Below are 115,343 nucleotides of genomic sequence, written 5' to 3' on the forward strand. Positions count from 1 at the left end.
CGACGTCGCCAAGACCTCCTTCCGCTGGCAGCCGGGGCAGAGCGAGGCGACGAAAGTGGCCCATTCCAGCCGGGTCGGCATGGGCCTCTCTCTGGTTCCCGCCCGGTGGGCGTTCGGCCCTGGATACGTGCAGGCCCGACTCTTCGGTGGCTTCATCCGCTCGATGACCGCCTCCGCCAGCCAGGGCGGCACGTCCCGGACCGGTACCGAGTTCAAGGACATCGCCAACGTCCTGGTGGAGGCACACTTCCGGGTCACCGTCAACGCCGGGCTACGCGAGGTGCCCGGCAGCCGGTTGTTCGGCGAGGGCACCGTCGCACCGGTCACCGTTGATCTGGTGGTGCTCGGGCACCTACCGGCGGTTCGGGTCGCCCAGCTGCTCAATGACAACAGCGTGCTCGTCCCGTCCCCGACCCAGTGGTACGTGCCGCCGTACGCGCTCAGCGGTGGCGGACGGTCGGTGATCTACGGACTCAGCGGGTTCCAACAGCTCTATCTGGATGTGAACGGGCTGATCCGCCGCATCGAGGGTGGCTTCCTGCCCGAGTTCGGCACGTCCGGCAAGGTCAAACGGATGGCTACCAGCCGTGCCGCGATCGAACGGCAGGCCAACCAGGACGCGTTGGACCGGGCGCTGTCCATGCCCGGGTTGCGGCAGGGCAAGGGTGCCCTGTTCAAGACCGGTCTGATCGCCAGTCTCAGTCGCACCAAGAAGATCGGCACTCGGCACGTCATCGTGCACGTGACCGCCAGCTACACCAGAGCCTTCCAGCACCTCGGCACCAGCAAGGGCGACGCGGTACGGACCACTCACACCGACGCCTTCCAGGGAAAGATCAGCGCCGGCAGCCAGTGGCGAGGCGCCGTGGCGTTCGAGGGCGGTGGCGTCTTCCGGCTCACCGGCAGCACGGCCGGCGCGTTCGTACCTGGGGGCGCGGTGGAGGTACGTGGCCGATTCGATCGACGCAGCGGCGCGCAGCTCGGCGGCCAGGAAAGCCGACTCAACGGCGGCACCCCGGACTCCCAGGCGTTCGGCAACGACCTGCAGATCACCGTGCAGGTGTACGCGTACACGAAGCGTCTCGGCCCGGACCCGAAGTCCCGGGTCAGGTTCGGGCGGGTGATGCACCAGCGGCTGCCTCGGCCGGCCACCGACTCGGGCAGGGTGGTGAACCCGACCCACGAGCCGGCCGCCCTGGTCGCCGGAAAGAAGTTCACCCGGTTCCGACTGGTCGAGACCCGTCCGGTCACCGTACAGTTCGACAACGCCTCGGTGCTGGCCCAACCGGTCAGTCTGCCGACCACGTTGACGCCACGGCCCGATCCGTTGGCGGTGGACCGACGGACCCAGCTCAAGCTGGACGAGCTGCGTGACTGGGTCGACGCGGGACCGAAGTCGACCGTCAACCGCTGGCTGTCGGTAGAGGACTTCCCGGGTAGCACCTTCATCACCGCGCTTGCCAGGGATGCGCTGCACGCCGCCCAGCAGTACACCGACGCCGTGTCGCGCACCAAGTTGGGCGGCCTACGCGGCACGGACGGGCTGGCCGAGGGGATGCCGGTCTGGGCCAACATGATCGACCGGCTTGGCGAGTCGCGACAGAGCCACGGCCTTGCCGTGATGCTCGACGGCGTGTGGCACGTGGACAAGGTCACCTCCGCCGAGGAGGGCGCGGCCACCGACCTGGCCATCGCGGCCGTATTGACCAACCCGAAAGTGCTGCCGGCGTACGCCACCATCACCAACGAATCCGCCTCGGTCGGCTCGGTCGAGATCAGCGCCGACAAGACCGTCGAGAAGCAGTTCGCGATGCGCGCCAACTTCTCGGCGAACGTCCGGCGCGTCGGCACCAGCACCAGCACCACCCACGGTGGCGGCGCGGTCTTTCCCGCCACGTACGAGAAGGTGCTCTACGCCGGATCAAAGCGCGACACCGAGAGCATCAGTGGCGCGATCGAACGCAACGCCAACAACCGCAAGGGAAAGCAGCGGTCGTTCCTGGTCGCGTTCGACATGCGGGTGTCTGCGGCGGTGGAGATCACCAACGATCCGGACCGGTACGCCGCCATCCCACAGTCCCTGCGCAGCGGCGAGTGGTTGCATCACCACAAGTCGGTGGCCCGGCACGGCACCATCGCCAATGCGATCTTCCTGCGGCTGTCCGCCGCCACCATGGTGAAGCTCGGCCTGCTGCCGAAGTTGGCCGGAGACCCAGGCATGATCAGCCAACCGTGGTTGCCGACGATGCCTCCGACCCTGACCATGCTGCCCGGACGCAGCATCGGCCTGGGCCTCTACACCTTCGACGGGACCCCGACCCTGACCGAGTCGATGACCACCGTGCTCCGCACCGAGGCGGCCAAACTCGGCCCCGACAGGGGCATGGTCAAGAGCCTGCTCGACATGGTGCAGGGCCGGATCACGAACCGGTCGATCGGCAAGATCTCCGATTCGCTCTCCGGCCCGGGGCTGCACGACCCGATGCTGAACCGCCGTCGCCTGCTCTACCTGTTCACCGCCGACGGGCAGGCGCAGCACTGGTCCGCCATGACCGACGGCGGGGTGTCGGTGCTGCACATGAAGCCCGGCCGGATGACGCAGCGCTCCTGGGACGTACGGCTGATCGCCGAGCCCGTCGGCGAACCGACGGTCCTCGGCTTCGTCGCCGACCACGACGACCTGGACATCAAGACCACACACACCAGCGAGCAGGGCGTCACCAGACAGCGGATGCACGGCAGCACCTCCACCATCGGAGTCGCTGGCACCGGCGTCTCGAACCACCAGGGCGAGAACCTCGCGGTCGGCCTGGGAGACACCGTCGGGCAGGTGTCCCAGGTGCTGAACGCACAGAGCGACGGCTCCACGACGATCGACACGAACCTCAGTTCCGGTCGCGGGATCAAGGCCAAACTGGAGATCCCCACCAGGTACACCCTGGCCGTCTTCGACAATGGCGAGCGCGTCGACGGCGACCTGCTGGTCATCCACGACAAGGTGGTCCAGGACCGGTGGGCCGACGATCTCCGGCCGCCACGGTCCACCCCGGCGGGTACGCCCGTGCCCTATGAGGTCGTCGCGCCGGAGAAGCCGGCACCCGGCTGGCGGACGCACAACGGAATGCCGCTGCCGCCGCGGTTCAGCGCCGAGGACCTCAACCCGGTCGCCCAGGTGCAACGCCTCGTCGCGGACCTGTTGGCCGATGCCGCCAAGCGGCTCAAGACAACGGGGTACGCCGGCGCGCATCAGATCCACCAGAGCCTCACCCCGGAGATCCTGCTTCCCGGCCTGCCGAAGCTCATGACCGAAGCGGGCCTGGACCTGCCACCGGCGGTCAGCGCCCAGATCTTCGGGCAGAAGGCGGCGATCAACATCAAACTGCTGCCCGAGAGCGCCTCGCTCGGCGGCGTCAGCTCCGGCGTCTACCGGGAACACGCACCACAGCGCAGCGGTGGCTACAGCGCCGGCACCAGCGTCATCACCCAGAACCTGCGGATCCCCCGCATTCCGCTGATCGGCCGGGGCTTCGCCGACGACCCGTACCAGGCGTTGGAAGCCGGCGGCCCCGGCGTCGCCGCCGGTGACACCCAGGCCGCTGACGAGAGCGGCGGCAACGCCACCAGCGACCTGGGCAACGTCAAGCCGGAAAGCCGCTCGGCCTCCGTCGACTACCTGAGCCGGGTCGAGATCACCGTCTCGCTGTCGTACTCGCTGGCACCAGCCAAGACGGTCACCAGCTCCAGTCAGCCGGACGAGTTGGTGAACGTCTCGTTGCGGATGGGCCTGCATGACGCCCGGACGGCGCTGCACATCCCGAAGGACGGCACAGCGCAAGCCAAGGACTCGCCCGGCCGGATCGCCGCCTTCGACGAGATCGTCGACCATGAGGCGAAGCTGGCCAAGGCGGCGGAGAACTTCGTTTCCGCAGCGGACAAACTCGACCAGGCCCGCTACGACGCGTACACGGCCCCGGAGGGCAGCCCCGCACGCGTCGCCGCCGAGGCCACCTTGCCCGGGTTGCACGAGGACTGGGACCGGGCCGGTAATGCCTGGTGGGAACTGTTGCAACGGCACCACCAGCTACTGGACGACTTCCGGCACCGGTACGTCGGAGTCCCCAAGGGCACCTCGGGCACCGACGCGGCCGCCCTCGCCAAGCACATCCACACCAACAGTGGTTCCCAACCGACCGGCACCGCCACACACCAACTTTCGACCGGCACCACCACACACCCACCGGCGACCGGCATCACAGGAAGACCGACGGACGGGCCGCAGGTACTTCCGACCCCGGGCGGCGGGTACTGCCAGCTCTACTCCACTGTCGGCAGCGCTCCCGAGTTGGTCAGCGCTCAGCTCGCCGCCGCAGGGCTCGGCTCGCCTGCCCTGCACGCCTGGCTCGGCGACCCAGCGGCCGTCCGTGCACAGGTCACCGCCTGGGCTGCCCACGGGGGTGGGTTGGTGCCGTCGACCAGCCAACTCGGTCAGGCGGCAGAACTGCTCCGCCGCCTGGTCGAACGGTATCTGCAGACCGTCGGCCCGGACGGCGTGCCAGCGGCAGCGCTGGAGGGGTACCGGAACAACCGGGTGCTGCAGTTGCGCACCGAGGTGGACGCGATGAACCGCGACACCCTGCTGGGCCGGCTGCGGGACGCGGGGATCACGAGCCTGTGCGACCCCGGCCTGCCACCGGCCACGCAGATGCGCGATCTCTACCTCGGTCAGCGGACCGCCGACCTGGTCGCCGCAGGGTGGGACCCGGCGGAAGCCCGCGCCCATGCGGAAGGCCAGGTGCCTCTCAAGCCCACGACGGACGGCTCACCGCCCCGCAACCTGGCCGACGAGGCGCTCTCGATGCGGGCCATGTTCGACTACCTCACGGCCAGCGGTCATCCCGTCGGACTCCAGGCACTCACCGACGGCACGCTGCGCGACCAGCTCGTGACGCACCTGCTCAGCCCGCTGCGACCGGCCGACGCCAGCGAGTTCGCCGCCCTCTCCGAGGCGGTCCGACACTGGGAAGTCCACTGGCAGGATCCGGTCGGTGAGGCATTCGCGGGTCTGTTGGCGGCCGCGTTGGACGCCCGGATACGCATCCACGCACCCGGACACACTCAGACGCTCGGCCGCGACTCCGCGCCCCTGGTCGACGTGTACCGGCGGAGCGACCACTACCAGGCGATGGTCAGGCAACAACCTGCCCCGGTGGAGTCGGCACCACCGGGCAAGCAGCCAGCGGGCAAGCAGCCAGCGGTCGAGTTGGACCAGCTGAGCGGCCCTGCCGTCGAACCGAAGGGCGCCAAACCGTTCGAAGTCGATCCGCCCGGTCCGGCCGGCGGGCAGAGCATCAGCGGAGACACGCTGCGAAACCAGCAGGTGCGTGTCAACCCGGCCTGGATGCCGCTGTCCGACTTCACCCCCGAAATCTACGCCGGCCGGCCGGACGCCCACTGGCACTACGTCGTCACAGAATCCGACGACATCATGATCGGCAGCGAGGAGATTCTCACCGTCGTCTCCGCCAAGCAGCTCGACGACCTCCACGCCGCGATGCGCACGAAGCACCCCGACCTCACTCTCGACCAGCTCAGGAACAGCATCAACCAGCAAGGCCACCCCACCATCGGCGTACGCTTCGACAACGAGGGCCGCGCCTACGTGGGCAAGGGACGAATCAGTGGCGAACTACGCCGTGACCCGGCCACCGGACGATGGATCGTCGACGACAAGTCCGGCCGCTACATGAGTGAGAAGATCCGCCCCGGACTCGACCCCGCCGACGTCAAACGCTGGCTCGACGGCGTTGCCACAAGACTGAGCGAACAGATGGGCGTACCCGTCGAAGCCCGCCCCTACAAACACACCACCACCGCACCAAAAGTCACCCAAGCCACCGCACCACCACCGGCACCGCCGGAACAAGCGACGGCACCGCCGGCACAAGTGACTGACCCGCCGACGGCTGTACCCACCACTGTCGCCAGGACGACCGACGCCGCCCCGCCAGTGGACGATCTGCGCATGCGATGGGTGGAGTTCAAGGCGCAGCGTATGCAGGCCGAAGGTACCGACCCGGTCGCGTCCACGATCCTCGCCAACGGATTGACGGCCGACCGCGAGACGATGCTGGCCGATCTGGCGACAGAGCACGCCCACCCCCACGAACACACCGCGCCACCACCCTCGGCCACCGAAGCCGCGCCACCCGGACCAGCGGGTACGGTCTCTCAGAGCATCCCGCCCGCAACGCTCGACTCGTCGCTGGTACCGACGAGCGACAGGACTGACGGACGAGCCAGCTCCGCACCGGTTACCGGGGACAAGGAGGTGCCGTCGCGCGCCGCCGTGGAACCTCCGGCGGTCGCGGATGAAGCGCGCGAAACGGTCGGTACCGCCCCCGACCCCGAGCCCACAGCGATCGCCAGCGGCCAGCAGCCGGCGGCCGGAACCCAGGTCGGGCAGGAGGCCCTCCCGCCTGCGCGGCAGACCGGAACCACCGAGGCGGTACGGGACGCGGAGCCGGCGACGGACGGCGGCCGGGTCCTGCACCCCGTTCCGTCCACCGCTCCCGATGCCGTGGTCGTTCCGCCCGGCGGGTCCGAGCTGGCAGACGTCCCGGATCTGGCACATCCGTCGACCGGCGGCGGCTCCGCCCCGAGCCAGCCAGGTGGTGATCGTGCCGACGACACGACTCCGACGGTTACGCAGGACAGCGCGCAGACCGGTCCGGCGAACCAGCAGGGCGCGGGCAGCGAACCGACGCTGAGGCTGCGGGGCGGCGGCTCGGGCGGGTCGCTGCCGACCCTGATGAGCCTGTTCTCGGGCGCTCGGGCGCGTAGCGGGATGTTCACTGCCCCGGACGCCGCCCATTTCTACGAAGAGGCAAAGCGGATCGGCTGGAACGCAGCGGGCGACGACCGCGTCGCGCAGGCACTGCACAGGTTGGGCCGGCAGACCGGGCTGCGGTCGGCGCAGGACAAGGCCCGGGAGTTCGTCTGGCATGTCGTCACCACGGGTACGCCCGTTCAACCCGACATCGTGATCGACGACTCGCATCTCTTCGAAGCGGAGGTGCACGGACAGACCATCCAGGTCCGGGCCAGTGTGGAGGAGGACCCGGCGGGTCGGGTGGTACGGGTGGTGCGTGCGCAACCACCGTTGCCGCTCGACACCCACGTGGCCGCCCTCGTACAGGCAGGGTGGACGGTGGTGACCGGCGACGGCGGCACCACCATCGACCCTGATGCCCAGCTGGTGCACGTCGACCCCGCCGACGCGCAGGTGCACTCGGCGCTGCACGACATTCAGCAGATCGCCACCGACTCGCTCGGCGCCACCCACCTTGCCTACACCAACCGCGTTCTGGGGGCGGAGGCGCTCCTCGCTGAGGTGCCGACGTTGGTGGAGCAGGACAACAGACGGCTTGTCGACAACGAAATGGGCAGCGTGATGGACGCCTGGCGGCGCCTCGACCGCCGGATGAGTTGGCTGCTGCACACGCCCAGGCCACGCGGATACGAACGGCTGGTGCAGATGCCCGCCGGGCATCACGCCAATGCCTCCTTCGAGCGCTGGCGCTGGCAGTTGCGGCTGCGGTACGACCTGGACGCCGACCGTTCGCGGGATGTGCTGGTCCACGAGAAGTTCCACTCGACGCAGGAAGCGACCGTGGCACGGTGGCGGGTGGCCGAGACCGGCGACCCGGGCGTGCTGGCTGGGCTGATCAAGGATCCGGAGGTGCAGCGCGAGCTACTGGAGGGGCCGGAGAGCCAGCTCGACGCTTCGCAGCGGGAGGTGGCGGAGCTGCTGTCGCGGCACGGGCTGAATCACCCCGACCGGGCCGCGATCTACCAGCTTCTCGCTGAGCGAAGCGATCTGATGGCCCAGATGCGGCGGTGGTCGGCAGCGGCAGCGGACAGCGCGGCCGGCGAGCGGCTCCGAGAACGCGTGCAACGTGCGGCGAGCCAGGTCGGAACACTCGAGTGCACGGTATGGGCCCTGTACCTGAGCCTGTTGCATGAGGCCCAGGCTTTCCTACTGGGCCTGTGGATCCAGGAGGCCGGGTCGGTGCACCGTTGGGGGGCGGCGGCCGCTCAGCTGCCCCCGACCGACGGGTACGACAGCATCCCCCTGGGCACCCCGGACAAGTACCCCCACATGCCCGCCGGGGCCGCAGGGGTCTTCCTCCGACCGTCGTCCTCGACGACGCAGGCGCCGACCCGGCTGCCACGACGGGAGGGCATGCTCCTGGTGGTTCAGGTCACCGACGCCGCCCAGGCCGACCGCGTGCTGCGCCGGCTGCGGGACGACCTACCTGCGGGAACCATGGTGGAGTTGCTGACTGCCGCGCCGATCAGCGCCCTGCGGGCGGTGGAACTCGCCCAGGTGCTGGGCGGCGATCGGGTGCTCGCGCTCGACGTCGACCTGGTCGAGCCGACCGGGGCGGTGGCGGATCACTTCGTGGCCCGCAGTCGGGATCACCGTCCCTCCCTCGGCCCCGGGGCCCGCTACTACACGGTGCACACCGAACCGCAGCAGTCCGTACTGGACTTCGAAATGGTCGCCGTGCACCGCGTCGGCCCGGGCCGGCACCAGCTGATGCCGGGTTGGCATGTGCAGACGGTCGGCCAACGGGTGTGGATCGGGCCGGCGGACGAGTCGCCGGCCGTACTCGACGACGACCCGCCAGTGGTGATCGGGCTGCCGTCCCGGCAGACCCCGTGGCCGGTATGGGTGCTCGGGACGTGGATCGGCCGCGCCCTGGCCAGCCACGTCGGCGCCACGACCGAATCGGGATTCGTGCGGGTGCATCGGCCGGAGCCCCGACCCGTGGTGCTGCCGGAGGCCACCGGCGACCTGCTGCATCCGGTCAGCGACGTCGAGCGTCGGACCGTCGCGGTGGCCTTCGGATCGGCGGCGGTAGTGGACGAGGTCGGCCACTTACCAGCGGCGACGGGCGGCCCCGACCTCGGTTTCACCGGTCACGACCTGGTTGCCGGGCTGCTGGACGTGGCGGGTGCCGCAGCGGCCGAGCAGAATCCGTCGGTCCTGGTCGCGGCGCTGGACGGGCTGGCCGCGCGGCTCGCGGCGGTCGCGCCGGCGACGGGCGCGGTGGGCGAGCAGGCCGCCCGGCACAACCTGCTTGCCGCCGGCTACCTGGTGGCCCGCGCGCACGGGGTGTTCGAACTGACGCCGCAGCGCCTGGCGGCGGCGTACCGGGTGCTGGCGGCATACCACGACGACGGCCGGTTCCTCGCCGGAGAAACCGCGCTGGAACAACTGCTACGCAGCGTCAACTCCGACTGGTACGGCGATGTCGATCCCACGCGGCTGCAGCGGCTGCTGGAGCTGAACCAGAACGGTGGCCTGGACAAGGACGACCTGGAAGATCTCATCGAACGGGACGACATGTGGCTGTCGATCTGGCTACGTGATCTCCAGCCGATCGACCACGCGGCCGGTGTCTGGTCGATGGGCGGCACCGGCCTGAGCCCGGTCCCGCCCGCCGCCGAAGGCGAACTGGTCGTCGTCTACCGGGCCGGACCAGACCTGCTACCGCTGCCACCGGCCGGCTCCCCGGCGCATACCTGGGTCCCGACCGGGCCTGCGCTGCTGGCGCAGCTCGGCGGCATGCTGGGCCGGTACCTCGGCGAGGGGGCCTGGATCCGGCTCGTTCCGGTGGTCGACGAGCCGGTCGACCCTGACCTGGCTGGTCGCCTCGCGGAGGGCCTCGCCGCGCTGCACCGGCGACGAGCCGACCGCATCACCCTGGGCGCGCCGGTGGAGCCATCCGTCGACATCCGCAAAGCGTGAAGATGCGGTCCGGCTGGCGACTCCGGGCCGACGGGAATCCTCAGGCCGCGTTGCCGGTCACGCCGTACCGGCTCAACACGCGTTGCAGTTCCCGGGTGGCGTTGTGGGTGCGTGACTTGACGGTCCCCGGGGGTACGCCCAGCAACCTGGCCACCTCGCGGTGCGTACGGTCCTGGTAATAGACGAGGAACAGCGCCTCACGGTGCACCGCCGAGAGGCTACGCAGCGCGGGGCCCAGCGTCGCCCGGTCCAGGGCGGCGTCGTACAGGCTCTCCGCCGGCTGCCAGGCGGTGGCCGTGACCTCCTCGGCGACCTCGGCGGGGCGGGCCGTCACCCGCCGGGCCTGGTCGATGCTGAGGTTGTGGGCGACCCGCGACAGCCAGGCCTGTGGCGACCGGGAGCTGGCCACCGAGGCGAGATTGCGCCAGGCCCGCAGCAGCGTCTCCTGGACCAGGTCCTCGGCACGGTGCGGATCGCCGGGCACCAGACGCCGGGCGTACCGGCTCAGCAGCGGTCGGCTCTGCGGCACCAGCACCCGCTCGTACCAGGTCACCAGTTCGGCGTGGGTCGGCTGACGATCGCCCTCGGTGGTCTCCATCGGACACCTCATCTCTGGCCGCAGGAACCGGTCAGGCCACCGAACTGGCGGCGGGTACGTCGGACGCGGTGAGCCGCAGCAGGTCTTCGGTTGACGGGTCGACGAGATCGGCGACCCGCTGCGCCTGGTGTTCGGTCATCCGTTGAAAGACCTGCCGCGCGGCGCGACCGTTGCCGAACCCGTGGCCGTGGTCGATCGCGGCGAAGAGGTCGTGTACGGCGGCACGCGCGTCGTCGGCGAGCTGGTACTCGTGCTGTCGGCACTGGGCCTCGACGATGGCGGTCAGCTCGGTGGACCCGTAGTCCTCGAAGGTCAGCGTCCGGGAGAACCGGGACGCCAGGCCTGGGTTCGAGGCGACGAAGCGGCTCATCTCCAAGGGGTAGCCGGCCACGATCACCACCACGTCGTCGCGGTAGTCCTCCATCAGTTTGACCAGCGTGGCGATCGCTTCCTGCCCGAAGTCGTTGGTGTGACCCGGCGGGACCAGCGAGTAGGCCTCGTCGATGAAGAGCACACCGCCGAGGGCCCGGCGGAAGACGGCCTGGGTACGGGGGCCGGTGTGCCCGACGTACTCGCCGACCATCGTGGTCCGGTCGGCCTCGACGAGGTGGCCGCGCTCCAGCATGCCCAACGCGGCGAGCAGCCGGCCGTAGAGGCGGGCCACGGTGGTCTTGCCGGTGCCGGGATTGCCGGCGAAGACCAGGTGCCGGCTCAACGGCGGCGCGGCGAGCCCGGCCTCCCGGCGCCGGCGTACCGTCTGCATGAGTTTGATCTGTGCCTGCACATCCTGCTTGACCCGGTCCAGGCCGACCAGCGACTCCAGCTCGGCCAACAGTTCCGGCAGGTCCGCCTCGGTAGGTCGGGCCGCCTCGGTCGGGGCTGTCTCGGTCAGCGACCCACCGGCCGCCGAAGCCCCGGCCATCGCCGGAACGCCGGGTTCACCGCTGGCGGCGAGCGCGGTCGGCGGCAGCAACGACCTGGCAACCTCGGTCAGCCGGATCTCCTCGAAGACCGGCTTGGCCTGCGGGTCCACGTCGACGTCGAGTTCGGTGTCGCGGATCCGGGCACGCACGACGGCCGGCGTCGCCCCGGCACCGACGTGGATCGCCGGGTACGCGCTGTCGGTGAAAACGCAGTCGACGTACCGGCCACCGCCGCCCTCGGCGACGAACAACGCGTTCTTCGCGCCCGCCGTGCACGACGTGCCGGTCACCTGCGGGCTGGCCCCGGTCCACACCACGATGCCGGAGCCCTCGGCGTCACGCACCGTGCATCGATCGATGGTCCCCCTGCTGTCCTGCTCGAAGACGATCCCGGCGGTGCCGGCGCGGTCGATCCGGCAGTCGGTCAACTCCACGGTGGCACCGACGCCGACCTGAACGCCGGCCCTGCCGCTGGCGTCGACCACGCATCCGGTCAGCCGTACCGGCCGGTCCGCACCGACGACCACCCCGTTGCGGTTCGCGGCCAGCACGGTGCCCGTGGCCGTCACCTCGGCGCTGTCGGCGGTGCTCACCCCGGCGAGCCCACAGCCGCGCACCCAGCCGCCGGTCAGCTCGACGCTGCCGGTTCCGATGGCGTGCAACCCGTGCTCCGCCGACGGACCGACCAGGGCACCGGTGGCGGTCAGTCGGCCGGCACCGCCGACGTGCAGCACGCTGTAGGTCGAGTCGCCCAGCGCGGTGTCGGTGACTGTCACCGATCCGTGGTCGGTGACGAGGATCCCGTTGCCTGCGCAGTCGCGCACCGACCCGGCGAAGATGCCGACCTCGGCCTGGTCCCGGCACACCACACCGGTCGCGCCCGCGCGCCCCACGTCGCAGCGGGTCAGTACCAGCTGCGACCGGTCGGCGGCGACCACTCCCGCAGCGGCCGGGTCGGTCAGCCGGCATCCGGTGAGCTCCACCCGGGCCGATCCGAAGGCGAACACCGAGTCTGCGCCGCTGCGGCTCACGGTGACGTCCCGCCCGATGACCGACGCCGACTCCTCGGCGCGGAGCCCGTTGCGTCCGGCTGCGACGACCGTGCAGCGGACCAGTTCGATCCGGGCGGTGCCACGGGCCCGTACGCCGGAGCCGGTTACCGAGTCGATCCAGGTGTCCTGCAGGGTCGTCTGCGCCGACTCGCCGGCCACCACACCTATGCCGTCGATGTCGGTGACGACGCACCGTTCGAGCCGGACCACGGCGTCGCCGGTGGCGTACAGCCCGGCCAGCCGGGCACCGGTCAGCCGGCAGTCGCGCAGCACCGCGTCGGCGTTCCCGGTGATCTCGATCCGGCCGCCACGCAGTTGGCAGCCGACGAGTTCCACGCTGCCGCTCTCGATCCGCAGCAGCGGCTCACCGGAGTCGCCGCCGACCAACGTCAGATCGGTCAACGTCGCCGCGGCGGTGATCCGTACCGAGGTACGCAGCAGCACCGACACGCTGCCCGGCCCCTGCTCGGCCCGGACCCGCGCCGCAGTGTCGACGAGCAGTTCCTCGTGGTAGAGACCGGGCGCCACCAGCACGGTCTGCCCACCCGACGCTGCCCGCAGGCCGGCCGCGATGCTCTGCGCGGCACCTCGTTCGCCGGGTGCCACCCGGACGACGTTCGGGTCGGCACCCGGCCGGCGGACCTTCAGTCGCACCGTCGTTCACCCCAGCCGGAGACCGTCGGAACCGGTGTTCACGGCTTTCCGCTGTGCACCAGTTGGTCCGTGCCTTCGGCGCGGCCGCTGAACGGGTCGTCGGCCTGCTCCAGCGCCAGCCGGCGACGCCTGCTCGCCGTCCGGAAGCGGCCCCAGAGCCGCCCGCCGGCGAACAGCGCCCCGAGCCCGACGAACACCGCCGACACCGCCGGCCAGGACACCGATCGGGATCCTTCGCCCCGCTCGGCGACGGCTGCGGGCAGTCCTTCGTCGACCAGCCGGTCGGTGACCGCCGCGTACGGATCGAGCCGTCCGATGCTCTCCGCGCCGTCGTCGGCTGGCCGGTCGGCGGAGACGACGAGTTGCCGGCCGGTCTGTTCCCCGGACAGCCCGGGGTGGGCCGAACGCACCAGCGCCGCCGCGCCCGCGACGAACGCGGCAGCGTACTCCGTACCGGTGCCGACGTAGGCCCCGGTGCCCGCCGCGCTGATGCTGCGGATGCCGGCCGCCGGCGCGAGCAGGTCCACCGAGCCGGCCGGGTAGTCGGCGATCGGTCGCTGGTCGGGGCCGAGCCCGCCGACGCGGAGCAGACCGTTTCCGGGGGCGATGGCCGATCCGGCGGCAGCGGCCGGCACCACCACGACCGCACCCCAGCCGATCGCTTCGTCGACCGCGGAACGGACCGTAGGGTCACTGACGTCGACGGACGCACCGAGCAGGATCACCTTCGCCCCGGTGGCCACCGCGACCTCGATGGCTGTCACGGCCGCCGGTGGGCTCGCCGGGACGCCCCGGTCCACCAGCCGCACCGGAACGATCATGGCTTTCGGCGCCATCCCCACCAGGTCGCCGCCGCTGCCGTCGTCGGCGGCGACGATACCCGCCAGTGCGGTACCCGAGCCGACGCAGTCCGTGTCACCCGGGCCTCTGCCGGACACGATGTCCACGCCTCGACCGAGCCGGTCACCGAGCTCCGGCCGGCCCGCAGCGACGCCCGAGTCGACGACGGCCACCGAAACGCCGGCGCCGGTGGCGGTCGGCCACACCCGCTGCGGTGCCACCAGCCGCTGTCCCCAGTTCGCCTCGGCCGGTGCGGTCGCGACGGCAGTCGGCCGGCAGCCGGTGCGGTCGGACCCCGCAGAGCCGGAATCGGCCCGCTGACCGGCCAGGGGCAGCGCGCTCCGCCCCGGATCGCTGGCCGGATTCGCCGGGGCTGGATTCGCCGGGCGGTCGATCGAGTCGGACGGTCTGAGCGAACCAGACGGTTCAGGCGTCGAGGTCGCGCCAGGTTTCACCGCCGTCGTGCTGGGCAGCGGGCCGTGTCGCAGTCCGGTCCCGATCGCGTCCCAGGGCAGCACGAGGTGCCAGCCCTCGTTCAGCTGCCCCGGATCGGTCAACCAGCCGCCGTCCGGCTGCTGCCGCCCGGAGTTGAGTACCAGGATCTCACCGGCTCGCTCGGCGTCACCGAGAAACCGGTCGGCGATCGCCCAGAGCGTCTCCGGCTTGCCCTGGTACGACGCCAGCACCGTGTAGTAGAGGACGTACCGCTCCAACTGCTGGCCGGCGGGCGCGGCCGGCGCTGCCCGGACGTCGGTGACCGCGCCCGTCGCGGCAGCGGTCACCGCCATGAGCGTCGCCAACCCGGTCAGGGCCGTCCGGGCCAGGGGCCCGGTCACCAGTTGGCCTTCCGGATCAGCGCCCAGTCGTGGTCGTCGTTCGACCGACAGCCGAACACCTCGAGGCGAAGGCCGGTTCCACCACTCGCATAGCCGGGAACGTCCAGGCAGAGGTTCGAGGCGGTGTTGATGATCCGGTAGTACTGGACGTTGCCGGACTTCACGGTGGGCTGCAGCAGCCAGTACTGGTTCTCGTCGTCGAAACAACCGGTCTCGTTCAGCGGCGTCGCTGGCGGAACCGAGCCCTTACCGGGCAGGTCCAGGCAGTACTGGGAGGTGACGCTACGAATCCAGTACAGCTGGTTACCGGAACCGTCGACCCGACGCGGGACGAAGGCGTACTCCTGGTTGTCAGGAGTGTGCGGGTAGCAGAGGTCCTGCAGGACCGGTCCGTCGCGCGGCCCGGGGCCGGCCCCCGGAACGTCCACGCACATCTCGGTGCCGAGGTTGTAGATGAAGAACGGCCCGTACGAGCGGTTGGTTCCATCGGCGTCCTTGGCCTTGACCGGCGGCTGGTCGGAGCCGGCCGGCTCCGGGGCGCTCGACCGCGTCGCCGTCGGCGAAGGTCGGGGTGCCGTCGGCGCAGGGGTCGTCACGCCAGGGCTCGCCCCCGGCGACCGCTCGGGCCCAATGGTCGGGCTCGGCGACGGATCGGCCGACGGCGACGGATCGGCCGGCGGGGCCAGCCGAGGATCCTTCGCATACTCGGCCTCGAAGTGGCCCACCTGCTCGGCTAGGACGATGATTCGTTCACCGCCCGGCACGTCGGCCAAAGAGCGGATCGTCGTGTCGCCACGCAGGAACGACGCCAACGCGAGCGGGTAAGCGTCCGGGCCGGTCCCGGGCAGGGCCTCCAGCAGGGCACACATGGTCTCGGCGAGGGCCGGCACCGCCGAGGCAGGGGTCCACGGTGAGGACTCCGCCGACGGCCGTACGTAGGTCACCCACACCTCGGGCAGAAACTGCGCGATGCCCTGTTCGCCGGTCGGGCCGAGTCGCTGCGGGTCGAATTCGGAGGTGGCCATGAGCTGCGCGGCGACCCGAGCAGGGGGCATCTGCGGGCAGACAGCGCCGGCGGTCTGGATCAGTTCGAGGTACGCGTCCGGCACCGGCAACGGCGCGGCGTCGGCGACCCGCTCCCCGGTGACCGGCACTGTCTCCACGGGCGCGGCTTCCCCATCTCCGCCGAAGGCCGGCTGCAACGCGTACCAGGTGGCGTACCGCTCCACGGTGTCGACGTACTCCACGGCTCCGACCGGCACGTCGCCAGCCTCGACGACGGCCTCGACACCGACCCGGTGCGCCGCCAGCGCCAACTGCCACCGGTCGCCGTCGAGTTCGAGCACCCGCAACTGGCCGACCAGTTGGCACATGTGGTGGGCGAGTGCGGTGATGCTGGCCGACCGGTCGCCCGGTCGTGCCCCGTCCCACGGCGCCCACTTCTGCCACACGGTCGGCACCAGCCCGGCGGCGCCCTGCCCCCCGACGGCCTGCACTGCCTCGACCGGGGTCGCCGAGAACCGGGACGCGGCCATCACCTGACCGGCCAGCCGCGCCGGGGTCAAGGTGGGGCATGAGCTGGCTGCCTCAGTCAGCAGCCGGACATCCGCGTCGGAGATCGGGCTGCCAGGTAGTGGTTCCCTGGCGTCGGCCCGGCCAGGTGCCAGGGAGGCGGTCAGGGTGATCATCGCGACCAGGCCCAGGGCCACCCCCACGAACGCCCGGTTGCGGACCCTGGTCGACATGTCCATTATGGCCACCAACCTTCTCGGTCCTACCTCAGAAAGACTCGCCGCGTGCCCGGAGTGGATGCGCCGACCGGTCAGGCCGACCTGTCGCAGGCTAGATGTGCGCAATGTGGAACACGGGCGATCAAACTGACCCACCGGTAAACACTGCATGAATCGACGGACGTACGGGGGCGCGCCGTCACGGACGGGCGGCGACGCCCGCCGCTGCCCCACATCGACAACCTGTCCCTGGTGGCCGCTGTCGATGTCATGCGCCGATCACGGTACGAAGCTCGTCCACCGACGAGGACGGCCTCGACCAGGGCAGGATCCTGGTTGGTCAGCAGTCCCGGGTGGCAGGGGGCGGGAATTGGGTGGCAGGAGGCGGGAACTGGGCACCCGCACGGCCGACCGACACCGAGAGGGTCAGCTCAGCCGACGCGCCCGACGCCGCCGAACAGGTAGACCTCAGGCTCGGCGGACTCCGGGTCCGGGCGCCAGCGCGAGCAGGTGACGACGCCGGGCTCCAACAGATCCAGCCCGTCGAAGAAGCGTTCGATCTCCGTCCGGGTCCTGGCCCGGATCGGCGTGCCGCCACGCTCGGTGGTTTCCCGCATCACGCGCAGCATCGGCTCACCGTGGATCTCTGCGGTGGAGTGGGTGAGCACCAGGTGGCTACCGGCAGGCATCGCCCGCACCAGCTGCGCGACCGCACCGTACGCCACGTCGTCGTCCATCAGGTGGTTGACGACGCCGAGGAGCATGAGGCCAATCGGCCGCGAGAAGTCGAGCGTCCGCCGCGCGGACGCGAGTATCGTGTCCGGCTGCCGCAGGTCGGCTTCGACGTAGTCGCAGCTGCCTTCCGCCGTGCTGGTCAGCAGCGCACGCGCGTGCGCCATGACAAGCGGGTCGTTGTCGATGTAGACCACCCGGCAGCGTGGGTCGAGGGACTGCGCGACCTCGTGGGTGTTGTCCGCCGACGGGAGCCCGGTGCCGACATCGAGGAACTGACCGATACCGGCATCCTCGACGAGGAACCTGACCACGCGCTTGAGGAACGCGCGCTCGGACCTCGCTCCGACGGGGATGTCCGGGATGTGGGCGATCACCTCGTCGCCGACGGCCCGGTCGACCGCGAAGTTGTCCTTGCCGCCCAGCCAGTAGTTCCAGATCCGGGCCGAGTGCGGCACGGCGGTGTCCAGCTTGGAATCTACGGAGAGCTCCCGGTCCTCGGTCACGATGGCATTGTTCCGCACCACAGGGGCGGCGACGCAGTCGGGGCGGCGGCGTGCCCGGGTACGGCGCGGCTGAATCGGTGGGCCAGGTGCACGAAGGCCTCGGCGAGTTCGTCGGGGCCGATGACGGTGATGTCCGCGTCGTAGCGCGCGATGGCGGCGGCGAGGCTGGGCCAGGACCAGGAGCCAAGAGTGAGCCGGCAGCGGTCCGGGGTGGTCTGCTCGACGATGCCGTCGCCGGCGTGGACAGCCACTACGGATGCCGGGAGGTCGAGGGTCACGGTTCCCTGGCAGGGCCAGCGGCCCGAGGCGTCGACGGAGCCGCGAAAGACGCCGGTGACGTACTCGGCGAGGTCTCCGCCGGGCAGCGCACGCGGGGTGAAGTGCGGTCCGTGGGGGGTGCGTGGGCTGATGCGGTCGACGCGGAAGATGCGCCAGTCGGCACGGTCGAGGTCCCAGGCGACGAGGTACCAACGCCCCTCCCGGGTGATGACGTGGTGCGGTTCGACGCGGCGCAGCGACATGGTGTCGTTGTAGCCGTAGTCGAAGCGAAGGATCTGGCGGGCATGCACGGCGGAGCTGATGGCCAGCAGCACGTCGCCATGAACCGGTTCGGCCGGACGGGTGGAGGGCCGGTTGACGACGGTGACGTCGAGAGCCTGGACGCGGTGCCGTAGCCGGGAGGGCAACACCTGCCTGATGGTGTTCAACGCTCGTGCGGCGGGTTCGGCGAGGCTGCTGTCCGGGGTGGTCGCGGCGATCTGCAGGGCGACGGTGAGAGCGACGGCCTGCTCGTCGTCGAACAGTAGCGGGGGCAGGTTGGTGCCGGCGGCGAGCCGGTAACCGCCCTCGGGACCTTTGACCGCAGCGATGGGGTAGCCGAGTTCACGCAGCCGGTCGATGTCGCGCCGCACCGTGCGCAGGCTGACGTCCAGCCGGTCGACCAGCGCGGCACCGGACCAGTCCCGGCGGGTTTGCAGCAGCGACAGCAGTGCCAACAGGCGCGCGGAGGTTTTCGGCATGAATCCGATTCTGCCCGCAGTAGGTGCCACTCCCTGGCACCTTGTGCTGCGAATCTAGGCCAGTGCCACCCCGCTGGCCGGCTGAGCCGGCACCGGTTACCGCAGACGACAGCCCAGGAGAAACAGCATGGCTATCACGACCACCACTCACCTCAACTTCCGTGGTGACGCCCGCGCGGCCCTCCAGTTCTACCAGTCGGTGTTCGGCGGCCACCTCACCGTCGTCACGTACGGTGACTTCGGCATGCCGAAGGAGGCACCCGATGCCGACAAGGTCGTCTTCGGGCAGATCACAGCCGACAATGGCTTCAACGTCATGGCCTACGACGTACCCGGCCACGCCCCGGCCCCGGCCGCGCCGGCCGCCACCACCCGCGAGCACGGCATGACGCTGACCGGCGATCGGTTCTTCGTCTCCGTCCGTGGCGAGTCCGCCGAAGAGGTCGGCGCGCTGTGGGACAAGTTGGCCGACGGTGCCGAGAGCATCGAGAAGTTCGGCCCGTCGCAGTGGGCGCCGGGCTTCGGGATGCTCACCGACCGCTTCGGCGTCACCTGGATCCTCGACGTCGCCGTGGCCTACGCCGGCTGACCCGTACCCGTCCGGTCCGGGGTGGCCCTGGCCCGCCCCGGACCGCTCCCAGCCGACAAAAAGGACCTCGGCCAATGGCTGAAGATCCGGTTCCGTCGCCCTACTCCGGCGAACGGGATTCGGGCCGCCGGTTCGGGGCATAGCGTAGGAACGACATCCAGCTGGAGGGAGCAGCGCCGTGACCGAGCCCGAGGAGAACCAGGAGAAGAGTCCGAAGACGGACCGGGTGCTGTTCTCGCCGGACGGGGATCCGCACCACACCGTGGCGCAGGCGCCTCAGCCGGACGAGCATCTGGAGCCGACCGTCACCCGCGACGGGCGTACCGAGCAGGTTGACGACGAACAGTAGGACTTGCCGACCGCACAACGTGCGGCACCGTCGCTACCCGATGGCGCCGCACCTGCGCGGTTCAGGAGATCCGACGACGATAGGTGATCACGGCGAAGGCATAGGCGACGACAAGGATCCCGACGCACCAGGCGAGGGCGATCCAGATGTCGGCACCGACCGGCTGCTGCGCGAACAGGTTGCGGATCGCGTCGACGATCGCCGTCACCGGCTGGTGCTCGGCGAAGGCACGTACCGGTCCGGGCATGGTGTCGGTGGGCACGAACGCCGAACTGACGAACGGCAGGAAGATCAGCGGGTACGAGAATCCACTCGCGCCGTCCACGCTCTTCGCGGTGAGCCCGGGGATGACGGCGAGCCAGGTCAGTGCGAGGGTGAACAGGATCAGGATGCCGGCGACCGCGAGCCAGGCCAGCACCCCAGCGCTCGTACGGAAGCCCATGAGCAGTGCTACGCCGACGACGACCACGAGCGAGACGAGATTGGCAACCAACGACGTCAGTACGTGCGCCCACAGCACCGACGATCGTGCGATCGGCATGGACTGGAATCGCTCGAAGATGCCGCTGCGCACGTCGAGAAAGAGCCGGAAAGCGGTGTACGCGATCCCGGACGCGACCGTGATCAGCAGAATCCCGGGCAGCAGGTAGTTGACGTACGAACCGGATCCGCTGTCGATCGCACCGGCGAACACGTAGACGAAGAGCAGCATCATCGCGATCGGCGTGATCGCGGTCGTGACGATGGTGTCCGCGCTGCGGCTGACATGCGTCAGTGACCGGCCCAGCAGGACGGCGGTGTCGCCAGGAAAACGTGTGCTCATCGCTGTTCCTCACTCGCTGGTCCGGTCGGTTGCTGCCCGTCCTTGTCGCCGTTGCCGACGATGGCGAAGAAGACGTCCTCGAGGGTCGGCTGCTTCTCGACGTACTCGACCGTGGCGGGCGGGAGCAGCTGTCTCAGTTCGGTGAGGGTGCCGTCGACGATGATCCGGCCCTCGTGGAGGATCGCGATCCGGTCGGCGAGGTGCTCGGCCTCGGCCAGGTACTGGGTGGTCAGCAGTACGGTCGTGCCCTGGTCGGCGAGTTCCTTGACGGTCCGCCACACCTCGATGCGTGCCTGGGGGTCGAGCCCGGTCGTCGGCTCGTCGAGGAAGATGACCGGCGGGTTCCCGACGAGGCTCATGGCGATGTCCAGGCGGCGGCGCATGCCGCCGGAGTACGTCGACGCCTTCCGTCGCGCGGCGTCGGTCAGCGACAGGCGGTCGAGCAGGTCGTCGGCGACCCTGCCCGGGTTCGGCAGGTGTCGCAGTCGAGCCACCAGCACGAGGTTCTCCCGACCGCTGAGAACCTCGTCGACGGCCGCGAACTGCCCGGTGAGGCTGATCGACTCCCGTACCTGGGCCGCCTGGGTGGCGACATCGAAGCCGTTGACGGTGGCCGTCCCCGCGTCCGCCTTGAGCAGGGTGGCGAGAGTACGCACGACGGTCGTCTTGCCGGCTCCGTTCGACCCGAGCAGGGCGAAGATGCTGCCTGGTGCCACGTCGAAGCCCACCCCCCGCAGCACCTTCAGCCGCCGGTACGACTTCTCCAGCCCGCGTACGTGGATCGCCGGGGCCTGCCGCACGGTCATCGCGGTCCCTCCGCGCTGCCGGGGGTTTCACCGGCGGCGAGCGCGATGGCACGGGACAGCCGGTCGCGTTCCCGGGTCACGTACCCGCCCTTGTCGTAGTTGGCGATCAACGCCTCGACGAACTCGACCGGGTCTTTGCCGACGATGTCCCGGATCGGTGCGCCGTCTGCCGCGGCCCGCTCGAACAGGTCGGCGACGTCCTCGAACAGCGATGCCGCGCTGTCGCCGTCCATCGCCCCGAAGTGCATCAGGTACCGTTCGATGGCCTCGACCGCCGCGCGGTACGGCGCAGGGAGCTTTCGCACGCGCGCCTTGTAGGCGCGCCACCGCCGTTTCGGGCCGACTACCCTGCCGAGAAATCCGCTCTCCGTACTGAACACTACGACCGCTCTCCCTTGTGGAGCATCTCGAGCCTTCCAGCGAGGAGACTCCAGGTCTTCCAGAACTCTTCGAGGTACTCCCGCCCTTGGGCGTTGAGGGAGTACACCTTGCGTGGTGGCCCCTTCTCGGACGGGACTTTCTCCACGTCGACGAGGCGTTTCTGTTCGACCCTGACCAGCAGGGCGTAGACCGTGCCCTCGGCGATCTCGGAGAAACCCTGATCCCGTAGCCACGCGGTGATCTCGTACCCGTACGCGGGCCGCATGGCCAGGACCGCGAGGACGATGCCCTCCAGCGTTCCCTTGAGCATTTCCGTCATCTGCCTGCCCACGAACCCCACCCCACGCGTCGGTACTAAGCAACACTGACTACTGGTACATAGTAACACTGACTAGCGTGACCGCAAGGACCTCGCACTGGCTCCGGCAGAAACAGGGAGCGAGGGCAGTTGGTGTTGGTGCTACCGGTCCCCGGCCAGCCAGCCCCGCAGCGACGCCGACGCGGACGGCAGACCGTACCGGCCGAGCAGCATCGCCATCATCGGCCCGTCCCCCCAGACCGCGCTGTCCACCAGCGCACGAACCGCCACCTGCTGGGCGTCGACGATCCGGCCCGGTCCCGTCGGCCCAGCCTCACCGCCCCGCCCTGCGGCGTCGTGGTCCGGGAACGCCGCGTCCAGCAACGCGCCCACCAGCGTGAACCGGTCAGTGCCGGACACCGTGTCGGCCAGCCGCCGCGCCAGGATCTCGACCCGATCGGTAGCACAGTCAGGGTCCAGCCGCGCCAGGGTCAGCGCCGCCAGCCCTGACATGTCCCCGTCCAGGAACGGCCAGTCCGGCACGGGTTCGGTCGCGTTCAGCAGACAGGCGGACAGCTCCTCGATGAGTAGCGGGCAGCCGACTCCCGGCCCCGCCGCTCATCCTCATCACCGGCCGCAGCCACCCACATCGACTGCTCATGTTCCAGCTCCGCCAGCGTCAGCGTCGCCTGCCGGGCCACCTCACGCCGAACCGCAGCAATGTCCGGCAACTCGGTCAACCAGTAACTCTCGTCGCCGATCGCGATCATTCGCAGCACCTGGCAGGCGGCGAACCGGTCAGGCGCCGCAGGATCCGCCACGACATCGATCAGAAACCCCGCCGCGACAGCACTCGCCTCGTACCGCGAACCTTGATGCACCAGACGCCCCGCCAGCGCCCGGTACGCCCCACGGCAGGCCGCCGGATCATCCGACCACACCGCAAGAAGAATCCCCGGAAGATCCCCGGCCGCACCGTGGGCGTCCCCGAGCGAAGCCCAGTCGACACCCCGCAACGCCGCCGACCACTCAGGCAAACCGCTCACCGCCGCCACCGAAGGCACCCTATCCGGCGGATCGAGGTCGTCCGGCAGGCGTACGGCGATCTGGGCACTCGCCCAGCTGGCCGTCTTCAGCGTCGTCAGGCCGGTCCATCCGCAGAGCGGGCTGTGACCGTCGACCTGGCCGAGAGCGCCGGCGGACAAAGCGGTGGGCCGAATCCCGACAAGGGATCCGGCCCACCGCTTGTTCAAAATCAACTGGTCCAGTATTCGGCGACCAGGTCAGCGGCGCGATTGCCGCTCCGGCACCGTCACGTCACCGTGCAGGGCGCGCCGTTGAGGCTGAAGGATGTCGGCTTGGCGGTGTTGCCGGTGTGAGTGGCCTGGAAGCCGATGCTGACTGACGCGTTGGGGGCGATGGTGCCGTTGTAGGAGACGTTCCTGGCCGTCACCTGCCCGGAGCTGGGCGAGTAGCTGGCGTTCCACCCGTTGGTGATGTTCTGCCCGCCGGGCAGGGTGAAGGTCAGCGACCAACCGTTGATCGTGGCCGTACCGGTGTTGGTGACGGTGATGTCCTCGGTGAGGCCGGTGTTCCACGCGTTGACGTTCGCGGTGACCCGGCAGGCTCCGCCGCCCGGCGGAGCGGTGGTCGGGCCAGGGGTCGTCGGGCCGGGAGTGGTCGGGCCAGGGGTCGTCGGGCCGGGGGTCGTCGGGCCAGGAGTGGCGCCTTGGAACTGGGCGAAGAACTGCCACGTCGCCTGCGGGAGCCAGGATCCCGGGGTGGGGGTGTGCCCGCCGTCGAACGCGTGCCAGAAGACTGGGTGGTCTGCCGTGCAGCCGGTGTAGGTGGTGGTGATGTACCTTCCGCTGCCCGGCGACGGTTCCGGGGCGTTCTGGGGGGTACAGCCGTTGTTCCTGACGAACCTGTCCCGCATGGAACGCCCGCCGGCGATACTCAGGACGTTGTCGCTGATGCCGTGGGCGTGCAGGTAGCCGATCGGGTCGTTGCCGCCGCTGCATCCGCTGATGACGCCACCGGCGTAGACCGCGACGGCACGGAAGACGTTAGCCCGGGCACACGCAAGCGCGTAGCTCATGCCCCGCCGTAGCTGAAGCCCAACGAGAAGCGCTGCGAGGTGTCGACGCATAGATCGTTCTCGATTGTCCGGATCATGTCGTCGGTGAAGGTCACGTCCTGGCCGCCGGAGTTGGCCCAGCCGGCGTTGAGGCCGTGGGGCGCAACGAAGATGGCGCTGTTGTTCGACACCGGCAGCAATCCGTAGTAGTTGCCGTTGACGACGTCTGCGGCGGAGCCGTTGAGCCAGTGGAAGCCGAAGATCAGCCGGTACTGGCGGTTCCTGTCGTACCCGTCGGGGAGCCGCAGCGTGAAGGTGCGCGTCCGGCCGCCGCTCTGAATGTTCCGCGTGCCGCTGGTCAGCGTCGGGTTCTTGCCGCAACCAGCGCTTGCGGCGAGTACGCCGACGTCGGTTGCCGAGGCGGTGGCCCCGAGGCCCCCGCCGACCATCACCGCACCCAACGCGAGGGTGATGGCCGCCACTGTTGCGACAGATCCGACAACGGATCTCCGTCTGGACATGGTCACTCCGATCCGTCGTTCGCGTGGCCGGCAGGCACGCCACAGCCGTGAAGCGCGAGACACCACGAGACCAGATAGCCAGATCTAAACAATCAAGATCATAAATATGATTTCCCGAGCCTGGCCGACGCGACCAGGTCACAACGTGTCAAATCGACCAGGCCCACGACGATCGTCGACGCGGTCCAACTCGGCGAGGTACATCGCCTGCATGCGGTCGTAGTGCCGGACCAGCAGCCGATCTCCTCGACGCTGTAGTCCGCGACGAGCCGCCGCGTCCGTTCGGCGAACTGCTCGTACGGCCGCTCCAGGTCGGCCATCCGCTTCGGCCGAAGGGTGACGATCACCCGCCGCCGGTCCGCCGGATCGTGCTCGGCGCTCACGTAGCCCGCCTGCTGAAGCCGGCGGAGCATGCTGGTCACCGCCCCGGTGGTGAGGTTGGTACGGTCGGCGACCTGCCCCGCGGTGGCGGAACCGGCGTCCGCCAGGTAGTCCAGGCACTCCAGGTCGCTCACCGTGAGGCCGAGCCGCTCGGCGATGGCGTACCGGAACACCATGGACAGCCGGGACATCTCCCGGCCGGCGCGCATCAGGTCGGCGATCGCGGCCGCACGGGCCGACTCGTGGGACATGCCGGCAATCATGCCTCCGGTACGGTCACCCGGTGCAGCCGAGGCAGCACGCGGGTCAGCACCCCGTGCGGTACGGCGGCACCTCCGGTGAGGCGGCGCATCAGCCCGGCAGCGGTGTCAACGGCCTGGAAGGCGTAGTGGGCCATCTCGTCCTGGTATGCGGCGATCGCCTCCTCCACCTGCGTACCGCTCGCCCGGGCCTCGACCAGTTTGCGGCCGAGCAGGGCGGCGTCGCGCAGCGCGGTGTTGCCGCCCTGGGCCCCGAACGGTGGCATGACGTGCACGGCGTCGCCCGTCATCGTCGCCCGCGGCACCGTCCACCGGCGCGGCCGGCGGCGAAGACGTTGAGTACGGTGGCGTCCACCTCCGCCGTTTCAACCAGCCGCCGGATGAGCGGGTGGAAGTCCGTACTCGTGCGGGCAGCCAGTTCCCACAGCGTCAGCAGGTGCCCGCGGACATCGGCGGGCACTTGCTCCTGCCGCAACAGCAGTCCCACATCACGTAGTCGTCGCCGGTCGGCGCATAGCTGCCCGGAGCCAGTCGAGCGAAGGCCCGGCGATCGCCACAGAGAAGTCGGTCGATACGGTCATCCAATCATCTTAATGACTAAGTTAATTTCGACAAGACCGCCGGGATGTCGCACCCGGCACCGGGCCGCGCCGCCCAGCATCGGCAGCGCGGCCCGGACCGAGTCGACGCAGGTCAGCCCGGCAGGCTCACCAGAACCGGGGTCGACCGTTGGGTGGTGGTGCCGTCGCCGAGCTGCCCGAACGAGTTGTTGCCCCAGCACCAGAGGCTGCCGTCGGTACGCGGCGCGCAGGCGTGGTACGACACGGAGACGCCGGGCGTCCAGTCGGTAGCGGTGCCGACCCGGGTCGGGGTCGACCGGTGCGTGGTGGTGCCGTCGCCCAGCTGCCCCATGACGTTGCTCCCCCAGCACCACAGGCTGCCGTCGGCACGCGCGCCGCACGAGGAGTCGACGCTCGCCTGCACACGGGTCCAGGTGGTGGCGGTGCCGATCTGCAGCGGAGTGGTCTGGAAGCCGGTGCCCCCGCCCACCTGGCCGTACCCGTTCTCGCCCCAGCACCAGAGCGTCCCGGTGGTGCGGACCGCGCAGGTGTGCACGTAGCCGGCCGTCACGGCGGCCCAGGTGGTCGTGGTGCCCACCTGGGCCGGGGTCGCCTGGTAGCTCAGGATGCCGAGACCGAGCTGCCCGTCCGAACTGCTACCCCAGCACCAGAGGGTGCCCTCGGTCCGGACGGCACAGGTGTGTGCGTAACCGGTCGTGACACTCGCCCAGGTGGTCGCCGTACCCACCTGCACCGGGATGGTCGTCTGGTAGACGGACGTGCCGACGCCGAGTTGGGCGTGCCGGTTGAGGCCCCAGCACCACAGGCTGCCGGTGGTCCGCACCGCGCAGGTGTGGTTGCTGGCGGCGCTGACGCTGGCCCAGGTGCTGTCGGTACCGACCCGCACGGGCGCGTTCCGCCTCGTGGTGGTGCCGTCGCCGAGCTGGCCGCCGGCGTTGTTGCCCCAGCACCACAGCGTTCCATCGGTACGGGTGGCGCAGGTGCTGCCGCTGCCCGCGTCGACACTCGCCCAGGTGGTGGCGGTGCCGACCTGGACCGGAGCGGTCCGGTTGGTGTTGGTCCCGTCGCCGAGCTGGCCGTAGAAGTTGTTGCCCCAGCACCACAGCGTTCCATCCGTACGGACGGCGCAGCTGTGCAGGTCACCTGCGGCGACCTGGGACACCGGTACGGCGGAGAAGACGCCGGCCGACGGCTCCCCGACGGCAGGGCTGACACCCGCCGTGGCCGCGCCCGCCGAGGCCCCGATGGCGAACACGGCGATTCCGAAGGAGGCCGCCGCCGCGACGGCTCGGGCTGCCCGCCGCCATCGCGGCCGCAGCCAACCCTCCTGATGTTCCTTCATGTCCTGATCTCCCAGACGTCGTCGGTTCCCCAGTGTGGAGTCGGCGGTGCTCGGCCGGCCATCCGCTACCCGCAGCCACACAGTGATCAGACTCTACATCGACATACATCGACATCGAACACTCGCGAGCAGGGACGAGGCCCCCGATGTCGAGATCACCCGAGCACCGATCGGGAGGTTTGGGCTGATACCTAGACCCCAACCCCATTTGGTTGACACCGCAAGCTTCCGGGGCGATCGTTGCATCGACATAGGCCACTCCAATACCTGCTGGAGCCGGCCCGACACTTCCCCGCCGCCGTCCCAAAAGGACACGAATGCGCGCTTCCGTCCGCACCGTCACCGCAGGTCTCGCCGCAGCCATGATCGCCACCCTGACCGTGACGCTACCGACGTCGCCCGCTGCCGCCGGCGAGCCGGTGCAGTCGCCTGACAAGGGTCTGGTCTTCTACTCGAGTTACCCGACCGAGGTGGTCGGCAGGCAGGACGCGCCGGACGGCGTCTGCCGACTCGTCCCGGCCGACGCGACCTGGCTGCTCGCCTGGAGCGGCGGCTTCCGTTCCGTCCCCGGCTACCGGACCGCCGACTGCAGTGGTCCGGCAGCCGAACTGAACAACTTCCACAGCTGGCCGAAGGGTCACTACCTGTCGTACCGGGCCGGCTGACCGGCGCCCCCGGTGGTCGTCGAGCGACGACCACCGGGAGTCGTTCAGCATCCACCGGGAGTCGTAGCGCGGCGACCCGTACTCTCATTCTGGTCAGTCCACGGCCGGAGAGGTCGAGATGGGTCCACCCGACGTCGCGGGGCACGGTGTCGCCGGCCTGGTCCTGGCCGCCGGTGCGGGGCGCCGCTACGGCGGTCCCAAGGCACCGGTCTTTCTCGATCAGGCACTCAACGTGCTTCGAGACGGCGGCTGCGACCCCGTCGTCGCGGTTCTCGGTGCCGGTGCCCGACAGGTCCGGGCCACCATCGACCTGACCGGTGTCGATGTCGTCGAGAATCAGGGCTGGGCCGAGGGGATGGGTTCCTCGCTGCGGCTCGGACTCACCGCCCTCACCCGTCTGCCGCAGGCGCCGGCCGCGTTGGTGCATCTGGTGGACATGCCCGGAGTTTCCGCGGCGGCGATCGCCCGACTTCAAGCGCAGGCCCATCCGGGTTGCCTGATCCGCGCCTGCTACGCCGGCGAGCCGGGCCATCCGGTGGTGCTGGGTCGCGACCATTGGGCCGAGATCGTCGCCACTGTCCGGGGCGATCAGGGTGCCCGGACCTACCTGCGCCGGCACGCCGACCGGGTCACCGCAATCGAATGCGGCGACGTCGCGAATGGATACGACATCGACGTACGGTGACCAACACCGGCCGCCCTGACCCGCACGCCAAAAGGGTCGGCGTGGACGGACCGCACTCCGGGTCCACTTACCTGACTATTCCCCCTTTTGGGCATGCACTGGTAGGTGTATGGTCATGTTGATCTTTCCCCGGGGTCTGGTGCGGCGGGCGTCGCACACCCGGCTGCGACTCGTCCCCGCGCGCAGATCGATGCATGCCTGACCGCACCCATCAGGAGGCACCCTTGACGCAACCGTCGACCATGACCGAGCGGTGCCGCATTTGTTGAGCGGCGAGCTCGTCACGTTCATCGGCGTGGCAGCCGCGATGGTCGTCCTGCCCGGAGCGGACTTCACGATGGTGGTCCGCAACGCACTCGCTGGCCGCAGGCTCGGGCTGGCCACCGCCGGTGGCGTCGTCAGTGGACTGTTGCTGCACTCGTCACTGGCCGCTCTTGGAATCGCGGCGCTGATGATCGCGTCGGGGACCGCCTACCGGGTGATCCAGTTCGTCGGCATGGGCTATCTCTGCTATCTGGGCATCCGGCTGCTGTGCAGTCGGCCAGTGACCGAACCGTCGTCGGACCAATCTGTCCACAGTCGAAATGACGTGCGAAGTCATCGACGGCTCAAAGGCAACGGCGTCTGGCGGGCATACCGACAGGGCCTGGTGACCGACGTGACGAATCCCAAGGTGTTCGTGTTCTTTGCCAGCCTGATTCCACAATTCGTTCCTACCGGAGTGCCGGTCGGGCCGCCTACCGCCATGCTGGCCCTGTTGATCGTGCTCCTGGCGGTGATCTGGTATCCGACGCTGGCGGTGACGGTCGACCGGGCTGGCGGCCTACTCCGGCAGCCGGTGGCCGCCCGTACGCTCAACGTACTCACCGGTCTCACCCTGCTCGGGCTGAGCCTGCACCTCGCCACCGACCTGACGGTGCTGATCGAGGGCCCGGAGCTTCCGGAGCGCCTGGGTTCGAGGTAGCCGGGGCACGGTCGTCGGTCGCGGTCGCGGTCGCGGTCGCGGTCGCGGTCGCGGTCGCGGTCGCCGGAATTATCGACGTTCATCTATAGCGGCTGGCCCCCGCCGCCGTCTCCGGCAGCACGCTCACCCTGACCCAGGTCGGCGGGCGCGGTGCTGATGCTGCTGCGTACCCTGCTCGGACTGCAACCGAAGGGCGACCGGCTGACGCCTGCAGGCAGGTGACGATGCTGTCCCGACCGAACAGGTTCATCAGCCAGGGCAGTCCGGCTGCCGGGACCAGCTCACCACGGGGGTTGCCCACGAACCGCAGCGCCTCCAGGTCGATCAGACTGCGCCGGTACGCCTGCGCCAGCGCCGCCGAGTCGCAGCTGAGGATGGGTGCCGACGTAAGCCATTCGTCGAGCACCCTGACCCAGTTCCACCACGCCAGGGGCGTCGAAGACCGAGGCTGCCTCCCGGATGTCGCGGCCCTCGGTGTTTCTCGTCCAGAACACCGCCTTGACAGTGGTCTCCCAGGCCTCGTGCGCGGCGATCCGTACGGTGAAGGTCATTCCGCGCTCGTCCACGATCCCGGCCGTGCTGCTGGAGACGACCGCTTCCCGGTGCATGTGTTCCCGGGTGTAGATCAGCCGGAGGGTACCGTCGGCGACCTCGGTGCGGATCCTGCCTTTCTTGCGGATGTCGCCAAGTTCGGTGATGTCGCGAAGTCCGCGCCGATGTCGAGTCGGATCACGATCTCCACCGGTACGTTCTGGTGGTTCAGCACCGTCAGGTGCTCCAGGAAGACCCCTCCGCTGACCGACCGGCGGCGGATGATGGTCAGGTTCGCGTCGACGTAGTGCGTGGGCTCTCCCGGGACGAGGAAGAACCGGGACTCGAAGTACTGCAGATCGTCGACGGAGAGCGCGTGCAGCTGCTGACCATCGACGGTGAGGTTCCACCGCGACAGGTACCGCATGTCGTCGTTGAACAGCCCGGTGGGTAGCTCGGCCGAGGGCCGGATGTCGTTTCATCGGGCTCTGGACCAGCCCGACACCAGGTCCCGGGGCCGTCGCGCGCCGACCGCGTCGGGCAGCAGCCACCGGAACGACAGCAGCAGCGGGAGCAGCCCTTCGACGGTGAAGGCCTGCCGGACGAAGGCCGGCTCGATGCTCTCCACCCCCTGCAGGATCCGGTCGAACAGCTGGCGGTCGACGACCACCACGCAGTCCGCCGGTTCCGCAGACGGCGCGGCGGTCACCCGACCGTCCTGGAATCGCAGCCGCCACTGCTCGGTGTCGGCACCGTCGCGAACGTCGAAGCGCAGCGTGCCGTTGAGGCCCGGCGGTACCCGGGGCCTGGGGTCTGCGTCGACCGCGGCGAAGAAGTCCTGCGCAGCCACCGGCATCTGGTCACCCCCGGGTCGTCGCCAGCACCAGGCAGTATGTGCGGCCGCCGGCGCGGCCGCCCGGCCAGTCAGCCGACGTCACCCGGTCGGGTGCCGGCTCCGCCCGGGACCACAGCTCCTATCGACGTACGCCGATTGCATCTTGAGCCGCTGGGAGCGCTCTCGTAATATATCTGATACCAATGTTAACGCTCACTTTACAGCAACCAGCGCCTATGCAACGGTCGCCACCGCATCCGGAGGGTGATTGATGATCAGATCCAGAGCAACCAATGTCGGCCTTGCGTCGGCCGGTGCCGCACTGCTGGTGTCGGCGGCCATCGTCGTGGCCGCGCCCGCCGGCGCCGCAGCGGCCGGCTGCTCGGTGAACTACGCCATTTCGTCGCAGTGGCCGGGCGGCTTCGGCGGCAGCTTCGGCTCCAACTACACCACCATCATGACCGACACCACCAACAACCTCTTCGAAGGCGTCCAGGTCTACAAACTCCAGGGCCAACAGCGCTACCTCATGATCGTCGAGGCCATCGGCTCCCAGGGCCGCTACTTCCGCTCCTTCACCGCCACCAACCTCGGCGGCACCTGGACCCCGAACGCCACCAGCGAATCCAACCCCTTCGCCGGAAAGGCCAACAGCGGCGCCACCTGGACCAACGACATCAGCCACGGCGAACTCATCCGCACCAACGCCGACCAGACCATGACCATCGACCCCTGCAACCTCCAGTTCCTCTACCAGGGCCGGGACCCGAACTCCGGCGGCGACTACGGACTCCTGCCGTACCGGCCGGGTGTGCTGACCCTGCAACGCTGACGACACCACCGATTCTCCGGATGCCCTGACGTTTCCGGCGCTGCTGCACCGAGATCCGTGTTCGCACTGTCACCGTGGGCGTACGGAGGCGATCAACCGACGCGGCGGGCCCGACGACAAGTCGGGTCCGCCGCCTGCGCGCGCGTCACACCGCCCGCGCGTCGCCGTCGGCGAGGTCGGTCGGTGCCTGCGCGGCCCGCTCGTCCCAGCGCGGCACCGCCGGCCACGCACCGCGCTGCCGGGCCGGTACCGATCGAGGGCGGGGCACCGCCAGGTCGGCGATCGGCACGTAGACCTGAGCGTCCACGGATTCGGCCAGCAGCAGGGCGGCGGCCACACTGCTCGGCCGGGCCGCCGGATCCCGGGACAACGACAGCCGGCACACCTGCGTGACCTCGACCGGCAGCCCGTCGATCGACGGCAACGGCTCGGGCGCGACGTGCCGCGGCGGTCGCCGCCGACCGGGCTCCATCGACCAGGGCAACCGACCGGCCAGGCAGAGGTACAGAAGCACCCCGGTGGCGTAGCTGTCGCTCGCCGCAGTGGCCACCCCACCGTCCCAACGCTCCGGCGCGACGAAGGCCGGCGTTCCCGGCAGGCTGCCGTCCGGGTCGACGTCGGCGCCACCGACCGCCGCAGCGATCCCGAAGTCGAGCACCTTCGCCCCGGCTGCGGTGAGCACCACGTTTGCCGGTTTGATGTCGCGGTGCACGATGTCGTGCGCGTGGGCGGCGGCCAACGCGGCGCTGACCTCGGCACAGATCCGGACCGCGATCCGCCAGTCCAACGGCCCGGCGGCGAGATGCTCCGCCAGGGTGCGACCCTGCACCAGCTCCATCACGATGTACGGCTCCGGCCGGCCGTCGGCGGTGACCGTGACCCCGAAATCGTGCACGCTGGCGACGTTGGGGTGGGCCAGCCGGGCGGCGGCCCGCGCCTCCCAACGCACCCGTTCCAGCCGTACGTGGTCGACCAGGTGTGGGGCGATCAGTTTCACCGCCACCGGTCGGTCGAGCACCTCGTCGTGGGCACGCCACACCTCGGACATCCCGCCCACACCGATCCGGATGTCGAGCCGGTACCGGCCGCCCAGCGTACGCATGACCGCTTCCCACCACTGCCGTCTCCCGAACCGACGACGTCTGCCGCCGATCTCCCCGTCCGTCGCTGCCTACCCGGACGCCCAGCAGCGGAAACGTGAGCCGGAGCGGGGCCAGCCGGCCAGCCGCGCCGGACGGCCGGGGGTGCCGGCCACGGCACAGGTCGGCATCGGACAGTCCGGGGTGGAATGGCAGGATGGCCGGATGGACATCTACGAGGACGCCCGGACCGTGTCCCGGGCCGACCTGGCCGCCTGGTTGCGGCAGCTGGCGAGCCAGCTCGACGCCAGCGGTCAGGTCTTCTACGGCGCTGGCGGCACCATCAGCGTCGCGGACCAGGTCCGCTGCGAGCTGGAGATCGAGCAGGAAGGCCCGGACGAGTTCGCCATCGAGATCGAGTTCTCCTGGGTGAACCCGAAGCCGGCCGAGTCGCCGAAGCCGGCCGAGGCTGCGGCCGCTGACGAGGCACCGGCCCCGGCCGAGCTTTCGACCGAGGCGGCGGACGAGGACTGACGCGGCGTACCGGCGGGCGAGCCGGCCGGTGCGGTCGGGTCGGCCGTACCGGCCGGCAGCCTCAGTCCGGGTCGACCTGGCCGGGACGGGCGGCGCCCAGCCAGTCGCGGACCTGACCGCTCTCCTCCTCGTCGAAGGCGATCCCGGCGGCGTCCGCCCGGTTCAGTACGTTGGCCACGAAGGCCGTGCCGATCTGGTCGGCCGACGGCGGCGGTTGCCCGTGCAGCGGGCGGCCGCCGTACGAGGTGCCCCGCACGACGAACGCGACGGCCCCCCGGCTGACCGGGACACCCTGGTCGTGCAGCTGGTCCCGCGACCAGCTGGTGCACTGGGTCAGGTTGAACTGGTGCGAGGCGGCGTAGTCGGCCAGCGTCTGGTAGATCGGCGGCCACCAGTCCTGCGGGATCCGGGGCAGGTTGAGCAGCTCGGCCAGGCGCTCGACCGGTTCGGGCAGGACGCCGCCGTGGCCGGTGACCGTCCCCTGCTCCGGCGCCTGGTGCCGGTCGTCGTCCCAGATCAGGTGCTGCGACATGCGCAGGTTCGGCAACCGCAGGCTCTCCACGGCCCGGGCGAAGCTACCGAACCCGAACCAGTTGCTCTCGGTGATCACCTGTCCCAGTTCGCCGCGCAGCCGCTGGGCGAGCGAGGCCATGTTGATCGGGGTCGCGGTGGCGTCGTACTCGGTGGTGACGATCGTCCGCAGCGTGGCGTACGCCGCCGCCCGGACGTCGTCGCCCGCGCCCGGGCCGGCGTCCCGGCCGGGACCGGCGCCGGGGTCGTCCGCGTCCCGGTCGTCGCTGTCCGGTTCGCGGCTGTCGCCGTCGAGGGTGACCGGCTCACCCTGGACCAGGGCGAGCAGTTGCTCGCTGTCGAGCACCCGGTCGGCGATCGAGACGAAGGCGTCGGCCGCGTCGGCCGGGGACACGATCATGGTCCGCCGGTCGGAGCGGCGCAGCCGCTGCAGCAGCGGCGTCATGTCCGAGTCGCCCGAGGCGATGACGAACTCCTCGTACGGGGTGTCTGCGGTCAGGGCGTCGATGGCGTCGATGACGATCCGGATGTCCGCGCCGTTCTTCGTCGCGTTGTACCGGGGGCAGTCGATCACGTCGAAGCCGGCCCGGACGAACGACGGCCGGAACCGGGAGAAGTACACCCGTTCCTGCTCGCCTGTCGCGTTACGGTGCGCCACCCAGCCGGCCGGGTTGAGGTAGCAGCGCAGGATCAGCCACCGTCGGGAGCCGCCCGGTGCGGGCAGCGACAGCAGCCGGGCCAACCAGTCGCCGGGGTTGCTGGCGAACTGGATCGCCACCGCCGGGTCCAGTTTGAACAGACCGATGAACACGTTGTCGAAATCAAGGTAGAGCGCGACCCGCACATGATCCACAGGTAGAACCTACCAAGCCGGCGACAACCCATCGACGAACAGCGATGTTCGACGGGCTGGGGGTGGGCCGACGTACCGGCCGGCTGACACCGACCCACCACACCGTACGGCGCGGCCGGCACTGCAATAGGCTGACGCCACATCGGCAGGGTGGCCGTACCTCGGAGGCAGACGACGGTGACCGACGAACTGGATCTCCCCTTTGACCGGCCACGGGCCGCCGCCCGCCGACCCCGCTCCGGGGACCGCCGACAGCGGGCCGGCGACGGCCGGACCACCTCGGGCGGCCGCCGGCCCCGGTCCGACGGCGGAAACCGTCGGCGCGGCACCCGGCGGCGCAGCGCCGGTGGTCGCGGCTGGGCCGTCTCCGTCGGCCTGGTCGTCGCCGTCGCCCTCGCCGGGCTGGGCGGCGGTGCCTACTGGTACGGCCCGGACCGGCTGGTCGGTGCCGTGTTCACCCTCGACTACAGCGGCACCGGCACCGGCGAGACGACCGTCGAGGTCCGGGCCGGGCAGACCGCCACCGACATCGCCGAGACCCTGGTCGCCGCCGGTGTGGTCCGCAGCGCCGGGGCCTTCGTCGCCGCAGCCGCCGCCGAGCCCCGCAGTCAGGGCATCCAGCCCGGCCGGTACACGGTACGCCGGGAGATGAAGGCCGACGCGGCGTTGGCGATGCTGCTCGACCTGGCCAACAAGATCACCAACCAGGTGACCGTGCCGGAGGGGCGCAGCACCGCGCAGACGCTGGACCTGCTCGCCCAGGGCACCGGGATACCGGTCGCCGAGTTCCAGCAGGCTGCGGAGGATCCGGTGGCACTCGGCGTACCGGAGTCGTGGTTCACCCGCACCGACGGCAAGCCCTCGGTCCGATCGGTCGAGGGCTTCCTCTACCCGGACACCTACGCCCTGGAGCCGGAGACGACCGCCGCGCAGATCCTGCAGGCGATGGTGCGCCGCTTCCTCGCCGTCGCCGACGAACTGGACTTCGCCGGGCGGGTCACTGCCGAACGGGGCGGAATCTCCCCGTACGAGGCACTGATCGTCGCCTCACTGGCCCAGGCGGAAGCGGGGACCGAGGAGGATCTGGGCAAGGTGGCCCGGGTGGCCTACAACCGGGCGTACGGCGACTTCGCGTGCGGCTGCCTCGAGATGGACGTGACCGTCAACTACTGGCTGGAGGCGACCGGCCAACCCACCAAGACCTCCGCCGAGATGACCCAGGACGAACTGCTGGGGGTGGACAACCCGTACAGCCGCAAGCTGCGGGGAATGATCCCGACTCCGATCAACAACCCCGGCCGGCTCGCCCTCGCCGCTGCCATGGACCCGCCCGCCGGTGACTGGTTCTTCTTCGTCGCGATCGACAAGGACGGCCGGTCGGCGTTCGCCGAGACCTACGACGAGCACCTGCGCAACGAGGCGACCGCCCGCGCCAACGGTGTCTTGTGACCGGCCCGGTACGCGAAGAGTCGCCGATACCCCTGGGGGGTTGTTAACCTGCAGGGGTGACCAGCCAACCCGTACGCGGCTACACCGCTTCCAAGGACCAGTTGCAGGCCCGGCTGCGCCGGATCGAAGGGCAGGTGCGCGGCATCGAGCGGATGGTCGACGAGGACCGCTACTGCATCGACGTGTTGACCCAGATCTCAGCGATCCAGGCCGCCCTGGACAAGGTCGCGCTGGGCCTGCTCGACGGGCACGCCCGGCACTGCATGCACGAGGGGTCGGTCGCGGGCCGGGCCGACGAGATGGCCGCCGAGATGATGGCTGCGGTCGGCCGGCTGATGAAGCGCGGTTGACACCGCCGGACCGACGCGACATCGCGCTTTTTACCCCCAGGGGGTATAGTAGCCTCGTTCCGTACCCCTCCGGGGTATCGCCGCGCCGGCCCCTCGGCGCGCCGAACGGGACACGCACCCCGAACACGACAAGGTGGTGATCGTCCGTGAGCGCCCCCGTCGAACTGACCATCGGTGGCATGACCTGCGCATCCTGCGCAGCCCGGATCGAGAAGAAGCTCAACCGGATGACCGGTGTCACCGCGACCGTCAACTACGCCACCGAAAAGGCGACGGTCACCATCGACGATCCGGCGGTCACCGCCGACGCGCTGATCGCCACCATCGAGAGCACCGGCTACACCGCGCAGCTACCGCCACCGCCCCGCCCATCGACGCCGACCCGGGCCGACGACGCCGACCCGGTCGACGCGGACCCGGCCGACGCCGAGTTGCGGCCGCTGCGGACCCGGGTCCGGGTCTCGCTGGCGCTCAGCGTGCCGGTCGTCCTCCTGGCGATGGTGCCGGCCTGGCAGTTCGACTACTGGCAGTGGGCGTCGCTGGCGCTGGCCGCCCCGGTCGTGGTGTACGGCGGCCTGCCGTTCCACCGGGCCGCCTGGATCAACCTGCGGCACGGCGCGGCGACCATGGACACCCTCGTCTCGATGGGGACGCTCGCGGCGTTCGGCTGGTCGCTCTGGGCGCTGTTCCTCGGCGACGCCGGCATGCCGGGGATGAGCCATCCGTTCAGCCTGGCGGTGGACCGCGAAATGGCCACCGCCAGCATCTACCTGGAGGTCGCCGCCGGGGTGACCACGTTCCTGCTGATCGGGCGTTACGTCGAGGCACGGGCCAAGCGACGCGCCGGGGCCGCGTTGCGGGCACTGCTGGAGCTCGGGGCCAGGGACGTCACGGTGCTGCGCGACGGCGCGCAGTTGCGCGTCCCGATCGACCAACTCGTCGTCGGCGACCAGTTCCTGGTCCGGCCGGGCGAGAAGATCGCCACCGACGGGGTGGTCACCGACGGCTCCTCGGCCGTCGACGTCAGCATGGTCACCGGCGAATCCGTCCCGGTCGAGGTCAGCGTCGGCGACCCGGTCGTCGGCGCGACGGTGAACGTCGGCGGCCGGCTGGTGGTGACCGCGACCCGGGTCGGCGCCGACACCCAACTGGCCCAGATGGCCCGGCTGGTGGAGCAGGCCCAGGCCGGCAAGGCCGCCGTCCAACGACTCGCCGACCGAATCTCCGGCGTCTTCGTGCCGGTGGTGATCCTGCTCGCGGCCGGCACCCTCGGCTACTGGCTGGGCACCGGCGCCGGGCCGACCGTCGCCTTCACCGCCGCCGTGGCCGTCCTGATCATCGCGTGCCCGTGCGCCCTGGGCCTGGCCACCCCGACCGCGCTGCTGGTCGGCACCGGTCGCGGGGCCCAGCTCGGCATCCTGATCAAGGGGCCGGAGACCCTCGAGTCGACCCGGCGGGTGGACACCGTCCTGCTGGACAAGACCGGCACCGTCACCACCGGCCGGATGACGCTGGTCGACGTACATCCGGCGGCCGGCGAGGACCGCGCGACGCTGCTGCGGCGCGCCGGGGCCGTCGAGGCCGCCTCGGAACACCCGGTCGCCCGGGCGATCGCCCGGTCCGCCGCCGACCTCGGGCCACTGCCGGAGGTACGGGACTTCGCCAACCGGCCGGGGCTGGGCGTGCGGGGCACCGTCGAGGGCGGCACCGTGCTGGTCGGCCGGCCCGCGCTGCTGACCGGGGAGGGCCTACGGGTGCCGGCGGAGCTGACCGCCGCCACGGCGGCTGCCGAGGCCGCCGGGCAGACCGCGATCATGGTCGGCTGGGCGGGTGCGGCACGCGGCGTACTGGCCGTCGCGGACGTGGTCAAGCCGACCAGCCGGCAGGCGGTCGCCGCGCTGCGTCGGCTCGGGCTCGACCCGGTCCTGCTCACCGGCGACAACGCCACGGTGGCCCGGACCATCGCCGACCAGGTCGGCATCGACCGAGTGGTCGCCGAGGTGCTGCCGGCGGAGAAGGTGGCGGCGGTACGCCGGTTGCAGGCCGACGGCAAGGTCGTCGCGATGGTCGGCGACGGGGTCAACGACGCCCCGGCACTCGCCCAGGCCGACCTCGGCCTGGCCATGGGCACCGGCACCGACGTCGCGATCGAGGCGTCCGACATCACCCTGGTACGCGGTGACCTGACCGCCGCCGTGGACGCGGTCCGGCTGTCGCGGCGCACCCTGCGGACCATCCGGGTGAACCTGTTCTGGGCCTTCGCCTACAACGTCGCGGCGCTGCCGCTGGCCGCCGCCGGGCTGCTGAACCCGATGATCGCCGGTGCCGTGATGGCGTTGTCCTCGGTCTTCGTGGTGACCAACAGCCTGCGGTTGCGTCGGTTCCGGGCGGCGGGCGCCCGGTAGCCGGCCTCAGCCGGCGACGACCTGGTAGCCCGCCTCCTCGACGGCGGCGGCCACCGACCGGTCGTCCACCGGCTCCTGGCTGGTCACGGTGACCCGGCCGGCGGCCAGGTCGACGGCGACGTCGGTGACTCCGGCGACCTGGCCGACCTCGTGGGTCACCGCTGTCACGCAGTGGCCACAGGTCATGCCCTGGACGGTGTAGGTGCTGACGACCATCTCGGCCTCCTCGGTACTCGTGGTCCGGTCGTCGATCATATACCCATACCCCGATGTGGTATGTGGCGGTGAGGTCGATCACCGCCGACCCCGATAGGTTGCGCACAATTTAATTGCACACTATCTTTCAGCGCATGGAGACCGGTCTTGAGCTGCGGCACCAGGTCTGTTTCGCGTTGTACACCGCGTCCCGCGCGATGACCGACCTCTACCGCAGGATCCTCGACGAACTCGACCTGACCTACCCGCAGTACCTGGTGCTGCTCGCCCTCTGGGAGCGACCCGCGCAGCCGCCCACCGTCACCGAGCTGGGCAGGGCACTGCGACTCGATTCCGGCACCCTGTCCCCGCTGCTCAAACGCATGGCGGCGACCGGGCTGGTCCGCCGGGAACGGGCCAGTCAGGACGAGCGGCAGGTCCGGATCCACCTGACCGCCGACGGTCACGCGATGCGCGACCGTGCCGCCCACGTGCCGTTGCGGGTCGCCACGGCCACCGGTCTCACCCTCGACCAGCTCGTCGAGCTGCGACAGACCCTCACCGGGTTGACCGAACACATCCACTCCACGGAAGGAAACCGATCCTGATGCAGGCTCTCTACACCGCCGAGGCACTGGCCACCGGCGACGGCCGCAACGGCCACGTCCGCAGCTCCGACGGGATCCTCGACCTGGACGTCGTGATGCCCAAGGAGCTGGGCGGTGCCGGCGGCGCCACCAACCCGGAACAGTTGTTCGCCGCCGGCTACGCCGCGTGCTTCCACTCCGCACTGCGCGCCGTCGCCCGCCAGTCGAAGGCCGACGTGACCGGGTCGACGGTGACCGCGCGGATCGGCCTCGGCAAGCTGGCCGACGGTCGGTTCGGGCTCACCGCCGCGCTCACCGTCGAGCTACCGGCGCTCGACCGGGCGACCGCCGAGGAGTTGCTGACGGCCGCGCACCAGCTCTGCCCGTACTCGAACGCCACCCGCGGCAACATCGACGTCGCCCTGTCGCTCGCCAGCGCGGCCTGAGGAGTCCGGCGCGGTCCACCCGCCGTCCGGGCGGTCCACCCGGTGGTGCCCGAAACGTTTCCGCCGGTGACCCGAACGGTTGCACCGGAGCCCCATTAGATAGATACTGAACGATATGAGCCGGTCGGCACCGACAGCGGCCCGGATACCTCGCCGGATCGTGGGTACGCCCGCGTCCAGGAGCAACCGAGGAGGAGCCATGTCCGGTAAGCGGCCCGGCAGCAAGGGGTACGACATTCAGCGCGCCCGCCTCCGCAAGGAACTCGAGGACTCGGGGCAGGCCAACGACCGCGGTGCGGACGAACGCGCCAACGAGATCCTGCAGGACGAGCGGGGTCGACAGGGCGTGGTGCGCACCGAACGCGGCCTCGGACCGAAGGGCGCGCGCTAGTCAGCCCTGGTCGGACCGGATGCGTGGACGGCGCACTCCGGTCCGGCCAGGGCGCTCTCCGGTCCGGCCAGGCACTCCGGTCCGGCCAGGATGTGCCCCGGGCAGCTCACCCGCTCCACCAAACGCGGGATAAGCCGACAAGTAGGCTTGATACCCGCATATTCTCCGGAAGTGGACGATGCGGGCCCGGCGGTACGCGTACGGCCGGCGGCGCCCGGCGCCAAGGTCACCCGGCTCGAGCTCTTCTTCGACCTGGTCTTCGTCTTCGCCTTCATCCACCTCAACACGCTCACCGTCGACCAACTCGACAGCTCCAGCCTGACCGCGATCACCTTCCTGCTCGCCGCCCTCTGGCTGGTCTGGTCGCGGTTCGCCGTACTCGGCAACAACCTACGGGCCGACCAGGGCGTCATGCCGATCGTCGGCTTCGTGATCATGACAGCGATCTTCATCTCCGTCACGATCCTGCCCGACACCAGCGCCGAGGATTCCCCGCCGCCACCCCCGGACCGGGTTCCGCTGTCCGTACCCGGGGAATTCGTCTTCCCGGCCTGCTTCTGCCTCATCTGGGTGCTGGAGATCCTTGCCCTGCGGTACGCGGCCCGCGGCTACCCCCGACTGCGCCAGATCTGGCTGCGCAGCGCCCCGGCCCTGGCGCTGAGCACCGTACTGCTCGTCCTCGGCGCGATCGCGCCACCGCGGTTCGAGGGCAACGCCCAGGTGACCGTCTTCGTCGGGCTCTGGGTGGCCGCGATCGCCGTCGCCTACCTGGCGGTCCTGCGTCCCAGTGCCCTGACCATCGTGTCCGCCGGGCACTGGGCCGAACGCCACGCCCAGATCATCCTGATCGCCCTCGGCGAGACGGTCATCTCGATCGGCATCGGTGCTGACCTGACCGCCGGTACGCCGCTGACCCTGCACCTGATCGGTGCCGTCGTGCTCGGCATCGCGCTGATCTGCGCCCTGTGGTGGACCTACTTCGACGCCCGGTCGATCGCCGCCGAACAGGTCCTGCACCGCACCCAGGGCATCGCCCGGATCCGGCTGGCCCGCGACGCGTACACCCTGCTGCACTTCCCGATGGTGCTCGGCATCATCCTGCTCTCCCTCGGCGTCAAGCAGGTGCTCACCCACATCTCCGGCGTCGCCAGCGGCGAGCAGACCGAGGTGCTCGACCCGGCCCATCTGCACGTGCTCTACGGCGGTGTGCTGATCTACCTGGTTGCCCTGTTGGCTTTCCAGGCCCGCACGATCCGCACGGTACGGCCGGTCTCCGTCGTCCCGGTCCTGCTCCTCGGCGCCCTGCTGCCGGTCGCCGAGCACCTCCCGCCACTCGCCGCGCTCGCCGCGCTCAGCCTGGTCACGGTCACCGCCACGGCTGTCGAGAACCGGCACACCAGAGGCGAGCGGCAGCAGTTGCGCGAGGCCCGGCTCGCCGAGCAGCAGGCGTTGGAGAGCGAGGAGACCGACTGGCGCCGCCGCCACCTGTGAGCCGGCGCGGCCAGCACGACGGGGAGGGGCACCGGCCGCCCCCGCCAGCACGTACGGTGCACCGACTTGGGCCCGCGCACGGTACGTGGCAGGGTGACGGCCATGACACCAGTCGCCGGCTCCCCGGCCGGCCGACACCCCGATCGCCGGCGGCGACTGCGTACGTCCCTGCTGATCGCGGCGGCGGTCGCGGTCGGGTACGCCCTCGGCTCCGGCTGCTCCTGGTTGTTGTTCCACGCCTCGGCGGTCGGCGCGGTCTTCTTCCCACCGGCCGGGGTGACTTTCGGCGCGCTGGTGCTGGCCCACCGGCGGCACTGGCCGTGGATCCTCGCTGCGGCCGGCGCCACCGAGCTCGGCATCGATCTGTGGCAAGGGCTCGATCCGCTGACCGCCGCCGGTTTCGTGGTCACCAATGTGGCCGAGCCGCTGGTCGGTGCCACTCTGCTCCGGCAGCTACGCCCCCAACGGATCGACCTGACCCGCTACCGCGACGCGCTGGCGTTCCTGCTCTGCGGGGTCGTCGCCGGCCCGCTGGTCGGCGCCGTGATCGGGGCCAGCACCAGCGCGCTGGCCATGCGATCCAGCTGGTGGGAGGCGCTCGGCCAGTTCTGGGCCGGCGACGGCCTGGCCGTGCTCACCCTCGGTGCCGCGCTGGTCGGCCTCGACTCGCTGCGCGGCCGGCTACTCGCCGGGCAGTTGACGCGCGGCGGGGCGACGCTCGCCGCGACCGGCGCGCTGACCACGATCGGCTTCTGGCCCCGGGAGGTGCCACTGGCGTACCTGCCGGTGCCGGTCCTGCTGGCGGTCGGCTTCCGGGGCCGGGTGGCGACGGTGGGCGCGGCGGGGTTCGTCATGGCGTTCACCGCCAATCTGCTCAGCGCCGCTGGACACGGACCGTGGTCGGGGCTGGCCGGCCAGCCCCGGTTGGAGGCGGCCTCGCTCCAGGTCTACCTCGCCGTGGTGGTCCTCGGCGCCTGGGCGCTGGCGATCGCTGTCGCCGAACGGGACCGGGCCCAGGCCGAGTCCCGCCGTGAGGTGGCGGCCCGCCGCCGCCTGCAGACCCTGCAGGACGTCACTGCCGGCCTGGCCACCGCCGCCACGTCGGACCAGATGGTCAGGGTCCTCGTCGACCGGGGCGTCGGTCTGGTCGCCGATCACGGCGCGGTGGCGATCGTCGACGCCGCCGGGGCGCAACTGCGGACCTGGACGACCAGCGCCGTGCCGGAGCAGCTCGCCGTACGCTTCTCCGAGCTGCCGTTGACCGAGGCCGGTCGGCTGCCCGTCGTCGACGCGGTCCGCACCGGCCAGCCGATCCGGCTGCCGAACCTAGCCGCCGTCACCGCCCGCTACCCGGCGGTGGCGCAGACCCAGGCGCAGACCGGCACCCGCAGTCTGCTGGTGGTGCCGGTCCGGGTCGGTGACCGGTGCCTCGGCGCGTTGGCGTTCAGCTTCCACCGCGACGACGCGATCACCCCGGAGATCGCCTCGATCGCCCAGACCCTCGCCGAACTCGCCGGCCAGGCGGTCGACCGGGCCGAACGGTACGAGGCCGAGCACGCCGCCGCACACCAGCTGCAGCGGGCCCTGCTGCCGCAGATCTCCACCGACCTGCCGGGGGTCACCGCAGCGGTCTGCTACCGGCCCGCCGAACGCGGCCGCGACGTCGGCGGCGACTGGTACGACGTGTTCGAGCTGCCCGGCAACCGGGTGGGGATCGCCGTCGGCGACGTCGTCGGCCACGGTCTGGCCTCGGCGATCACCATGGGGCGGCTGCAGCAGTCGCTGCGGTCGGTGGCACAGACCGGGGCCACCCCGGTCGAGGTCCTCGAAGCGCTGGACCTCGCCTGCCACACGATCGACGGTGCCGACTTCGCCACGGTCGGGTACGCCGAGTACAGCCCGACCGACCGGCTGCTCACCTATGCCTGCGCCGGGCATCTGCCGCCGCTGCTGGTCGCCGACGGTGTCGGCCGGTACCTGACCGAGGCCCGTTCCCTGCCGCTGCGGCTGACTTCCCAGGCACGCACCCAGGCACAGCTCACGGTGCCCGAGCCGGCGATGCTGGTCTGGTACTCCGACGGGCTGGTCGAGCGCCGCGACCAGGTGATCGACGCCGGACTGGACCGGCTGCGGCGGGCCGCAGCCGGCCTGTCCGGCACCGAGCCGCAGATCTGGTGCGACCGGCTGATCGAGGCGATGGCCGACGACCGGGTGATCGTCGACGACACCGTGGTGGCCTGTGTCCGTCTCGGCGGCCTGCCGGGTGACGCGGCGAACGCGCCGGTGCTGCGCCTGACTCTGACCTCCCCGGCCGACCTGTCGACGGCCCGGCGGGCCCTGCGGGACTGGTCCGCCGGGCACGAACTCTCCCCGGACCAGGTGGACGCGCTGCTGGCCACCTGCAACGAGGCGTTGATCAACTCGTTGGAGCACGCCTACCACGGCCGGGCGACCGGGCCGGTCGCGCTGCAGGTGATGCTGCTCGACCGGCGCCAGGTCCGGATCGAGGTGACCGACCGCGGCCACTGGCGGGGGCACTCGTACAACGGCTCGGAGCGGGGTCGCGGCCTCGATCTGATCAACCGGATGGCCCGGCGTCTCGTGCTCGACCTCAGCGGCGGCGGCACCCGGGTCACCATCACCCTGCCCGGGCGCTGACCACGCGGCGCGTCACGCCGCGTGGTCGACGCGCCGTGCTCAGCCCCGCATGGCCTGCCAGATCCAGCCGAGGATGTTGTCGATCCGGGAGGTCGTCTCGACGTCCGCGTGCGGGCAGCCCGGCCCGAAGCTCTCGACCGAGATCAGCTTCGGCGGGCCGTACTTCGGCTCGAGGAAGTACGGCGCGCCCGAGTCGTACGGGCAGGCGCTGGTGTCCGCCGCCGGCTGGTGGCCGGTCACCCCGATGGTCGATTCGGCGATCTCGGTGACCCGGAACTGACCGGTACGCAGCACGGTGGAGGGCGTGGGCGCGACCGAGTCGACCGCCCCGTACCCGGTCAGTCGGACCAGATCGCCGGCCTTCGGGGCCCGCTTGCTCAGCGCGACCGGTGCGATTCCTCGTACCGGGGCGTCGAGTTTGGCCAGGGCCAGGTCGTTGGTGGGTGACTGGCGGACCGCGACGACGGTGCGGACCGTGCCGTTGTCGCCGGACAGGTCGGCGCGCCCGACGGTCGCGGTGGTCAGGTCGGCGACCGGCCGCTCGACGCGGGTGCCGGTGTAGTCCCGGAAGCAGTGACCGGCGGTGACCACCCACTGCGGGGCGATCAGCGCACCGGAGCAGGCGCTGTCGCGGCGACCGCCGTCGGCGGTCGGGATACCGGTCATGGTCAGCTTCACCGAGAACCGGTACTGGCCTTCGGGAACGATCTCCCCGTTGGCGACGGCGGCGGCCGGGCCGGCGATCGTGGCGGCGAGACCGGCCGCGACGGCCAGCGCCAGCGCCGATTTCGTCAGGCGGGACACGAGCGTACGGGACACGTTGGATTCCTCTGGGGATGGTGCCGCCGGCGCGCCCCCGACGACAGCTTGGGATCGATGGGCTCCACCGACCCTAGAACGATCGACCGCCCAGCGGACACGGGCTATCGCCTACCTATTCGGGCACGCAGAACGACCGGCCGTGTTCGCAGCGACATCACTGGCCGTATCGACGGCTGCGGGTCACCGGCGGGCTCGGGCAGGTCACGGGCAGGCTGGAGCAGGTCGGTCAGCTGCAGATGCGGTAGACGTAGTCGGCCCGGTTGCGGTGCGGGCTGACGTCGGCGACGGCCCGGTTCGCGACGCTGATCACGAAGAGCTTGGTGTCGGTGGCGCCGGTCTCGTCGAGGAACGTGGTGCTGCCGTGGCCGAGGTGGTAGTGCGCCGACTCGACGCGGTTGCGCCACCCCCAGTTGCCGAGGTCCTGCCAGCCGCAGTCGCTGAGTCGCCCCCGGGGGTAGCCGTAGTTGGTGCCGTCGTAGAAGCAGAACCATCCGCTCGGGCAGTCCGGTCCGGCGAGGACCCCGGTGCCGGCCGGGCGGGCCACGCTGACGACGAACCGACCGTCGGAGTAGGCGAGCTCGGTCTCGTTGATCCGGACGCCGCCGGGATGCGCGGCGAGGTACTCGGCGATCAACTGCTCGATGGTCGGGGCAGCCGGGTCGGGCTCGGGTTCGGCTACCGGGCGCGCCACGGCGGGGGTGCCGGTGGTCAGCAGAGTCAGGATCAGGGCGGTGGAAAGCAGCCATCGGCCGGGGCGGTGGGTACGGGTGGGCAGCGTCATGTCGATCTCCACGGTTGGTGTCGGCCGGTCCGGCCGACTGACTGACTGACTGACTGACTGACGGGACACTGTCGCCGCGCTCAGGCGATCAGCAGGTACGACGAGGACGGCAGGCCCTCGCCCATCTCCCCAGTGTTTCATCAATATCCACATATTGTCGTAAGTAAATAGATGAAACTGCATCGCGTCCACTTTTCCCGGCACCACCTGCAGATTTGCGCACATCAAGATCAATTCCAGATGCGTACGGATTTCATGGTCCACATGGTGGACGATTCCACCAAGATCGACGAGATTTCCTCATCACGATCGGGCACGCTGACGCCTCTTATATGGCGGGTGCCGACGTCGGCGCCCCCGGCCGCGACCTTCCGCCGGACGAGGAGCAAGGAGAGTTGTGGACGCAGAGGATGCGGCAGAGATCGACGCATGGCTCGCGGATCAGGTACGCGAGCAGGGATCTCTGCTGTGGACGGTACTGGTTCAACGGCTGGGCGACACCGGCGACGCCGAGGATCTTCTGCAGGAGACGTTCATCAGGGCATGGCAGTACCGCCGGGCGGGACACCGGATCAGGCACCCGAAGGCGTGGCTCTACCGGGTCGCCTGTCGGTTGGCCGCCCGCCACCTCGCCAAGAGCCGGCAGGACCGGAGCGCCTGGCAGTTCGTCGCGTTGTCCCTGGTCGTCAGCAACGACGGTGACATGGGAGCCAGCGAGCTGCGCCAGGACGTGTCCCGGGTGTGCCGGCGGCTGAGCGAAAGGGACCGGGAGTGTCTGCGGCTCACGATCTGCGACGTCAGCACCGCCGACATCGCGGCGATGTTGCGGATGAGCCCGGCAGCGGTCCGGCAGTCGCTGTACCGCACCCGCGGTGCGCTGCACAAGGTGCGCGACGAGGTGCTCCGCCGGCAGGCCCGGCGGCGCGCTCCCGCGCACGGAAGGGGATGATCCGATGGATCGACAGACCACCGAGGAAGACGTCCGCCGCGACGAGTTGGTGCGGCTGGCCGGCAAGGTCCTGCTGCCCAGGTCGGGCAGGATTCCGCCACCACCCGACATCGACGTCGTCGGGCTGATCGCGGCCGCTCACCGGCGTCCCGTACGACGCTGGGCGACCGTGCTGCACGGCGTCTGGGCCGACCGGCCACGCCCACTGCTGCCGGACCGGCCGCGCATCCGCTGGGCCGGCCCGCCCCAGCCGCCGCAGCCGCCCCGGCCGGCGCGGCCGGCGCGGCTGCAGCCAGCCGGCCGGCACCGGCTCCGCCGATGGGGTCCGCCCGTCTTCCTCGCCGCGGTCGTGGTGCTGCTGGTCGGCGGCGTCGGCGCGCTACGGCCGTACGGCGACAGCGGCCCACCCGGACCCGGTTCCACCAGACCTGGCTCCACCGCAGCGGACCCTGCCGCAGCGGGTGACCCGGACGCACCGCTGCCGCTGACCACCGGCCACGGTGTCACGCCGGCCCGGCACCAGCTCGCCGGGATCGCCCGGCACGTCGACAGCCAGCCCGACCTCCCGGCCGGCGGCCGGTACACCTACGTCCACCTGCGTACCTGGTGGGGCGACGACCCGGCCACCGGGCTCACCGCCGGCTCCTACGACCAACGCCTGTGGTGGACCGGCGACCGCTCCGGGCAGGAGACCCGGACCGACCCGGCCGACCCGCAGGCGTCGCCGGAACTGGTCAGCTACCGGCCGGGCACGCTCGGCGTGGCGGTGCCGGACCCGTCCGCCGACCGGACCGTACTGGCCGGTCAGCTCGCCGAGGAACAACCGCTGGACGAGGGTCCGCAGGCCGTCCTGCGCTCCGTGGTCGGCCTCTACCGGTTCCACGACCTGTCCGCGCCGCACCGGGCCGCCGCGCTGGCCGTGCTCGCCGACACCGAGCTGTACACCCATGGGCCGGTGCTGGACCGGGCCGGCCGGTCCGGGGTGGCGATCAGCGCGACCGGAACGATGGACGGCACACCGACCCGCGACACGATCGTCGTCGACAGCGCGACCGGTCGGCTGCTCGGCTACGAACGAGTCGACCTGCCGGCGGGCGACCCGGACGCGACCGGGACCGTTGCCTACTACGTGGTCTTCCTCGACTCGGGTCGAGTCGGCCAGCTCGGCGCGGAACCCGGTGCCGCCGTTCGAGCCACTCGTATGCCGGATCGGCCAGGGCAGACTCCGCCGGCATGAACCGGCACGGGCGGGGTAGCCGACGAGGTGACCGACATCGCCGGCTACGGGCTGCTGAGTGACTGCCAGGGCGCCGCCCTGGTGTCGCGGGCCGGGTCGGTCGACTGGTGGTGCCCGACCCGGTTCGACGCACCGAGCGTCTTCGCCCGGCTGCTCGACCCGCAGGCCGGGCACTGGAGCATCACCCCGGTCGGCCCGCACGCGACGTCGCGGCGCTACCTCGACGGCACGATGGTGCTGCAGACCGACTTCCACACCCCGACGGGTGACGTCCGGGTCACCGACGCCCTGGCCCTGGGTGGCGGCGAACGCGGTCACCAGATCGGGACGGCCTCGCCGCACCAGTTGCTGCGCCGGGTGCAGGCCCTCACCGGCACGGTGGAGGTGCGCGTCGAGGTGGCGGCCCGGCCGTCGTACGGGCTGGTCACGCCGGTGGCCACCGACGACGGGCGGCAGATCCGGCTGACCGGCGGCGCCGACCGGCTGGTCCTCACCGGCGACGCGCCGCTGACCGTCGTCGACGGCGGGGCCACCGCGCGGCTGCGGCTCACCGCTGGCGAGACCGTCGGATTCACGCTGGCCCACTCGCCGGCCGACGCCCCACCGGCCGTACCGCTCGCGCCGGAGGCGCTCGCCGACACCGTCGCCGCCTGGCGGTCCTGGGACGACCTGCACCACACCTACCAGGGCCCCTACCGCGACCAGGTACGGCGCAGCGCGCTGGTGCTGCAGGCGCTGACCTACCAGCCGACCGGGGCGGTGGTGGCGGCCGCCACCACGTCGCTGCCGGAGGAGGTCGGCGGCGGTGCCAACTGGGACTACCGGTACGGGTGGCTGCGCGACGGCGCCTTCACCATGCAGGCGCTCTGGGTGGCCGCCTGCCCGGACGAGGCGCAACGGTTCTTCGACTGGATGGCCGGATCCACGGGTGTCCCGACCGACGGACACGGGCTGCCGGCGGGTCAGCCCGTACCGGTGATGTTCGGGGTCGGCGGTGAGCGGGACCTGACCGAACACACCCTGGACCACCTCGCCGGATACCGGGGGTCGCGGCCGGTACGGGTCGGCAACGCCGCCTGGCGGCAGCGGCAGCTCGACGTCCTCGGCGAGGTGCTGCACGGCGCCTGGATCATGCGGGACTACCTGGGCGGGCTGTCGGCGGGCACCGCCGGGTTCCTGCGGACCGTCGCCGACCGGGCCGCGACCGGCTGGACCGAGCCCGACGCCGGGATCTGGGAGGGCCGGGAAGGTGACCGCCACTACGTCACCTCGAAGCTGATGTGCTGGGTGGCGCTGGACCGTGGGGTGCGCCTGGCCGGGCTGCTCGGCGCGGACGCCGAGGTGAGCCGGTGGCGGCGGGCCCGCGAGGACGTACGGGCGGCGGTCCTCGCCCACGGTTGGAACGCCGACCGGCAGGCGTTCACCGGCGCGTTCGGCTCCCCGCACCTGGACGCCGGAGTGCTGACCATGCCGATGATGGGATTCCTGCCCGGCACCGATCCCCGGGTGGTGTCGACCGTCGACGTCATCGAACGCGAACTGGGCCACGACGGTCTGGTGCAGCGCTGGACCGGCGACGACGACGAGGGAGCGTTTCTGATCTGCTCGTACTGGCTGGCCGAGGCCCTCGCCCTGGCCGGTCGACCGGACCGGGCCCGGTGGGTCTTCGACCGGGCCACCGGTTGCGCCAACGACCTGGGGCTGCTCGCCGAGGAGGTGGACCGCCGCGACGACAGCCTGATCGGCAACTTCCCGCAGGGGCTGTCGCACATCGGTCTGATCAACGCGGCGTGGACCATCTCCCAGGTCGAGCAGGCCGCCGCCGGCACCACTGATCAGACCGGCTCCGGCACTGCCGGTCAGGCTGCCTCCGGCACTGCCGGTCAGACCGGCAGCGGCGACGGCAGTACGCCGGCCAGCGGTAGCCGCTCCAGGTTGTCCCGGTAGGACGGGTCACCGAGGACCCGGGCCACGGCGTCGGCGATCCGGCCGGCGCAGCCGGCGTCGAGCAGCCGGTGCGCCGCGTCCCGGTCGGTCGCCGCGCCCGCGTCCAGGTCGATGCCGATCCCGAGCCGCTGCACCTGCCGGGCCACCAGCGGCTGGTCGCCGAAGAACGGCACCACGACCATCGGCACCCGGGCCAGGACCGCCTCGTGGAAACTGTTGCTGCCCCCGTGGGTGACGAACACGTCGGCACGGCTCAGCACCTGCTGCTGGTCGACGGCGTACGTGACGGTCCAGTTCGCCGGGTACCGGTCGAGGATCCGCCGGCCCCGGGTCGGGAACACCACCTGGACGTCGGCGGTGGACCAGTGCCGGGTCAGGCCGGCGAGGCACCGGCGCAGCGCGCCGACCAGCGGCGGGTCGGTGTGCCACAGGTTGTCCAGCACCTCGGTGCCGAAGGACAGGTAGATCAGTGGCCGCCGGGTGGTCGGCCGGTCGGGTCGGCACCAGCCGTCGGAGAGGTAGCCGGCGAACCGGTACCGGGCCGGGGCCCGGCCACGGCCGAAGTCGCGTGGCGTCACCGACGGGTACGACCAGAGGATGTTCTGCGTACCGGGCAGGTGCAGGCTGTTCGAGATCAGTTCGACCGTGGCGGGGTCGACGTCGACGCCGTACCGCCGGCGCAGCCGGGACAGCGCCACCGTGTTCGCCGGCGAGGCCAGCGCCCGCCGCAGGTAGCCGGTGTCGGTCATCGGCCCGACCAGGCCCGGCACCGAACTCCACGCCGGCACCCCGAGCCGTTGGGCGACCAGGTTGCCCTCCACCGCGCAGAAGTCGTACACCACCAGGTCCGGACGGAAGTCACGGCCCGCCGCCAGGCACTCGCCGAACAGTCGGTACGCCCGGGCGAACACCTGGTCGGCCGGGGTGTTGCGGAAGGCCCCGCACCCCGGTACGTCGACGGTCAACCCGGCCAGGTCACCGAGTCGGGGCACGGTGGTCTGCCGGTCGACCAGCACGATCCGGAACGTCTCCTCGGTCCGGTGGTCCCGGACCAGGCGCTTGAGGATGTTCAGGTGCCCCTCGTTGGGAATGCTGAAGATCAACACCCGTCGTCGCGGCATCGTGCCTCCCCGCCCCGGTCGGAGTGCGGCTCCCCGCGTCGGCCGGTGCACGGTTTCCCTGCCGTCGGTGACCCAAACCGGCGGTCGTCGGGCAACCGCCACTCCCCCGGCCGCCGCGCGCACTAGCGTCGACCCGGTGACCCTGCGTACGAGCACCATTACCCGTTCGGCACCGCAGGTGGACGACCTGCTGGCCCGGATGAGCCTGCCGGAGAAGGCGGGCCTGCTGTTCCATCCGATGATCGGCATCGGGCCGGGCGGCACCCTCGCCGCCGCCGACCCCGACGCCGGGCTGCTCGCCGCCGAGGATCTGGTGCTGTGCCGCCGGATCAACCACGTCAACCTGGTCGGTACCGCGTCGGCCGAGGAGCTCGCCCGCTGGCACAACCACCTGCAGGATCTGGCCGCGTCGACCAGGCTCGGCGTACCGGTGACGGTCTCCACCGATCCCCGGCACGCCCGGTCGGCCAACCCCAACACCGCCGCCCTGGCCGGTGCCTTCTCGACCTGGCCGGAGCCGGCGGGCCTGGCCGCCATCGGCGACCCCGAACTGGTCCGCCGCCACGCCGACACGGTCCGCCGGGAGTACCTGGCGGTCGGCATCCGGGCCGCGCTGCACCCGCAGGCCGACGTGGCGACCGACCCGCGCTGGCCACGGGTGCTGGGCACCTTCGGCGAGGACCCGGAACTGGTCAGTCGGCTGACGGTGGCGTACCTGCAGGGGTTGCAGGGCCCGACGCTCGGACCCGGCAGCGTCGCCGCGCTGGTCAAGCACTTCCCCGGCGGCGGCCCGGTCCGCACCGGCGAGGACCCCCATTTCCGGTACGGCGCCGAACAGGCCTACCCGGGTGGCCGCCTCGCCGCCCACCTGGCGCCGTTCGTGGCCGCCGTCCGGGCCGGTGCCGCGCAGGTCATGCTCGGCTACGGGCTGCCGGTCGGCACCGAGCTGCCGCCGGTCGCGTTCGCCTTCAACCACGAGGTGGTGACCGGCCTGCTGCGCCGCCAGCTCGGCTTCGACGGGGTGATCTGCGCCGACTGGGGGGTGCTGACCGACGCCTGCTTCCGGGGTGAACACCGACCCGCCCGCGCCTGGGGCGTCGAGCATCTCGACCCGGCGCAGCGGCTGCGTACCGCGCTGCACGCCGGGGTCGACCAGTTCGGCGGTGAGGCCCGCCCGGACCTGGTGGTCGACCTGGTCCGCACCGGCCAGGTCACCGAGGACCGGGTCGACGAATCGGCCACCCGGATCCTGGCCGACAAGGTGCGTCTCGGGCTGTTCGACCACCGGTACGTCGACCCGGAGCAGGCGGCGCAGGAGGTCGGCAACGCGGCGGCCCGCGCCGACGGGCTGGCCGCCCAGCGGGCCTGTGTGACACTGCTGCACAATGCCGCGCCGGGCGGGTACGCCCGGTTGCCGCTCGCCGCCGGCCTGCGGGTGTACGCCGAGGGCCCGCTGCGCGCCGCCCTGTCGCCCCGCTGGACGGTGGTGACCGATCCGGGCCAGGCCGACGTGGCGGTGCTGCGGCTGGCAGCGCCGTTCGAGCGGCGGACCGGCCCGGTCGAGGCGTACTTCCACGCCGGCCCGTTGGAGCATCCACCGGGTGCCCTGGACCGGGTGCTGGCGATCGCCGAGCGGGTGCCGACCGTCGTGGACGTCTACCTGGACCGGCCGGCGGTGCTCACCGCGCTCGTCGGCCGGGTCGCCGCCCTGCTGGTCAGCTTCGGGGTCGAGGACGCCGCGCTGATCGACGTGCTGGCCGGGCAGGCGTCGCCGGCCGGCCGGCTGCCGTTCGACCTGCCGCGCAGCCAGCAGGCGGTGCTCGCCGGACAGCCGGACACGCCGTTCGACGACCCGGACCCGTTGTTCCGCTACGGCCACGGCCTTACGTACTGACTGACAGTCCACCGGTGCCGTCAGCGGCGCGGTTCCCAGCGGAAGAGTCGGGCGGCCAGGGCGAGGGCGACGACGACCCAGCCCAGCGTGGGTGCGAGCAGGACCAGGGAGTCGGCCACGGCGACGCCGCCGTTCCAGGCGTCGACGACGAGTTCGGTGGCCGCGCCGCCGGGCAGGGCCCGCTTCAGCAGGGTGAGATCCTCGGTGCCGGTGAGCCCGACCCAGCTCGTCACGGCGATGACGCCGAGACTGACCGGCAGCGTGGTCACCTGGGCGTGCTCGGGGGAGTTCGTCAGCCCGGCGGTGGCCAGGCCCAGACCGATCAACATGATCATCGTCGCGACGACGGCCGCCGCCAGCAGCGGCACGTTCGCCGGCCGGTCGGACACCACCCCCAGCACGGACAGCATCGCCGTGGCCTGGACTCCGGCGATGACGGTCGCCGGGGTGAGCAGGCCGGCGAGAATCGTGGTGTCGGTGGCGGTGGTGGAGCGCAGCCGCTTGAGGAAGAGGTTCTGCCGGCGGGAGGCCAACGTGGTGACCGTGGTGGCGTACAACCCGAACGCGCCCACGGTGAACACCACCACCCCGGCGATGTAGCCGAGGCTGCCGAGGCTCACGAACGATTCGTGCTGGTAGATGAAGAACGCGCTGACGACGACGGGCATGACGAAGCTCGTGACCAGCACGAGCCGGTTCCGGAAGATCTGGATCAGTTCACTGCCTGCGATGGAGAGCATGGCGACACGGTCCGTTCGGGAGAAGGTCGGTACGGGGTCAGTAGACGCGGGGGTCAGTCGGTGCCGATGGCGCGGAACACGTCGTCGAGCCGGGTCGGCCCGGCTTCGAGGCCACGCAGCTCCACGTCGTGGTCCTGCGCCCAGCGCAGCAGGGTGTGCAGGTCCCGCTGAAGGTCGAGGGTCTCGATGCGTACCGCGTCGCCGTCGCCCGACTCGGCCGGTAGCGGCAGCGCCGGACTCGATACGGACGCCGGCAGGGCGAAGCTGATCACGGCCGGCAGGGACCGGGTCAGCTCGGCGACGGTCCCCTCCCGGCGCAGGGTGCCCTGGTGCATCAGCCCGATCCGGTCGGCGCGCTGCTGCGCCTCCTCCAGGTAGTGGGTGGTGAGCACGACCGTCGACCCGTCCGCACGCAGGTTGTCGACGACCTCCCACAGGCCGTCACGGGACTGGATGTCCAGGCCGGTGGTCGGCTCGTCCAGGAAGATCAGCTCCGGTGCCCCGTACACGGCGGTGGCGAAATCCAACCGCCGCTTCTCCCCGCCGGAGAGCTGGGCGACCAGGGTGCCGGCCTTGCCGGTGAGGCCGACCAGGTCGAGCACCCGGTCGACGTGGTCGACCCGCTGGCTGAGTTTGCCGATCAGCCGGACCGATTCCCGCACGGTGAGGTCCGGGGAGAATCCGCTCTCCTGGAGCATGATGCCCGTCCGGGGTCGCACGGCCGCGCGGTCACCGGGGTCGCGCCCGAAGACCCGCACGACACCTGAGGTCGCCGTACGGTGGCCCTCGATGGTCTCCAACGCCGAGGTCTTGCCGGCCCCGTTCGTGCCGAGCAGGGCGTAGAGCTCACCCTTGCGTACCTGGAAGGAGAGGTCCTTGACGGCGTGGAAATCACCGTACGAGACGTTGAGGCGTTCGACGTCGATGACTGGTGTGGTGGACATGCCGTCAATTCCAGCGCTCACCGCGCCCGCCGGTCAGTGCGGCCGTGTCACCACTTCGCGATGACATTTCTGCCGGTGAACCCGTGACGTAGTGTCACTGGTGGCCAGCCCGGATCCGGACGAATACTCAGGAGATGCCCGAGCACACCGAGCCCACGCGGCGGCGGCTGCGCAAGCTCAACCTCGTCATGCTGGTCCCGCCGCTCGCCGTCGGCGGGGCTGTCGTGGTGGTGGCGGACTCCCGCACCTGGTGGGACGCGGTCATCCTGGCCTCGGGTGTGGTCGCGGCGCTGGTGGCCTTCGAACGGTGGACGGCACGTGACCTGCCCCGGTTCGCACCGTACTGTCTGATCGTCACCGCTGCCGTCTGGCCGCTCGGCGTACTGATGATCGACAGCCCGCGCGCCTCCTACGGCCTGGCCCTCGCCGGCTCCCTCGTCGTCCCCAATCTGAAGCGGTACCGGGCCGCGGCGGCCGTCGGTCTCGTCGGCTACGTCGCGGCGGTCGGCGCGACGCGGCTGCTGGTGTCGTCCGAGAGCGTCTCCGACGTCCTCCTGCAGTACGTCGTCCTTCCCGCCGGTGCGGTCGCGGTGGTCACCGGCCTGATGTTTCCGAACAAGCGGTTCTACGACGTCGTCGACGAGTTGCAGGAGTCCCGCCGGCGGGAAGCGGAGCTGGCCGTCTTCCGGGAGCGGGTCCGGTTCGCCAGCGACCTGCACGACATCCAGGGCCACACGTTGCACGTCGCGAAGCTGAAGATCGCGCTGGCCCGCAAACTGGTCCGCAGCGACCCCGACCGGGCCGACAACGAGCTGCGGGAGATCTACTCGCTGGTCAGCGACACGATCAAGCAGACCAAGGAACTCGCCTACGCACAGCGGCGGCTCAACCTCTCCGCCGAGTTGGAGAACGCCAAGAACCTGTTCGAAGCGGCCGGCATCCGGGTCCACGTCGACCGCGAGGCCGAGGTCGACACCCACGCGGACGAACTGCTCGGCCAGGTCCTGCGCGAGACGACGACAAACATCCTGCGGCACGCGCAGGCCACCCAGGTGAAGATCACCCTGACCGGATCGGGCATCACCGTCGTCAACGACGGCGCGCCGTCCAGCCCGCTGCCCGAGCTGCACGGCCTGGCCACGCTGCGGGAACGGGTGGCCGGCAGCGCCGGTGAGCTCACCGTGGAGCAGACCGACGGACGTTTCCTGACCGCCGCCACCTTCCCGCGCCCCGGCCCCGGTGCGCCGGCCGGAGCACCCGTGGAGGATCGATGACGCAGACCGACGCCCCAGCGACCACCGTGGTGCTCGCCGACGACGAGGTGCTGCTGCGCAAGGCGATGGCCGCGCTGCTGCCACTCGAAGGCGACATCACCGTGCTCGCCGAGGCCGCCGACGGCACGTCGGCCGTCGCCGCGACCCTGCAGCACCGGCCCGACGTCCTCGTCATCGACCTGGAGATGCCCGGCGTGGACGGGCTCGGCGCCGTCGCCCAGATCCGCCAGACCCGGCCCGAACAGGTCATCCTGATGCTGACCCGGCACGCCCGACCAGGCGTGCTCCGGAAGGCTCTCCGCCTCGGCGTCCAGGGCTTCGTCAGCAAGTCGGCGGAGCCTGCGCACATCGCCTCGGTCATCGGCACCCTGCACGCGGGCAAGCGGTGGGTCGATCCGGACGTCTCCGCGCTCGCCGTCATCGACGACTGCCCACTTACCGACCGGGAGGTCGACGTGCTGCGGGCGACCGGCGACGGCTACTCGGTGGCCGACATCGCTGTCCGGCTCCACCTCGCCGAGGGCACCGTCCGTAACTATCTGTCCAACGCGATGCAGAAGACCCAGACCCGGACCCGGCACGACGCGGCCCGCTACGCCCGCGAGCACGACTGGCTCTGAAAAGCCGGCGGTACGCGGTCAGTCGCGGTGCTGCAGCCGGTGCAGCACGGCGGCGGCGACCAGGCCGTACGCCAGGTGCGGCACGATGTCCGACGCCCAGTCGGCGGCGCTCCACTGCCGTGGGTCGGTGACCTTCAGCAGGGTCAGCGGCGCGTCCGAGCCGGCCATCGCCAACGCGGCGAGCAGCCCGGTCGCCGCCCAGACCGGGGCCCGCCGGGGGCCGGCCACCGCGTACAGCGCGGCGGCGCCGAGCCCGGTCGCGTAGCCGAGCAGCGGCCCCAGACCGGCCCGCCGGTTGCTGGCGGTCTGCTCGTCACCGAGGTCGACGTGCAACGTGTCGGCGAGCCGGCCGACGCTGCGCTCCGGCGTACTGCTCGCCGGCCGGGCCCGCCCGACCATGTCGAGGTAGGTGACCATGTTGAGGGCGCTGGTGCCGGCGGCACCGGCCAGCAACCCGCTCCAGATTCGCCGCATACCGGCGCGCGTACCCGCTGTTTGCGGGAGCTAACCCGGCACCGCATCCGCCGGGCCGGCCAGCCGGACCCGGCGGCCAGTCACGGCTGTACCGGCAGGCACAACTGCACCGTCGGTCCACTGAGGTAGCACAGGCTTGGCTTCGTTGCCGTGGCTCGACGCCCGCCGTACGGTTGCGGTGGCAGGTGATCCGAATGAATGCCGAAGGTACGGGAGCCGGTCGGTCCGGTGTGGCCCACGTGGACGAGCCGCACGGCGCCGGGATCTCCACCCGGTTGAACTGGTTGCGGGCCGGGGTGCTGGGTGCCAACGACGGCATCGTGTCGACGGCGGGTCTCGTCGTGGGCGTGGCCGGCGCGACCATCGCCACCGGTCCGGTCCTGACCGCCGGGGTCGCCGGGGTGGCGGCGGGAGCCGTCTCCATGGCCCTGGGCGAATACGTGTCGGTCAGCAGCCAACGTGACTCCGAACGGGCACTGCTCGCGAAGGAGCGCATGGAGCTCGAACGCTTCCCCGAGCAGGAGTTGGACGAGCTGACCGAGCTGTACGTCGCGAAGGGTCTGTCGGCCGGGACCGCCCGGTTGGTGGCGGAGGAGCTGACCGCGAAGGACGCATTCGCCGCGCACGCCGACGTCGAGTTGCGGATCGACCCGGATTCGTTGACCAACCCCTGGCACGCGGCTGCCGCCTCGGCGATCGCCTTCACCCTGGGGTCGCTGCTGCCGCTCGTCGCGATCCTGCTGCCGCCACCCGACGCGAGGGTGCCTGTGACGTTCGTCGTCGTGCTGCTCACCCTCGCGGCGACGGGTGCGGTGAGCGCGAAACTAGGCTCGGCCCGCGCGGATCGGGCAGTCGTCCGGCTTGTGGCCGGCGGGGCCCTGGCCATGGCAGTCACCTTCGCCATCGGGCAGTTGGTCGGCGCGACGGTGCTCTGAGCGGACCGTTTCAACCGCTGGCCCTGTCCGTGGGAAACAGGAGCCGGATGGTGGCAGGTTCGCCGGGGTGGGCGGCGGCGAGGCGGCGTACCTCGGTGATGAGGCCGGCCACGTCGGGACCGGGACCGGTCGTCGCCGGCTGTTGTGGGACGCACATCGGTTGTTCGGGGTCGGTGGGGACGGTGGCGCGCAGTGCCCCGTGCAGGTAGCGGTGGCAGAGCGCGACGGCTTCGGGCAGGCAGGCGCTGGTGGGCAGCGGGTCGACAGTCAGCGGGGTGGCCGGGTCGACGACCCGTACCGACCAGGTGTGGCCTTGCAGCAGTTCAGGTCGGCCGGTGTTGCGGCGGTGGTCGGTGACGGTGACGTCCAACGCGAGGCCGAGTCCGCGCACGACGGCGGCGAGTTCGTCGAGGGTGGGGCCGGGCCAGTGGTTGGCCCTGACCAGGAGTCGGCCGCCGTCGTTGGTGGCGGCGACTTCCCCGAGGTACGCGGCGACCGGGTCGCCGCCGTCGTGGGCCACCTGGCTGACGCCGAGGCGCAGGTGCTGGTCGACGACGTGTTCGCCGTCGATGTCGGTCAGGTCGGTCGGCTCGACGCCGAAGCCGGCCGCGAGCGGGCCGACCTGGTAGTGCTCGCTGAGCTGCCACACCGTGCTACCGGACGGCTGGTCGGTGTGCGTCCGCGTCGGGGGCTGGTGCTGTGGCCCGTCGTCGTCGGGTAGCCAGTTGCGGTGCACGGTCCGGCCGCGCAGGTCGGTGACGGTCAGCACCGCGCCGCGCCGGACCCGCCGGGTGCCGTAGCAGTCGGTGCAGTACGGCGGATCAGCCGTGCCGGCTGGGTTGGTGCAGCGCTGGCAGGGGTGGGTGGGGATCTGCTCGCCCCAGTACGCCGGGCGCGGTGGCTCCCAACCGCGCACGAACCGGCCGGCGGTGTCGGCGGGTCGCAGGCTGGTGTGCCACCAGTGTCGGTTGCGCCAGATCGCCTGCGCCCCGCCGTGTTGCTCGGCGTCGGCGAGCATCCGGCGTTCGAGCTGGTCGAGGTCGTGGCCGCCGGGGTGGCCGTCGAGCCCGACCGGCACCGCAGCCGGGGTGAGCGCACCCTCGGTCAGGTAGTGGGCGGGCAGTCCCGCGTTGGCGACCGTCAGGCCGGTCGCGGCCCGGTCGGCGGGGATGGTGGCGAGCGCCGTCGGCAGGTCCCCGATCCACCGGTGCTGATAGTCGGGCACCGCGCCGCCGGCAAGCTCGAACCGTACGTCCCAGCTCAGCCCGCGCCCGATGGAGCTGGGCCGCGCTTCGAGGACCAGGTCGACGTGCAGCTGATCGGCGAGCGCACACAGCCGGCCCAGCAGCCTGGCCGGCTCCCCCGGCGGCGGCGGTTCGCTGCTGCGGCCGATCAGGACCAGCCACGGTGTGCTGCGCCGGTCGGCGAGCGCGACGGCTTCCCACTTCCGGCGGTCCTGTTCCGGGATGTCGGGCTGCCACTGGATCGGCAGCGTCAGCCCGGACGACGGCAGTCGGCCCGGTTCGTCGGGGAAGTCCGGGTCGCGCAGCGTCGATGCGGCCACGCCCGCGTGGGTGGCCAGGTCGGTGACGATCGGGGCGTACGGCAGCCACCACGTGCCGCCCGGGGTGTGGATCGGCGTGAACGATCCGGGGACGAGGCTGGTGGAGGCGACCGCCCCGGTGTCCAGGTTTGCGACGGTGAAGACGAGTTGCGCCCGCCGACGCTGCGACCCGTACCCGATGACGTGGACCGGGCCGGCCGGAGTGGCGTTGACCCCGGTCACGCCGCCCCTGCCTGGAACTGTTGGAACTGCTCCGACTGCCAGTCCCGCAGCGCCTGCTTGATCCGTAGGTTCTCGTCCTGGGTGGAGCGCAGCTCGGCGCGCAGGGCGGTCAGCTCGTCGGCAACCAGGTGCAGGAAGCTGCGTACCTCGGTGGGGTCGCAGCCGCGCCGGACGCGGTCGCCGAAGGCGCGGTCGCGGACCATGCCGGGGCTGATCGACGGCCGCACCGGCCTGCCGTAGTAGTGACCGACGGTGTTCGGCACCGGCCGACGCTGGCCGGCGGCCTGCGCCGCGTTGCGGCGGGTGTGCTCGGCCAACTCGTCGAGCAACCGCCGGTGCCGGCGGCTGCGCAGCGGCGGCCGGCGGAACAGGTCAAACAGTCTGCGCACGGCAGGACCACCTTTCAATCAAGGGGGTACGGGTGGAGAAGGTGCGATGCATGTCGTGGTGTTGCCGCCCTGGTCAGCGGCGTCGGTGGGGTGCGAAGCGCAGGCCGGCGCGTTGGACGAAGATGTCGCGGCGTTCACGGGCTTCCCCGCCGGGTCCGAGCACGTAGCCGGCGAGCCAGACCCAACCGTCGTACGTCCAGCCCTTGTCCACCGTCGTCACCCGGAACCGGAAACCTCGGCCGGCCGCGAACTGCACACTCGCCCGCCCATCGATGACCAGCTCGTCACCGGGCCGGGGATCGGCAGGTGAACGGCCGGCCGGCACGCTACCGATGGGCCGCCGGCAGCTTCGTGGGGAGGAAGTCGAGGAGTCCGCGCACGGCAGGACCGCCTTTCACACTCGCTGATCAGTCATGGTCTTCGGGTGGAGCGGGTGGAAGGGCGGCCCGACCCCGAACGGGGGTGCGGAGGTCGGGCCGCCCGCCCTGCACGCGCAGCCTCAATCGGCAGTACGCCCACAGGGCCGTCGAGTCTGGACCTTGTCGTCCTCCCTGGTTGGGGACAGGTCCGGTAAATCGATAGTGGGGCCGCTCGGTCGTACCGGACATGACCGCAGGCGTATACACGCCATACATGCCGCGTATGCGGTGCAGCGCGTAGGCTGATCCCGCTCTAGAATTGCTGATCAGGATGCCGCTTCGAGGATCAGGACGATCATGGACGCGAACCGCAAGGCGCGTTACTGCCGTTGCGGAACGCGCCTCGCCCGAGACAACAAGAGCGAGCGGTGCGCGCCGTGTCAGGCGAAGGCGCGCGCGTTCGCCATCCAGCCGCCGGAGTCGCCGGATGACTTCTGGGATACCGATCAGTTCCGGGACGCGTTCCGAGCGCAGCACATCGGCCACGTCTCGCGCGCGTACCGCAAGCACCCAAAGAACATCGCCTTCTACGGAAAGGATGGCGTTCCGCAGAGCGTCGTCGGCGGATGGCTCGGCCTGACACAAGCCCAGATCAGCCGCATCGAGAACGGCCCGCCGGTTCGACATCTCGACAGCCTGACGCACTGGGTCCGCACGCTCAGGATTCCTGAACAGCTTCTGTGGTTCAAGCTGCCCAGCACATCGTCTGCGAGCGACGACTCTCGTATGGTCGATACGAAGGTGGAGGCAGTACCGAGACAAGCAGTGCCGGCACCGGCCCTGCTTCAGCCTCCGTCGTCCGGCCTGCCGCAGGTTCGTGGCAATGGCTACGCGTCCGCAATGCAGTCGTTCCGAGCGGCGGACCGCCAAGTCGGCGGCGGTCACCTCTACGCTACGGTCGTACAGTACCTGCAAGCCGAAGTCGCACCATGCATGTTCGGAGTCGACCAGAGCAGCGATGGGCAGTTGGCGTTCACGGCCGCAGCCGCCTTGACCGAGATGGCCGGGTGGATGGCTCACGACGCCGGTCGGGACCAGGCCGCCGAACAGCACTTTGCGTGCTCACTCGAACTGGTCAAACTCGGAAACGACCGGCAGCTCGGCGTGCACATCCTCGCCAGCCTGAGCCACCTCGCGCACCATCGGGGCAAACCGGTCGACGCTCTCCAATACGCACGACGAGGCCGTGAGACGCTGTCGTGCGGTCCGCGGTCGCCCGAACTCGAAGCTCGCCTCCTCGCGATGCAAGCCCGTGCCTTCGCCGCGCTGAGACAACCGGACGACTGCGCACAGCACCTCATTGAGGCAGAGCGGGTGCTTGAAGCAGAGCCGGCCGAGGAACGGTCGCCGTGGGTCAGCCACTTCGATGAAGGCTCGCTGGCCAACGAGGCCGCCCGGTGCTTGCGCCAGCTTGGCGACCTAGGCCAGGCGAAACGGCAGGCCGAGCGGGTCGTCGAACTACGGCCGGGAGACCGCACGCGAAGTCGCGCATTCGGACAGCTCATCCTCGTGACTGTGCTCGTAGCCCAGGGTAGGCCCGAGGAAGCTTGTGCCGTCGCTCAAGAGGTGCTGGACGCTACCCGGCAGCTAGGTTCCTATATCGTCGTCCAGCAGCTTCTTGATCTCAGGCGTTTGCTCGAGCCACACCGGAGTGCTCGGGTAGTGGCCGAGTTCCTGAGTTGCCTTGATGAGGCGCTACGTGAGCGGGCGTGGCTATACCAGTGGCGTACCCAGGACGAACGTAGCGGGCCATCGAGGCTTGGGGAGAGATCGTGAGCGATGATGCTCCGCTGTATGAGCGTGACCCGGAGGCGTGGCGGGCGCATCTGGCGGAAGGCAACGCCAAACAGCCACGCAAGCGTGTAAGTGCTGACGCACTCATCCGGGACCGGAAGGGACGGATCCTCCTCGTTGACCCGCAGTACAAGCCGGACTGGGACCTGCCCGGCGGCATGGCGGAAGCCAACGAGCCGCCCCATGATGCCGTTCGCCGCGAGCTCCGAGAAGAACTCGGCCTGGACGTGCATATAGCCAGGCTGCTGGTGGTCGATTGGGTAGCACCACACGGCCCCTGGGACGACCTACTCTCGTTCATCTTCGATGGCGGCGAGCTGACCGATGAGCAGATTGCCGGACTCAAGATCTCGGATACCGAGCTGGCTGCGTTCGAGTTCTGTACGCCGGAACAGGCACAGCAGCGGCTCCGGCCCTACGTCTGGCGACGCGTTGCCGTAGCGCTCGATGCACTGGGGAGCGGGGACATGCTTTATATCCAGAATGGGTACATGAGATAGCGCATGAAACGCCTTAAAAGTCGCTACCGCGCACCGGCGAGGTTGGATAATCGATAGCACTCTCATCGCGCCTGCCGACTAAACGTAGCTAGCGGCACCAAAACAAGGATACGCCACTCAACGCTTTCCAGCAGTTGTCATGCCGTGAGCCTAGCTTCAGCAGGCTGCACCAGCCTTCACGGAAAGCTGCACCACCATACTCAAGCCCAAATCAGCCATCAAGTCAAGGCCTTCTTCCCGTTGCTGACGACGGCACCCTTTGGCCATCCTGAAGCAATCCCAAAGTTAGGGCAGGAAAACCTAGTCGCAGCGTCATAGAGCTTACAGCCTCTCTTATATACGGGTATGCAACATAAACCGCTATTTTATCTCCAAACTCCTCCAGAACTTCAGATCCCGGTAGCTGGAAGTCCTTTTCCGGCATATACTCAGAAACAAGATCAAGCTCTATGCGAGCGAGTTCAACCGAGTCAGCTTCTGGATGAGCCACTTCACCACGAGCCGCACTCGACGAATTTCCGTAAAGTTCACATTTAACCTTGAATCTGTAGAGCAATTTATTTGACCGGATCGCGTAGGAAACCTCTACTTCTATTCCCATGCGCTCAACATGACGCAGTTGCTTCAAGTCAGCCGACAGTCGCGTAAAGAAGATATTTCCCAGCTCAACTCGACTAGATATTTCGTCGAGCACAGTTTGATCATTTCCTGACATGAGAATCCGCATCTACTCAATCAGCCGTAGCGAAGGATTGGAACAACTTCGACGTGGATGCGGAGCGCCAGTCGATGGCCTCCAACTCGACCGGCGACAACCGGGAGGGCGACGAATACGACTCGACTTTTTGCCTAGACGCGCGCCACTCACGATCCATTTCTTCGACAGCAGCCGATCTCTGCGTCCCAACTTTTACGACCTCGATCGCCAACTCACTTCCCATTTCATGAAGATACTCGGCGAGAGTCGACACCCGAAGGTTGCCATCACTACGGAAAACCTGATTCACTGCCGACTTGCGAACTCCAAGTCTTCTTGCCAATTCCACCTGCGTCAATCCCGATCGCTCCAAAGATCGGTGAAGGATTTTGAGTACTTGATACCTGAGTCTCGCCGCCGACAACGCGCGGCTTCCCTCCCTCGTTGACGAAAGCCGGTCGTAAAGATAGCTCATTTTAAATCCTCCTTTCGGACCCAGATAGCACAATCGATCTCCTTACGCGGCGTCTTTGCGGTGGCCTTTATGAAGCCGTGAGTTAATCGTATCGCCCTGCTCGCAAAAGGAATTTGCGTCCAATAGAAGGGCAACCTCACCCTCTCGGCTTTTATTTCCCAAATATCAGACCGTAACTCATTGAGTTCCCTCGGGATCGGAAGAGTCCCAGTCCTCGCCAGATCCTCAAATCGCAGGGCAATCGCCGCAAGAAGGTCCATCCCGGACACTCTTCGCAGGCCGTCCCGGAATTTCCTACCCGCTAGCGATTCGAAGAACTCTTCCACCAGCACCTTCCCCGAAGAGAGTCTTGCCCCTTCTACCATCAAACGCCCTCCTCGCTGGTAGCAGGTGCGCCCACAGTCTTCGCAGGTGGTGCGGCCAAGTACAGTCAAGACTGTACCTCCTAGGGGTCATACAAACCAGAGTTTCAAGTACTTCGTGCCTCCTTGGGCTTACGCAGCGTAGATCGATAGCAGGCAGCCTGTCGCCCCCTGTCGATCGATCAGCGACCGTCCATAGGCGAACGGCTCGATGGCCCGCCCGAAAGTTGGAGGTGTCCCTGCTATCCCGGAATCGTCGAGTGGCAGGTGATCGCCCCGGGCCTCATGCGCATATGCAGCAATCATGATGGAGTTCGTCAACACCGGGTCTGCTGATCTTCCTCGGCACCAAGGCCAGCCTTGCGGGCTGTCGCCACTCCCCATCACAGTTGATCAATTATCGTCACCTGTAACTGGCGTCAACTGCCAGCGAGCCGGGCGGCGAGGGCGTCGAGGTCGTCGACGAACCAGACCTGCCGGCCCCGGTTCGACTCGGTCACCAGGTCGTGCAGTGCCGTACTGCCCGCCGTGTATGCCGCGATGTCGCCGACGACGACCAGCCGCAGCCGGTAGTTGACGAACTTCTGCATGATGCCGCCGGCGACCCCGTTACGCAGGGCGAAGAAACGGCCGTCCAGCCGCTCGACCGGGACGGCGACGACGTCGGCACCGGCGAAGGCTGCACCGATGACGTCGAGGGCGTCCTGCTCGCTGGCGATCGGCGGCCCGTCGGCGGCGCAGACCAGCACCGGTACGCCGGCCACCTCGATGATCTCGTCAGCCATCGCCGTCATCCCCCGTCCCTTCAGCAGTGCTCGGGTGGAACATGCCGCTGCCCGGTCTCGTCATCAGGTCGATGGTGGACAGGATCGCCGCGACGTCAGCCGGGCCGCCGAAGACGACGATCTTCAACCGGGCGCGCGCCGGGTCGTACCCGGTCTGCAGCCGCAGCGGCGGCTCGGCCGACGCCCCGCTGCCGCCCTGCGCCCCGGCGACGAGCAGGGTGGCGAGCCGGTCGGCGGCGGCGGCATCGACGCCGTCGAGGTCGACGACCGCCGACACCTCGACGACCGGGCGACCCGGTTCGCTCACTTTCGGTGATCGGCCGGTGAAGGCGTCGAGGTCGGCCTGCGCGATCCGGTACTGCTTCCCGATCCGTACGGCCGACAACCGGCCGCCACGGATGTAGCCACGCACCGTACGCACGTGCAGGTCGAGCCGCTCCGCGACCTGCTCGACGGAGAGCCACTGCGTACTCATCAGTCCCTATCGTCATTCTCTTAGATGCGGAAAGAGAAGTTTAGCGTACAGCCGCCTTTGCGCGACGCGTCGGCACCACCCGTCGCCGCCGGTCGCGGCCGATCGCAGCCGGTCACCGGCGGTCGCCCTCGATTTGTCGCACCGGTTCGATACAACTTCTCGCGTACGGATCACCCGATCCGCAGCGGGGCCGCCGTCGGTGACGGCGGGTGACCGCTGCGGTCGACCATGCCTGGAGGGCAACTCAGTGGATGCGGACGACGCCGCCGTCGAGCGGCGCAGCACGGCGCGGGTGGTGCCCGCAACACGACCCCGCAAACTGACGAAGGTGCCCTTCGTCGAGATGGCCGACGGACGCCTGCAGGGCGTCGTGTCCAGCGGATCGGACATCGGGCGGGTCTACGTGTCGTCGATCGCCGCCGGCACGCACGAGCTCAGCTGCAGCACCAACAACAACCGGCCGTGCGGCGGTCTGCACGGCGCGGCCTGCAACCACATCGTCCTGCTCGCCGAGGAGGCGATCGTGCAGTACGGCGCCGAACCCGTACTCCGCTTCCTCCGGATGGAGATCGACAGCGAGGTCACGATGGGCCACCAGATCGTCTGGAGCCTGGACCGCTACGTCAAGACCGCGGCCGAGTCACCGGCGGCGGCCGTGTTCAGCCGGTTCCTGCGCCACCTGTCCTACCTGGAGCTGCCCGGCAGTGCCGAGCCGCTGCCGGAGCTGCACTGGTTCCCGGCCGGGGCGGTGGCGGCCTGATGCGCGGCACACAGCTCGCCGAGCTGACCGGCGGCGTACCGGCCGGAGTGACGCAGGCGTGGGACGTCGTCGACGGCTTCGACCGGGCGCTGGTCGCCGGGCTGAGCCGGCTCGGCCCGGAGCAGACCACCGCGCTGACCGAGGTCGCCGCAGCGGTCGCCGCGACGCCGCTCGGTGCCGCCGTCGCCGAAGCGGTCGACAAGGTGGCGGCCGGTTCCGTCGGCGACGAACAGCTGCTGCGGCTCGCCGGGGCCCGTACGGCGATCGTCGGTGCCGTCCACGACGCGCTGCGCGACCAGCTCGACGGCGCACTCGGCCGGCCCCGGCCCGGCTGGTCGGTGCCGACCGCCGCCACCGGGGCGGTCGACGGCCGGCTGCTCGCGGCCCGCTCCTGGCTGGCCGAACTGGTCATCACCGGCTGGCGCAACGTCGACCACGACCTGGTGTCGACCAGCCAGCAGGCGCTGCACGCGCTGCTGGCCGAGCCGACGCTGCGCCGCTGCGCGGTGCTGCTCGACGGGTTCGCCGCCGAGCTGGCCTACGCCAGCCCGGTCGCCACCCTGGACCGGTTGCCGGTGCGCCGGTGGGCCGACCTGTGGACCCGCAGCATGCTGCTGACCAGTCCGCCGGGTGCGCCGGCCGCACCGGAACCGGTCTCCGGCCGGCTGCTGCCGCTCGGCGTCGACGTGCACGAGCACGGCACCGCCGTGGCGCTGCAGGTGCACGCCCTGCTCGAATCCGGCGGCGAGCCGCCGCGACTGGTCCGGCTGACCGTCTCGGCCGCCAAGGTCGACACCATCGTCGGCCCGGTGCTGTGGCAGCTGTTCGGCGACCATCCGGTGCTGCTGGCCGCGCTCGCCGGCCGGCTCAGCCTCGACGTCACCGACATGCTCCTGCACCCCAGCGGTGACCTGGTGTGGCGCGACGAGCAGGCCCGGCCCGGCGGGCCGGCCGACCCGTTCGCCGTGGCCCGGGTGCAGCTCGGCGAGGCGGTGGCACCGGCCGTACCGCCGCTGGACCGGCATCCGGCCACGATCGCCGAACCGGTGCTGCTGGAGGGCTACACGGTCGACACCGACGCCCGCCTGACCTTCGACGTCGACGGGTCCCGGATCGCGGTCGCCGTCGACCGGCTGCCGGCCTGCGGCCCGCTCACCGCCGACCTGGTCGCCGGCTCGACGGCCTGCCTCGGGCTGCTGCGCTGGGACGCCGGCGCCGGCGCCGGCGCCAACGACACCGACGGCAGCGACGGCGGTGGCAGTGGCGGCAGTGGTGGCGGCTGGTCGGTGCAGCCGATCGGCGTACAGGCCACGGTGAAGCGCAAGTCGGTCGCCGTACACACCGGTGACTGGGCGCAGGGCCCGACCGACCCGAAGGTGGCCAAGGCGGTGGCCCGCTCCGGCGACCCGATCGCCGTACTGCGGGAACGGGCGGGACGGTTACTGCGCAAATGACCACTGAGATCACGAACCATCACGAGAACCGCCGGCAGGTGCTCTACTGGCGGCTGCTGGCCCGGCTCTTCGACGGCCAGGAGCAGGCCACCCTGGAGCGGGCCAGCATGTCGATCGTCGACGACATCGGGTTGCCGGCCGCCGTACTCGACCCGTCGGTCTCCATCGACACCGTCGTGCAGCGGTTCCCGGAGCTCGCCGAGGAGCTACCCGGCCTGCTCGCACCGCCGGCCGACACCGACACCGAGGCCGGCACGGCCCCCGACGAGGACGACACTGCCGACGCCGACGCGGGCCAGGTCGGTGCCGACGAGGTACGCCGGGCCGCGCTCGCCGCCAAGCTGCTGCTCAACATCTTCGCCACCGGCAGCGGCGAGGTCTCCGCCACCCAGTTGGCCGGCTGGCAGTCCGACGCCGGCTGGTACCAGCAGGCCTGCGGTGCGCAGCCGGGCCGCCGCGACGGGCTGCTCGGCACCATCGAGGCCGACCTGGTCCGCCGGATGCGGCTGCGGGAGGTGCTGGCCGACCCGGCGTTGGCCCGCCAGCTCACCCCGAGCATGTCGCTGATCGAGCAGCTGCTGCGGGACAAGTCGAACCTGTCCGGGGTGGCGCTGGCCAACGCCAAGGCGCTGATCCGGCGGTTCGTCGACGAGGTCGCCGAGGTGCTCAAGACCCAGGTGCAGCAGACCAGCGTCGGCACCATCGACCGGTCGGTTCCGCCGAAGCGGGTGTTCCGCAACCTGGACCTGGACCGCACCATCTGGAAGAACCTGCCGAACTGGAGCCCGAGCGACGAACGGCTCTACGTCGACCGGCTGTTCTACAAGCAGACCGCGAAGCGGACCACCCCGGCCCGCATGATCGTCGTGGTCGACCAGTCCGGCTCGATGGTCGACGCCATGGTCAACTGCACCATCCTGGCCTCGATCTTCGCCGGGCTGCCCAAGGTGGACGTCCACCTGGTCGCGTACGACACCCGGGCGCTGGACCTGACGCCGTGGGTGCACGACCCGTTCGAGGTGCTGCTGCGTACCCAGCTCGGTGGCGGCACCGACGGAATGGCGGCGCTGGAGCTGGCCCGACCCAAGATCGTCGACCCGCGCAACACCGTCATGGTGTGGATCTCCGACTTCTACGAGTGGAAGTCGCAGGAGGTCTTCGACGGGCTGCAGGCGGTGCACCGCAGCGGTGCCAAGCTGATCCCGGTCGGCTCGGTCTCCAGCGGCGGCCAGCAGAGCGTCAACCCGTGGTTCCGCCAACGGCTCAAGGACCAGGGCACCCCGGTGCTGTCCGGGCACGTCCGCAAGCTCGTCGTCGAGCTCAAGAACTTCCTCACCTGATCCCCCGTTCCGCTCGCCGCACGAGCACCTTCGACTAGGAGAACCCGCACCCATGACCGCAGAGATGCTGCGCGCCCCCGCCGAGATCAAGTACGCCGAGGAGCTCGACTGGCTCGAATCGATCGACGACGGCCCGAAGCCGTTCAGCTGGCGGCTCAGCCCGAAGATGGTCCGCACCTTCATCCTGGGCTCCGAGCCGGCCGACGGCCTCGACCGGCAGGTCCCGCAGAAGTGGTTCGGTGACCGCAGCTTCGTCGAACGCAGCATCGTCACCCTCGCCTCCGACCGTGGCCTGCTGCTGATCGGTGATCCGGGCACCGGCAAGAGCTGGCTGGCCGAGCTGCTGGCCGCCGCGATCAGCCGAAACTCGACCCTGGTGGTGCAGGGCACCGCCGGCACCACCGAGGACCACATCAAGTACTCGTGGAACGTCTCGATGGTGATCGCCAAGGGCCAGTCCCGGCAGTCGATGATCCCATCGCCGATCATGACGGCGATGGAGCAGGGCGTGATCGGCCGGTTCGAGGAGCTGACCCGCTCCACCAGCGACGTCCAGGACGCGCTGATCTCGATCCTGTCCGAGAAGTACGTCTCCATCCCCGAGCTGGACTCGGACAACATCGTCTTCGCCCAGCCCGGCTTCTCGATCATCGCCACCGCCAACAGCCGGGACCGGGGCGTCAACGACCTGTCGTCGGCGCTGAAGCGGCGGTTCAACTTCGTCCGGATCCCGGTGGTGACCAACAAGCGCAGCGAGGCGGAGATCGTCAAGTTCCGTACCACTGAACTGCTGCGCCGCCACCAGATCGACCTGGAGGTGCCGCCGACCCTGCTGGACGTGCTGCTGCAGAGCTTCGCCGACCTGCGTACCGCCGCCGCGTCGGCGACCAGCGACGACGAGAAGTTGGAGTCGGCGCTGTCCACCGCCGAGCAGATCGGGGTGCTGGAGGACGCGATCCTGCACAGCCAGTTCTTCGGCGACCGGACCCTGCGCGCCGAGACCCTGGCCAGCTCGATGGTCGGCTCGCTGGCCCGGCGCAGCCCGGAGGACCTGGCGATCCTGAACAAGTTCTGGCACGGGGTGATCGAGCCGCGCAGCAAGGCCGACGGCGGCGAATGGTCGGCGTTCCTCGAAGGCGGCCGCCAGAGCATCGCGACCCTGTCATGAGCGCATCGTCGGACAGCCGGTTCGGGGCGTTGCGGGAGCAGTTGGCGGACGCCGCGACGGCGTTCGCCGACAGCCCGGACGCGCTGACCGGCATCCTCGCCGGCATGGTCGACGACGTCGACCGGGCACTCGCCGAGGAGCTGGAGATCTTCCCGGTCAGCCACCACTCGCCGTCCTCGGCGTTGGCGATGGTCCGCCGGCTGCGGGAGAAACAGCCCAAGGTGATCTACCTGGAGCTCTGCGAGGACCTGCAACCGCTACTGACCGAGCTGCGCAACTGCGAACTGCCGGTGGCGTTGCAGGCGTTCGCCAGCGACCTGGCCGGCTTCCCGGCCGGGTCCGGCCCGCTGAGCGTGATCGCCCCGATCACCGAGGCGTCGGCCGAGTACCAGGCGATCGCGTACGCCCTGGAGACGCCGGGGGTGGAGCTGCTGCTGGTGGACCGCTCCGCCGACCACGTCTTCCAGTGGCAGTCGCCGCCCGACGAGGACGGCACGGCGACGGCCCCGGCGACGGACGCCGACGACCCGGCCGACCCGACTCAGGTCGACGAGAAGGCCCTGCACGGTGACGCCGTCGGGCTGGAGATCGGCGACCTGCGGCCCGGGTTCGCCGAGCTGGAGGCGTACCTGCTGCACCACGGCAAGGTGCGGCACTGGTCGGAGTGGTGGGACCAGTACGTCGAGCAGCCGCTGATCGGCGCCGACCATGACACGTACCGGCAGGTCATGGTCATGATCGGCAGCTTGTTCCGGCGGCTGCGGCCGACCGACACCGCGCGTGCCGACCGCGACGAGGACCGGGAACGTTTCATGTGGACCCGGATGCGCGAGCACCTCGCCAGCTCGGGTGCCGACCCGGCCGACTGCCTGTACGTCTGCGGCGCGTTCCACGCCGCCAGCCGCGTCGAGCAGTTCGGCGTACGGTCGACGGCACCGTTCGAGATCACCGAGCGGACCGGCACCACGTGGCGGTACGGGCTGATCCCGTCCAGCCACTCGGCGATCGAGGCACAGTTCGGGCTGGCCGGCGGTGCGGTGTCGATCGCCGCCGCGACCTGGCAGAAGGCGCTGACCGCCGGCCGGGTCACCCCGTACCGGCTGGCCGGGCAGGCCGGTGGCCGCAAGCGGCCGGCCCGCAAACCGAAGGCCACCGCGCCGGCCGCTGCCGGTACGGCGACCGCCGGTGACCGGCTCAGCGGCTTCCTGGCCACCCCGGCCCGCCCCGGCGAGCTCGACGAGGCCGAGCTGCTCGGCTGGTCGGTCGACATCGTCCGGCTGGCCCGGCGCAACGGCTACCTGGCCAGCACGGCCGACGCGATCGCCGTGGTCGAGACGTCGGTGCTGCTGGCCGGGATGCGCAACCGCCGTCGGCCGACGCCGTACGACTTCGCCGACGCCGCCGTCACCTGCATCGAGAAGGACGTGGTGCCGGGCCGGCGCGACGTCCGCCGGCTCTGCGAGATCATGTTCGGCGGCGACCGGCTGGGCCGGGTCGGCTACGACGCGTTGCCTCCGTTGGCTCGCGACGTGCACGACCGGTTGGCGCCGCTCGGGCTGGACCTGCAGAAACGTACGGTCCAGCGGGCGTTGCTGGATCTGCACGGTCAGCCGGAGCTGCAACCCTGCTCGGATCTGCTGTGGATGCTGCGTCGGCTGCTGCCGCCGGAGGCGGTACGGCCGATCATGGGCGAGCGGCGGCTCGGTGAACGGTCCGTGCAGGAGAGCTGGGACGTCGCGATCGGTCGCCACCAGCGGTCGATCATCGAGCTCGGCTACGAGGGCGTCACCATCGAGCAGGTGCTGGAGCAGCGGCTACGCAAGGCGGCCTGGGATCCGCAGGCCACGGCGGCGAAGGCCCTCGCCGCCGTGGAGGACTCGCTGCTGTACCTGACCAACCGGCGGTTCACCGACGAGCTCGGGGCCCGCGCGGTGCAGCTGCTGGCCGCCGAACGTACCGTCGACGACGCCCCGGAGGTGCTGTACCGGATCCGGCAGCTGCTGGCCTACTACCGCACCAGCGGTACGGCCGAGCTGCCGGAATGGTGTCAGGCGTTCGTCACCACCGGGTACGCCCACTACTGCACCCTGCTGCCGACGGCGTTCGTCGACGACGAGACCGGGCTGCGTCAGGTGGCCGCGATGTTGGGCTTCCTGATGAGCATGGAGAGCCTGGCGATGGCGCTCGGCTGCGACCGGGCCCAGCTGGAGCTGGCGGTACGCCAGTCCCATCCGGAGTCGCCGGCGAAGGTGGCGTTGCTCTGGGCGGCGCAGTCCCAGCTCGGTCAGCTGCCGTTGACGCAGTTGCGGGAACGCTGCACCGAGCTGTTGGCCAGTCCGCTGACCGTCGGCGCGTTCCCGCACTATCTGAGCGGGTTCGTGCAGGCGTTGGAGCCGGTGCCGACGTTGGCGCCGTTCGTGGTGGAGGTGTTGTCGACGGCGTTCGGGAAGCTGCCCGACCGGGTGCTGCTGCCGTGGTTGCCGACGTTGCTGACCACGCTGCGCGAGCAGGCCGGCGAGTTGCTGCCGGTGCTGGTACGCGAGGCTGGCCGGACCTTCCCGGCGGCGCTGCCGGCGGTGGACGCCTGGACGCCGCCGTGGGTGTCGGCGGGCGCGCCCGCGCCAGCGGCGGGTCCGTCGTCCGGACCGGAGATCACCCGGTACGCGATGACCGGACCGGTGCCGCAGCTGCTGACCGGTTTCCCGCTGACCGCCGGCGCGGTGGCGGACCTGTTCGACTGCGCGGTCGCGCCGCCAGCCGACGGCCGGTCGGCCGGCGGCGGGCTGTCGACCGGCGGCCGGTCGGGCAGTGACCAGGACGACGACGGGTCGACCGGCGGGCAGCACCGGGTGGAGCTGGTTGCTCTGCTCGATGCCCATCCGGTGCCGGCCGGCGCGGCGGCCACCCTGCTCGGGGTGGGCTGAAGTCGCACCGGTCACGGCTCACCTCGGGTACGTCCCCGGTGACCCCCGCCTTCCCGGGCGCGGGGTCACCGGGCAGGGGCAGGCGCGCAACGCGCCGACACCGTCGCCCCGGCTTGGGCCCACCCGGAACTCCGCGACATGCTAGGTTTGCGGCGTTGCAGTTGATTTCCTCATGCCCCCTGCCTGACTGCGGGTGGCAGCAGCCGGGCGTTTGGCAGTTCCTGCCGCTCTCTCCGGACGGAGATTGATGAGTGCGGCAGAACAAGGGGTCCGCACGTCGCGGACCCGTCACCGGCAAGGAGTAGACATGGCAACCGGCACCGTGAAGTGGTTCAACGCTGACAAGGGCTTCGGCTTCATCACCCAGGACAGCGGCGAAGCCGACGTCTTCGCCCACTTCACCGCGATTGCGTCCAGCGGATTCCGCACCCTCGAAGAGAACCAGCGGGTGGAGTTCGACGTCGAGCAGGGGCAGAAGGGCCTGCAGGCGGCCAACATCCGGGTGATCTGAGGTTGTCCCCGTCCCTTGGGACGCGGCCGTCGACGGCGTCGTCGTCCCAGGGCGGGCCTTCCCCTGACCCCCTGCAACGGCAACTCTTCCACGATGCCGCCGGCACCGACACCGGCGGCGCGGACCAGCTCCGGCTGACCAGTGTGCCGCTCGCGGCCGAGATCCGGCTCTTCCTCGCCGACGATCCGACGCTGCTGTGGGCCCGGCTGGAAGCCGCCGCCGGCCACCGGCTTCCGCCGCCGTACTGGGCCTCGGCCTGGGCGGGTGGCCAGGCATTGGCCCGCTACCTGCTCGACCATCGCGAGGTGGCCGCCGGGCGGCGGGTCCTCGATCTTGCTTCCGGGTCCGGTCTGGTCGCGATCGCGGCGGCCATGGCCGGTGCCGCGACGGTCACCGCCAACGACATCGACCCGTACGCGGCGACCGCGATCGCGCTCAACGCCGTGGTGAACGACGTCGTGCTCACCACCACGGTCGACGACCTGCTCGACGGCACCGTCGCCGAGGTGGACCTGGTGCTGGTCGGCGACGCGCTGTACAACACCGAACTCGCCACCCGGGTCCTGCCGTTCCTCGACCGGCTCGCCGACCGCGGCGTGCACGTGCTGGTGGGGGATCCGGGCCGCGGTCACGGCGGACTCGACCGGCTCGCCCCGATCGTCAGCTACGAAGTCGCCACGGGTGCCGCCGAGGACTCGTTGATCGACCGCACCCAGGTGCTGACTCTGCTGCCGCGTCACTGAACCTGACGGCCCGGCGGCGTCATCCCGGCGTCGCGGGCCAGCAGCGCCGCCTGTACCCGGTCGCTCACCCCGAGCTTGGCGAAGACGGCCGACACCTGGTTGCGTACCGTCTTGTCGCTGACCCCGAACCGCCGGGCGATCTGCGCGTTGCCTTCGCCTGCGGCGATGTGCCGCAGGATTTCCCGTTCCCGCGCGGTGAGCTGGTGCAACGGCGACGGCAACCGCGCCGCCGAACCCGCCGAACCTGCCGGCGACCGGCCGGTCAGGCCCGGCAGGCCTGCCGGGGCCGGGTCGGCCAGGCCCGTCAGCCGGACCCCCGGGCCGAGCACCAGCCCACCGGCGGCGACCGTCCGCAGCGCGTCGACCACCACGTCCGGGTCGGTGTCCTTGAGCAGGTAACCCCGGGCACCGGCCTGCAGTGCGCGGGCGACCAGCGCGTCGTCGTCGGCCATCGTCAGCATCAGCACCGCCGTACCCGGTCGGTGCCGCAGGATCCGCGCGGCGGCCTGCACCCCGTCGCCGTCGGGCAGGGCGATGTCCATCGCGACCACGGTGACCTGTTCGTGGGCGACTGTGGCGAGCGCGTCGGCGCAGGACGCCGCTTCCAGCACCCGCGCTACCCACGGCTCGCCGTCGAGCATCGCCCGCAGGCCCCGGCGGACCACCGGATGGTCGTCCACGATCAACACCCGGGCCAGGTCCGGCCCGCCCGGCGCAGCATCGTCCACGTGGCCTCCCATCAGATCCGGTGCGGCACCGGCAGGGTCACCCGGACCACGGTCCCGCCGTCCGGTCCGTCGCCGATCTCGCAGCCGCCGCCCAGTTCGGCGGCCCGCTGCCGGATCGACTCCAGCCCGACCCCGCCGGGCCGGGGCCGGGCCGCGCCGATCCCGTCGTCGACCACCTCGACCCGCAACGTACCGCCGTCGCGGCCGACCCGGACCTCGCAGCGGCCGGCACCGGCGTGCCGGGCCACGTTCGACAGGGCCTCGGTGACGATCCGGTACGCCGCCACCTCCACCGCCGCCGGCAGTTCCCGCAGGTCGTCGCCGAGGGTCAGCCGTACCCGCAGGGTCGCACCGTCGAAACGCTGACACTCGGCCCGCAGCGCCGACGCGAGCCCCTGGTCGAGCGCGGCCGGTCGGAGCTGGTCGACGAGCCGGCGCACCTCGGCCGTACCGGACCGCAGGTCCTCGGCGAGCCCGTCGAGGATCGCCGCCAGGCGCGGCGTACCGCCAGCCATTCTGCTGGCCGCCCGTACCTGCATGGACATGCCGGCGAAGGTCGGACCGAGACCGTCGTGCAGGTCCCGGCGCAGCCGGCGGCGTTCCTCCTCGCGGGCCAGGACCAGGCGCTCGCGGGAGTCCCGCAGGTCGCGGATCAGCCGGGCGGTGGCCACCGCGACCGCCGCGTGCCGGGCCACGTCGCCCAGCAGCCGGTGTTCCACCGGGGTGAACCGCTCGCCGGGGCGCCGGTGCGCCACCACCAGCTGACCGACCCGTTCACCGTGGTTGACCATGTCGAAGCGTTCGACCGACCCGGTCGGCTGGCCGTGCACCGCCTCGGTCAGCTCGGCGCCGGCCGGCTCGTCGACGGCCACGGCGCCGGCCGGCTCGTCGACCTCGACGGCGACATAGGGCACCTGCAGCGACCGGGCGATGGTGCCGATCAACAACGCCGGTACGGCGTCGGGCTGCACCGTGTCGGCCAGTAGCCCGCCGAGCCGGGTCAACACCCCGTACGGGTCGTCGCGCTCGCCGTACAGCAGCCGGTTGACGCCGCGCTGCACCCGGTGCCGCAGCGGTTCGAAGGTCACCGCGATCAGTCCGGTGGCCGCCAGTGACGCCGTCGACGTGTCCCCGGCGAGCAGGACGTCACGCAGCAGCGCGACGACGGCGACGAACCCGGCGATCACCAGCAGGCTCATCACCGTCCACACCAGTGCCCGGTTGATCACCTGTTCCAGCTGGTAGAGCCGGTAGCGCAGCACCGCCAGGGTCAGCCCGGCGGGGATGGCGACGACCATCAGCACCCAGGCACCGGTCAGGTTCAGCCCGTCGAGCACCAGACCGAGCAGGAACACCGCGCCGGCCACCAGCAGGCAGGCCAGCTGCTGGCGGGTCACCCCGGTGGCCCGCCGCCACCGCCCGGCCAGCGACACCAGCACCGCCGTCACCGCCAGCAACTGCCCGGCGATCGCCAGCAGCGCCACCCGTACCAGCAGCTGCGACCGGCCGGTCGCGGCGGTCTCGCCGCGCAGCAGCAGGTCGAACGGCGCGTCGACGGCGGCGACGGCGAACGCCACGGTGGCCACCGCGCCGCCGCCGGCCAGCACGCCGGCGACGGCCCACCACCGCCGGCCCGGCAGCCGTCCGTCGGGGAACAGCAGCAGGGCGAGAAAGACCAGGGTGTACGGGGGCCACCACAGCCACTGTGCCGTCCAGGCCGCCGGCAGCCACGACGACCAGCTCAACGCGACCAGTTCGACGGTGGACAGTGCGCCGGCGGCGAGCATCAGCCGCCCGACGGGGTGGGCGGGGACGCCGGCGAGCACCAGTGCGCCGAGCGCGGTGAACGCGGCCGCGACGGCCGCTGTCAGCGCGCCGGGTCCGATCAGGGCCGCGTCCCGCTGCAGCAGCAGTCCGGCCACGGTGAGCACCGCGACGGCGGCCGTCGCCCCGGCGGTCAGCCAGCGGCGACGGCCCGGGCGAGGGCCGGTCAGTGCGTCGCCCATCCGGCGGCGTGCATCGCGTTGTGCAGGAAGTTGCCCCGGTTGCCGTGCTGATGCCACGGCATCAGGTCGATGTCGTCGGTCAGGCTCGCACCGAGCTGCGGCAGGGTCGCTACCGCCTCGGCGACGCTGAGCCGGGCCTGGGCCGCCACTTCCGGGTGGCGCAGCAGGAACCCTTCGACGTGGTCGCGGACGGCCTGCAGCCGCTGCTGCACGGCCGTCGGGTCGACCGGCCCGCCGGCCGGGGCCAGCCCGGTCAGCTGCCACTGTGCGTCGAACACCGGCGCGAGTCGGCGGCCGGTGGTGTCGAAGAACTCGACAGCACCGCCGAACTTGTCGCCGTCAGCCGGCTCCGCGAGCAGCTCCGCCAGGTCGGCGTAGGTGTGCGCGAAGGTGTCGTCGGCGGCGATCAGCAGGATCCGGCCGTCCGGTCCGGCACCACTGTCCAGAGTCATCGGAAACTCCTCGGTCAAGATCGTATGTCGATTGTGCTGGGCGGGGGCGGGTCGGGACGCCCCCCGGTCGTCCCGACCCACCCCGGCCGGTCGGGCCGTCAGTGCAGGTTGGCGTCGACGGCCCGGGTGTGATCGACCAGCGCCGTCACCTTCGGCAGGCCTTCGACGTGGCTGCCGGCCGCGATCCGCCCCGACCAGTACGCGTACCGGTCGGCGAGCAGCCCGACCCGGATGTTGCCGACGCTGAACAGGCAGCCGGCGATCGTGTCCCGTGGCCGATCGGGCGTGTCGGTCAGTGGGCAGGCGCTGCCGTACTGCGGCTGATTGGTCCGGGGGTCGAACCCGGACATGTCGTCGGCGCAGGGGTCCCACACCTGCCCCTGCCGGCAGTTGTCGTAGTTGCCCAGCGCGTGCCGGAAGGCGTTGGAGAAGTGCTGGTTGGGCGCCTGGCTGGTGTCGGTGCGGGGCCGGGTCCAGTCGCTGGGCAGCGCCCGGGTGCCGAACAGCATGCCGTTCATCGCGTCGTCGGACTCCAGCGCGCCGGCCCAACCCAGCTCGGAGTACGCCTGCAGCATCCGGACGGCCCTGGTGACGTCGCGGCCGCGTTCCCAGAGGATCCGCGAGTTGTCCCAGCTGTGTCCGCCGGCCGGCGGGGTGATGCCGCTGCCGTCGACCAGCACCCGGTAGAAGAAGCGCTGCCGGCCGGCGAGCATGGCGGCGGCCTTGGCCCGGGCGGTGGTCGTCGCGGCGGCGACCGGGGCGACCGGGGCGGTCTCGAAACTCGCCCGGTAGCTGGCATTCCACAGCTGGTTGAGGTAGTAGACCTCGTCGCGGCAGTAGCCGCTGGGCACCGGGGACCGTACGTCCCAGGAGCAGTAGACGCCGACCGGGAAGACCTTGGTCGCGGACTGCGCCACCTGCCAGTCACCGCCGCGCCATTTGACCCGCGACCGTACGGTGACCTGCAGGTCGCCGCTGGTGGTGTGGAACCGCGGGCCTTCGTTCTCGACGACGTTGACGAAGTTCGCCTCGTAGCAGGTGTGGAACTGGGGCCGCTGGGCGGTCGGCAGGCCGTGGTCGGCCAGGTGGTACGCGTTGGGCAGGGTTGCCCGCAGCAGCGTCGCCGGTACGGACCGGGTGCCCTGGGTGCCGGAGCAGGACGACATCGTCGACGTCTCCGGGATGCGGGTCGCGACCGCCTGGTCGGCGGTGCCCCACAGGTCGTACTGCGGCAGCGGCACGTCGTGGCCGTTCCACCTCACCGCCGCCTCGATCTCCTTCACCTGGGCGGCCCAGGCGGTCAACGCGGTGCGGTAGTCCTGGACCAGGGTGTCGAACAGCTCGTTGGTGGCACCGTCGTCGCCGGGGGCGCTGAACTGCCGTACCAGGTCGTTGATGTCCTCCCCGGTCTTGGCCACCGCGTCCGCGCGGGCACTGCTCACCCGGGCCGCGTACTGCGGGTTCTCCAGTTGCAGGATGTTGTAGGTCCGCGCGGCGGTGCTCCACGCCGCCGGGTTGGCCACCCGCTCGTTGGGCAGGTCCGGTTCGATCCGCTCGTTGGCCCAGCTGGTCAGGTAGTTGATCGCCCCTTCGGGCAGGTAGGTGTCGAGCACCGCGACCGGGTCGGCCAGGCTGGTACCGGCCGGCGCGGTGTACGTCCCCTCACCCAGGGCGTCGACGGTGGCGAACTTGAATGTGGGTGACTCTGCTTTCGGGTAGTAGATGGTGTCGTAGTCCGGGATCGGCACCCCGGCGATCTCCTTGTGGTGCACGTACGTGGTGATCACCGTGTTGAGCTCGGACTTCGCGATGTTCTGCAGGGCGACGTGAACCGCCAGCGCCAGTGAGTCGATCTTGCGTTCGACGACCTGCAACTGGGTGGCGATGTGGCCGATCCGGGCGCGGACCTCCGCGACCGAGCGGGTCAGCTCGGTCAGCATGCCCACCAGGTCGGTGTACATCGTGTTCAGCGCGGTCTCGATCCGGTCGAACCGCTGGGTCATCCCCACGGCGAGCTGGTTGATCTGCTTCTTCAGGTTGGCGATCTCGCCGAGGATGAGCGTGTTGGGGTCGGGTCCGCCGCCGGTGAAGAGGGTGACCAGGCTCATCGCCGCGCCGAGCAGGTTGCCGGTGAGCACCGCGGTGCCCATCGCGGTCGCCGCCGCTGTCAACCCCTGCCCGAGCACCGTCGTCAGGTACGAGTTGATCGCGGTGACCGAGGTGACCACCGCCTTGCCGATGGTCTGCAGCTGCTTGCCGAAGCGTGGGTCGACGAAGCCCATCAGGGTGGACAGCACGTTGACCGTCTCACCGAGACCTTCGAAGATCTTCTTGTTGCTCTCGGTCTTGATCCGTTCGGCCTCGCGGGTGGCGGCGTCCGGCTTCGGATCCTGGTTGAGCACGTACGTGGTGGAGTAGGCGACCACTTCGGTGATCCGGGTGTCGCCGTCGGCGTGCAGCACCGTCAACACCCGGGTGGCCTGCTGTTCGACCAGCGCCTGGTAGGTGGCGGCGGCACCGCTCGCGGCCCGCAGCGACGCCATCGGTACGTAGTGGCCGAGCGTGCCGGGGTTGCCGGACCTCGGCGGGTGCACCTGCACGGCCAGCAGGGTCGACTCGTCGGCCCGTACCCCGGTGCCGGTGCGGGCGGCGAACGCCGCGTCCCAGCCGGCGGCCAGGGCGTCGTCGGTGGCTGCCCGCTGGTGCAGGGTCCGCCAGGTCGCGCCGGCGACGTCACGGACCTGGGTGTTCCAGGCGGCGTCCTGGTAGCCGCCCCGGATCAGGTCCAGCGCGTTCTGCACCACGTTGGCGCCTTCGGTGCCGACGGTGCTGGTCAGGAACGCCCGGACCGCCGGACCGTCCACCGTGGCCGGGCTGCCCTCGGCGGCGAACCTCGCCAGCACCGCCGAGGCCAGCGCGAACCGGGTCTGCTGGTCGCCCCGACCGTCCGGTACGGCCTGGTCGGCCAGGGTCCGCACGGTCGCCGCGTGCGCGGCCACGTCGCCGCTGCTGGCGGCCGGGTTGGCGGCCCGCCAGTCCAGCAACTCGGCGGTGATCAGGGCGTTCTTCAGCCCGGCGGTGTCCGGGCCGGTCAACGCGACGGCGGCGGCGAACAGCGCCGCCTGTGCCCGGCTCTCGTCGAACGCCACCGGGTCCGCCGCCCGTACCGGTGTCTGTTGCGCCGTCACCACCATCAGCCCGGCGAGGACGGCGGCGACGCCGCGCCCCCACCGACCGGTGCCGGGCCGTCCGGGCCCGCGCGGTCTCTGTCTGGTACGCACCACATGCTCCTTCGGCAAGGCGGGCCGTTGCCTGGCCCGCTTCCTGTGGCGCACACGGTGTCGGGCGGGTCGTCCCGGCGGACAGGGACAGTGTCCCGGCTTCACCAGGACACTGTCCCCGCCCGATGGCCGCCGCCGGGCCGGCGTGGTCCGTTACGATGGGCGACATGAGCGCAGAAGCCGTCGGCCGGCACATGCCCTCGGTAATCACGCTCGACGACCTCACCGCGATGATGGCCGAGGACGAGCACCATCGGTACGAGATCAGCCCCGAGGGAGTGCTGTCGGTCATGCCACCGGCCGGGTACCTGCACGCGGTCATCGCCACTCGGCTCACCGGCTGGCTACTCGCCGCCGGCATTCACGCCGACCGCATTGCCCAGACCGTCGGCCTACGCATACCTGGGGGCGCTGGCACCGTCGGTGGCCGCATTCCCGACCTGGTTGTCTGGAGCAAGGCGCAGGCCGACGGCGTGTGGCTGTCAGTCGACGATGTCCTGCTGGTAGTCGAGATCATTTCTCCCGGATCCGAGGCCACGGACACCGTCGCGAAGCCGGCCGAGTACGCCGGTGCCGGCATCCCGCAGTACTGGACGATCGGCCAGGACCCGGGACAGACCGTGACGATGTTCCGAAATGACGGGGGTCGCTACCAGGCCAAGGCAACCATGCCGCTCGCCTGGGTGCTCAACACCTCCCCAGCTGAGTACGACCTCTGCTGACGTGCGGCTATCCGACCGGCACCACCGCGTCGTTGCCGGGCATCCGGGTCACGCTGGGCAGCTGCAGCACCGTCTCAGCCGAGCGGCCGGCGACGTCACCGGTCGGGCACATCGCGGTGAGTAGGAACGTCTGCCAGGCGATGTCGATCGGGTGCGCGTCCGGCAGGCCGAGCTGGTAGTGGCTGATGTTGATGCCGGTCGACACCTGGCGGGCGCCGTCACGGCTGTGCAGCGAGTAGGTCAGATTGCCGAACACCGCGCCGTCGTGGCCCCAGAACTCGCCGCACGGGGTCGGCATCGAGTAGATGCCGAGACCGTAACCGCCGGCCTGCGGCAGCTCCGGCAGGAACGGCACGGTGGTGAGCATCTCGTCGAGAGTGGCCGGGCTGAGCAGGTGACCGCTGAGCAGGGCCCGGAAGAACGTGTTCAGGTCGGTCGTCGTGGAGATCATCTCGCCGGCCGTCCACGCCCAGCTCATGTTGAACTCGCTGAGGTCGCGGGCGCCGAACGGGGCGAAGTAGGCGCCGCCGTGCGGGCCGCGGATCGTCGGATCGGCGCCGGGCAAGGACGTGCCGGTGAGCTTCAGCGGCCGCAGGATTCGTCGCTGCACCTCGGCGGCCGGGTCGTTGCCGGTGACCTGCTCGATCAGCAGTCCGGCCAGGACGTAGTTGGTGTTGGAGTAGCTGAACGCCGCGCCCGGAGCGTTGGTCGGCGGCATGGCCAGCCCGATCGCGACCAGGTCCGCCGGCGGGTACGTGGTGACCTGCATCTGGTCGATCGCCGCGTACGAGTCGACCATCGCGTTGGTGTAGTTGCCGATGCCGCTGGTGTGGTTGAGCAGCATCCGTACGGTCACGGCGGCACCGAGCTCACCGGGTACGGTCTCGGGCAGCCACTGCCCGATCGGGTCGTCGAGGCCGAGCCGGCCCTCGTCGACGAGCTGCAGCACGGTGGTGGCGACGAACGTCTTGGTGACGCTGCCGATGCGGTGCCGCGACTGCGGCTGCATCGGTCGCAGTTTGTTCAGGTACGCCTGGCCGGCGGCGTCACGCCAGTCGTATCGGCCGTCGCGGACGGCGGCCAGCACGCCGGGTACGCCGGCTTCGGGCACGTCAGCGAGCGCGGCCCGCAGCGCGGCCCGGTCGAGCCCGCCAGCAGCCGGGCCGCTGGCCGATGATCCTGTCGCGGAGGGACCGGTGGACGGACCGGTGGACGGACCGGGCTGCGCTGCCGCAGATGCGGGTACGACAGCGATCGTGGCCACCAGCGTCGCGCTGGTGGCCACGATCCTCATTGTCCGGAAAATGTTCGACATACCGTTGATGGTGGTCGTTCACTTCAACCGATGCATCCTGCTCAGGTCCGACGCCCTGCTCCCACTCCGGGAGGGCGGCCGGTCAGCCCTGGTCAGGAGACAATGTTCCCGGACAGAAGTGGCCGCCGTCCTCAGGAAGTAGTCCCACGGCCACCAGGTCAGGGCCGGAGCCCAGCACGGTCACCGGGATCGTCTCGGTGTTGTCGCCGGGGTTGGCGTCCTCCTCGGCGGAGCTGATCGTCACGCGCAGCGTGCCGGCGTCACCGGGTGCCGCGCCGGCCCGACCGCGACGGCGGCGGCACCGGCGATGATCGCGCCGGCACCGATCCGGCCCAGCTTGCAGTATTCAGCTTCATCCTGCTCCTGAGTGCGGGGGGGGAAGCCGCGACTATAGCGACAGTGCACATAGTCGCGCTGCCCCTCTTGCGCTCAGGAAGGCTTGGCGCTAACGGAAATTCACGTCGATGTCGAATTGGCCCGCAGTTGTGCGAAGTCGGTGCTCAGGGCGAACGGGTCCGCCACCTGCGCCGGCTCCCGCCGGTGCACCTCGCGGGCCAGTTCCTGCCCGGCCCGGACGACCCGCCGACGCAACGCCCCACCCGGCCCACTGCCCTCGCCCTCGCCGGCACCGGCCCAGTCCTCCGGGGCGGCGAACACCGCCGTCGGCACGACCACCGCGCGCAGGTAGGCGAACATCGGCCGAAACGCGTGGTCGGCGGCGAGCGAGTGCCGGGCGGTGCCGCCGGTGGCTCCGATCAGCACCGGCTTGTCGGTCAGCGCACCCTCCGGCAGTACGTCGAAGAATGCCTTGAACAGTCCGCTGTACGAGGCGTTGAAGACCGGGCTGACCGCGATCAGCCCGTCCGCCGCCGCCACCGCGTCCAGCGCCTGCTTCAGCGCCGGGGCGGGAAAGCCGGTCAGCGTGTTGTCGACGACCTCGTGGGCGTGGTCGCGTACCTCGACGACGGTGGTCTCGACCTCGGTGCCGAGGCCGACCAGCTCGGCGCGGGCGGCCGCGGCGAGCTGGTCGGCGAGCAGCCGGCTGGTCGACGGCTGGCTCACGCCGGCGGTGACCACCGCCAGGCGGCGTCGGTCCGGCATCGTCACACCGCCGCCGGGGTCGCAGCGGCGTCGGCGTGGTCGGCCGTGGCACCGGCCGGTGCCTCGGCGGCGGCGACGAGCGAGGCGTGGGTGGGTGCGTCGGGTACGTGCGCCGGCCGGCCGATGGCGAACTCGCGGCGCAGCACCGGCACGACCTCCTCGCCGAGCATGTCCAGCTGCTCCAGGACGGTCTTGAGTGGCAGGCCGGCGTGGTCGATCAGGAACAGCTGCCGCTGGTAGTCGCCGACGTACTCGCGGAAGGCCAGCGTACGGTCGATGACCTGCTGCGGGCTGCCGACCGTGAGCGGCGTCTGCGAGCTGAAGTCCTCCAACGACGGACCGTGCCCGTACACCGGGGCGTTGTCGAAGTACGGCCGGAACTCGCGGACGGCGTCCTGCGAGTTGCGGCGCATGAACACCTGCCCGCCGAGGCCGACGATCGCCTGGTCGGCGGTGCCGTGGCCGTAGTGGGCGAACCGTTCGCGGTAGAGGCCGACCATCCGCTGCGTGTGCTCCTTGGGCCAGAAGATGTGGTTGGCGAAGAAGCCGTCACCGTAGTAGGCGGCCTGTTCGGCGATCTCCGGGCTGCGGATCGAGCCGTGCCAGACGAACGGCGGTACGTCGTCGAGCGGGCGCGGCGTCGAGGTGAAGCTCTGCAGCGGGGTACGGAACTTGCCCTGCCAGTTGACGACGTCCTCGCGCCACAGCCGGCGCAGCAGGTCGTAGTTCTCGATGGTCAGCGGGATGCCGTTGCGGATGTCCTGGCCGAACCACGGGTAGACGGGTCCGGTGTTGCCGCGCCCCATCATCAGGTCGACCCGGCCGTCGGCGAGGTGCTGCAACATCGCGTAGTCCTCGGCGATCTTCACCGGGTCGTTGGTGGTGATCAGCGTGGTCGCGGTGGACAGCAGCAGCCGCTCGGTCTTCGCCGCGATGTAGCCGAGCATGGTGGTCGGCGACGACGGGACGAAGGGCGGGTTGTGGTGTTCGCCGGTGGCGAAGACGTCGAGGCCGACCTCCTCGGCCTTGAGCGCGATGGCGACCATGGCCTTGATCCGCTCACGCTCGGTCGGCTCCCGGCCGTTGGTCGGGTCGACGGTGACGTCACCGACGGTGAAGACGCCGAACTGCATGGTCTGCTCCTCCTCGCGGCGAGGGCCGGATGGGGTTCCCTCGGACTACCCGACCAAACATAGTTGCTGCGTCAACTATTCCGCGAGTCGAGGCCCGTCGGCCGACGGCTCGCCTTCCGACGGGCCGGTGAACGCCGCGTCCACCAGGTGGGCCTCCAGCTCCCGCAGGAACCGCTCGATGTCGTCGAGCGTGAAGTAGGTGGTGTCGGCGGTCAGCGCCAGCCCCAGCGCGCCCGGCCGGTCCAGGATCTCGACCCGGGTACGCCAGGTGAAGCGCACGAAACCGCCGGTCGCCGTGTAGGTCGTCGCGGCCATCGTGGCCCGAACCGCCGATTCGGTGACGTCCCGCCCGAACAGGTCGTCGTCGGCCGACAGCCGGATGTCGTTGAGGTAGCAGTGCGGGTTCACCCCGGTCGCGTACGGCAGCCCGGCGGCGGCGAACGCGTCGCTGAGGGTCTGCGGGTCGTAGTAGCCGTGCCGGTAGCCGTCCAGCGCCGCCCGCCACACCCGGGGCACCAGCTGCGCCACCGTCGGTGCCCCGGTCAGGTCGACCGGCACCAGCGCCAACTGGTTGAGCTTCGCGATCGCCGTCGGGTAGCCGTCGGGCACCCGGTTGTTGACCATCGTGTGCATGCCGACCAGGTCGTTACCGGACCAGTCCCCGACCGTTCGGGCGACGGCGGCGAGCAGCACCGTCGAGGTCGTCGTGCGCAGCCGTACGGCGAGCAGCCGCACCGCCGTGTCGGCCGCCGCCGAGACCAGCACCCCGCGCCGGAACCGGGGCGACAGCGGCTCGCGCGCCGGCAGCCGGGTGTCGCGGGACAACCGGCGGGTGACGTCGACCCAGTACGCCGCCGCCCGTGCCGACCGCCGTCGCAGCCGGTCCTGCTGCTCCAGGTCGGCGATGTCGGCCGACTGCAGGCCAGGGGCGCTGTCGGCCGCCGGTAGGCCAGGGGCACTGTCGAGGCGGCCCCGGGCGAGCAGCAGCCGCAGGTCCCGCAACACCAGCTCGGCGGCCCGGAAGTCGACCGTGGTGTGGCTGAACACGACCACGACCTGCTGCGGTACGCCGTCGCGGGTCACCACGGCGACCCGCTGCGGCCAGTCGTCGGCGTGCGCGAACGGCTCCGACGCCAACTCGTCGGCGACCCGCTGGGCGACCGCCACCGGGTCGCCGGCCCCGTCACCCGTCCCGCCGCCGACCACGTCGCCCGGTGCGGTCGGCACCAGCAGGACCGGCAGCTCCCCCGCGTCCGCGACCAGTTGGCGGGGCTCGTCGCCGGTCAACGCCAACCTGGTCCGCAGCGAGGCGTGCCGGGCCATGAGGGCGGCGATCGCGGCGTACACCCGGTCGGGGTCGGCCTGCGCCCGGCGCGGTACGGCGACCCACCGTTTCAGGGCGAACATGACCTGACCGGCACCGTGCCGCCGGATCGCCATCCACAGTGCCCGCTGGCCCCAGGTGATCGGGGCGGTACGCGGCGGGTCCGGCGCGACGAACGACACCGTACGCCGGTCCACGGTCGGCAGTTCGATCACCACGTCGACCAGTATCAGTGAATGTGCCGTTACCCGACAGGGTCGAGTAAGCGCTTTCCTGCCGCCGATCGGCCGACGACCACCACCCAGCCGGTAATGTCCGGCAGGTGCCCCACCACGTGCGCACCTCCCACCGGCTCCGGGACCGGATCCGCCTGCTCTTCGTCAACACGCAGGAACGCGCCCTGCTGACCGCGCTCGGCCTCACCAGCTATCCGCAGTGGATCGCCGAAGCGACCGGGCTGGACCCGACGCAGATCGTCACCGTCGACGTCGCCGACGGGCAGCCGCTGCCCGACACCATCGAGGCCGACGCGGTCATCGGCGGCGGCTCCGGGCACTCCGCGTACGAACACCTGCCGTGGATCACCCGGACCAAGGAGTTCTTCCGCGCCGCCGCTGCCGCCGGCGTACCGGAGCTGCACATCTGCTGGTCACACCAGGCCCGCGCCGAGTCGATCGGCGGCCGGGCGGCGATCGGCGGGCACGGCCGCCGGTTCGGCGTCGACACGGTACGGCTCACCCCGACCGGCCGGGTCGACCCGCTGTTCACCGGCCTGCCCGACGAGTTCGACCTGTTCACCTCGCACGTCGACGTGGTCGACCAGCTGCCGGCACGCGCCACCGAAGGGGCGGTCGTCGAGTTGGCGTACAGCCGGGTCTACCGCAACGAGGCGCTGGCCATCGGTCCGACCGTACGGACGATCCAGGCCCACCCCGAGATCACCGCGACCATCGTCGCGGCGCTGGCCCGCAGCCGGCGCGGCGCCCTGGTCCGCGAAGGCTGGATCGGCCCGCACGACGCCGACCTCGACGCCTTCACCGCCACCCTGTACGCGCGTGAGGCGCAGATCGTCGCCACGTCCCGGCGGCTGCTGGCAAACTGGCTGCGGTACCACGTCCGCCCAGGTCAGCCACGGCTCACCCCGGTCGCCGACCCGGCACCGGTCGCCGGAAAGCCAGCCGTGCTCGGCGGGGTGCCGGCAGCGCTGCCCGGAGTCCCGGCGGCGGTCGCCGGGGTGCCGGCGACGGTCGGCGGTGTGTTGTGAGCGCCGTCCTGCCGGCGGCACGCAGCAGCGCCGAGGCGCGCCTCTACCTCGACCTGCACCCGTGCGACTGCGGCGAGGCGCGCTTCACCCCTCAGGTCGAGGTGGTCGCGCTCGCCGACGGCGACCTCGCCACCCGCTACCAGGGCAGCTGCGCCGGCTGCGGCACCGCCCGGGAGTTCCTGTTCCGGCTGCCCGCCGAGCCGGTGCGCCCGGCCGCCGGCGCCGCTTTCGCGTACGGCGGACCGGAGCCGTCGCGACTCATCGACCCCGGCGAGTGGCTCACTGTCGCCGACCAGTACGCCGACCTGGTCCCCGCCGACTTCGCCGCTGCGGACGCTGCTGTTGCCGACTCTGCTGATCCGGACGCTGCCGACCCGTTGCGGCGGCGCGCGGCGGCCGCCCTGTCCCGGGCCGTCGCCGCGCTCGACGAGGTGCTGAAGTTCATCCCGGCCGACGCCGACGAAGTACCGCCCGACACCATCACCAGCGAGGTCGGGCAGCGGATGCGACGCCGCGAACCTGGCCGGTTCCGCCGCGTCCGCCTCACCGCCCTCCGCGACGCCTACACCGCCCTCCTACCGGGCAACGACGCCAACCAGGATCGGCTCGACACGTGAACGAATCGCTGAACGAGACCGCGTACCTGATGGCCAGCCCGGCCAACGCCCATCGGCTGAACGAAGCAGTCGAGGAGCTACGCGACGGTGGCGGGGAGATTCACGACCTGATCGACCCTGGCTACCGCTCGGAAGGGGCAGCCGGCAACTCAGCATCGCGCCGAGGTGAGGCTGAGATACCTTAAACTCGCGTTTTAACGTACGTAAGCCTCACCTCGACAGCTCTCGGCTACAACGGTCTGGCCGGGAACCCACCCTGGCGACGTCCATCGCCGTAGCATGCGGGGCGACACTATAGGCATGCGCGCCCGCATCATCCTGACCGTCGTAGCCGGGCTACTCGCTGTGCAAGGCTGCGCTGACGCTACTACCGCCCCTGAGACGCCCCCGCCGGCCCCGCCCGTCGGACAGCCCGTGGTGTTGGATGCCCGCGTACCGGGTTGGGAGACCGCCGCCTGGCTCGCCGAAGACGCGTTTTGCGTGCGCGTCGCCCGCGTCGACGGTAAGCGCAGGGAGGGCAAGGAGAACGAGTTCGTCTTCTGTGATCCGGCGCCGGAGGCTCTGGACACTGTGGGTCCACCACTGCTGCCCACCAAGCCGATGCCGTACGTCGCCCCGCTTGACCCGCAGCAGCGGGAGATCATCCTGGTCGGGCCCGTACGCGGTGCCGTGACCAGCGTGTCCGTGACCATGTTCGGCCAGACCGCCACGGCCGCTGTCCACCGGCTCCCCGCCACCCGAAATCGCCAGGTCGGCGCATACGCGGTCTGGCTGCCTCGCAACGGGGATAAGCGCGACGGGATGAACCTCTCCGACATCACCGCCGTCGTCGGCCACGACGCCGACGGCAACGTCGTGACCCAGTTGGACTGACGCCGACGCGGGAGCACTGGCCTACTTGCGCTGTCCGTGTTGCGATGGCTCCGCGTGGTCTAGGAGCCCGACGATTTCGAGGAGTTCGGTGCGAAACCGCGTCAGCTCGGCTGCGGTCACGCCGAGTTCGTAGTGGTGGTGGTGTCCGGCTCGGGACAGGGCCCACCACAGGTAGCTGGCCCGGCCCGCCAGCTGCGGCCCGGCGTAGTGGGCGAGCAGGAGCAGCTTCGGCCGCTGCACCCGGGTCTGGCCGATCGTCGGGCAGACCCGGGCCCAGTAGCGGTCCATGGCTGCTTCGAGCTCGTGCCGCAGCAACCAGGCACACGCCCGCGGCCAGGCACCTCGGGTGCCCCGGACCACGGTGGTCAGCATCCGGTCAGCGGTGGCGAGGTGGACGGACTGGTTCATCGCAGCCCCTCCACCAGTGCCGTGGTGTGCCTGAGCATCTGCCGGGTCGACATGCCGCTCGGGCATCCGTGGACCGCGCGGGCAACCGCCTGGACCGTCCGGGACGCGTCCCGGCCGTAGTCCCGGTCGAGGCGTGTGAACAGCTCCGGTCGGGGCACGATGCGGTTGAAGAGTCCGAGGCTGAGCACCTCCTTCACACCGTGGGCATCGCCGAGCGCCTGCTGGATTGCCTGGTACGGCGTACCGGCCCGGTGCTGTTCGGTCCGGTAGCGGTCCATGCTCACTGCCTCGATCGCGGACCGGCAGAAGCCGGCGACCAGCAGATCTTTCGCCTCGTCGGGGATGTCGGCGACGACGACGGCGCGGGCGTCGTCGAGGTAGCGGTCGGCGGGGTCGCAGGCCCGGCGTATCTCGACGATGGAGCCTTCGCGGCGGGTGACTTCCCGGATGTCGGCCTCGACGTCGAGCCGGCGGAGCGCTTCGGGTAGCCGGTCGTCGTGGGTGAACACCACGACCTGCCGGGTCAGGGCGACTTCGCGGAGCACCTCGGCGAGCCCGTCGATCTTGGCCGGGTCCATGCTCTGCACCGGATCGTCGATGATCACGAACCGGTACGGGCTGGCGTCGGCGCACGCCCGGGGCAGGAAGACCGCCAGGCCGAGGGCGTGCAACTCGCCCTGGCTCATCACGCCCAGCGCGTCGGTTTCGACACCGTCGACGGCGACCGGGAAGTGGACCTTGCGGCTGGTGTTGACCCCGTCCATCCGCAGCTGGTGCAGCTCGACGTTGCTTTCGTGGCGCAGCTGCTGCCACACCCGGTCCGACTGCGCGGCGTAGTTGCCCAGCCGTTCGGCGCGGATCGACTTGGTGGCGTCGACCAGCGCCTCGCGGGCCTTGGTGAGCAGTGCGAGGGTCGCTGCCTCGCCCCGGACCAGCGTCGCGGCGTCGACCCAGCGGCGGATGGCGGCACCGGGCTCGCGCCAGGTGTCGTGCCGCTGGGTGAGCCAGTCGGTCGCGGCGGCCGTGAGGTCGGCGTGGGCTGCGTGGACGGCGTCCCAGGTGGCCGGGTCGCGGCTGAGCCCGGCCAGGGCGTCGCGCATCGCGGCGCACTGCACCGGCAGGTGGGCGGCGAGCTCGTCGGCGACCGGGTCGAGCCACTTGTGGACGTCGCTGAGCAGCGTGTCGGCCGTACGGAGGGCCGTGGCGCACGCGTCCTGGGCTGCGCTGGCCGCTGCGGCGAGGGCGGCGAGCCGGGTCAGCTCCGCCTCTGCCTGCTGCTGCCAGCCCTGGTCGAGGGTGCCTTCCCGGCAGACCGGGCAGGGCCGGTCGCCGCCTTCGCGGTGCATCGCCAGGGCACCGCGCAGCAGTTCGGCGGTCCGGTGGGCCGTCCCGCTGTCGGTGGCGGCGGCTTCCTTCGCGGCCCAGTGCTCCTCGACCAGGGTGACGAGGACGTGTCGACCGTCGGGCAGTTTCTCTTCGATGAGCCGCCGGGCTGCTGCGGCAGCCACCGCTTCCGAGGCGGCGACCTCGTCGCTGGCCAGCGCGGCTAGAACGGTCAGGTCAGCCCGCCCCGCCTGGCTTCCGAGGGCGCGTAGGGCGTCGCGGGCGCGTTCGTCGTCGAGCTGCGCGAGCTGGGCGCGTAACTGGGCGAAGTCCGCCTTGAGCGCCTTTGCGCGGTCGTCGTACTGCTTCCGCTTGTGCTGCAGGCAGGCGTCGGCGGCGTGCAGCGGGGCGAGGCCGAGGATCGGTGCGATGGCGTCGTACAGCTCGGTGGTTTTGGCGGTGATGATGCGTTCGAGGTCCCGGGCGGAGAGGAACGGCCGGTACCGTTCCGCCTGGCCGATCCACTCCGGCAGCTGACCGGGGGACATCGCGGCGTCTCCCTGGGTCGTCGTGACGGTGGCGGAGGCCAGGTCGGTGGTGCCTGCCGGCCAGGTGCGGTTGATCGTCACCGGTTCGCCGTTGTCCAGCCGCATCGTGAGGCGGATCAGCGGTGCGCCGTTGTGGTGCAGGTTGCGCCAGCCGTCGCGGAAGGCCGGCGGTCGCTGCGCCCAGCGCAGGGAGTCTTCGGTGAGTGTGAACTCGACGGCTTCGGCGAAGCTGGATTTGCCGGAGCCGTTGCGGCCGATGAACACGGTCAGCCCGGTTTTGGGCACGAGTCCGACGGTGGCGGGCTGGCCGACGCCGCGGAAGCCGGCGACCCGGATTTCCTCCAGGAACGCCTGCGGCGGGCGGCTGCCGTCGGCCGCTGCGGTTTCGGGCGGTACGGGCAGGGCGTCGCCGCGCACGACGGCGTCGAGCGGCTCGTCGCCGTGGAGTGCGGCGAGGGCCAGGTCGATGACCTTGGCTGGCACCTGGCTGCGCTGAAGCCGGTCGGCGAGTTCCTGGTGAAGCGTGAGCGTGTCGTTCATCAGACCCCCTGATGTCGTTGGCCCATCGAGGGAACCGTATCCCCAGGGATTAGGATGTGCACATTGCTGTTATCCCGGGATAACAAGCACTATCAGGCATCGGAACGTGAGGGCTCCTACAGTTGGCATCGCAGCCGAGGGGGTGAAGGTATGGAGCAGACGGCGTTGATGTCGCAGCGCGAGATCGCCCAGTTGGCGCGGGTCAGAAAGCCGGCGATCATGAACTGGCGCCGCCGGCACCCGGGCTTCCCGGCGCCCGTCTCCGGCAGCGACGAGCAGCCACTCTTCCCAGCTGACGCCGTCCTCGCCTGGCTGCTGCACACGGGCCTCGGCCACGCCGACCCGGAGACGCTGCGCGCCGAGCAGACGCTGCACACGCTGACGGCGTACGCCCGACGGCACGGCGGCCGACGCACGGTCGCCGTCCTCAGCGCCGCGCTGTGCCTGCGCCACCTCGCCGGCCGGGAGCTGCCCGCCGACCTGCTGCCGCTGGCCCGCCGCTTCGACCCCGACGGCGAGTTCTTGCTGCGCGAGCTGGCCGACACGCCCGAGCCGGGCGACCTGACCCAGCTGGTCGAGCAGCTGATCGAAGGTGCGTACGACGCCGGGCACGCCTGCCGGCTACTGCTCAGCAACGCCAACCGTTTCGGCTGGCCGGAGCTGGCGGCGGATGCGCTCACCCCGGAGCTGGTCGCGCTGATCCGTCAGGTCGCCGACGTGCCGGGCAGATTACGCAGCGGCCGCCCCGTCACCATCGCCGACGGTAACGCCGGCACCGGTGACCTGCTGACGGCGTTGTTCGACGACGTCGAGGACCGTGCCCGTCTCCAGTTCGTCGCGTCCGTCGCCGACGACGGGCTCGTCCGCCTGATCCGCCGACGGTTGCTGCTGGCAGGGTTGGACGAGTTCCAGTTCGACGTGAGCATCGACGAGTTGAGCGAGGAGTTCGCCGACCCCGATCTGATCGTCACGCGGCTGCCGTACCGGCCGGCCGAGAGCCGTGACGCTGCCGCCGACCTCGACTCCGTCGAGGCGACCGCCGATCTGCTCGGTGCGGGCCGTACCGCCATCGTCGTCGGCCCTGCCAGCAGCCTCGTCGACGAGCTGCGGGACGGGGCGGCGGTGATGCGCCGCACGGCGCTGCTGAGCAGCGGCATGGTCGAGGCGGTCGTACGGCTGCCCGGCGGGGTCTATCCGGCGCGGCCCGGCTATCCGGCCGCAATGTGGGTGCTGACCCGCGATCCGGTCCCCGCCGTCCGGGGCCGGCTGCTGCTGGCCGATCTCAGCGGGGCCACGTTCGACCACCGCACTGTCGACGCCGCCGCCGAGGACATCACCCTGTGGCGCGCCGAGGGTCACCGCAGCGACGGCCACGATCCACGGACCGGCCGGATCGTCGCGCTGGCGAGCCTCGACCTGCGTCGGGGTGCGGCGCTGCGGCCGCCGGGTCCAGCGTCGGTCACCCTGCGGGCCCGGCTGGCCGCCGACCGGCCCGCGCTGATCGGCGAGGTCGAGCGCCGTCTGAGCGACGAGGAGCAAAGCTTCATCCGGTACGCGCAGGAGCACGGCGAGCTGGTCACCGGCGCGGCTCAGCGCGACGGCGGCAGGCCGAAGGAGCTGTCCGTCGACGCGCTCCGCAGGGCTCGCCGGGTCCGCCAGCTCGCCGGGCACCGGCTGTCGCCGGAGCACATCGGACGCCGGGGCCACCACCGGGTGCTCGGCCCGGCGGAGGTGCTCGCGGGGTCGTCGTCCCGGTGGATGGACCGGCTCACGCTCGCGGCGGAGTATCCGCAGGTCGCGCTCACCGAGCCGGGTGACCTGGTGGTGACCACCACCCCCGGGTTCGGGGTCATGGTGGACGACGACGGCTTCTCGGTGATCGAGCGCCCGGCCGCCGGGCTGCGCATCCGCGCCGGCGATCCGCTCACCCCGCGTGTCCTGGCGGCGCTGCTGGGCACCGCCCGCAACACCACCCGCAGCCCTGGCGCGGTGCGCGGCGCACGGCTGCGCGACGCCACGATCCCCGACCTGGCCGCCGACGAGGTGGCCCGCTTGGACGACGTGCTGCGCCGATTGGCGGAGCGCGAACGCCTCCTGCGGCGGCAGGCAAGTCTTTTGGCCGAGTTACGCGAACTCGCCGTGACCGGCTTCGCCGACGGCACCCTGACGACTCTGTACGGTACGAACTTCTGATCGAGAGAACGGAACACACAGTGCCCCCACGCAAACGTGCCAGCGGACAGGGCGAGCTGCCCGGCATGTCCAGCACCAAGCAGATCCAGGACATTCTGTGGAAGGCCGCCGACAAGCTGCGCGGATCGATGGACGCCGCACAGTACAAGGAGTTCGTCCTCGGCCTGGTCTTCCTGAAGTACGTCTCGGACGCGTTCGCCGAGCGCCGTTACCAGATCGCGGAGAGCCTGTCCGACATCCCGGAGAGCCGGCGCGCCGCGTTCCTCGACGACCGTGACGAGTACACCAGCGCGAACGTCTTCTGGGTGCCGGAGAACGCCCGCTGGGACTACCTGGTGGAGAACGCGCCGTCCGGGGTCGGCAAGCTGCTCGACGACGCGATGGACGCGATCATGCGGGAGAACCGGGCGTTGACCGGCGTACTGCCGAAGATCTTCAACCGGGACAACGTCGACCAGAAGCGGTTGAAGGAGCTGGTCGACCTGATCAGCGACGCCCGCTTCACCGGCCACGGCGAGCGCAAGGCGCAGGATGTCCTCGGCGAGGTCTACGAATACTTCCTGGAGCGGTTCGCCCGCGCCGAAGGCAAGCGGGCCGGCGAGTTCTACACGCCGGAAAGCGTGGTCCGAGTCATCGTCGAGGTGCTGGAGCCCTACTCCGGCCGGGTCTACGACCCGTGCTGCGGCTCGGGCGGCATGTTTGTGCAGTCGAAGAAGTTCGTCGAAGCCCGCGCCGGCCGTGAGCACACCCACGACATCGCCATCTACGGCCAGGAGGCGAACGAGCGCACCTGGCGGCTGGCGAAGATGAACCTCGCCATCCACGGCATGGACCCGGTCGGCACCGGCGACCGGTGGGCCGACACCTTCGCCGACGACAAACACCCGGACATGCGGGCCGATTTCATCATGGCCAACCCGCCGTTCAACATGAGCGACTGGGCCCGCCGCGAATCCGACCCGCGCTGGCGCTACGGCGTGCCGCCGCTGAGCAACGCCAACTACGCCTGGCTGCAGCACATCGCCTACAAGCTCGGCGACCGGGGCAGCGCCGGCATCGTCCTGGCGAACGGCTCGATGTCGTCGAAGCAGTCCGGCGAGGGCGAGATCCGCCGCGCGATGGTCGAGGCGGGTCTGGTGGCGTGCATGGTCGCCCTGCCGCCGAACCTGTTCCGCACCACCGCGATCCCCGCCTGCCTGTGGTTCCTGACCAAGGACAAGACCCCGCAGGGCGCGAAGGCGCTGGCCGACCGGCGCGGCGAGATCCTTTTCATCGACGCCCGCGCACTCGGCACCATGGTCGACCGCACCGAGCGCATCCTCACCGACGACGATATCGCCAAGATCGCCGACACCTACCACGCCTGGCGCGGCACCAAGTCGGCCAAGACCAAAGACCAGAAGTACGAGGACGTGCCCGGCTTCTGCTACTCGGCAACCGTCGATGAGGTAGCCGCCCACGACTACGTGCTGAACCCAGGCCGGTACGTCGGTGCCGCCGAGGTCGAAGAGGACCCGGACGCCGAACCACTCGCCGACCGCATCGAACGCCTCACCAAAGAGCTGTACGCCCACTTCGACGAGTCCACCCGCCTCGAAGCCGTCGTCCGCACCCAACTCGGGAGGCTCGATGTCTGACCGGGTAAGCCTCGGTGAGGTAACTGAAATTGTCACTGGATATCCATTCAAGAGCTTACAGTTCACAGCCAACCCTGCCGATATTCGCCTACTCCGAGGCGACAATATTGGGCAAGGCCATCTGCGATGGGAAGGCGTTAAGCGCTGGCCAAGTAACGACCTACAATCATTCGAAACCTATCAAGTTCGAGAGGGGGATGTCGTTCTCGCGATGGATCGACCGTGGATCCAGGCAGGCTTGAAGTTTGCAAGAGTCCGACTGGAGGATATGCCCAGTCTATTGGTTCAAAGGGTCGCATTACTCCGCGCCAAACCGCCCCTAAGTCAGCGATTCCTGACCTATCTTGTAGGTAGCCCTGATTTTACTAGTTATCTTCTTTCCGTGCAAACCGGAACATCTGTTCCTCACATCAGCAGCCAACAGATAGCTAGCTTCAAATTCTCCCTTCCAGCAAGTGAAAGGCAAGAGGAAATAGCCACCCTACTTGAAGCCCTCGACGACAAGATCGTGGTGAACCACCGCATCGTTGCAGCATCAGCTAAATTAGCACAGACTATCTTTGAAACTTCAGTTCTCGAGGCTCAAGCATCTCCAGAAATTGCCGAGGTTGCGATGGTTCTCGACGGACCACACGCCACCCCCACGAAAACCACCAAGGGCCCATGGTTCCTCAGTATCAGCAGCCTCAAGGCCGGCATTTTGGATCTTGATGAATCCGCCCGCATGACCGAAGATGAGTTCCCGCGATGGACTCGTCGAGTCCGGCCACAAGAAGGGGATGTTCTTTTCTCATATGAGACACGATTGGGGGATGCGGCACTAATGCTTCCCGGCATCCGCGCAAGTCTTGGACGCAGGATGGCGGTCCTTCGCTCCAAGTCGCCAGAAATATCGGGCGCTTTGCTGTTGCACTCCTATTTGAGCCCGACATTCAATCGCCAAATAAGGGAGCGCGCCACTCAAGGGGCAACAGTAGATCGAATTTCATTAACGGAAATGCCGTCATGGAAACTACCGCTACCAGCGCAAGAAAACAGGAAGCGGTATTCGGACGTCCTGGAAAAAATCCACCGTCGCATCGCCGCCAGCCTGTTGGAGAAGCGCTCGCTTATCGAGCTACGGAACGCGTTGCTGCCGGAGTTGATGTCGGGGCGGTTGCGGGTGAAGGACGCCGAGAAGGTCGTCGAAGAAGCGGTTTAGGTGAGAAGAGACTCTGGGGAGGGTCACGATGGGGTGGGACGGGCGGATGGGCGAGGCGGACTGGGAGTCGCACGCGCTGGAGCAGCTCGGGGAGCTCGGGTGGGAGCCCGGTGCGGGCAAGGACTTCGCGCCAGGGTCGGGGCAGCGTCAGACCTGGGCCGACCTGGTGCTCGTCGAGGACCTGCGGGCAGCGATCGAGCTGCTCAACCCCACACTGCCGCAGGGCGCGGTCGCCGACGCGGTGCGGGCCGCCACCGACGTGGCCTCCCGGGAAGCGTTCGCCGAGAACCGGGCAGCGCACGAGCGGCTGGTCAACGGCATCCGGTCGATCGTCTACACCGACTCGTTCGGTGCCGAGCACAACCCGACCGTACGGCTGGTTGATCTGCACGACCCCGGCCGCAACATTTTCCGGGCGATCAGCCAGGTCCTGGTCATCGACGGCGACTTCCGACGCCGGTTCGACATCGTGCTCTACGTCAACGGCCTACCGGTCGCCATGGTGGAGTTGAAAAACGCCACCGATGAGCACGCCAGCCTGCCCGGCGCGCACGCCCAGCTTCAGACGTACCTCGCGGAGTTCCCGCTGGCGTTCCGGCACGCCGTGCTCTGCCTGATCTCCGACGGGATCACCGCGAAGTACGGCACACCGTTCACGGCCTACGAGCACTTCGCGCCATGGAACATCGACGACGAGGGCCAGCGGGTCGACACCAGCTCCCCGGAGTACGACGGCCCGGAGGCGTTGTCCGTCGCCCTGCACGGCCTGTTCAACCAGCGGCGTTTCCTGGATCTGGCCGCCGGGTTCGTCAACTTCACTCCGAGAACAAAGCGAATCGCCAAGGCGCACCAACACTTAGCGGTCATCCGTGCTGTCGAGCGCATCGTCCGGGCATCGCAGGGTGACGGAAAGGCTGGCCTCGTCTGGCACACCCAGGGCTCCGGAAAGTCGGAGGAGATGGTCTACACGGCGGCGATGGCCGCCCGCCATCCTGCCCTGAGGAACCCGACCATCGTATTGCTCACCGATCGCAATGACCTTGATGACCAGCTCTTTTCCACTTTCCAGGAAAGCCAGGACCTGCTCGGGCAAGAACCGGTGCAGGTCGAAGACCGGTCTGAGCTGCGCGCCGAGCTAACCCGTCGAAACTCTGGCGGAATTGTCTTCACAACTTTGCAAAAGTTCGGACGCACGAAGGAGGAACACGACGCCGGCAAAGCACATCCCCTTCTGTCCAACCGACGCAATATCCTGGTAATCGTTGACGAGGCGCACCGCAGCCACTACGACACTCTGAAGGGTTACGCGCGGCACCTTCGTGATGCACTTCCTTTCGCCACCTTCATTGCTTTCACCGGTACTCCGGTTTCCAAAGCTGACAGGAACACGCGTGCGGTCTTCGGAGAAGAGATCGACGTGTATGACCTCAAGCGGGCCGTCGACGACGAGGCGACCGTGCGGGTCTACCACGAGCCGCGGATCATCCCGGTGTCGCTGCCACCGGACATCGACCCCGACACCATCGACGAAGAGGTGGAGCAGCTCACCGCCAGCCTGGACGACGGGGAGCGGCGCAAAGCCGAAGCCAAGGTGGCGACGCTCAACACGATCTACGGTGCCCCGGACCGGGTCGAAACCCTGGCGAAGGACCTGGTCGACCACTGGGAGGAGCGGCGCACGTTGATGGAGCCGCAGCTCGGCGGGCCAGGTAAGGCGATGCTGGTCGGCGCGACCCGGGAGATCTGCGTCCGCATCTTCAACGCGATCAAGGAGCTACGGCCCGACTGGGCGGACCCGGCCGTCGACAAGGGCAAGATGAAGATCGTCTTCCATGGGGTGCCCACGGACGACGAGCTGCTGCGTCCGCATCACCTGCGCCCGTCGCAGCTCAAGACCGTACAGGCTCGGGCGAAGGACCCGGACGACGAGCTGGAGTTGCTCATCGTGCATTCGATGCTGCTCACCGGCTACGACGCCCCGCCGATCCACACGATCTACATGGACCGGCCGATGCGGGGCGCCAACTTGATGCAGGCCCTGGCCCGGGTCAACCGCCGCTTCCGGGGCAAACAGGACGGACTGCTGGTCGGCTACGCCCCGCTGACCGAGAACCTGCGGAAGGCGCTCACCGAGTACAGCCGGCGCGACCAGGAGGACCAGACCCTCGGCCGGGAGATCGATCGGGCCATCGGCGAGGTGCACAACGAGATCGCCGTCATCGAAGCGATGCTGGCTCCGATCAACTGGAGGGCGATCCTCGACAACGAGAAGGACCACATCCGCCGGGTGCGGGCGATCCGGAAGGCCGCCAACTACCTGCGCGACCCGCGTACCCCCGGCAACGCCGTCGAGCCCGGCACCAAGCCGCTGCACCAGCGGTTCCGTGACTCGGCTGGCCGGCTGGAGCGCTTCTACACGCTCTGCGCCACCAGCCGTGACTTCGTCGAGCGGGCCGGCGACATCCAACGGCTGCGCCGCGACATCACGTTCTTCCGGGACGTCCGGGTCTGGATCGTCAAGGAGGAGGCCGCCGACCGGGAAGCCAAAGGGCTGCCCAACACGGCCGAGGTGGAGCGCTACCTCGCCCATCTCGCCGCCCAGGTGGTCGACGCCGCCGCCATCACCGACATCTACGAGGAGGCCGGGCTCGGCCGGCTCGACATCACCGATCTCAACGGGGTGGCGTTGCAGCGCCTGCAAGACTCGGAAACCCCACACCTGGCGGTGTCCGCGCTGCGCCGGCTGATCGAGCAGAAGATGCGCGAGGTCACCAAACACAACGTGGTACGCCAGGAGCGCTTCTCCGCACTGCTCGAAGACCTGATGAACCGCTACATGCGGCAGCAGCTGACCAGCGCGCAGCTGATCGTCGAGCTGGTCGAGCTGGCGAAGGAGGTGTCGGCGGACGCCCGGCGCGGTCAGCGGTTCGACCCGCCGCTCAACCACGCCGAGCTGGCCTTCTACGACGCCGTCGCGCAGAACGAGGCGGCTACCGAGTTGATGGGGGTCGGCACCCTCGCCGATATCGCCCGGGAGCTGGTCAAGTCGATCCAGTCGTCGATCACAGTGGACTGGTTTTCCCGCGAGCCGGTGCGCGCCAAGCTGCGCAGCCACATCCGGCGCCTACTGGCCCGCTACGACTACCCGCCGGACCACGAGCGGGCCGCTGTCGACCTGGTGATTCGGCAGATGGAGACCTTCGCCGACGAGTGGGCTCCCAACGTCCGATCCGCGAAGCACTGACCCGCCGAGTTGGATTTCAGCTGAGGTGGAGCATGATCGACTGACGGGTTTAGCACCGCCGACGCGCCTTTCGTAGCCAGGGTAGAATCCAGCTTGGACAGCGGTCCAAAGGAGGCGTGTTGGATAGCAACACTGTCGCATTCATTGCGATGATCGCAAGTGTCGTGAGTGCGATTTTCACGGTTTTGTCCTACATGAACCGTGACAAGAAGTACGGGCGACTCAACGCGCAACCAGAGGAGACGACATTCTGGCGCAATCGAGATTCATTCAACTTCAAGGATGATGATGAATACATTCGCGATCACCCCCCACTCTTTGTTCGCCTGAACGAGATCAGGACTGGAATCGGGGCAGCTTCGACCTTCGCCATGGTGTCGGCATCGCTCCTAATTCTGCAGTGGGGAGACTCTCTGACACCCTTGCCAGGAGTCGCCGCCGGCGGCCTTGCTGTCGCCGTGGCTGGGCTCGTTACTGTGGTTCGTTCGCGAACGACAGCAGGGGACATTTCTGTCTACAACAAGCTCTTATTAAAGCCATATGACATGAAGAGCAAGGAGAGAGCCAGAGATGCTGGATACCTAGCACTGGCATCTGGCGAGCTCACCATAGTCTTGTCACTGGCTGGATACCTCATCTGATAGTCGCACCGACTGAAGTTTCAGCGTGAGGTGGCGCAAGAAAGGATGCAAACCGTGGTCCCTCCGCAACCGAGCCTCTCACGTTTCGCTTGCACGGGCGCTGGCCCTCGGTTTTGGGACGCGGCCGATGGCGGTGAAGAACGTGACGGCGGCCAGGAACGGGCCGTCGGTCAGGCTGGCGAGCCAGGACCGCGCGCTGGCCTCGTCGAGCGCTCCGGACTGCCAGGCATGCCGCGCCACTGCCGGCATCCGCAGTACGGCCTCCGCTTCGTCGTAGTCGCGGAACATCGCAACGGTCGCGTCCACGGCGACGACCTCGAAACCGGCGTCAGCCAGGAGCCGGCCGAGCTGCCGGCCGATGTCCGCGTTGCGCACCACGTCACTGACGATGAAGCGGGCGTACGCCCGGCTCGTCGCGGTGTCGACGGCGTCGATGGCAAGGGTGTCCCAGTCCGGGTCGGCCAACGCGACCAGCCCGCCGGGGCGGACGACCCGTCGCAGCTCGGCCACCGCCTGCCCTGGGTCGGCGAGATGTTGCAGCACCCGATCGGTACGGGCACGGTCGACGCTGGCGTCGTCGCACGGCAGGGCGTGGGCGTCACCGGACCGGACGGACACCTGCGGGTACGCGGCCGTCCGGTGCCGGGCCTGCTCCACCATCTCGGGGTCGTGGTCGATGCCGAGAACTGCTCCGTCGCCGCCCACGGCGACAGCCATCGCGGGCAGGTCAGTGCCCGGTCCACAGCCGACGTCCAGCACGGTGTGTCCTGGTCGCAGGTCCAACGCCGTCAACAGTTGCCGCTTGTACCGACGCCCCGGATCGCTGGAGGCCGCCTGGTCGAGGTAGGCGATCTGGTCAGCGGCGCGCAACGTGCTGGCAGGCGAAGGCATAGGAGCAGGGAACCACAGAAACGGCGAGCCATGGGGTGCGAACGACGTCGAGTGGAGGGCTCAGACACCTCACCACCGCAGGATTAGGTACCTGAGCCCTCCACTCGACGCGCGACTCCGGTCGCCCTTGCCTCGATCGGTGCCGAGCCGTCGAAGACTTGTGGTGGGGCGCGGCCTCACGCCGCTGCCTGCCCCCGTACGCCCCAGATCAGCTCAGCGTCGGCGTCCGCGCGGTCCTGCGCCGCTTCCAACTCCGCGAACTCATCCGCGCTCAGCGGCAGCGGCAACGGCTGGCCCAGGGCAGCCGCCAAGCGCTGCGCTGCCGTCAGCGGCTCAGGAGCGGTCTCGTCGGGCGTCACCCGCCGAACCTACTATCGGACGCCACCGCTGCACGCCTCCCCGCGGTCCCACCCACCGAGCCAGGGCCGCAGGATGTTCTCGACCAACTGCCAGGCCAAGGCACTCAATCAAGGGCAGCTCCCGAGGAAGCTGCTGCGTCAACCGCGATTTCAAAATTGAAACGCTCGCCCGGAAGCCTCGCTGCGCCCAGCGAGCGATGCGGGAGCGCCGACCCTGCCGAGGCAGGGCCGGCGCTCTCCGGCTGTCGCGCCGGGGTAGGCGTCAGGCCGTCAGTGCTGCTTGGCCAGCTCGACGAAGGAGCGCCAGGCGGCCGGGCCGAAGGTCAGCATCGGGCCGCTGCGGTCCTTGGTGTCCCGGACCAGGACCCGGCCGGGCAGGTTGTCAGCCACCTCGACGCAGGAGCCGGCTTCGGAGTAGGTGCTGGTGCGCCAACTGGGGGCGGTGCTCAGGTCCATTTCTCAGCCGTCCTCGTGATCAGGTCAAGGCTCTGGTGATGTGGCAGAGCGTACCCCCGGATTGTCTCCCAGGTCCCCTCCAAGGCCGCCGTATCGTCCGGGGCCTCCACCACCCGGCCGTCCAGATGGCTGTCCAGGAAGCCGACCGTCCGGCCGTCAACGCTGGCCAGCACGAACGCGCCGTCCATCCCCGGGTAGACGCCCACCTCCGACGGCACCACCTGCACCTGGATGTTCGGCCGCTGGCAGGCCTCGACCAGTGCGGTCAACTGCTCCCGCATGATCTCGGGGCTGCCGGCCCGCCGGGTCAGCACGCTCTCGTCGATGACAGCGGCAAGCTGGCAGGGCTTCTCCCGCCGCAGGATGGCCTGCCGACCCATCCGCGTGGTCAACGCGATCGCCGCCGCCTCCTCGGGCACCCGGTACGCCGTCAGCACCGCCTCGGCGTACGCCTCGGTCTGCAGCAGGCCGGGGATCAGCAGCGGCTGGAACGCCCGGATCAGCGTCGCACCGCCCTCGTGGTCGCTGAACGGCCGGAACCAGACCGGCGTGCGCTCGCCGACGACGAACTCCCGGTAGAACTTCATCAACGCGGTGCCGAACGCCTTGTCGACCGAGGCCAGATAGTCCGGCAGCGCCGGCCGCTCACCGCGCTCGATGGAGCCCACGTGCTTTGCCGAGAAGTGGACGCGCTCCGCCCACGACTCCTGAGTGAGCCCCAGCGACTCCCGGATGCGGCGTAGCTCTATTACCAGATACTCGCTCGCAGACATAGGTCTTCACGTCCCCCAAATCACTCGACTTTGTCTACTGGCTGCCGGACCACTGCCGGCGGCTTTCCGTTGCCCTGTTGGCATCTTGCTCTTGTCGGGCCTGAGAGTCCAGGGTGGAAATTGACCCCGGGGAGTCCCCCCGGCTGGATTGCTCCCCGGGGTCCCATCGACGCGAGTGACAGAGTTTTCATGATCGCAATGGCGGCCACGGTGCGGCCGGAAGGGATACCGATGCTGGGATTCGGGGCGGTTGTCGGGGCGGCGCTGCTCGGCTTCTGTGCCGGGCTGTGGTCGTTCAAGGTCAAGTCCAGGTGGTGCCCGGTGTGCGGCCGTCCGACGTGGCCGCTGTGCCGGCGTGGCGGATAGCCGCCTGGTCGCCACACCCGAGCCGAAACCGGGAGACGTCCTGCTGATCGGCCGCGAAGCGAGCGTGCAGTTCGCCGACGGCCGAGCCTTCCGGATGCGGGTGATCTCGGTCGACCGGAAGTGGACGTACGACGGCTGGATCTGGATCACCGGGTACGTGATCGACGGCTACGGCAACGCCGCCGAACGGCGGGAGATATTCGTGCAGCGTCGCGGGCTGTACCGACTACCCAGGCGCTGACAGTTGAGTTTGATCAAGGAGAAGAAATGATCACTGAAATGATCCGCGACTGGTGGCTGCGCTGGCTGGACTGGCACTCCGGTCGCTCCACGGCATCCCGACGGCTCGCCCACCTGCGGCGCGAGCAGGCGGCGATCCGGCAGCGGCGGATGGAACGCAACCGGGGACGCCACTGGGCGTCCGAGCCGACCGAGCTGGTCCCGACCCTGCGCCCACTGATGACGTACGGCCAGTCCGTCGGCTACCGGGTCCTGCTGCCCAACCCGGCGTGACCAGCCAGCGGGCAACCGACCACGGGCAACCGGCAGGTCGGCCGGTCGACCGACCAACCGACCGGCTGTGCAGGGTGCCGTGCCGGCTGGACCGGTGTTCCTAGACTCCGGGCCGTGCGAGTCATTCTTGCGGTTACCGGGGCCGTCCTCGTGCTCGGTGCGGCAGCGCTGGCCGGGGTGCGCTGGACGACCGCCGGCGAGCCGGTCCCCGTCACGGCACCGGCCGGGGCGTCGACGATGCTGCCCGAAGGCGAGTACGAGGCGGTCGTCGACAACCGTACCGCTGAAGTCGCCACCGACCTGCGCAGCGAACGCGGCGAACCGCAGGTGGCGACCTACGCCATGCCGGCCGCCACCACCTGGGACCAGGTCCGGTCCGACGTCGCCGGCCAGCTCGACGGGTGGGAACAGGTCGGCGACTGCGCCGACACCGGCGACCGGCAGGTCCAGTGCACCTGGTCGGAGCCGACCCGCTGGTGGCCCCGCCTCGTGCGGATCGTCTTCCTCCGACCGGCCGAGCCCGGTGACACCGACTCCTACCCGTGGCCCGAGAACACCTTCCTGGTGATCGGCTCCGCCCCCAGCGGCAGCCGGTGAACTCCATGATCAGTTGATGTAAATACGGACGACACGCCGGGGGAAGGCCGTATTTTCATCAACTGATCTTCACGCTCAACCTCCGGCGTCAGGCGGTCGGCGCGTCGAGTGGGGTGAGCCGGCCGAGGAAGTCGCCGAACGACCAGCCCAGGCCGGTGGTGACCACCTGCCGCTCCCGCCAGGCGATCACCTCCGGCGTACCCGGGCCGGCCAGCAGATCGTTCGGCAGGAAACCGACCGTCCCCGGATGCGGCTCCGTCAACCGCAGCAGCAGCAGACCCTCCATCGGTACGGCGATCACCAGGAAGTCCGTCGACAGCTTCCCGACCCGCCACTCCCGCTCCGCCGCCAGCAGGTCGTACGCCGGATACTCCGGATGGACGCCCAACAGTGGACGCCCCGGAAACAGGGTGAACGGCGCACCCGGCACCCACTGCGGCTCCATCGGCTGCACCCCGTTCGTCTCGGCCAGCCAGTCCCGGTAGTCGCCCGTCAACTCGCGGCCCAACGCCTGCTCCAACGCCTGCAACCGCGCCTCGTCCAGCTGGCCGAACGGCTGCAGCTGCGCCGGCCGCCAACCGGTCACCGCCGTCGACTCGTCCACCACCGGCGGCGCCTCACCCGGCGCCAACCGCCGCACCGTCACCCGCCACCGGCCAGCATTCTCGAAATGCGCCCCAGCGAAGTACCAGTAATCGGCACCGATCGGGAAGGTCTCGCCCAGCCGCAGCAGATGCGTCGTCGAATCGGCAGACCCGGGGTAGGCCACCACCACCTGTGCGGTCACCGGTCGACGCGGGTTCGCCCCACCCGCACCGAGGCTGAACGTACCCATGTTCACCTGTGTGTTGTTCCGGATCACCAGCACATCGGGGTGCGACGGCACCATCCTGTCCCTTTCCGTCGAGAGTTCAGCCACCGAGCATCTCATGCAGCGTCGGCTCGTCCGGCAACTCGAAGCCCCACTCGCTGCGCGCCACCTGCTCAGCCTCCGCCCGGCTCACCGGCAGGCGTTCGGCACCGGCTGCCAGCGGTGCCACCGCACCGGCACCGGGCGTCGCCCGGTCAGCGCTCCACCCTGTCGACCGCTGCTGCCCGTCCGGTCCCACCTCGACGGCCACCAACTGGACCAGCTCACCGACCGGGCCCCGGTCCACGTAGTAGACGAAGTACGCGCCGCCCCGGTCGACCACCGTACGGCCCGGCCCCGCAGCGGTCAGCGCGGTGGAAGCCACACCTGCCGACCCACCGACCCGGGCCTGCGCCATCGACTCACCGGGTCTGCTCACCTGCTCCGCGACGGGCGGCACCGGCGGGGGCGGCGGCACGACCGGAGCGCGATCCAGGTGGGCGTAGTCCCTGCTCATCAGGTCGAGGAACGCCCGCACCGGGATCGGCTGCGGATGGCCGTGGTTCCACGGGTTGCGCAACCAGACGTGCCCACCCTGTGCCGCCACCACCTCGTACGCGTGTCCGGCATACAGCCCGTACGGCGGTGTCCCGTTCGGCAGATGCAGGTAGCGGTCCGGCGGCCTGGTGCTGGCGATCACCGGATTCCCCTGGGCCAGCAGCCGGGCCAACGTCGCCTCGGCGGCAGGCTCGCTGCCCGGTGCGATGGGGAACCGCCCGGTGCGGGCCGGCTCGCCGGTGAGCTGGGTCAGCAGCTCCGCCCACAGGTCCGGGGTGCTGCCGGGGTTCATCCGGGCGTAGCCCAGCGGTGCCGCCCGATGCGGGTCGGTCCGACCCTGCCAACCCTGCCACTGCTGTTGCCAGTGGACCTGCCGGGACTCGGTCCAGGTCCGGTCGACCGCCGCGAGCGCCTTCTCCAGGATGCTCGCCCACGCCGCCCCCACCTGCGACTGGTCAGCGTAGGCGGCCTGACCCGGCATGATGGCGTGCACCGGAACGTCCGGGGTCACAGTGAGCCGCAACCGTCGCCCGGTCGGAGCGGTCCGGTCACCGGGGAGGCTGCTCTCGTGCAGCAGGACGTCGACGGTGCCGTCCGGATTCGGGTGGAACAGGTGCCCGATCGTCTGCGGGCTGTGCCCGGCGACCGCACCGATCGACGCCAACATGCCGCAGTCGCCGAGCGCTCCCTGCGCGACGTGCTCCCGCCGGGGCGGCCCGTTCCACAGGGGTGCCGGTGCACCGGAGCGCGGATCCACCGGGCGGCCGTACTCCGGTGCCACCTCCCCGGGATCCGGCTCCGGCAGGGAGGGGTGGTCGGCGTACACGTGGATCTCGGTCGGACCGGCGGCGAGCGGTGCCGCTTCGGGAGCAGATCCAGCCGACGCTGGCGCGACCGGCGCGCTCGGCGCCAGGTTGAGGATCGACCGGGTCAGCGCATCCGAGACCAGCACCATCGTGCGGTTCTGCCCCAGGTAGTGGAACCGGTGGCTGCCGAGCAGCCGGACGACCTCCGGGTTCTGCCCGTACGTCGCGGTGATCGTCGCGTACGCCCGACGGGTGTCCTCGGCCAGCAGCGCCCGCCGGCCGGCGTCCGTCGCCAGGTCAAACCCAGGATGTACGCCGCCCACGTCGACCTGCGGCGCGTTCGCCAACACGTACGGGCTGACGTCGACCCGGCCGGTCAGGTCGACGTACACCCCGTCGCGGGCGATCCGCGCGGCCAGCGCCGGATCGACGGCCCGCAGCTGGGCGATCTGATCCGGGCGCAACCCGATCACCTGGCCGGCGGAGGCCGGCAACGTCGGCAGGCTCTGCTGGCCGTGCTCGGCGTCGACGGCGAGCCGGTGCAGCTGCTCGGTGAGCTGCGGCGCGAACGGCACGTACCCGTTGTGGACCAGCCGGGCCCGGTAGTCGCGCTGCTGGGCACGTTGCGGCTCTGTCAACGTCGCCGGGTCCGCGCCGAGCACCGCCAGTACGGTCTCCGGGGCGAGCGCCGGCGAGGTGAGCCGCAGCAGCAGGTTCGCCAGGTCCGGCGGCAACTGCGCCCACCGCGCGTACGCCTGCGGGGTGCCGCCGGTCAGGCCGAGCTGGTCGACGAGTACGCCGATCTCGGCGCGCAGCGTCAGCCGGGTCGGCGGGTCGGCGGCGGTGTAGTGGGCCGCCAGCTCCCGGATCCGGGTCAGCCGCGCATCGGCTGGTCCACCGTCGCGACTCGCGGCCAGATCTGGTGCCCGCTGATCCGGCCCTGCCGCCTCGCCGCCGCGTACTGCTTCATGACCACCGGTATCGGCAGGCTGCCGTGCACCGTCACCGTCCCCGACTGGTCGATGATGTAGCAGCCCATCCCGACGTGCGCCCCCGTCGCCCGCTGTTCGGTCGACGGTGTCTCCTTCGCCAGCCAGCCGAACTCGAACGGATGCAGTTCGATCGGATTCGCCGTCCCGACCAGCCGTTCGATCAGTTGCTGCGCGTCGTCCTCCGTCATCGCCCGGCACCTCCCCTGGGGGTACTGTCATCGACCATAGAGTGTGCGTCATCTCGACGTACTCCGTCGGCGGCTCGGTCCACACCGTCCCCTGCTGTGGATCCCACCAGACGGGCCCATCGGCATCCGCCGGGTGAACCACCACGAATGCATGCGCGTCGTGCACGACGACGTTTCCATCTTCGTCGACGGCCGGTTGTCCGGTCAGTCGGTCCAGCTTGAGCCATTCCGCTACCACCAGGGCTGCTGACCCCGGCCCACCAGTTGCCAGCTGGTCCTGCAGTTCTCCGTACTGTCGGCTGATCCTCTCGGCCCGTTCACGGGGTGTACCAGGCATGTCGGCTGGCTGGGGTGCCCACTGACCGCCCAGCCAGGCTTCTGCCCGTTCGATGCCAGCTGCCTCCCCACTCGCCCAGTCTGTTCGACCGTCAGGAAGCGGGTCCGGCCAGCGCGGCAGAGCTACCTGTGGCTGGCCGTAGAAGCTGGCCAGCGCGGCCAGTGATGCGTCCAGGCAGTTGTTTCCCCTACCTGGCTGCGACGGCCCGCCGTCATTGATCAACCCCCCGTACGGATGGACCGCCGGATCCGAGCCGACCTGGTAGCCGTCAGGCGCAGTGAGGCTGTGCTCCAGATCTGATTGGTAGCGAGGGTCTTCCAGCGGAGAGAGTCCCTGCGGACCAATCAGCCGAGTGTCCGGTAGCGGCAGTAACGCCGGTGGCGTCGATACGCTGCGGTCATGTCCGACGCCAGCGACGCCCGGCCCGCCGTCAGCGACGCCCTGTACGCCGTCATCCTCGCCAACCCCGACGACATGGACCTGCGGCTGCGCTACGCCGACGCCATCGAACCCACCGACCCCGACCACGCCGAGCTCATCCGACTGCAGATCGAACCGGCGAACGCTCCTAGGCTGATCCGGCTGGAACGCCGGGTCGGTCCGCGCATCGCCGCCCCGATCGCCGATCTTGTCACCGCCTGGCGAGTAAGATTCGGCTTCGTCGACTCGGTGACGATGACCGCCAACGCCTTCCTCGATCATGGCGATCGCGTCTGGAGCCAGACTCCCGTACGCCATCTGGTCCTGACTGACGTCGCCGGCCACCTCCCGGCGATCGTGGCCTCGGGGCTGCTTGACCGTCTCGTCGGATTGGATCTCGGGCACAACCCGATAGGCGACGACGGGCTGTCCATACTGATCGGTGCCGCTGCCCTGCCCCGGCTGCGGTGGCTCGGGCTGGCGGGATGCGGCATCGGCCCGGTCGGTGCCGAACGGCTCGCCGCCACCAAAGCTCTGCCGAACCTGCGCTATGTCGACTTCCGCGACAACCTGGTCACGGTCAGCGCCTTCCCCGTCGGCGAAGACATCGATGGATCTCCTGTCCACGTCGAGCTGCCCGAGTTCGGTAGAAGTCTCGTCGAACGTTTCGGGCCGCTGCCCTGGCTGAGTCTCGACTGGGGGAAGCATTGGCTGGGCGTCGGCTACGACGAGGTGTGACGCGGCGCGGTTAGCCTCGGCGATCCGTTGGGCATGGAATCGGATACTTGGCAGAATCCCTGCAGAATCGGCCGGCAGCGAGGTCGCCTGCCTGCTCAACGCGAGTTTGACGTCGTCCGCTCCGGTTACTACCCGTTGTAGAGCGCTGCGGCTGACACTCGCCGCACCCAGGACCCTTAGTCTGCCGGAGCTGTCCTGAAGGCCGACGATGTCGTATGGAACGTCCGGTACGGCTTGAGGTCCGGTGAGCCCTTCCAACTCCACCAGGGCGACAAGACTGCCGACCCCGCCCGGGTATTCGGGGGCCTGGCCGATGGAGAGGACCACCCGGTCGTACTCCTGGCGGGTGCCATCGGTGAACTCGACCAGGAACGTACCGTCCACAGTGTGCCGGGCGGAGACGATCTCGCGCAGCGACCGGCTGATCCGGCTGTCCGTGGCGGCCACGTCGTACGCGCCGACCTCGGGCAACGTGTTGCGGCGGTTGTAGCCGCCGGAGAAGCTGCGCTGAAACCGCAGCTCGGCGTCCCGGGCCGGATCACCGGTGCGATCGGCCGGCGGCAGCCCGACCGCGCGGGCCGACCAGTCGATGGTGGCCGCCGGTGACGCGGCAGCCTGCTCGATGTCCCAGGCCCCGGAGGCACCCGCGCCGAACACCAGCACCCGGTCACCCGGCTGGTACGCGTCGGCGAGGTTCTGCCCGCCGAAGTCGACCCGGGGACGCGCTGGCCGAGGGTCGGTGAACCGGCCATCGGCGTCGAAGCCGAGCCGCTGCGCGGCACCGGCCGGCAGCGCCGCCGGGTGGACCGGGGAGCCGTCCGGCGCGTACACCTGGCCGGTCCCGGCGTCGACCGCGTACCCGCTGTCCGGATCGACCAGCAGCGGATCGGTGAGCCGGCCGGCGGTGTCAGCCAGCAACGGCGGACCGGCCGAGGCGTTGGCAATGCCGCTGTCGGTGCCGCCGAGCACCGTACGGACCGGGGCCGGCAGCGTCGCCGGGTCGACGGGCACGCCGGTCGGGTCCCGGAACACCGGCACCGGACCGGAGAGGTCGACCTGGTAGCCGGTCGCCGGGTCGACGTACCGGCCGGTGGTCGACGCCGGCGCGGCCGGCACCCGCGCCGGGCCCGGACCGGCGGCGATGTCCACGGTGGCGGCGTAGAAACCGCGCTCGCCGATCGTCACCCGGTAGTTCGCGCCATCCGGCCAACCGGCCGCAGCGTCGGCGCTGGTCGGGCGGGGGGTGATCGCGGTCGCGGTGCCCTGGTAGCTGGGCATCCCGGTGTACGCGCGGGCCGCGCCGACCGCCGCCGCGAAGTCACTGGAGCGGGCGAACTGGGTGCCTTCGTCGGCGAAGTCCGCCGGCTGGAACGGCAGGCCGGGGATCTCCAACTCGGTGGGGACCTGCCCCATCAGCAGCTGCTGCCGGTCCGCCCACGGGTCGTGGCCCTGCGACACCGCCAGCACCGGCGGCAGGCCGTCCCCGGTGTCCGGCGGCGCGTCGAGGGTGGCGAAGTCGGCCGTGGCCGCCCAGCCGCCGCCGATGACCAGCCGGTCGAAGACGTGCCGCGGGTCGGCGTCGAGCGCGGCGTCGACCCGGTCGGTCAACGCCAGGTCCGCCCGGTCGCGGGCGGCGGTCGCCTGCGCGGCCCACTGGCGGGCCGCCGCCCGTACGTCGGCCTGCACGACCCGGATCTCGTCGGCCAGACCGGGTCGGTCGCGGGCGACCGTGAGCAGCCCGGCGAGGTCCGCGAAGGCCGGCCCCAACTGGGTACGGACGGCAGCGAACCGGGCGTCCGTGGCGGCCAACCCGACCACCGGTACGTTCGGCACCAGGCTGTGCACCCGGTGCCCCGGGTACGGTTCCAGCAGCCCGCTGCTGATCAGCAGGCCGACCGCTTCGGCATGCAACTGGGCGACCTGGGCCGGGTCGGCGTGCCGGCCGGTGCCGGCCTGCGCCAACTGGTCGGCGACGGTACGCAGCTCCGCCAGCCGCCCCATGTCCCGCGCGGTCAGGTGCCGCTGCCCGTCACCTTCGGGCCGGGACCCTTCGGCGAGCGCCGTCGTCGCATCGGTACGCAGCCCGTCGGCCCGATCCTGGGCGATAGCGTCCACTTCGGCCAGTGCGGCGGCGACCGCCCGCCGGACATGATCGGTGGAGGCCCGGTCGGACACCCGTACGGTCGCCCCGGCGGCGTGCGTCGCGATGGTGGCGACGGGTGCCACCGTCGTGTCGGGCGGCAGGGAGGTCACGGTGAGGGTGACGGTCACCGGCCCGGCCGAGGTGTCGAGGGTGACGGTGCCGGCAACCGGGTCGGCGACCGCTCCGGCGGGCAGCAGCCCGGTGTCGAGCGCGTCGCGTACCGCCGCGGTGACCGCGACCGGGTCGGCGTCGTGCAGCGCGCCCCCGAAGGTCGTCCCGGCGGCCGCGCTGACCAGACCGTCCGGCGCGGAGCTGAGCCGGCCGTCCGGCGCGGCGGTTGGCTCTGCTACTCCGGCGCGACCGTCAGCGGCTAGCTCTGCTGCTCCGGCGCGACCGTCAGCGGCCACACCTGGCGGCCGGTCGTCCGGCCCGCCCGGCGGGCCGCCGCGTACTCCTGCATGATGATCGACGGCGGCATGCTCCGATGGGCCGTCACCGTCCCGTCGTGGTCGATCACCCAGTTCCCCTGGCCCAGCCCCATCCCCTGGGTGCGTTCCGTCTCCGACAGGATCTCCCGCGCCACCCAGCCGAACTCGAACTCGTGCAGCGCCATCCGGTTCGGCGTCCCGACCAGCCGCTGGATCAGCTCCTGCGCGTCGTCCCGAGTCACTTCCGGTCCCTCCCCGTGCCGTCGGCGCGTCCATCGACCACAACGTGTGCGTCGCCGCCAGATACTCGGCGGGCGGCTGCGTCGCGGTTCCGCCGTACTGCGGATCCCACCACACCGGCCCGTCGGCCCCGTACGGGTAGACGATCAGGAACGCGTGCGAGCCCGCCGCCTGCACGTTCCCGTCGGCGTCCAGGTGCAGCCGGCCGGTGTCCTGATCGAAACTCAGCCAGTCGGCGACGACCAGGGCGGCGCTACCCGGCCCCGCCGCCGCCACCCGCTCCTGCAACTGCGCGTACTGCCGGGCAACCACCACCGCCCGCTTCTGCGGCACACCCGGCATGTCCGCCGGCGGCGCCACCCACTCCCCACCCAACCACTGCTCGGCCCGGGTGATCCCGTCGGCCTCACCGGTGACCCGGTCGATCGTCCCGTCGCCCGCCCGGTCCGGCCAGCGCGGCAGCGACACCATCGGCCGACCAAGAAACGTCGACAACCCCGCCAACGAACAATCCATACAGTTGTTGCCCCGACCCGACCGCCCCGGACCACCATCGTTCACCAACCCACCGAACGGATGCGACGACGGATCCGCACCCACCACGAACCCACCACCCGACCACAACACCGCCTCAAGATCAGCCTGAAATCCCACATCCTCCAGGGGCGCCAGATTCAACGGGCCCACCGGACGCGGACCCGACAACGGTCCGGAACCGGCGAGTCCGTCAGCTGCTCCGGAGGCCTGGCCAGCTCCGTCGGCTAGTCCGGCGAGTCCGTCTCCGGCCACACCTGCCGACCCGAGATCCGCCCCTGCCGACGCTCCGCCGCGTACCGGCTGATCGTCACCGGTACGGGCAGACTCCCGTGCACCGTCACCGTCCCGTCCCGGTCGATGATGTAGCTCCCCAGGCCGATCCGCATCCCCGTGCCGCGTTCCTGCGGACTCAGGATCTCCTGCGCCAGCCAGCCGAACTCGAACTCGTGCAGCGCCATCCGGTTCGGCGTCCCGACCAGCCGTTGGATCAGCTCCTGCGCTTCGTCCCGAGTCACTGTTGGTCCCTCCACCTGCAGCCGGCGCGTCCATCGACCACAACGTGTGAGTGGCGGCGACGACATGCGCCGGCGGCACCGTCCACGTCTGGCCGTCCTGCGGATCCCACCACACCGGGCGATCGGCCCCGTGCGGGTAGACGATCAGGAACGCGTGCGAGCCGTCGGCCAGGGCGTTGCCGTCGGCGTCGACCTGCACCTGCCCCGTACGCTCGTCCACACTGAGCCAGTCGGCGACGACCAGGGCGGCGCTACCCGGCCCCGCCGCCGCCACCCGCTCCTGCAACTGCGCGTACTGCCGGGCAACCGCCACCGCCCGCTTCTGCGGCACACCCGGCATGTCCGCCGGCGGCGCCACCCACTCCCCACCCAACCACTCCTCGGCGCGGTCGACACCGGACGCCTCGCCGGTCTGCCGGTCGACGGTGCCGTCCGGCAGGACGTCGGGCCAGCGCGGCAGCGACACCATCGGCCGACCAAGAAACGTCGACAACCCCGCCAACGAACAATCCATACAATTGTTGCCCCGACCCGACCGCCCCGGACCACCATCGTTCACCAACCCACCGAACGGATGCGACGACGGATCCGCACCCACCACGAACCCACCACCCGACCACAACACCGCCTCAAGATCAGCCTGAAAACCCACATCCTCCAACGGCGCCAAATTCAACGGACCCACCGGACGGGAGCCGGCCAGCGGCGCATCGCCGCCCTTCAGCGGTACGGTCCGGTCGCCTACTCCGTCGGCGGGCCCGTCTCCGGCCACACCTGTCGGCCCGAGATCCGCCCCTGTCGACGCTCCGCCACGTACTCCTCGACCACCACCGTCGCCGGCAGGCTCGGCTGGGCCGTCACCACGCCCGTCAGGTCCACGATGAAGCTCCCCTGACCGATGTGCATCCCGGCCTGCCGTTCCTGGGTCGACAACTCCTCCCGGACCAGCCAGCCGAACTCGAACGGATACATCTCGATCGGGTTCCTGCTGCCCAGCAGTCTGCTGGCCAGCGCCTTGGCCTCGTCCTCGGTCATCGACTGCCCCTCCCTGCTCCGGCAACGTCGACGATTGGCCTGTGGCGTCCGCCGACGCGAGGCTCGTCGACCCCTCATCGCGGCTCTCACCGAACACCGGCCGGGTGCCGGTCAGGTCGAGCTGGCCTCCTGGCAGA

The 115,343-nt window shown here is 70.3% G+C and carries 98 protein-coding genes and 3 pseudogenes (2 of these 101 running past the window's edge); 46 read left to right on the top strand and 55 right to left on the bottom strand.

The window, feature by feature from the left end; all coding sequences use genetic code 11:
• A protein-coding gene (locus ACN28F_RS14340; protein ID WP_421358179.1) for a hypothetical protein crosses the window boundary here: on the top strand, positions 1–9,814 show its 3' portion. Its footprint begins 6,746 nt before the window's first position; 9,814 of the gene's 16,560 nt are visible here — the last part of the coding sequence; the start codon falls outside the window, past its left edge; its stop codon occupies positions 9,812–9,814.
• Positions 9,815–9,854: 40 nt separating this feature from the next.
• On the opposite strand, the gene ACN28F_RS14345 is transcribed toward ACN28F_RS14340, so the two are convergent.
• The 6 genes from ACN28F_RS14345 to ACN28F_RS14370 all read right to left on the bottom strand — a co-directional run bounded on the left by ACN28F_RS14345 (position 9,855) and on the right by ACN28F_RS14370 (position 18,704).
• Entirely contained in the window at positions 9,855–10,412 is a 558-nt protein-coding gene (locus ACN28F_RS14345) for a sigma-70 family RNA polymerase sigma factor (protein ID WP_289208467.1), read from the bottom strand.
• Positions 10,413–10,443: 31 nt separating this feature from the next.
• Positions 10,444–13,041 carry a right-handed parallel beta-helix repeat-containing protein gene (locus tag ACN28F_RS14350; RefSeq protein ID WP_421358182.1) on the bottom strand — a complete coding sequence of 866 codons (2,598 nt, stop codon included), beginning with the start codon at positions 13,039–13,041 and terminating at the stop codon, positions 10,444–10,446.
• A gap of 38 nt (positions 13,042–13,079) precedes the next feature.
• A complete protein-coding gene (locus tag ACN28F_RS14355) occupies positions 13,080–14,717 on the bottom strand; it encodes a S8 family serine peptidase (protein ID WP_421358184.1) in 1,638 nt (545 codons plus the stop codon).
• Positions 14,714–16,462, bottom strand: coding sequence for an RICIN domain-containing protein (locus ACN28F_RS14360; RefSeq protein ID WP_421358186.1), 1,749 nt, complete (start codon positions 16,460–16,462; stop codon positions 14,714–14,716). The genes ACN28F_RS14355 and ACN28F_RS14360 overlap by 4 nt, the downstream gene beginning before the upstream one ends.
• Before the next feature lie 416 nt (positions 16,463–16,878).
• Positions 16,879–17,685, bottom strand: a complete 807-nt coding sequence (locus ACN28F_RS14365; protein WP_289208471.1) for an SAM-dependent methyltransferase — start codon at positions 17,683–17,685, stop codon at positions 16,879–16,881.
• The gene (locus tag ACN28F_RS14370; RefSeq protein ID WP_289208472.1) at positions 17,682–18,704 is read right to left on the bottom strand and encodes a helix-turn-helix transcriptional regulator; all 1,023 of its coding nucleotides are present in this window, start codon (positions 18,702–18,704) and stop codon (positions 17,682–17,684) included. Before ACN28F_RS14370 ends, ACN28F_RS14365 begins: the two co-directional genes overlap by 4 nt.
• Before the next feature lie 127 nt (positions 18,705–18,831).
• On the opposite strand from ACN28F_RS14370, the gene ACN28F_RS14375 reads away from it, so the two are divergent.
• On the top strand, positions 18,832–19,293 hold the full coding sequence (locus tag ACN28F_RS14375) for a VOC family protein (RefSeq protein WP_289208473.1): 462 nt from the start codon (positions 18,832–18,834) through the stop codon (positions 19,291–19,293).
• Positions 19,294–19,471: 178 nt separating this feature from the next.
• Positions 19,472–19,642 carry a hypothetical protein gene (locus tag ACN28F_RS14380; protein ID WP_289208474.1) on the top strand — a complete coding sequence of 57 codons (171 nt, stop codon included), beginning with the start codon at positions 19,472–19,474 and terminating at the stop codon, positions 19,640–19,642.
• Between the two features lie 61 nt (positions 19,643–19,703).
• On the opposite strand, the gene ACN28F_RS14385 is transcribed toward ACN28F_RS14380, so the two are convergent.
• From ACN28F_RS14385 to ACN28F_RS14435, 11 genes are all read right to left on the bottom strand, one after another.
• Positions 19,704–20,465: an ABC transporter permease gene (locus tag ACN28F_RS14385; RefSeq protein ID WP_421358189.1), complete on the bottom strand. Its 762-nt coding sequence runs from the start codon at positions 20,463–20,465 to the stop codon at positions 19,704–19,706.
• On the bottom strand, positions 20,462–21,271 hold the full coding sequence (locus ACN28F_RS14390) for an ABC transporter ATP-binding protein (RefSeq protein ID WP_421358191.1): 810 nt from the start codon (positions 21,269–21,271) through the stop codon (positions 20,462–20,464). Before ACN28F_RS14390 ends, ACN28F_RS14385 begins: the two co-directional genes overlap by 4 nt.
• Complete coding sequence (locus ACN28F_RS14395) at positions 21,268–21,651, bottom strand: DUF1048 domain-containing protein (RefSeq protein WP_421358193.1); 384 nt, start codon at positions 21,649–21,651, stop codon at positions 21,268–21,270. The genes ACN28F_RS14390 and ACN28F_RS14395 overlap by 4 nt, the downstream gene beginning before the upstream one ends.
• The gene (locus ACN28F_RS14400) at positions 21,651–21,983 is read right to left on the bottom strand and encodes a PadR family transcriptional regulator (RefSeq protein ID WP_421358195.1); all 333 of its coding nucleotides are present in this window, start codon (positions 21,981–21,983) and stop codon (positions 21,651–21,653) included. The genes ACN28F_RS14395 and ACN28F_RS14400 overlap by 1 nt, the downstream gene beginning before the upstream one ends.
• Before the next feature lie 129 nt (positions 21,984–22,112).
• Positions 22,113–22,463: a hypothetical protein gene (locus ACN28F_RS14405; RefSeq protein WP_289208478.1), complete on the bottom strand. Its 351-nt coding sequence runs from the start codon at positions 22,461–22,463 to the stop codon at positions 22,113–22,115.
• A gap of 44 nt (positions 22,464–22,507) precedes the next feature.
• Positions 22,508–23,209, bottom strand: coding sequence for a hypothetical protein (locus ACN28F_RS14410; protein WP_289208479.1), 702 nt, complete (start codon positions 23,207–23,209; stop codon positions 22,508–22,510).
• 53 nt (positions 23,210–23,262) lie between these two features.
• On the bottom strand, positions 23,263–24,048 hold the full coding sequence (locus ACN28F_RS14415) for a cellulose binding domain-containing protein (RefSeq protein ID WP_421358198.1): 786 nt from the start codon (positions 24,046–24,048) through the stop codon (positions 23,263–23,265).
• The gene (locus tag ACN28F_RS14420) at positions 24,045–24,509 is read right to left on the bottom strand and encodes a hypothetical protein (RefSeq protein WP_353850489.1); all 465 of its coding nucleotides are present in this window, start codon (positions 24,507–24,509) and stop codon (positions 24,045–24,047) included. Before ACN28F_RS14420 ends, ACN28F_RS14415 begins: the two co-directional genes overlap by 4 nt.
• A gap of 137 nt (positions 24,510–24,646) precedes the next feature.
• Positions 24,647–25,180 (bottom strand): MarR family transcriptional regulator, encoded by a 534-nt coding sequence (locus tag ACN28F_RS14425; protein ID WP_289208480.1) that lies wholly within the window; start codon positions 25,178–25,180, stop codon positions 24,647–24,649.
• Positions 25,181–25,188: 8 nt separating this feature from the next.
• The gene (locus ACN28F_RS14430) at positions 25,189–25,479 is read right to left on the bottom strand and encodes an FAD-dependent oxidoreductase (protein WP_421358200.1); all 291 of its coding nucleotides are present in this window, start codon (positions 25,477–25,479) and stop codon (positions 25,189–25,191) included.
• A 403-nt stretch (positions 25,480–25,882) separates the two neighbouring features.
• Entirely contained in the window at positions 25,883–27,112 is a 1,230-nt protein-coding gene (locus tag ACN28F_RS14435) for an RCC1 domain-containing protein (RefSeq protein WP_289208483.1), read from the bottom strand.
• A gap of 317 nt (positions 27,113–27,429) precedes the next feature.
• On the opposite strand from ACN28F_RS14435, the gene ACN28F_RS14440 reads away from it, so the two are divergent.
• The 3 genes from ACN28F_RS14440 to ACN28F_RS14450 all read left to right on the top strand — a co-directional run bounded on the left by ACN28F_RS14440 (position 27,430) and on the right by ACN28F_RS14450 (position 29,426).
• Positions 27,430–27,777 carry a hypothetical protein gene (locus ACN28F_RS14440; RefSeq protein WP_289208484.1) on the top strand — a complete coding sequence of 116 codons (348 nt, stop codon included), beginning with the start codon at positions 27,430–27,432 and terminating at the stop codon, positions 27,775–27,777.
• A gap of 118 nt (positions 27,778–27,895) precedes the next feature.
• On the top strand, positions 27,896–28,462 hold the full coding sequence (locus ACN28F_RS14445) for a nucleotidyltransferase family protein (RefSeq protein WP_289208485.1): 567 nt from the start codon (positions 27,896–27,898) through the stop codon (positions 28,460–28,462).
• A 253-nt stretch (positions 28,463–28,715) separates the two neighbouring features.
• Positions 28,716–29,426: a LysE family translocator gene (locus ACN28F_RS14450; protein ID WP_289208486.1), complete on the top strand. Its 711-nt coding sequence runs from the start codon at positions 28,716–28,718 to the stop codon at positions 29,424–29,426.
• A 79-nt stretch (positions 29,427–29,505) separates the two neighbouring features.
• On the opposite strand, the gene ACN28F_RS14455 is transcribed toward ACN28F_RS14450, so the two are convergent.
• The 3 genes from ACN28F_RS14455 to ACN28F_RS14465 form a co-directional block, all read right to left on the bottom strand.
• The gene (locus ACN28F_RS14455) at positions 29,506–29,832 is read right to left on the bottom strand and encodes a hypothetical protein (protein ID WP_421358203.1); all 327 of its coding nucleotides are present in this window, start codon (positions 29,830–29,832) and stop codon (positions 29,506–29,508) included.
• Positions 29,833–30,051: 219 nt separating this feature from the next.
• Positions 30,052–30,429: a glycogen debranching N-terminal domain-containing protein gene (locus ACN28F_RS14460; protein ID WP_289210754.1), complete on the bottom strand. Its 378-nt coding sequence runs from the start codon at positions 30,427–30,429 to the stop codon at positions 30,052–30,054.
• Between the two features lie 6 nt (positions 30,430–30,435).
• On the bottom strand, positions 30,436–30,813 hold the full coding sequence (locus tag ACN28F_RS14465; protein WP_289208488.1) for an SCP2 sterol-binding domain-containing protein: 378 nt from the start codon (positions 30,811–30,813) through the stop codon (positions 30,436–30,438).
• Between the two features lie 394 nt (positions 30,814–31,207).
• Between ACN28F_RS14465 and ACN28F_RS14470 the strand changes: the two are divergent.
• Positions 31,208–31,624, top strand: a pseudogene (locus ACN28F_RS14470) (non-reducing end alpha-L-arabinofuranosidase family hydrolase); the annotation flags it as partial.
• Between the two features lie 145 nt (positions 31,625–31,769).
• Here ACN28F_RS14470 and ACN28F_RS14475 read toward each other — a convergent pair.
• Complete coding sequence (locus ACN28F_RS14475; protein ID WP_289208490.1) at positions 31,770–32,726, bottom strand: serine/threonine-protein kinase; 957 nt, start codon at positions 32,724–32,726, stop codon at positions 31,770–31,772.
• A gap of 202 nt (positions 32,727–32,928) precedes the next feature.
• On the opposite strand from ACN28F_RS14475, the gene ACN28F_RS14480 reads away from it, so the two are divergent.
• Complete coding sequence (locus ACN28F_RS14480; protein ID WP_421358204.1) at positions 32,929–33,237, top strand: amphi-Trp domain-containing protein; 309 nt, start codon at positions 32,929–32,931, stop codon at positions 33,235–33,237.
• Between the two features lie 61 nt (positions 33,238–33,298).
• On the opposite strand, the gene ACN28F_RS14485 is transcribed toward ACN28F_RS14480, so the two are convergent.
• On the bottom strand, positions 33,299–34,621 hold the full coding sequence (locus ACN28F_RS14485; RefSeq protein WP_289208492.1) for an NYN domain-containing protein: 1,323 nt from the start codon (positions 34,619–34,621) through the stop codon (positions 33,299–33,301).
• Positions 34,622–34,798: 177 nt separating this feature from the next.
• Between ACN28F_RS14485 and mltG the strand changes: the two genes are divergently transcribed.
• From mltG to ACN28F_RS14500, 3 genes are all read left to right on the top strand, one after another.
• Positions 34,799–36,070 (top strand): endolytic transglycosylase MltG, encoded by a 1,272-nt coding sequence (gene mltG / locus ACN28F_RS14490; protein WP_421358205.1) that lies wholly within the window; start codon positions 34,799–34,801, stop codon positions 36,068–36,070.
• Between the two features lie 56 nt (positions 36,071–36,126).
• Entirely contained in the window at positions 36,127–36,420 is a 294-nt protein-coding gene (locus tag ACN28F_RS14495; protein ID WP_282224913.1) for a metal-sensitive transcriptional regulator, read from the top strand.
• A 146-nt stretch (positions 36,421–36,566) separates the two neighbouring features.
• Entirely contained in the window at positions 36,567–38,825 is a 2,259-nt protein-coding gene (locus tag ACN28F_RS14500; RefSeq protein WP_289208494.1) for a heavy metal translocating P-type ATPase, read from the top strand.
• A gap of 6 nt (positions 38,826–38,831) precedes the next feature.
• On the opposite strand, the gene ACN28F_RS14505 is transcribed toward ACN28F_RS14500, so the two are convergent.
• Positions 38,832–39,041, bottom strand: a complete 210-nt coding sequence (locus ACN28F_RS14505; protein ID WP_289208495.1) for a heavy-metal-associated domain-containing protein — start codon at positions 39,039–39,041, stop codon at positions 38,832–38,834.
• 134 nt (positions 39,042–39,175) lie between these two features.
• Here ACN28F_RS14505 and ACN28F_RS14510 point away from each other — a divergent pair, with 134 nt between their 5' ends.
• From ACN28F_RS14510 to ACN28F_RS14530, 5 genes are all read left to right on the top strand, one after another.
• Complete coding sequence (locus tag ACN28F_RS14510) at positions 39,176–39,628, top strand: MarR family winged helix-turn-helix transcriptional regulator (protein ID WP_289208496.1); 453 nt, start codon at positions 39,176–39,178, stop codon at positions 39,626–39,628.
• Complete coding sequence (locus ACN28F_RS14515) at positions 39,628–40,053, top strand: organic hydroperoxide resistance protein (RefSeq protein WP_289208497.1); 426 nt, start codon at positions 39,628–39,630, stop codon at positions 40,051–40,053. The genes ACN28F_RS14510 and ACN28F_RS14515 overlap by 1 nt, the downstream gene beginning before the upstream one ends.
• A gap of 199 nt (positions 40,054–40,252) precedes the next feature.
• Positions 40,253–40,444: a phosphatidylethanolamine-binding protein gene (locus ACN28F_RS14520; RefSeq protein WP_282224909.1), complete on the top strand. Its 192-nt coding sequence runs from the start codon at positions 40,253–40,255 to the stop codon at positions 40,442–40,444.
• Between the two features lie 171 nt (positions 40,445–40,615).
• Positions 40,616–41,935 carry a low temperature requirement protein A gene (locus tag ACN28F_RS14525; RefSeq protein ID WP_289208498.1) on the top strand — a complete coding sequence of 440 codons (1,320 nt, stop codon included), beginning with the start codon at positions 40,616–40,618 and terminating at the stop codon, positions 41,933–41,935.
• Between the two features lie 102 nt (positions 41,936–42,037).
• Positions 42,038–44,593, top strand: coding sequence for a SpoIIE family protein phosphatase (locus ACN28F_RS14530; RefSeq protein ID WP_421358206.1), 2,556 nt, complete (start codon positions 42,038–42,040; stop codon positions 44,591–44,593).
• A 39-nt stretch (positions 44,594–44,632) separates the two neighbouring features.
• Here the strand turns inward: ACN28F_RS14530 and ACN28F_RS14535 are convergent, their stop codons facing one another.
• Together ACN28F_RS14535 and ACN28F_RS14540 are read right to left on the bottom strand one after the other, a co-directional pair.
• On the bottom strand, positions 44,633–45,412 hold the full coding sequence (locus ACN28F_RS14535; RefSeq protein WP_421358208.1) for a S1 family peptidase: 780 nt from the start codon (positions 45,410–45,412) through the stop codon (positions 44,633–44,635).
• A 229-nt stretch (positions 45,413–45,641) separates the two neighbouring features.
• Positions 45,642–46,196: a peptidase inhibitor family I36 protein gene (locus ACN28F_RS14540; RefSeq protein WP_289208501.1), complete on the bottom strand. Its 555-nt coding sequence runs from the start codon at positions 46,194–46,196 to the stop codon at positions 45,642–45,644.
• Positions 46,197–46,593: 397 nt separating this feature from the next.
• On the opposite strand from ACN28F_RS14540, the gene ACN28F_RS14545 reads away from it, so the two are divergent.
• From ACN28F_RS14545 to ACN28F_RS14555, 3 genes and pseudogenes are all read left to right on the top strand, one after another.
• Positions 46,594–47,145 (top strand): RNA polymerase sigma factor, encoded by a 552-nt coding sequence (locus ACN28F_RS14545; RefSeq protein WP_289208502.1) that lies wholly within the window; start codon positions 46,594–46,596, stop codon positions 47,143–47,145.
• 4 nt (positions 47,146–47,149) lie between these two features.
• Complete coding sequence (locus ACN28F_RS14550; RefSeq protein ID WP_289208503.1) at positions 47,150–48,382, top strand: hypothetical protein; 1,233 nt, start codon at positions 47,150–47,152, stop codon at positions 48,380–48,382.
• A gap of 27 nt (positions 48,383–48,409) precedes the next feature.
• Positions 48,410–50,212: pseudogene (locus ACN28F_RS14555) on the top strand (glycoside hydrolase family 15 protein); the annotation flags it as partial.
• A 53-nt stretch (positions 50,213–50,265) separates the two neighbouring features.
• Here the strand turns inward: ACN28F_RS14555 and ACN28F_RS14560 are convergent.
• Complete coding sequence (locus tag ACN28F_RS14560; RefSeq protein ID WP_289208504.1) at positions 50,266–51,450, bottom strand: glycosyltransferase; 1,185 nt, start codon at positions 51,448–51,450, stop codon at positions 50,266–50,268.
• 136 nt (positions 51,451–51,586) lie between these two features.
• Between ACN28F_RS14560 and ACN28F_RS14565 the strand changes: the two genes are divergently transcribed.
• Positions 51,587–53,344, top strand: coding sequence for a glycoside hydrolase family 3 protein (locus ACN28F_RS14565; protein WP_421358209.1), 1,758 nt, complete (start codon positions 51,587–51,589; stop codon positions 53,342–53,344).
• Positions 53,345–53,364: 20 nt separating this feature from the next.
• On the opposite strand, the gene ACN28F_RS14570 is transcribed toward ACN28F_RS14565, so the two are convergent.
• Positions 53,365–54,084 carry an ABC transporter permease gene (locus ACN28F_RS14570; RefSeq protein WP_421358211.1) on the bottom strand — a complete coding sequence of 240 codons (720 nt, stop codon included), beginning with the start codon at positions 54,082–54,084 and terminating at the stop codon, positions 53,365–53,367.
• Between the two features lie 53 nt (positions 54,085–54,137).
• Entirely contained in the window at positions 54,138–55,028 is an 891-nt protein-coding gene (locus ACN28F_RS14575) for an ABC transporter ATP-binding protein (RefSeq protein ID WP_421358212.1), read from the bottom strand.
• 134 nt (positions 55,029–55,162) lie between these two features.
• Here ACN28F_RS14575 and ACN28F_RS14580 point away from each other — a divergent pair, with 134 nt between their 5' ends.
• Both ACN28F_RS14580 and ACN28F_RS14585 read left to right on the top strand, forming a co-directional pair.
• Complete coding sequence (locus ACN28F_RS14580) at positions 55,163–56,302, top strand: sensor histidine kinase (RefSeq protein WP_421358213.1); 1,140 nt, start codon at positions 55,163–55,165, stop codon at positions 56,300–56,302.
• A complete protein-coding gene (locus ACN28F_RS14585) occupies positions 56,299–56,922 on the top strand; it encodes a response regulator transcription factor (protein ID WP_421358214.1) in 624 nt (207 codons plus the stop codon). Before ACN28F_RS14580 ends, ACN28F_RS14585 begins: the two co-directional genes overlap by 4 nt.
• 18 nt (positions 56,923–56,940) lie before the next feature.
• Here ACN28F_RS14585 and ACN28F_RS14590 read toward each other — a convergent pair whose 3' ends face one another.
• On the bottom strand, positions 56,941–57,396 hold the full coding sequence (locus tag ACN28F_RS14590; RefSeq protein ID WP_289208510.1) for a hypothetical protein: 456 nt from the start codon (positions 57,394–57,396) through the stop codon (positions 56,941–56,943).
• A gap of 239 nt (positions 57,397–57,635) precedes the next feature.
• Here ACN28F_RS14590 and ACN28F_RS14595 point away from each other — a divergent pair, with 239 nt between their 5' ends.
• On the top strand, positions 57,636–58,331 hold the full coding sequence (locus tag ACN28F_RS14595; RefSeq protein WP_421358216.1) for a VIT1/CCC1 transporter family protein: 696 nt from the start codon (positions 57,636–57,638) through the stop codon (positions 58,329–58,331).
• Between the two features lie 10 nt (positions 58,332–58,341).
• On the opposite strand, the gene ACN28F_RS14600 is transcribed toward ACN28F_RS14595, so the two are convergent.
• The 3 genes from ACN28F_RS14600 to ACN28F_RS14610 all read right to left on the bottom strand — a co-directional run bounded on the left by ACN28F_RS14600 (position 58,342) and on the right by ACN28F_RS14610 (position 60,831).
• Positions 58,342–60,117 (bottom strand): hypothetical protein, encoded by a 1,776-nt coding sequence (locus ACN28F_RS14600; RefSeq protein WP_421358217.1) that lies wholly within the window; start codon positions 60,115–60,117, stop codon positions 58,342–58,344.
• On the bottom strand, positions 60,114–60,506 hold the full coding sequence (locus ACN28F_RS14605; RefSeq protein WP_421358218.1) for a DivIVA domain-containing protein: 393 nt from the start codon (positions 60,504–60,506) through the stop codon (positions 60,114–60,116). Before ACN28F_RS14605 ends, ACN28F_RS14600 begins: the two co-directional genes overlap by 4 nt.
• Positions 60,507–60,579: 73 nt before the next feature.
• Positions 60,580–60,831: a hypothetical protein gene (locus tag ACN28F_RS14610; RefSeq protein WP_289208514.1), complete on the bottom strand. Its 252-nt coding sequence runs from the start codon at positions 60,829–60,831 to the stop codon at positions 60,580–60,582.
• Between the two features lie 391 nt (positions 60,832–61,222).
• Between ACN28F_RS14610 and ACN28F_RS14615 the strand changes: the two genes are divergently transcribed.
• Both ACN28F_RS14615 and ACN28F_RS14620 read left to right on the top strand, forming a co-directional pair.
• Positions 61,223–62,701 (top strand): DNA-binding protein, encoded by a 1,479-nt coding sequence (locus tag ACN28F_RS14615; protein ID WP_421358219.1) that lies wholly within the window; start codon positions 61,223–61,225, stop codon positions 62,699–62,701.
• Positions 62,698–63,219 carry an NUDIX domain-containing protein gene (locus ACN28F_RS14620; RefSeq protein ID WP_289208517.1) on the top strand — a complete coding sequence of 174 codons (522 nt, stop codon included), beginning with the start codon at positions 62,698–62,700 and terminating at the stop codon, positions 63,217–63,219. The genes ACN28F_RS14615 and ACN28F_RS14620 overlap by 4 nt, the downstream gene beginning before the upstream one ends.
• A 223-nt stretch (positions 63,220–63,442) precedes the next feature.
• Here the strand turns inward: ACN28F_RS14620 and ACN28F_RS14625 are convergent, their stop codons facing one another.
• The 5 genes from ACN28F_RS14625 to ACN28F_RS14645 all read right to left on the bottom strand — a co-directional run bounded on the left by ACN28F_RS14625 (position 63,443) and on the right by ACN28F_RS14645 (position 66,013).
• Positions 63,443–63,946: a hypothetical protein gene (locus tag ACN28F_RS14625; RefSeq protein ID WP_289208518.1), complete on the bottom strand. Its 504-nt coding sequence runs from the start codon at positions 63,944–63,946 to the stop codon at positions 63,443–63,445.
• A gap of 4 nt (positions 63,947–63,950) precedes the next feature.
• A complete protein-coding gene (locus ACN28F_RS14630; RefSeq protein ID WP_289208519.1) occupies positions 63,951–64,391 on the bottom strand; it encodes a helix-turn-helix domain-containing protein in 441 nt (146 codons plus the stop codon).
• Positions 64,388–64,756 (bottom strand): type II toxin-antitoxin system RelE/ParE family toxin, encoded by a 369-nt coding sequence (locus tag ACN28F_RS14635; RefSeq protein WP_289208520.1) that lies wholly within the window; start codon positions 64,754–64,756, stop codon positions 64,388–64,390. Before ACN28F_RS14635 ends, ACN28F_RS14630 begins: the two co-directional genes overlap by 4 nt.
• A gap of 416 nt (positions 64,757–65,172) precedes the next feature.
• Positions 65,173–65,538 (bottom strand): DUF4180 domain-containing protein, encoded by a 366-nt coding sequence (locus ACN28F_RS14640; protein ID WP_289208521.1) that lies wholly within the window; start codon positions 65,536–65,538, stop codon positions 65,173–65,175.
• Entirely contained in the window at positions 65,531–66,013 is a 483-nt protein-coding gene (locus ACN28F_RS14645; RefSeq protein WP_289208522.1) for a helix-turn-helix domain-containing protein, read from the bottom strand. Before ACN28F_RS14645 ends, ACN28F_RS14640 begins: the two co-directional genes overlap by 8 nt.
• 343 nt (positions 66,014–66,356) lie before the next feature.
• Between ACN28F_RS14645 and ACN28F_RS14650 the strand changes: the two genes are divergently transcribed.
• The 7 genes from ACN28F_RS14650 to ACN28F_RS14680 all read left to right on the top strand — a co-directional run bounded on the left by ACN28F_RS14650 (position 66,357) and on the right by ACN28F_RS14680 (position 74,913).
• Positions 66,357–66,773, top strand: coding sequence for a hypothetical protein (locus ACN28F_RS14650; RefSeq protein WP_421361401.1), 417 nt, complete (start codon positions 66,357–66,359; stop codon positions 66,771–66,773).
• Positions 66,773–68,227: a hypothetical protein gene (locus ACN28F_RS14655; protein ID WP_421358222.1), complete on the top strand. Its 1,455-nt coding sequence runs from the start codon at positions 66,773–66,775 to the stop codon at positions 68,225–68,227. The genes ACN28F_RS14650 and ACN28F_RS14655 overlap by 1 nt, the downstream gene beginning before the upstream one ends.
• An 8-nt stretch (positions 68,228–68,235) precedes the next feature.
• Positions 68,236–69,567, top strand: coding sequence for a vWA domain-containing protein (locus ACN28F_RS14660; RefSeq protein WP_421361402.1), 1,332 nt, complete (start codon positions 68,236–68,238; stop codon positions 69,565–69,567).
• A gap of 52 nt (positions 69,568–69,619) precedes the next feature.
• Complete coding sequence (locus ACN28F_RS14665) at positions 69,620–70,735, top strand: ATP-binding protein (RefSeq protein ID WP_289208525.1); 1,116 nt, start codon at positions 69,620–69,622, stop codon at positions 70,733–70,735.
• Positions 70,732–73,659 (top strand): DUF5682 family protein, encoded by a 2,928-nt coding sequence (locus tag ACN28F_RS14670; RefSeq protein WP_421358224.1) that lies wholly within the window; start codon positions 70,732–70,734, stop codon positions 73,657–73,659. Before ACN28F_RS14665 ends, ACN28F_RS14670 begins: the two co-directional genes overlap by 4 nt.
• 307 nt (positions 73,660–73,966) lie before the next feature.
• Positions 73,967–74,170 (top strand): cold-shock protein, encoded by a 204-nt coding sequence (locus ACN28F_RS14675; RefSeq protein ID WP_282224881.1) that lies wholly within the window; start codon positions 73,967–73,969, stop codon positions 74,168–74,170.
• A 71-nt stretch (positions 74,171–74,241) separates the two neighbouring features.
• Positions 74,242–74,913 (top strand): class I SAM-dependent methyltransferase, encoded by a 672-nt coding sequence (locus ACN28F_RS14680; RefSeq protein WP_289210756.1) that lies wholly within the window; start codon positions 74,242–74,244, stop codon positions 74,911–74,913.
• Here ACN28F_RS14680 and ACN28F_RS14685 read toward each other — a convergent pair.
• From ACN28F_RS14685 to ACN28F_RS14700, 4 genes are all read right to left on the bottom strand, one after another.
• Positions 74,907–75,641, bottom strand: a complete 735-nt coding sequence (locus ACN28F_RS14685; RefSeq protein ID WP_421358225.1) for a response regulator — start codon at positions 75,639–75,641, stop codon at positions 74,907–74,909. The genes ACN28F_RS14680 and ACN28F_RS14685 overlap by 7 nt on opposite strands.
• Before the next feature lie 11 nt (positions 75,642–75,652).
• On the bottom strand, positions 75,653–77,647 hold the full coding sequence (locus tag ACN28F_RS14690; protein ID WP_421358227.1) for a sensor histidine kinase: 1,995 nt from the start codon (positions 77,645–77,647) through the stop codon (positions 75,653–75,655).
• The gene (locus ACN28F_RS14695; protein WP_421358228.1) at positions 77,632–78,099 is read right to left on the bottom strand and encodes a hypothetical protein; all 468 of its coding nucleotides are present in this window, start codon (positions 78,097–78,099) and stop codon (positions 77,632–77,634) included. Before ACN28F_RS14695 ends, ACN28F_RS14690 begins: the two co-directional genes overlap by 16 nt.
• A gap of 98 nt (positions 78,100–78,197) precedes the next feature.
• Positions 78,198–81,380, bottom strand: a complete 3,183-nt coding sequence (locus ACN28F_RS14700) for a hypothetical protein (protein ID WP_421358229.1) — start codon at positions 81,378–81,380, stop codon at positions 78,198–78,200.
• A gap of 125 nt (positions 81,381–81,505) precedes the next feature.
• On the opposite strand from ACN28F_RS14700, the gene ACN28F_RS14705 reads away from it, so the two are divergent.
• A complete protein-coding gene (locus ACN28F_RS14705) occupies positions 81,506–82,102 on the top strand; it encodes a Uma2 family endonuclease (RefSeq protein WP_421358231.1) in 597 nt (198 codons plus the stop codon).
• A gap of 7 nt (positions 82,103–82,109) precedes the next feature.
• Here ACN28F_RS14705 and ACN28F_RS14710 read toward each other — a convergent pair whose 3' ends face one another.
• The 5 genes from ACN28F_RS14710 to ACN28F_RS14730 all read right to left on the bottom strand — a co-directional run bounded on the left by ACN28F_RS14710 (position 82,110) and on the right by ACN28F_RS14730 (position 87,193).
• Positions 82,110–83,387 (bottom strand): serine hydrolase domain-containing protein, encoded by a 1,278-nt coding sequence (locus ACN28F_RS14710; RefSeq protein WP_421358233.1) that lies wholly within the window; start codon positions 83,385–83,387, stop codon positions 82,110–82,112.
• A gap of 112 nt (positions 83,388–83,499) precedes the next feature.
• The gene (locus ACN28F_RS14715; protein ID WP_289208532.1) at positions 83,500–83,661 is read right to left on the bottom strand and encodes a hypothetical protein; all 162 of its coding nucleotides are present in this window, start codon (positions 83,659–83,661) and stop codon (positions 83,500–83,502) included.
• Positions 83,662–83,873: 212 nt separating this feature from the next.
• The gene (locus tag ACN28F_RS14720) at positions 83,874–84,518 is read right to left on the bottom strand and encodes a CE1759 family FMN reductase (RefSeq protein WP_289208533.1); all 645 of its coding nucleotides are present in this window, start codon (positions 84,516–84,518) and stop codon (positions 83,874–83,876) included.
• 2 nt (positions 84,519–84,520) lie between these two features.
• On the bottom strand, positions 84,521–85,651 hold the full coding sequence (locus ACN28F_RS14725; RefSeq protein ID WP_421358234.1) for an LLM class flavin-dependent oxidoreductase: 1,131 nt from the start codon (positions 85,649–85,651) through the stop codon (positions 84,521–84,523).
• Between the two features lie 75 nt (positions 85,652–85,726).
• Entirely contained in the window at positions 85,727–87,193 is a 1,467-nt protein-coding gene (locus tag ACN28F_RS14730; RefSeq protein WP_421358235.1) for a condensation domain-containing protein, read from the bottom strand.
• Between the two features lie 116 nt (positions 87,194–87,309).
• Here ACN28F_RS14730 and ACN28F_RS14735 point away from each other — a divergent pair, with 116 nt between their 5' ends.
• The 4 genes from ACN28F_RS14735 to ACN28F_RS14750 all read left to right on the top strand — a co-directional run bounded on the left by ACN28F_RS14735 (position 87,310) and on the right by ACN28F_RS14750 (position 89,729).
• On the top strand, positions 87,310–88,239 hold the full coding sequence (locus ACN28F_RS14735) for a type 1 glutamine amidotransferase (RefSeq protein WP_289208536.1): 930 nt from the start codon (positions 87,310–87,312) through the stop codon (positions 88,237–88,239).
• Positions 88,236–88,856, top strand: a complete 621-nt coding sequence (locus tag ACN28F_RS14740; RefSeq protein WP_289208537.1) for a hypothetical protein — start codon at positions 88,236–88,238, stop codon at positions 88,854–88,856. Before ACN28F_RS14735 ends, ACN28F_RS14740 begins: the two co-directional genes overlap by 4 nt.
• A complete protein-coding gene (locus tag ACN28F_RS14745) occupies positions 88,853–89,041 on the top strand; it encodes a hypothetical protein (RefSeq protein ID WP_289208538.1) in 189 nt (62 codons plus the stop codon). Before ACN28F_RS14740 ends, ACN28F_RS14745 begins: the two co-directional genes overlap by 4 nt.
• 115 nt (positions 89,042–89,156) lie before the next feature.
• A complete protein-coding gene (locus ACN28F_RS14750) occupies positions 89,157–89,729 on the top strand; it encodes a hypothetical protein (protein ID WP_421358237.1) in 573 nt (190 codons plus the stop codon).
• A gap of 21 nt (positions 89,730–89,750) precedes the next feature.
• Here the strand turns inward: ACN28F_RS14750 and ACN28F_RS14755 are convergent, their stop codons facing one another.
• Both ACN28F_RS14755 and ACN28F_RS14760 read right to left on the bottom strand, forming a co-directional pair.
• Entirely contained in the window at positions 89,751–90,137 is a 387-nt protein-coding gene (locus ACN28F_RS14755) for a hypothetical protein (RefSeq protein WP_282224862.1), read from the bottom strand.
• Entirely contained in the window at positions 90,134–92,548 is a 2,415-nt protein-coding gene (locus ACN28F_RS14760; RefSeq protein WP_421358238.1) for an AAA family ATPase, read from the bottom strand. The genes ACN28F_RS14755 and ACN28F_RS14760 overlap by 4 nt, the downstream gene beginning before the upstream one ends.
• A gap of 150 nt (positions 92,549–92,698) precedes the next feature.
• On the opposite strand from ACN28F_RS14760, the gene ACN28F_RS14765 reads away from it, so the two are divergent.
• From ACN28F_RS14765 to ACN28F_RS14785, 5 genes are all read left to right on the top strand, one after another.
• On the top strand, positions 92,699–94,741 hold the full coding sequence (locus ACN28F_RS14765) for an SAM-dependent DNA methyltransferase (protein ID WP_421358240.1): 2,043 nt from the start codon (positions 92,699–92,701) through the stop codon (positions 94,739–94,741).
• A 20-nt stretch (positions 94,742–94,761) separates the two neighbouring features.
• Complete coding sequence (locus tag ACN28F_RS14770) at positions 94,762–96,378, top strand: type I restriction-modification system subunit M (protein WP_421358241.1); 1,617 nt, start codon at positions 94,762–94,764, stop codon at positions 96,376–96,378.
• A complete protein-coding gene (locus ACN28F_RS14775) occupies positions 96,371–97,579 on the top strand; it encodes a restriction endonuclease subunit S (RefSeq protein WP_421358242.1) in 1,209 nt (402 codons plus the stop codon). The genes ACN28F_RS14770 and ACN28F_RS14775 overlap by 8 nt, the downstream gene beginning before the upstream one ends.
• 28 nt (positions 97,580–97,607) lie before the next feature.
• Entirely contained in the window at positions 97,608–100,823 is a 3,216-nt protein-coding gene (locus ACN28F_RS14780; protein WP_421358243.1) for a type I restriction endonuclease subunit R, read from the top strand.
• A 119-nt stretch (positions 100,824–100,942) separates the two neighbouring features.
• On the top strand, positions 100,943–101,464 hold the full coding sequence (locus ACN28F_RS14785; protein WP_421358245.1) for a hypothetical protein: 522 nt from the start codon (positions 100,943–100,945) through the stop codon (positions 101,462–101,464).
• A 78-nt stretch (positions 101,465–101,542) separates the two neighbouring features.
• On the opposite strand, the gene ACN28F_RS14790 is transcribed toward ACN28F_RS14785, so the two are convergent.
• From ACN28F_RS14790 to ACN28F_RS14805, 4 genes are all read right to left on the bottom strand, one after another.
• On the bottom strand, positions 101,543–102,355 hold the full coding sequence (locus ACN28F_RS14790) for a methyltransferase domain-containing protein (RefSeq protein ID WP_421358246.1): 813 nt from the start codon (positions 102,353–102,355) through the stop codon (positions 101,543–101,545).
• A gap of 176 nt (positions 102,356–102,531) precedes the next feature.
• On the bottom strand, positions 102,532–102,714 hold the full coding sequence (locus tag ACN28F_RS14795) for a hypothetical protein (protein WP_421358247.1): 183 nt from the start codon (positions 102,712–102,714) through the stop codon (positions 102,532–102,534).
• A gap of 270 nt (positions 102,715–102,984) precedes the next feature.
• Positions 102,985–103,170: a DUF397 domain-containing protein gene (locus ACN28F_RS14800; protein ID WP_282224857.1), complete on the bottom strand. Its 186-nt coding sequence runs from the start codon at positions 103,168–103,170 to the stop codon at positions 102,985–102,987.
• A complete protein-coding gene (locus ACN28F_RS14805; RefSeq protein ID WP_421358249.1) occupies positions 103,161–103,943 on the bottom strand; it encodes a helix-turn-helix domain-containing protein in 783 nt (260 codons plus the stop codon). The genes ACN28F_RS14800 and ACN28F_RS14805 overlap by 10 nt, the downstream gene beginning before the upstream one ends.
• Positions 103,944–104,298: 355 nt before the next feature.
• Here ACN28F_RS14805 and ACN28F_RS14810 point away from each other — a divergent pair, with 355 nt between their 5' ends.
• The 3 genes from ACN28F_RS14810 (at position 104,299) to ACN28F_RS14820 (ending at position 105,419) form a co-directional block, all read left to right on the top strand.
• The gene (locus ACN28F_RS14810; protein ID WP_289208550.1) at positions 104,299–104,550 is read left to right on the top strand and encodes a hypothetical protein; all 252 of its coding nucleotides are present in this window, start codon (positions 104,299–104,301) and stop codon (positions 104,548–104,550) included.
• 26 nt (positions 104,551–104,576) lie between these two features.
• Entirely contained in the window at positions 104,577–104,822 is a 246-nt protein-coding gene (locus tag ACN28F_RS14815; RefSeq protein WP_421358251.1) for a hypothetical protein, read from the top strand.
• Between the two features lie 114 nt (positions 104,823–104,936).
• Positions 104,937–105,419 (top strand): hypothetical protein, encoded by a 483-nt coding sequence (locus tag ACN28F_RS14820; RefSeq protein WP_421358253.1) that lies wholly within the window; start codon positions 104,937–104,939, stop codon positions 105,417–105,419.
• Positions 105,420–105,507: 88 nt separating this feature from the next.
• Here the strand turns inward: ACN28F_RS14820 and ACN28F_RS14825 are convergent, their stop codons facing one another.
• Complete coding sequence (locus tag ACN28F_RS14825) at positions 105,508–106,350, bottom strand: DUF6406 domain-containing protein (protein WP_421358255.1); 843 nt, start codon at positions 106,348–106,350, stop codon at positions 105,508–105,510.
• A complete protein-coding gene (locus tag ACN28F_RS14830; protein ID WP_421361404.1) occupies positions 106,331–109,678 on the bottom strand; it encodes a toxin glutamine deamidase domain-containing protein in 3,348 nt (1,115 codons plus the stop codon). The genes ACN28F_RS14825 and ACN28F_RS14830 overlap by 20 nt, the downstream gene beginning before the upstream one ends.
• Between ACN28F_RS14830 and ACN28F_RS14835 the strand changes: the two genes are divergently transcribed.
• Positions 109,625–110,308, top strand: a complete 684-nt coding sequence (locus ACN28F_RS14835; protein WP_421361406.1) for a hypothetical protein — start codon at positions 109,625–109,627, stop codon at positions 110,306–110,308. The two genes, ACN28F_RS14830 and ACN28F_RS14835, sit on opposite strands and share 54 nt — an antisense overlap.
• A 2,916-nt stretch (positions 110,309–113,224) precedes the next feature.
• On the opposite strand, the pseudogene ACN28F_RS14840 reads toward ACN28F_RS14835, so the two are convergent.
• Positions 113,225–115,343 (bottom strand): annotated as a pseudogene (locus ACN28F_RS14840) (toxin glutamine deamidase domain-containing protein) (its annotated part continues 6,158 nt past the right edge of the window); the annotation flags it as partial.

Origin of the sequence: Solwaraspora sp. WMMA2101, assembly GCF_049179175.1 — a bacterium.
GTDB lineage: Bacteria > Actinomycetota > Actinomycetes > Mycobacteriales > Micromonosporaceae > Micromonospora_E.

Excerpts from the sequence above, each read along its gene's own strand:
- ACN28F_RS14345 (WP_289208467.1), bottom strand. The coding sequence starts at position 10,412 with ATGGAGACCACCGAGGGCGATCGTCAGCCGACCCACGCCGAACTGGTG.
- ACN28F_RS14360 (WP_421358186.1), bottom strand. The coding sequence starts at position 16,462 with ATGTCGACCAGGGTCCGCAACCGGGCGTTCGTGGGGGTGGCCCTGGGC.
- ACN28F_RS14370 (WP_289208472.1), bottom strand. The coding sequence starts at position 18,704 with ATGCCGAAAACCTCCGCGCGCCTGTTGGCACTGCTGTCGCTGCTGCAA.
- ACN28F_RS14375 (WP_289208473.1), top strand. The coding sequence starts at position 18,832 with ATGGCTATCACGACCACCACTCACCTCAACTTCCGTGGTGACGCCCGC.
- ACN28F_RS14385 (WP_421358189.1), bottom strand. The coding sequence starts at position 20,465 with ATGAGCACACGTTTTCCTGGCGACACCGCCGTCCTGCTGGGCCGGTCA.
- ACN28F_RS14390 (WP_421358191.1), bottom strand. The coding sequence starts at position 21,271 with ATGACCGTGCGGCAGGCCCCGGCGATCCACGTACGCGGGCTGGAGAAG.
- ACN28F_RS14405 (WP_289208478.1), bottom strand. The coding sequence starts at position 22,463 with ATGTCAGGGCTGGCGGCGCTGACCCTGGCGCGGCTGGACCCTGACTGT.
- ACN28F_RS14415 (WP_421358198.1), bottom strand. The coding sequence starts at position 24,048 with ATGAGCTACGCGCTTGCGTGTGCCCGGGCTAACGTCTTCCGTGCCGTC.
- ACN28F_RS14425 (WP_289208480.1), bottom strand. The coding sequence starts at position 25,180 with ATGTCCCACGAGTCGGCCCGTGCGGCCGCGATCGCCGACCTGATGCGC.
- ACN28F_RS14430 (WP_421358200.1), bottom strand. The coding sequence starts at position 25,479 with ATGACGGGCGACGCCGTGCACGTCATGCCACCGTTCGGGGCCCAGGGC.
- ACN28F_RS14435 (WP_289208483.1), bottom strand. The coding sequence starts at position 27,112 with ATGAAGGAACATCAGGAGGGTTGGCTGCGGCCGCGATGGCGGCGGGCA.
- ACN28F_RS14440 (WP_289208484.1), top strand. The coding sequence starts at position 27,430 with ATGCGCGCTTCCGTCCGCACCGTCACCGCAGGTCTCGCCGCAGCCATG.
- ACN28F_RS14445 (WP_289208485.1), top strand. The coding sequence starts at position 27,896 with ATGGGTCCACCCGACGTCGCGGGGCACGGTGTCGCCGGCCTGGTCCTG.
- ACN28F_RS14465 (WP_289208488.1), bottom strand. The coding sequence starts at position 30,813 with ATGCCGGTGGCTGCGCAGGACTTCTTCGCCGCGGTCGACGCAGACCCC.
- ACN28F_RS14475 (WP_289208490.1), bottom strand. The coding sequence starts at position 32,726 with ATGCGTACGCTGGGCGGCCGGTACCGGCTCGACATCCGGATCGGTGTG.
- ACN28F_RS14480 (WP_421358204.1), top strand. The coding sequence starts at position 32,929 with ATGGACATCTACGAGGACGCCCGGACCGTGTCCCGGGCCGACCTGGCC.
- ACN28F_RS14505 (WP_289208495.1), bottom strand. The coding sequence starts at position 39,041 with ATGGTCGTCAGCACCTACACCGTCCAGGGCATGACCTGTGGCCACTGC.
- ACN28F_RS14510 (WP_289208496.1), top strand. The coding sequence starts at position 39,176 with ATGGAGACCGGTCTTGAGCTGCGGCACCAGGTCTGTTTCGCGTTGTAC.
- ACN28F_RS14515 (WP_289208497.1), top strand. The coding sequence starts at position 39,628 with ATGCAGGCTCTCTACACCGCCGAGGCACTGGCCACCGGCGACGGCCGC.
- ACN28F_RS14520 (WP_282224909.1), top strand. The coding sequence starts at position 40,253 with ATGTCCGGTAAGCGGCCCGGCAGCAAGGGGTACGACATTCAGCGCGCC.
- ACN28F_RS14530 (WP_421358206.1), top strand. The coding sequence starts at position 42,038 with ATGACACCAGTCGCCGGCTCCCCGGCCGGCCGACACCCCGATCGCCGG.
- ACN28F_RS14540 (WP_289208501.1), bottom strand. The coding sequence starts at position 46,196 with ATGACGCTGCCCACCCGTACCCACCGCCCCGGCCGATGGCTGCTTTCC.
- ACN28F_RS14550 (WP_289208503.1), top strand. The coding sequence starts at position 47,150 with ATGGATCGACAGACCACCGAGGAAGACGTCCGCCGCGACGAGTTGGTG.
- ACN28F_RS14560 (WP_289208504.1), bottom strand. The coding sequence starts at position 51,450 with ATGCCGCGACGACGGGTGTTGATCTTCAGCATTCCCAACGAGGGGCAC.
- ACN28F_RS14570 (WP_421358211.1), bottom strand. The coding sequence starts at position 54,084 with ATGCTCTCCATCGCAGGCAGTGAACTGATCCAGATCTTCCGGAACCGG.
- ACN28F_RS14575 (WP_421358212.1), bottom strand. The coding sequence starts at position 55,028 with ATGTCCACCACACCAGTCATCGACGTCGAACGCCTCAACGTCTCGTAC.
- ACN28F_RS14580 (WP_421358213.1), top strand. The coding sequence starts at position 55,163 with ATGCCCGAGCACACCGAGCCCACGCGGCGGCGGCTGCGCAAGCTCAAC.
- ACN28F_RS14585 (WP_421358214.1), top strand. The coding sequence starts at position 56,299 with ATGACGCAGACCGACGCCCCAGCGACCACCGTGGTGCTCGCCGACGAC.
- ACN28F_RS14590 (WP_289208510.1), bottom strand. The coding sequence starts at position 57,396 with ATGCGGCGAATCTGGAGCGGGTTGCTGGCCGGTGCCGCCGGCACCAGC.
- ACN28F_RS14615 (WP_421358219.1), top strand. The coding sequence starts at position 61,223 with ATGGACGCGAACCGCAAGGCGCGTTACTGCCGTTGCGGAACGCGCCTC.
- ACN28F_RS14625 (WP_289208518.1), bottom strand. The coding sequence starts at position 63,946 with ATGCGGATTCTCATGTCAGGAAATGATCAAACTGTGCTCGACGAAATA.
- ACN28F_RS14630 (WP_289208519.1), bottom strand. The coding sequence starts at position 64,391 with ATGAGCTATCTTTACGACCGGCTTTCGTCAACGAGGGAGGGAAGCCGC.
- ACN28F_RS14635 (WP_289208520.1), bottom strand. The coding sequence starts at position 64,756 with ATGGTAGAAGGGGCAAGACTCTCTTCGGGGAAGGTGCTGGTGGAAGAG.
- ACN28F_RS14640 (WP_289208521.1), bottom strand. The coding sequence starts at position 65,538 with ATGGCTGACGAGATCATCGAGGTGGCCGGCGTACCGGTGCTGGTCTGC.
- ACN28F_RS14645 (WP_289208522.1), bottom strand. The coding sequence starts at position 66,013 with ATGAGTACGCAGTGGCTCTCCGTCGAGCAGGTCGCGGAGCGGCTCGAC.
- ACN28F_RS14650 (WP_421361401.1), top strand. The coding sequence starts at position 66,357 with ATGGCCGACGGACGCCTGCAGGGCGTCGTGTCCAGCGGATCGGACATC.
- ACN28F_RS14655 (WP_421358222.1), top strand. The coding sequence starts at position 66,773 with ATGCGCGGCACACAGCTCGCCGAGCTGACCGGCGGCGTACCGGCCGGA.
- ACN28F_RS14665 (WP_289208525.1), top strand. The coding sequence starts at position 69,620 with ATGACCGCAGAGATGCTGCGCGCCCCCGCCGAGATCAAGTACGCCGAG.
- ACN28F_RS14670 (WP_421358224.1), top strand. The coding sequence starts at position 70,732 with ATGAGCGCATCGTCGGACAGCCGGTTCGGGGCGTTGCGGGAGCAGTTG.
- ACN28F_RS14675 (WP_282224881.1), top strand. The coding sequence starts at position 73,967 with ATGGCAACCGGCACCGTGAAGTGGTTCAACGCTGACAAGGGCTTCGGC.
- ACN28F_RS14690 (WP_421358227.1), bottom strand. The coding sequence starts at position 77,647 with ATGGGCGACGCACTGACCGGCCCTCGCCCGGGCCGTCGCCGCTGGCTG.
- ACN28F_RS14695 (WP_421358228.1), bottom strand. The coding sequence starts at position 78,099 with ATGACTCTGGACAGTGGTGCCGGACCGGACGGCCGGATCCTGCTGATC.
- ACN28F_RS14705 (WP_421358231.1), top strand. The coding sequence starts at position 81,506 with ATGGCCGCCGCCGGGCCGGCGTGGTCCGTTACGATGGGCGACATGAGC.
- ACN28F_RS14720 (WP_289208533.1), bottom strand. The coding sequence starts at position 84,518 with ATGCCGGACCGACGCCGCCTGGCGGTGGTCACCGCCGGCGTGAGCCAG.
- ACN28F_RS14725 (WP_421358234.1), bottom strand. The coding sequence starts at position 85,651 with ATGCAGTTCGGCGTCTTCACCGTCGGTGACGTCACCGTCGACCCGACC.
- ACN28F_RS14750 (WP_421358237.1), top strand. The coding sequence starts at position 89,157 with ATGCGCGCCCGCATCATCCTGACCGTCGTAGCCGGGCTACTCGCTGTG.
- ACN28F_RS14755 (WP_282224862.1), bottom strand. The coding sequence starts at position 90,137 with ATGAACCAGTCCGTCCACCTCGCCACCGCTGACCGGATGCTGACCACC.
- ACN28F_RS14760 (WP_421358238.1), bottom strand. The coding sequence starts at position 92,548 with ATGAACGACACGCTCACGCTTCACCAGGAACTCGCCGACCGGCTTCAG.
- ACN28F_RS14765 (WP_421358240.1), top strand. The coding sequence starts at position 92,699 with ATGGAGCAGACGGCGTTGATGTCGCAGCGCGAGATCGCCCAGTTGGCG.
- ACN28F_RS14775 (WP_421358242.1), top strand. The coding sequence starts at position 96,371 with ATGTCTGACCGGGTAAGCCTCGGTGAGGTAACTGAAATTGTCACTGGA.
- ACN28F_RS14780 (WP_421358243.1), top strand. The coding sequence starts at position 97,608 with ATGGGGTGGGACGGGCGGATGGGCGAGGCGGACTGGGAGTCGCACGCG.
- ACN28F_RS14790 (WP_421358246.1), bottom strand. The coding sequence starts at position 102,355 with ATGCCTTCGCCTGCCAGCACGTTGCGCGCCGCTGACCAGATCGCCTAC.
- ACN28F_RS14800 (WP_282224857.1), bottom strand. The coding sequence starts at position 103,170 with ATGGACCTGAGCACCGCCCCCAGTTGGCGCACCAGCACCTACTCCGAA.
- ACN28F_RS14805 (WP_421358249.1), bottom strand. The coding sequence starts at position 103,943 with ATGTCTGCGAGCGAGTATCTGGTAATAGAGCTACGCCGCATCCGGGAG.
- ACN28F_RS14815 (WP_421358251.1), top strand. The coding sequence starts at position 104,577 with ATGATCACTGAAATGATCCGCGACTGGTGGCTGCGCTGGCTGGACTGG.
- ACN28F_RS14825 (WP_421358255.1), bottom strand. The coding sequence starts at position 106,350 with ATGAGATGCTCGGTGGCTGAACTCTCGACGGAAAGGGACAGGATGGTG.
- ACN28F_RS14835 (WP_421361406.1), top strand. The coding sequence starts at position 109,625 with ATGGACCTGCGGCTGCGCTACGCCGACGCCATCGAACCCACCGACCCC.